Annotated in this window: 113 protein-coding genes and 3 pseudogenes; 54 read left to right on the top strand and 62 right to left on the bottom strand. The window is 38.8% G+C overall.

The genetic code is table 11. The features are described from left to right. Window positions 1-31 precede the first annotated feature (31 nt). Window positions 32-1,768, top strand: a complete 1,737-nt coding sequence (locus EJP82_RS06780; RefSeq protein WP_127191287.1) for an ABC transporter ATP-binding protein — start codon at window positions 32-34, stop codon at window positions 1,766-1,768. After that, window positions 1,761-3,629: an ABC transporter ATP-binding protein gene (locus EJP82_RS06775; RefSeq protein WP_127191286.1), complete on the top strand. Its 1,869-nt coding sequence runs from the start codon at window positions 1,761-1,763 to the stop codon at window positions 3,627-3,629. Before EJP82_RS06780 ends, EJP82_RS06775 begins: the two co-directional genes overlap by 8 nt. Before the next feature lie 71 nt (window positions 3,630-3,700). Here EJP82_RS06775 and EJP82_RS06770 read toward each other — a convergent pair whose 3' ends face one another. Beyond that, entirely contained in the window at window positions 3,701-4,846 is a 1,146-nt protein-coding gene (locus EJP82_RS06770) for a metallophosphoesterase (protein WP_211350052.1), read from the bottom strand. A gap of 138 nt (window positions 4,847-4,984) precedes the next feature. On the opposite strand from EJP82_RS06770, the gene EJP82_RS06765 reads away from it, so the two are divergent. The 5 genes from EJP82_RS06765 to EJP82_RS06745 all read left to right on the top strand — a co-directional run bounded on the left by EJP82_RS06765 (window position 4,985) and on the right by EJP82_RS06745 (window position 8,839). Then, window positions 4,985-5,845 (top strand): EamA family transporter, encoded by an 861-nt coding sequence (locus tag EJP82_RS06765; RefSeq protein ID WP_127191284.1) that lies wholly within the window; start codon window positions 4,985-4,987, stop codon window positions 5,843-5,845. Between the two features lie 124 nt (window positions 5,846-5,969). Then, a complete protein-coding gene (locus tag EJP82_RS06760) occupies window positions 5,970-6,296 on the top strand; it encodes an ArsR/SmtB family transcription factor (protein ID WP_127191283.1) in 327 nt (108 codons plus the stop codon). Between the two features lie 65 nt (window positions 6,297-6,361). Beyond that, window positions 6,362-6,868 (top strand): SRPBCC domain-containing protein, encoded by a 507-nt coding sequence (locus EJP82_RS06755; RefSeq protein ID WP_170220150.1) that lies wholly within the window; start codon window positions 6,362-6,364, stop codon window positions 6,866-6,868. Window positions 6,869-7,186: 318 nt separating this feature from the next. After that, complete coding sequence (locus EJP82_RS06750; RefSeq protein ID WP_127191281.1) at window positions 7,187-7,834, top strand: FusB/FusC family EF-G-binding protein; 648 nt, start codon at window positions 7,187-7,189, stop codon at window positions 7,832-7,834. A 177-nt stretch (window positions 7,835-8,011) separates the two neighbouring features. Next, on the top strand, window positions 8,012-8,839 hold the full coding sequence (locus EJP82_RS06745) for a sugar phosphate isomerase/epimerase family protein (protein ID WP_211350051.1): 828 nt from the start codon (window positions 8,012-8,014) through the stop codon (window positions 8,837-8,839). A gap of 158 nt (window positions 8,840-8,997) precedes the next feature. On the opposite strand, the gene EJP82_RS06740 is transcribed toward EJP82_RS06745, so the two are convergent. From EJP82_RS06740 to EJP82_RS06730, 3 genes are all read right to left on the bottom strand, one after another. Continuing rightward, window positions 8,998-10,059 carry a HAMP domain-containing sensor histidine kinase gene (locus tag EJP82_RS06740; RefSeq protein ID WP_127191280.1) on the bottom strand — a complete coding sequence of 354 codons (1,062 nt, stop codon included), beginning with the start codon at window positions 10,057-10,059 and terminating at the stop codon, window positions 8,998-9,000. After that, on the bottom strand, window positions 10,056-10,727 hold the full coding sequence (locus tag EJP82_RS06735; RefSeq protein WP_127191279.1) for a response regulator transcription factor: 672 nt from the start codon (window positions 10,725-10,727) through the stop codon (window positions 10,056-10,058). Before EJP82_RS06735 ends, EJP82_RS06740 begins: the two co-directional genes overlap by 4 nt. Window positions 10,728-10,921: 194 nt before the next feature. Continuing rightward, window positions 10,922-11,665, bottom strand: coding sequence for a glycoside hydrolase family 16 protein (locus EJP82_RS06730; RefSeq protein ID WP_127191278.1), 744 nt, complete (start codon window positions 11,663-11,665; stop codon window positions 10,922-10,924). A 147-nt stretch (window positions 11,666-11,812) separates the two neighbouring features. Between EJP82_RS06730 and EJP82_RS06725 the strand changes: the two genes are divergently transcribed. The 21 genes from EJP82_RS06725 to EJP82_RS06630 all read left to right on the top strand — a co-directional run bounded on the left by EJP82_RS06725 (window position 11,813) and on the right by EJP82_RS06630 (window position 32,310). Continuing rightward, window positions 11,813-12,733: an ABC transporter permease gene (locus tag EJP82_RS06725; RefSeq protein ID WP_127191277.1), complete on the top strand. Its 921-nt coding sequence runs from the start codon at window positions 11,813-11,815 to the stop codon at window positions 12,731-12,733. Between the two features lie 18 nt (window positions 12,734-12,751). Beyond that, window positions 12,752-13,636, top strand: coding sequence for a carbohydrate ABC transporter permease (locus tag EJP82_RS06720; protein WP_127191276.1), 885 nt, complete (start codon window positions 12,752-12,754; stop codon window positions 13,634-13,636). 93 nt (window positions 13,637-13,729) lie between these two features. Continuing rightward, window positions 13,730-15,391: an extracellular solute-binding protein gene (locus EJP82_RS06715; protein WP_127191275.1), complete on the top strand. Its 1,662-nt coding sequence runs from the start codon at window positions 13,730-13,732 to the stop codon at window positions 15,389-15,391. A 141-nt stretch (window positions 15,392-15,532) separates the two neighbouring features. After that, window positions 15,533-17,371, top strand: coding sequence for a sensor histidine kinase (locus tag EJP82_RS06710; RefSeq protein ID WP_127191274.1), 1,839 nt, complete (start codon window positions 15,533-15,535; stop codon window positions 17,369-17,371). Window positions 17,372-17,374: 3 nt separating this feature from the next. After that, window positions 17,375-18,946, top strand: coding sequence for a response regulator transcription factor (locus EJP82_RS06705; RefSeq protein ID WP_127191273.1), 1,572 nt, complete (start codon window positions 17,375-17,377; stop codon window positions 18,944-18,946). 292 nt (window positions 18,947-19,238) lie between these two features. Then, window positions 19,239-19,697 (top strand): RDD family protein, encoded by a 459-nt coding sequence (locus EJP82_RS06700; protein WP_127191272.1) that lies wholly within the window; start codon window positions 19,239-19,241, stop codon window positions 19,695-19,697. An 825-nt stretch (window positions 19,698-20,522) separates the two neighbouring features. After that, window positions 20,523-20,960 carry a hypothetical protein gene (locus EJP82_RS06695; protein ID WP_127191271.1) on the top strand — a complete coding sequence of 146 codons (438 nt, stop codon included), beginning with the start codon at window positions 20,523-20,525 and terminating at the stop codon, window positions 20,958-20,960. A gap of 324 nt (window positions 20,961-21,284) precedes the next feature. Further along, a complete protein-coding gene (locus EJP82_RS06690; protein WP_127191270.1) occupies window positions 21,285-22,223 on the top strand; it encodes a P-loop NTPase family protein in 939 nt (312 codons plus the stop codon). Between the two features lie 170 nt (window positions 22,224-22,393). Then, window positions 22,394-22,864, top strand: coding sequence for a GNAT family N-acetyltransferase (locus tag EJP82_RS06685; protein WP_127191269.1), 471 nt, complete (start codon window positions 22,394-22,396; stop codon window positions 22,862-22,864). Window positions 22,865-23,238: 374 nt separating this feature from the next. Then, on the top strand, window positions 23,239-24,108 hold the full coding sequence (locus EJP82_RS06680) for a hypothetical protein (RefSeq protein ID WP_127191268.1): 870 nt from the start codon (window positions 23,239-23,241) through the stop codon (window positions 24,106-24,108). A 250-nt stretch (window positions 24,109-24,358) separates the two neighbouring features. Next, entirely contained in the window at window positions 24,359-24,916 is a 558-nt protein-coding gene (locus EJP82_RS06675; RefSeq protein WP_127191267.1) for a GNAT family N-acetyltransferase, read from the top strand. A 250-nt stretch (window positions 24,917-25,166) separates the two neighbouring features. After that, complete coding sequence (locus tag EJP82_RS06670; RefSeq protein WP_127191266.1) at window positions 25,167-25,496, top strand: DUF1801 domain-containing protein; 330 nt, start codon at window positions 25,167-25,169, stop codon at window positions 25,494-25,496. 57 nt (window positions 25,497-25,553) lie between these two features. Continuing rightward, the gene (locus tag EJP82_RS06665) at window positions 25,554-26,039 is read left to right on the top strand and encodes a tetratricopeptide repeat protein (RefSeq protein ID WP_127191265.1); all 486 of its coding nucleotides are present in this window, start codon (window positions 25,554-25,556) and stop codon (window positions 26,037-26,039) included. A 175-nt stretch (window positions 26,040-26,214) separates the two neighbouring features. Continuing rightward, a complete protein-coding gene (locus EJP82_RS06660; RefSeq protein WP_127191264.1) occupies window positions 26,215-26,550 on the top strand; it encodes an HAD hydrolase-like protein in 336 nt (111 codons plus the stop codon). Between the two features lie 176 nt (window positions 26,551-26,726). Next, a complete protein-coding gene (locus EJP82_RS06655) occupies window positions 26,727-27,233 on the top strand; it encodes a hypothetical protein (protein ID WP_127191263.1) in 507 nt (168 codons plus the stop codon). Between the two features lie 18 nt (window positions 27,234-27,251). Next, window positions 27,252-27,818 (top strand): hypothetical protein, encoded by a 567-nt coding sequence (locus EJP82_RS06650; protein ID WP_127191262.1) that lies wholly within the window; start codon window positions 27,252-27,254, stop codon window positions 27,816-27,818. A gap of 366 nt (window positions 27,819-28,184) precedes the next feature. Next, on the top strand, window positions 28,185-29,480 hold the full coding sequence (locus EJP82_RS06645; RefSeq protein WP_246053999.1) for a hypothetical protein: 1,296 nt from the start codon (window positions 28,185-28,187) through the stop codon (window positions 29,478-29,480). Between the two features lie 69 nt (window positions 29,481-29,549). Then, window positions 29,550-29,726, top strand: coding sequence for a hypothetical protein (locus EJP82_RS28315; RefSeq protein ID WP_246053998.1), 177 nt, complete (start codon window positions 29,550-29,552; stop codon window positions 29,724-29,726). Between the two features lie 124 nt (window positions 29,727-29,850). Continuing rightward, on the top strand, window positions 29,851-30,096 hold the full coding sequence (locus EJP82_RS06640) for a TOMM precursor leader peptide-binding protein (RefSeq protein ID WP_246054006.1): 246 nt from the start codon (window positions 29,851-29,853) through the stop codon (window positions 30,094-30,096). A 666-nt stretch (window positions 30,097-30,762) separates the two neighbouring features. After that, window positions 30,763-31,782, top strand: a complete 1,020-nt coding sequence (locus EJP82_RS06635) for a 3-oxoacyl-[acyl-carrier-protein] synthase III C-terminal domain-containing protein (protein WP_127191261.1) — start codon at window positions 30,763-30,765, stop codon at window positions 31,780-31,782. A gap of 123 nt (window positions 31,783-31,905) precedes the next feature. After that, the gene (locus EJP82_RS06630) at window positions 31,906-32,310 is read left to right on the top strand and encodes a hypothetical protein (protein WP_127191260.1); all 405 of its coding nucleotides are present in this window, start codon (window positions 31,906-31,908) and stop codon (window positions 32,308-32,310) included. A 957-nt stretch (window positions 32,311-33,267) separates the two neighbouring features. Here the strand turns inward: EJP82_RS06630 and EJP82_RS06625 are convergent. The 5 genes from EJP82_RS06625 to EJP82_RS06605 are packed head-to-tail and all read right to left on the bottom strand — an operon-like array spanning window position 33,268 to window position 40,040. Further along, on the bottom strand, window positions 33,268-34,809 hold the full coding sequence (locus EJP82_RS06625; RefSeq protein ID WP_127191259.1) for a hypothetical protein: 1,542 nt from the start codon (window positions 34,807-34,809) through the stop codon (window positions 33,268-33,270). After that, window positions 34,806-36,374, bottom strand: coding sequence for a tyrosine-type recombinase/integrase (locus EJP82_RS06620; protein WP_127191258.1), 1,569 nt, complete (start codon window positions 36,372-36,374; stop codon window positions 34,806-34,808). The genes EJP82_RS06625 and EJP82_RS06620 overlap by 4 nt, the downstream gene beginning before the upstream one ends. 21 nt (window positions 36,375-36,395) lie before the next feature. Next, window positions 36,396-37,415, bottom strand: a complete 1,020-nt coding sequence (locus EJP82_RS06615; RefSeq protein ID WP_170220138.1) for an ATP-binding protein — start codon at window positions 37,413-37,415, stop codon at window positions 36,396-36,398. 14 nt (window positions 37,416-37,429) lie between these two features. Continuing rightward, the gene (locus EJP82_RS06610) at window positions 37,430-39,379 is read right to left on the bottom strand and encodes a hypothetical protein (protein ID WP_127191256.1); all 1,950 of its coding nucleotides are present in this window, start codon (window positions 39,377-39,379) and stop codon (window positions 37,430-37,432) included. Continuing rightward, window positions 39,369-40,040 (bottom strand): PDDEXK family nuclease, encoded by a 672-nt coding sequence (locus EJP82_RS06605; RefSeq protein ID WP_127191255.1) that lies wholly within the window; start codon window positions 40,038-40,040, stop codon window positions 39,369-39,371. The genes EJP82_RS06610 and EJP82_RS06605 overlap by 11 nt, the downstream gene beginning before the upstream one ends. 150 nt (window positions 40,041-40,190) lie before the next feature. Here EJP82_RS06605 and EJP82_RS06600 point away from each other — a divergent pair, with 150 nt between their 5' ends. Beyond that, on the top strand, window positions 40,191-40,409 hold the full coding sequence (locus EJP82_RS06600; protein ID WP_127191254.1) for a helix-turn-helix domain-containing protein: 219 nt from the start codon (window positions 40,191-40,193) through the stop codon (window positions 40,407-40,409). On the opposite strand, the gene EJP82_RS06595 is transcribed toward EJP82_RS06600, so the two are convergent. Further along, window positions 40,393-40,716 carry a hypothetical protein gene (locus EJP82_RS06595; protein WP_127191253.1) on the bottom strand — a complete coding sequence of 108 codons (324 nt, stop codon included), beginning with the start codon at window positions 40,714-40,716 and terminating at the stop codon, window positions 40,393-40,395. The two genes, EJP82_RS06600 and EJP82_RS06595, sit on opposite strands and share 17 nt — an antisense overlap. A 134-nt stretch (window positions 40,717-40,850) precedes the next feature. Between EJP82_RS06595 and EJP82_RS06590 the strand changes: the two genes are divergently transcribed. Beyond that, window positions 40,851-41,195, top strand: a complete 345-nt coding sequence (locus EJP82_RS06590) for a helix-turn-helix domain-containing protein (RefSeq protein WP_127191252.1) — start codon at window positions 40,851-40,853, stop codon at window positions 41,193-41,195. A 91-nt stretch (window positions 41,196-41,286) separates the two neighbouring features. Beyond that, window positions 41,287-41,418 (top strand): Ku protein, encoded by a 132-nt coding sequence (locus EJP82_RS28805; RefSeq protein WP_425464328.1) that lies wholly within the window; start codon window positions 41,287-41,289, stop codon window positions 41,416-41,418. Window positions 41,419-41,640: 222 nt separating this feature from the next. Here the strand turns inward: EJP82_RS28805 and EJP82_RS28310 are convergent, their stop codons facing one another. The 7 genes and pseudogenes from EJP82_RS28310 to EJP82_RS06555 form a co-directional block, all read right to left on the bottom strand. Continuing rightward, a complete protein-coding gene (locus tag EJP82_RS28310) occupies window positions 41,641-44,190 on the bottom strand; it encodes a Spaf_1101 family AAA-like ATPase (RefSeq protein ID WP_127191251.1) in 2,550 nt (849 codons plus the stop codon). A gap of 193 nt (window positions 44,191-44,383) precedes the next feature. Beyond that, window positions 44,384-44,590: pseudogene (locus EJP82_RS28800) on the bottom strand (IS3 family transposase); the annotation flags it as partial. 221 nt (window positions 44,591-44,811) lie between these two features. Next, window positions 44,812-47,151 (bottom strand): bifunctional glutamate--cysteine ligase GshA/glutathione synthetase GshB, encoded by a 2,340-nt coding sequence (gene gshAB, locus EJP82_RS06575; protein ID WP_127191249.1) that lies wholly within the window; start codon window positions 47,149-47,151, stop codon window positions 44,812-44,814. 23 nt (window positions 47,152-47,174) lie between these two features. Continuing rightward, window positions 47,175-48,518: an MATE family efflux transporter gene (locus EJP82_RS06570; protein ID WP_127191248.1), complete on the bottom strand. Its 1,344-nt coding sequence runs from the start codon at window positions 48,516-48,518 to the stop codon at window positions 47,175-47,177. 63 nt (window positions 48,519-48,581) lie between these two features. Further along, the gene (gene arsC, locus EJP82_RS06565) at window positions 48,582-49,004 is read right to left on the bottom strand and encodes an arsenate reductase (thioredoxin) (protein WP_127191247.1); all 423 of its coding nucleotides are present in this window, start codon (window positions 49,002-49,004) and stop codon (window positions 48,582-48,584) included. A 26-nt stretch (window positions 49,005-49,030) separates the two neighbouring features. Continuing rightward, entirely contained in the window at window positions 49,031-50,089 is a 1,059-nt protein-coding gene (arsB, locus tag EJP82_RS06560; protein WP_127191246.1) for an ACR3 family arsenite efflux transporter, read from the bottom strand. 16 nt (window positions 50,090-50,105) lie between these two features. Next, window positions 50,106-50,426 carry an ArsR/SmtB family transcription factor gene (locus EJP82_RS06555; RefSeq protein ID WP_127191245.1) on the bottom strand — a complete coding sequence of 107 codons (321 nt, stop codon included), beginning with the start codon at window positions 50,424-50,426 and terminating at the stop codon, window positions 50,106-50,108. A gap of 158 nt (window positions 50,427-50,584) precedes the next feature. Between EJP82_RS06555 and arsD the strand changes: the two genes are divergently transcribed. The 3 genes from arsD to EJP82_RS06540 are packed head-to-tail and all read left to right on the top strand — an operon-like array spanning window position 50,585 to window position 53,220. Continuing rightward, window positions 50,585-50,980 (top strand): arsenite efflux transporter metallochaperone ArsD, encoded by a 396-nt coding sequence (arsD, locus tag EJP82_RS06550; RefSeq protein ID WP_127191244.1) that lies wholly within the window; start codon window positions 50,585-50,587, stop codon window positions 50,978-50,980. A gap of 19 nt (window positions 50,981-50,999) precedes the next feature. Further along, window positions 51,000-52,769 carry an arsenical pump-driving ATPase gene (gene arsA, locus EJP82_RS06545; RefSeq protein WP_127191243.1) on the top strand — a complete coding sequence of 590 codons (1,770 nt, stop codon included), beginning with the start codon at window positions 51,000-51,002 and terminating at the stop codon, window positions 52,767-52,769. 13 nt (window positions 52,770-52,782) lie between these two features. Beyond that, window positions 52,783-53,220, top strand: coding sequence for a protein-tyrosine phosphatase family protein (locus EJP82_RS06540; RefSeq protein ID WP_127191242.1), 438 nt, complete (start codon window positions 52,783-52,785; stop codon window positions 53,218-53,220). A 68-nt stretch (window positions 53,221-53,288) separates the two neighbouring features. On the opposite strand, the gene ku is transcribed toward EJP82_RS06540, so the two are convergent. Further along, complete coding sequence (gene ku / locus EJP82_RS06535; protein WP_127191241.1) at window positions 53,289-54,116, bottom strand: non-homologous end joining protein Ku; 828 nt, start codon at window positions 54,114-54,116, stop codon at window positions 53,289-53,291. 186 nt (window positions 54,117-54,302) lie between these two features. On the opposite strand from ku, the gene EJP82_RS06530 reads away from it, so the two are divergent. The 3 genes from EJP82_RS06530 to EJP82_RS06520 all read left to right on the top strand — a co-directional run bounded on the left by EJP82_RS06530 (window position 54,303) and on the right by EJP82_RS06520 (window position 56,414). After that, window positions 54,303-54,752, top strand: a complete 450-nt coding sequence (locus tag EJP82_RS06530; protein ID WP_127191240.1) for a MarR family winged helix-turn-helix transcriptional regulator — start codon at window positions 54,303-54,305, stop codon at window positions 54,750-54,752. 318 nt (window positions 54,753-55,070) lie between these two features. Beyond that, a complete protein-coding gene (locus tag EJP82_RS06525; RefSeq protein ID WP_127191239.1) occupies window positions 55,071-55,874 on the top strand; it encodes an arsenite methyltransferase in 804 nt (267 codons plus the stop codon). A gap of 30 nt (window positions 55,875-55,904) precedes the next feature. After that, window positions 55,905-56,414 carry an arsinothricin resistance N-acetyltransferase ArsN1 family A gene (locus EJP82_RS06520; RefSeq protein WP_127191238.1) on the top strand — a complete coding sequence of 170 codons (510 nt, stop codon included), beginning with the start codon at window positions 55,905-55,907 and terminating at the stop codon, window positions 56,412-56,414. A 256-nt stretch (window positions 56,415-56,670) separates the two neighbouring features. Here EJP82_RS06520 and EJP82_RS06515 read toward each other — a convergent pair whose 3' ends face one another. Then, entirely contained in the window at window positions 56,671-57,090 is a 420-nt protein-coding gene (locus EJP82_RS06515) for a universal stress protein (protein ID WP_127191237.1), read from the bottom strand. Between the two features lie 25 nt (window positions 57,091-57,115). Beyond that, on the bottom strand, window positions 57,116-58,579 hold the full coding sequence (locus tag EJP82_RS06510) for a SulP family inorganic anion transporter (RefSeq protein WP_127191236.1): 1,464 nt from the start codon (window positions 58,577-58,579) through the stop codon (window positions 57,116-57,118). A gap of 161 nt (window positions 58,580-58,740) precedes the next feature. Here EJP82_RS06510 and EJP82_RS06505 point away from each other — a divergent pair, with 161 nt between their 5' ends. Then, window positions 58,741-59,283, top strand: coding sequence for a recombinase family protein (locus tag EJP82_RS06505; RefSeq protein ID WP_127191451.1), 543 nt, complete (start codon window positions 58,741-58,743; stop codon window positions 59,281-59,283). A 490-nt stretch (window positions 59,284-59,773) separates the two neighbouring features. On the opposite strand, the gene EJP82_RS06500 is transcribed toward EJP82_RS06505, so the two are convergent. The 6 genes from EJP82_RS06500 to EJP82_RS06485 form a co-directional block, all read right to left on the bottom strand. Beyond that, complete coding sequence (locus tag EJP82_RS06500; RefSeq protein WP_127191235.1) at window positions 59,774-60,319, bottom strand: cupin domain-containing protein; 546 nt, start codon at window positions 60,317-60,319, stop codon at window positions 59,774-59,776. 505 nt (window positions 60,320-60,824) lie between these two features. After that, window positions 60,825-61,118, bottom strand: a complete 294-nt coding sequence (locus EJP82_RS28715) for an NAD(P)/FAD-dependent oxidoreductase (protein WP_341189641.1) — start codon at window positions 61,116-61,118, stop codon at window positions 60,825-60,827. 34 nt (window positions 61,119-61,152) lie between these two features. After that, entirely contained in the window at window positions 61,153-61,638 is a 486-nt protein-coding gene (locus EJP82_RS28710) for an NAD(P)-binding domain-containing protein (RefSeq protein ID WP_342773677.1), read from the bottom strand. Further along, the gene (locus EJP82_RS28705) at window positions 61,596-61,883 is read right to left on the bottom strand and encodes an NAD(P)-binding domain-containing protein (protein ID WP_341189642.1); all 288 of its coding nucleotides are present in this window, start codon (window positions 61,881-61,883) and stop codon (window positions 61,596-61,598) included. Before EJP82_RS28705 ends, EJP82_RS28710 begins: the two co-directional genes overlap by 43 nt. Before the next feature lie 36 nt (window positions 61,884-61,919). Further along, window positions 61,920-62,354: a MarR family winged helix-turn-helix transcriptional regulator gene (locus EJP82_RS06490; protein WP_127191234.1), complete on the bottom strand. Its 435-nt coding sequence runs from the start codon at window positions 62,352-62,354 to the stop codon at window positions 61,920-61,922. A gap of 265 nt (window positions 62,355-62,619) precedes the next feature. Continuing rightward, a complete protein-coding gene (locus EJP82_RS06485; RefSeq protein WP_127191233.1) occupies window positions 62,620-63,192 on the bottom strand; it encodes a class I SAM-dependent methyltransferase in 573 nt (190 codons plus the stop codon). 533 nt (window positions 63,193-63,725) lie between these two features. On the opposite strand from EJP82_RS06485, the gene EJP82_RS06480 reads away from it, so the two are divergent. Beyond that, window positions 63,726-65,612, top strand: a complete 1,887-nt coding sequence (locus tag EJP82_RS06480) for an ATP-dependent nuclease (protein WP_127191232.1) — start codon at window positions 63,726-63,728, stop codon at window positions 65,610-65,612. After that, window positions 65,609-67,345 (top strand): ATP-dependent helicase, encoded by a 1,737-nt coding sequence (locus tag EJP82_RS06475; protein ID WP_127191231.1) that lies wholly within the window; start codon window positions 65,609-65,611, stop codon window positions 67,343-67,345. Before EJP82_RS06480 ends, EJP82_RS06475 begins: the two co-directional genes overlap by 4 nt. A gap of 304 nt (window positions 67,346-67,649) precedes the next feature. On the opposite strand, the gene EJP82_RS06470 is transcribed toward EJP82_RS06475, so the two are convergent. From EJP82_RS06470 to EJP82_RS06455, 4 genes are all read right to left on the bottom strand, one after another. Beyond that, window positions 67,650-68,042 (bottom strand): transposase, encoded by a 393-nt coding sequence (locus EJP82_RS06470; RefSeq protein ID WP_127191230.1) that lies wholly within the window; start codon window positions 68,040-68,042, stop codon window positions 67,650-67,652. 211 nt (window positions 68,043-68,253) lie between these two features. Beyond that, the gene (locus tag EJP82_RS06465; protein WP_127191229.1) at window positions 68,254-68,595 is read right to left on the bottom strand and encodes a hypothetical protein; all 342 of its coding nucleotides are present in this window, start codon (window positions 68,593-68,595) and stop codon (window positions 68,254-68,256) included. 266 nt (window positions 68,596-68,861) lie between these two features. Further along, window positions 68,862-69,200, bottom strand: a complete 339-nt coding sequence (locus EJP82_RS06460) for a hypothetical protein (RefSeq protein WP_127191228.1) — start codon at window positions 69,198-69,200, stop codon at window positions 68,862-68,864. Between the two features lie 241 nt (window positions 69,201-69,441). Beyond that, entirely contained in the window at window positions 69,442-70,272 is an 831-nt protein-coding gene (locus EJP82_RS06455; protein WP_127191227.1) for a hypothetical protein, read from the bottom strand. A 428-nt stretch (window positions 70,273-70,700) separates the two neighbouring features. On the opposite strand from EJP82_RS06455, the gene EJP82_RS06450 reads away from it, so the two are divergent. Next, window positions 70,701-71,204, top strand: coding sequence for a DUF5412 family protein (locus EJP82_RS06450; protein ID WP_127191226.1), 504 nt, complete (start codon window positions 70,701-70,703; stop codon window positions 71,202-71,204). 97 nt (window positions 71,205-71,301) lie between these two features. Next, entirely contained in the window at window positions 71,302-72,153 is an 852-nt protein-coding gene (locus EJP82_RS06445) for a polymorphic toxin type 44 domain-containing protein (RefSeq protein ID WP_127191225.1), read from the top strand. 277 nt (window positions 72,154-72,430) lie between these two features. Here EJP82_RS06445 and EJP82_RS28620 read toward each other — a convergent pair whose 3' ends face one another. From EJP82_RS28620 to EJP82_RS06435, 3 genes are all read right to left on the bottom strand, one after another. Then, window positions 72,431-72,556, bottom strand: a complete 126-nt coding sequence (locus EJP82_RS28620; RefSeq protein WP_281278185.1) for a hypothetical protein — start codon at window positions 72,554-72,556, stop codon at window positions 72,431-72,433. Between the two features lie 228 nt (window positions 72,557-72,784). Continuing rightward, window positions 72,785-73,108, bottom strand: a complete 324-nt coding sequence (locus EJP82_RS06440) for a hypothetical protein (RefSeq protein WP_127191224.1) — start codon at window positions 73,106-73,108, stop codon at window positions 72,785-72,787. A 71-nt stretch (window positions 73,109-73,179) separates the two neighbouring features. Beyond that, window positions 73,180-73,485: a hypothetical protein gene (locus EJP82_RS06435; protein ID WP_127191223.1), complete on the bottom strand. Its 306-nt coding sequence runs from the start codon at window positions 73,483-73,485 to the stop codon at window positions 73,180-73,182. A gap of 348 nt (window positions 73,486-73,833) precedes the next feature. Between EJP82_RS06435 and EJP82_RS06430 the strand changes: the two genes are divergently transcribed. Then, window positions 73,834-74,238 (top strand): lipoprotein, encoded by a 405-nt coding sequence (locus tag EJP82_RS06430; protein ID WP_127191222.1) that lies wholly within the window; start codon window positions 73,834-73,836, stop codon window positions 74,236-74,238. Between the two features lie 1,073 nt (window positions 74,239-75,311). Here the strand turns inward: EJP82_RS06430 and EJP82_RS06425 are convergent. Beyond that, window positions 75,312-75,863 (bottom strand): TetR/AcrR family transcriptional regulator, encoded by a 552-nt coding sequence (locus EJP82_RS06425; RefSeq protein WP_127191221.1) that lies wholly within the window; start codon window positions 75,861-75,863, stop codon window positions 75,312-75,314. 146 nt (window positions 75,864-76,009) lie between these two features. Here EJP82_RS06425 and EJP82_RS06420 point away from each other — a divergent pair, with 146 nt between their 5' ends. Continuing rightward, the gene (locus EJP82_RS06420) at window positions 76,010-76,927 is read left to right on the top strand and encodes a ketopantoate reductase family protein (protein ID WP_127191220.1); all 918 of its coding nucleotides are present in this window, start codon (window positions 76,010-76,012) and stop codon (window positions 76,925-76,927) included. Between the two features lie 392 nt (window positions 76,928-77,319). Here EJP82_RS06420 and EJP82_RS06415 read toward each other — a convergent pair whose 3' ends face one another. Further along, window positions 77,320-79,659 carry a glycoside hydrolase family 3 N-terminal domain-containing protein gene (locus EJP82_RS06415; RefSeq protein ID WP_127191219.1) on the bottom strand — a complete coding sequence of 780 codons (2,340 nt, stop codon included), beginning with the start codon at window positions 79,657-79,659 and terminating at the stop codon, window positions 77,320-77,322. 194 nt (window positions 79,660-79,853) lie between these two features. Between EJP82_RS06415 and EJP82_RS06410 the strand changes: the two genes are divergently transcribed. Beyond that, window positions 79,854-80,240 carry a cupin domain-containing protein gene (locus EJP82_RS06410; protein ID WP_170220136.1) on the top strand — a complete coding sequence of 129 codons (387 nt, stop codon included), beginning with the start codon at window positions 79,854-79,856 and terminating at the stop codon, window positions 80,238-80,240. A gap of 503 nt (window positions 80,241-80,743) precedes the next feature. Here the strand turns inward: EJP82_RS06410 and EJP82_RS06405 are convergent. From EJP82_RS06405 to EJP82_RS06390, 4 genes are all read right to left on the bottom strand, one after another. Further along, the gene (locus EJP82_RS06405; protein WP_127191217.1) at window positions 80,744-82,489 is read right to left on the bottom strand and encodes a DUF885 domain-containing protein; all 1,746 of its coding nucleotides are present in this window, start codon (window positions 82,487-82,489) and stop codon (window positions 80,744-80,746) included. A gap of 69 nt (window positions 82,490-82,558) precedes the next feature. Continuing rightward, the gene (locus tag EJP82_RS06400) at window positions 82,559-82,729 is read right to left on the bottom strand and encodes a winged helix-turn-helix domain-containing protein (protein ID WP_127191216.1); all 171 of its coding nucleotides are present in this window, start codon (window positions 82,727-82,729) and stop codon (window positions 82,559-82,561) included. A gap of 145 nt (window positions 82,730-82,874) precedes the next feature. Then, window positions 82,875-84,146 carry a sensor histidine kinase gene (locus EJP82_RS06395; RefSeq protein WP_127191215.1) on the bottom strand — a complete coding sequence of 424 codons (1,272 nt, stop codon included), beginning with the start codon at window positions 84,144-84,146 and terminating at the stop codon, window positions 82,875-82,877. A 128-nt stretch (window positions 84,147-84,274) separates the two neighbouring features. Next, window positions 84,275-84,952, bottom strand: coding sequence for a response regulator transcription factor (locus EJP82_RS06390; RefSeq protein ID WP_127191214.1), 678 nt, complete (start codon window positions 84,950-84,952; stop codon window positions 84,275-84,277). 189 nt (window positions 84,953-85,141) lie between these two features. Between EJP82_RS06390 and EJP82_RS28305 the strand changes: the two are divergent. From EJP82_RS28305 to EJP82_RS06375, 3 genes and pseudogenes are all read left to right on the top strand, one after another. Further along, window positions 85,142-85,387 (top strand): annotated as a pseudogene (locus EJP82_RS28305) (transposase); the annotation flags it as partial. Beyond that, window positions 85,380-85,760: a DUF6262 family protein gene (locus tag EJP82_RS06380; RefSeq protein ID WP_127191213.1), complete on the top strand. Its 381-nt coding sequence runs from the start codon at window positions 85,380-85,382 to the stop codon at window positions 85,758-85,760. The pseudogene EJP82_RS28305 and the gene EJP82_RS06380, both read left to right, overlap by 8 nt. A 142-nt stretch (window positions 85,761-85,902) precedes the next feature. Continuing rightward, a complete protein-coding gene (locus EJP82_RS06375) occupies window positions 85,903-86,973 on the top strand; it encodes a serine hydrolase domain-containing protein (RefSeq protein ID WP_127191212.1) in 1,071 nt (356 codons plus the stop codon). 281 nt (window positions 86,974-87,254) lie between these two features. On the opposite strand, the gene EJP82_RS06370 is transcribed toward EJP82_RS06375, so the two are convergent. The 9 genes from EJP82_RS06370 to EJP82_RS06330 all read right to left on the bottom strand — a co-directional run bounded on the left by EJP82_RS06370 (window position 87,255) and on the right by EJP82_RS06330 (window position 94,210). Beyond that, window positions 87,255-87,683: an SRPBCC family protein gene (locus EJP82_RS06370; protein ID WP_127191211.1), complete on the bottom strand. Its 429-nt coding sequence runs from the start codon at window positions 87,681-87,683 to the stop codon at window positions 87,255-87,257. Window positions 87,684-88,277: 594 nt separating this feature from the next. Then, window positions 88,278-89,153 carry an aldose 1-epimerase family protein gene (locus EJP82_RS06360; RefSeq protein WP_127191210.1) on the bottom strand — a complete coding sequence of 292 codons (876 nt, stop codon included), beginning with the start codon at window positions 89,151-89,153 and terminating at the stop codon, window positions 88,278-88,280. 214 nt (window positions 89,154-89,367) lie between these two features. Next, on the bottom strand, window positions 89,368-89,568 hold the full coding sequence (locus EJP82_RS28795; RefSeq protein WP_341189652.1) for a DUF6138 family protein: 201 nt from the start codon (window positions 89,566-89,568) through the stop codon (window positions 89,368-89,370). After that, on the bottom strand, window positions 89,504-90,175 hold the full coding sequence (locus EJP82_RS06355; RefSeq protein ID WP_127191209.1) for a DUF6138 family protein: 672 nt from the start codon (window positions 90,173-90,175) through the stop codon (window positions 89,504-89,506). The genes EJP82_RS28795 and EJP82_RS06355 overlap by 65 nt, the downstream gene beginning before the upstream one ends. 13 nt (window positions 90,176-90,188) lie before the next feature. Then, window positions 90,189-90,956: an ABC transporter permease gene (locus EJP82_RS06350; protein WP_127191208.1), complete on the bottom strand. Its 768-nt coding sequence runs from the start codon at window positions 90,954-90,956 to the stop codon at window positions 90,189-90,191. Beyond that, window positions 90,953-91,726 (bottom strand): ABC transporter permease, encoded by a 774-nt coding sequence (locus EJP82_RS06345; protein WP_127191207.1) that lies wholly within the window; start codon window positions 91,724-91,726, stop codon window positions 90,953-90,955. The genes EJP82_RS06350 and EJP82_RS06345 overlap by 4 nt, the downstream gene beginning before the upstream one ends. Continuing rightward, window positions 91,723-92,445 carry an ABC transporter ATP-binding protein gene (locus EJP82_RS06340; protein ID WP_425464325.1) on the bottom strand — a complete coding sequence of 241 codons (723 nt, stop codon included), beginning with the start codon at window positions 92,443-92,445 and terminating at the stop codon, window positions 91,723-91,725. The genes EJP82_RS06345 and EJP82_RS06340 overlap by 4 nt, the downstream gene beginning before the upstream one ends. Before the next feature lie 83 nt (window positions 92,446-92,528). After that, window positions 92,529-93,536 carry a sensor histidine kinase gene (locus tag EJP82_RS06335; RefSeq protein ID WP_127191205.1) on the bottom strand — a complete coding sequence of 336 codons (1,008 nt, stop codon included), beginning with the start codon at window positions 93,534-93,536 and terminating at the stop codon, window positions 92,529-92,531. Next, window positions 93,533-94,210, bottom strand: a complete 678-nt coding sequence (locus tag EJP82_RS06330) for a response regulator transcription factor (protein WP_127191204.1) — start codon at window positions 94,208-94,210, stop codon at window positions 93,533-93,535. The genes EJP82_RS06335 and EJP82_RS06330 overlap by 4 nt, the downstream gene beginning before the upstream one ends. A gap of 511 nt (window positions 94,211-94,721) precedes the next feature. Between EJP82_RS06330 and EJP82_RS06325 the strand changes: the two genes are divergently transcribed. After that, window positions 94,722-96,389, top strand: a complete 1,668-nt coding sequence (locus EJP82_RS06325; RefSeq protein WP_211350049.1) for a ribonuclease J — start codon at window positions 94,722-94,724, stop codon at window positions 96,387-96,389. 283 nt (window positions 96,390-96,672) lie between these two features. On the opposite strand, the gene EJP82_RS06320 is transcribed toward EJP82_RS06325, so the two are convergent. After that, window positions 96,673-96,981, bottom strand: a complete 309-nt coding sequence (locus tag EJP82_RS06320) for a hypothetical protein (protein ID WP_127191203.1) — start codon at window positions 96,979-96,981, stop codon at window positions 96,673-96,675. Window positions 96,982-97,163: 182 nt separating this feature from the next. On the opposite strand from EJP82_RS06320, the gene EJP82_RS06315 reads away from it, so the two are divergent. Continuing rightward, on the top strand, window positions 97,164-97,799 hold the full coding sequence (locus EJP82_RS06315) for a LysE family translocator (protein WP_127191202.1): 636 nt from the start codon (window positions 97,164-97,166) through the stop codon (window positions 97,797-97,799). A gap of 278 nt (window positions 97,800-98,077) precedes the next feature. On the opposite strand, the gene paiA is transcribed toward EJP82_RS06315, so the two are convergent. From paiA to EJP82_RS06290, 5 genes are all read right to left on the bottom strand, one after another. Further along, window positions 98,078-98,596, bottom strand: a complete 519-nt coding sequence (gene paiA, locus EJP82_RS06310; protein ID WP_127191201.1) for a spermidine/spermine N(1)-acetyltransferase — start codon at window positions 98,594-98,596, stop codon at window positions 98,078-98,080. Window positions 98,597-98,623: 27 nt separating this feature from the next. Then, a complete protein-coding gene (locus EJP82_RS06305; protein WP_127191200.1) occupies window positions 98,624-99,076 on the bottom strand; it encodes a MarR family winged helix-turn-helix transcriptional regulator in 453 nt (150 codons plus the stop codon). Between the two features lie 260 nt (window positions 99,077-99,336). After that, window positions 99,337-100,260, bottom strand: a complete 924-nt coding sequence (locus EJP82_RS06300; RefSeq protein WP_127191199.1) for an alpha/beta hydrolase fold domain-containing protein — start codon at window positions 100,258-100,260, stop codon at window positions 99,337-99,339. Window positions 100,261-100,755: 495 nt separating this feature from the next. Then, window positions 100,756-101,220: a phage tail protein gene (locus EJP82_RS06295; RefSeq protein WP_127191198.1), complete on the bottom strand. Its 465-nt coding sequence runs from the start codon at window positions 101,218-101,220 to the stop codon at window positions 100,756-100,758. Between the two features lie 79 nt (window positions 101,221-101,299). Further along, window positions 101,300-101,779, bottom strand: a complete 480-nt coding sequence (locus EJP82_RS06290) for a GyrI-like domain-containing protein (protein ID WP_127191197.1) — start codon at window positions 101,777-101,779, stop codon at window positions 101,300-101,302. Window positions 101,780-101,889: 110 nt separating this feature from the next. On the opposite strand from EJP82_RS06290, the gene EJP82_RS06285 reads away from it, so the two are divergent. After that, window positions 101,890-102,852, top strand: a complete 963-nt coding sequence (locus EJP82_RS06285) for a helix-turn-helix transcriptional regulator (protein WP_127191196.1) — start codon at window positions 101,890-101,892, stop codon at window positions 102,850-102,852. A 7-nt stretch (window positions 102,853-102,859) separates the two neighbouring features. Here the strand turns inward: EJP82_RS06285 and EJP82_RS06280 are convergent, their stop codons facing one another. Beyond that, window positions 102,860-103,222 (bottom strand): hypothetical protein, encoded by a 363-nt coding sequence (locus tag EJP82_RS06280; RefSeq protein WP_127191195.1) that lies wholly within the window; start codon window positions 103,220-103,222, stop codon window positions 102,860-102,862. A gap of 155 nt (window positions 103,223-103,377) precedes the next feature. Here EJP82_RS06280 and EJP82_RS06275 point away from each other — a divergent pair. Further along, window positions 103,378-104,124 (top strand): annotated as a pseudogene (locus EJP82_RS06275) (EcsC family protein). A 183-nt stretch (window positions 104,125-104,307) separates the two neighbouring features. Here EJP82_RS06275 and EJP82_RS06270 read toward each other — a convergent pair. Both EJP82_RS06270 and ppsA read right to left on the bottom strand, forming a co-directional pair. After that, window positions 104,308-104,826 carry a GrpB family protein gene (locus tag EJP82_RS06270; protein ID WP_127191194.1) on the bottom strand — a complete coding sequence of 173 codons (519 nt, stop codon included), beginning with the start codon at window positions 104,824-104,826 and terminating at the stop codon, window positions 104,308-104,310. Window positions 104,827-105,089: 263 nt separating this feature from the next. After that, window positions 105,090-107,705 carry a phosphoenolpyruvate synthase gene (gene ppsA, locus EJP82_RS06265; protein ID WP_127191193.1) on the bottom strand — a complete coding sequence of 872 codons (2,616 nt, stop codon included), beginning with the start codon at window positions 107,703-107,705 and terminating at the stop codon, window positions 105,090-105,092. Window positions 107,706-108,019: 314 nt separating this feature from the next. On the opposite strand from ppsA, the gene EJP82_RS06260 reads away from it, so the two are divergent. Next, on the top strand, window positions 108,020-108,415 hold the full coding sequence (locus tag EJP82_RS06260; RefSeq protein WP_127191192.1) for a YmaF family protein: 396 nt from the start codon (window positions 108,020-108,022) through the stop codon (window positions 108,413-108,415). 1,007 nt (window positions 108,416-109,422) lie between these two features. Here the strand turns inward: EJP82_RS06260 and EJP82_RS06255 are convergent. Both EJP82_RS06255 and EJP82_RS06250 read right to left on the bottom strand, forming a co-directional pair. Next, entirely contained in the window at window positions 109,423-110,661 is a 1,239-nt protein-coding gene (locus EJP82_RS06255; protein ID WP_246053996.1) for an MFS transporter, read from the bottom strand. Window positions 110,662-110,887: 226 nt separating this feature from the next. Beyond that, complete coding sequence (locus EJP82_RS06250) at window positions 110,888-111,760, bottom strand: YitT family protein (RefSeq protein ID WP_127191191.1); 873 nt, start codon at window positions 111,758-111,760, stop codon at window positions 110,888-110,890. A gap of 412 nt (window positions 111,761-112,172) precedes the next feature. Here EJP82_RS06250 and EJP82_RS06245 point away from each other — a divergent pair, with 412 nt between their 5' ends. Continuing rightward, entirely contained in the window at window positions 112,173-113,048 is an 876-nt protein-coding gene (locus EJP82_RS06245; RefSeq protein WP_127191190.1) for a cation diffusion facilitator family transporter, read from the top strand. Between the two features lie 175 nt (window positions 113,049-113,223). Here the strand turns inward: EJP82_RS06245 and EJP82_RS06240 are convergent, their stop codons facing one another. The 3 genes from EJP82_RS06240 to EJP82_RS06230 all read right to left on the bottom strand — a co-directional run bounded on the left by EJP82_RS06240 (window position 113,224) and on the right by EJP82_RS06230 (window position 114,961). Continuing rightward, on the bottom strand, window positions 113,224-113,721 hold the full coding sequence (locus EJP82_RS06240; protein ID WP_127191189.1) for a DinB family protein: 498 nt from the start codon (window positions 113,719-113,721) through the stop codon (window positions 113,224-113,226). Between the two features lie 113 nt (window positions 113,722-113,834). After that, a complete protein-coding gene (locus EJP82_RS06235; RefSeq protein ID WP_127191188.1) occupies window positions 113,835-114,506 on the bottom strand; it encodes a hypothetical protein in 672 nt (223 codons plus the stop codon). Next, entirely contained in the window at window positions 114,503-114,961 is a 459-nt protein-coding gene (locus EJP82_RS06230; protein WP_127191187.1) for a DUF5412 family protein, read from the bottom strand. Before EJP82_RS06230 ends, EJP82_RS06235 begins: the two co-directional genes overlap by 4 nt. Window positions 114,962-115,343 lie beyond the last annotated feature (382 nt).

The raw sequence follows: 115,343 nt of genomic DNA, 5'->3' as shown, positions 1-115,343 counted from the left end.
CAGTAAGCAATATAGAATCGAAGGTGAACGAATGTGGAAACTTAAGAGTTTTTTGAAGCCTTACTGGCTATGGTGCTTGCTAGCACCGTTGTTGATGGTGATAGAGGTGTTTATGGATTTAATGCAGCCTACACTAATGGCAAGCATTGTGAACAAGGGCATCATGACGAACGATTTGGCGCATATCGTTACGACTGGACTAACGATGTTGGGCGTGGCATTTATCGGTGTAATCGGAGGGGCAGGTTGCAGCATTTTTTCAAGTATTGCATCCCAGAATTTCGGTAACGATTTGCGGATTCGTCTCTTCGAACATACCCAGTCATTCTCTAATCAAAATTTAGACCGCTTAAAGACGGGATCATTGATTACTCGGCTAACGAATGACGTAGTGCAGCTACAGACATTTGTGCAGATGATTCTACGTATGTTTGTACGTTCACCACTGCTACTAATCGGCAGCCTGGTGATGGCCATCCGGATCAGCCCATCGTTGACCCTCATCCTGCTTATCTCCGTTCCTTTGCTATTTATAATTTTGTATGTACTAATCAAACTCTCATTTCCTTTGTTTGCGAAAATGCAAGTCAAACTGGACGGCGTCAATACAGTACTTCAGGAGAATATTTCTGGAATTCGTGTGATTAAGGCTTTTGTCCGAGCCAGACAAGAGAAGAAGCGGTTTGATGTCGCTAACACGGAATATACCCAAACAGCAATCAAGGCCGTGCGCCTTATGGCGCTAAATCTTCCGCTCATGATGCTGATCCTAAATGCAAGTATTGTTGCCGTGCTTTGGTTCGGAGGACTGCAAAGCTGGAACTACGGGCTTCCGGTTGGTGATTTGATCGCTTTTATCAATTATGTAACCCAACTATTGATGTCGATGTTGATGCTTAGCAATGCGCTTACTTTTGTCTCTCGGGCAAAGGTGTCAGCGGACCGGGTGAACGAAGTGCTTGCCACAACGAGCGAAATTATCGATGCTCCTTCAGCCAAGACCGACGTGATACATAACGGACGTATCAAATTCAATAATGTGTCGTTCTCTTATCACAAAGATGATCAGCACCTCGTTCTGAGAGAGATCAACTTTGTTGCAGAGCCGGGCGAAACGGTTGCGATTCTTGGTGCCACTGGCGCGGGGAAGTCGACGCTCGTCAGCCTTATTCCAAGGCTTTACGAAGTGATGTCTGGTTCGATTATGATCGATGGCACGGATGTTCGAGAAATGGGACTGGAACACTTACGAAGCCGAATAGGGCTTGTCATGCAGCAAACGATTCTGTTCAGTGGAACCATTCGTGACAATATCCGCTATGGACGCCCTGATGCTACCGCGGAGGAAGTTGAACAAGCTGCCATAACCGCTGAGGCTCACAATTTCATCATAGGTCTTCCACAGGGGTACGACACTATATTGGGTCAACGCGGCGTCAATCTGTCCGGTGGCCAGAAGCAGCGTTTATCGATTGCTCGAGCACTGCTGATCCGTCCGATGATCCTTATCATGGACGACAGTACTAGTGCACTGGACGCGGTGACTGAATCGCGGATCAAGCAAATGCTAAAAGTACAGATGCGGAATAGCACAAACATATTGATTACCCAGCGGGTCTCGTCTGTCATAGATGCCAATCGCATCCTCATTTTGGAGAATGGTAGGATCGTAGCCCAAGGTACTCATGAAGAGCTTCTTCTAAGCAGTGATGTCTACCGGGATATCCGGCAGTCTCAACTGAAGGGAGAGGAGGCACCTTATGTCTAGTTTCAATAATCACACGCCATTTTCGGTTCCTGGTCGGCCGGGAGGTTTCGGTGGAGGACCGCAAGGTCCGGGCCCTGGAGCAGGACGCGGCAACATACCGAAGGTACGAGCCAAAAACCGAGGAGCTACGATTAAACGTGTATGGGCATACTTAAACCGTCAGCGAGTAGGGATTATCCTAGTATACATATTTACCGTACTTAATGCGGTTATTTCGTTGATTGGGCCATACCTACTTGGAAAAGCGATCGATACTGCGGTCATTCCTGGGGACTATGCTAGGCTTGTCCAGTTTTGTTTACTCCTTCTCGGTATCTATTTGCTCGGTAGTGTTGTGGCTTGGGTTCAAGCTTATGTCATGACGGCAGTTTCGCAAAATACCGTGTTCGAGCTACGCCGCGACTTGTTCGCGAAGTATCAGCAACTACCCATACAATTCTTTGACACGCATGCCAACGGGGAACTGATGTCCCGAGCAACTAACGATATTGAAAATGTTTCGAACTCTCTGAATCAAAGTGTGACTCAGCTTCTGAACAGCTTGATTACACTCAGCGGTTCACTGGTTATCATGCTTATGCTGAACATACCACTCACTATTGTAGCTATGTTGACAATCCCACTCGTTTTGCTGTCTTCCCGTAAAATATCCGGCTTAAGCCGGGTTTATTTCAAGAAGCAGCAACAGAGTTTAGGCGAGCTTAACGGGTTTATCGAAGAGAAGGTTAGCGGATTAAAGGTAGTCAAGCAGTATCGAATGGAAGAAACAGAAGCTGGGCGGTTCAGCATGATCAGCGGGGAGCTGAACAAGGCTGGGATCAAGGCACAGATTGTTTCCGGAATTGTAGGGCCGGTCATGAACTTGATCAACAACCTTAACTTTGCGCTCATCGCGGGCGTGGGGGGCTTGATGGCCTATCATGATTTAGCTACGGTAGGAGTGATTGTCAGCTTACTCAACTATTCCAAGCAGTTTGGTCGCCCGATCTCTGAGCTTGCTAACCAGTATAATCTCATTCAGTCGGCCATTGCCGGGGCGGAACGGGTGTTTGAAATCATGGATATGCCGTCCGAGTACGGTGATGAAGATGATGGAGAACTGCCAAGGCTATCCGGGAAAGTCGTTTTTCAAAACGTCTCTTTCGGTTACGAGTCCGATTCACTGATCCTAAAGGACGTGACGTTTGAAGCGAAATCGGGTGAGAAGATCGCACTTGTTGGACCAACAGGAGCTGGAAAAACAACGATCATCAACCTTTTGACAAGGTTTTATGAAATCAGTGCAGGTGCCGTGTATATTGATGGTCGGGACATCCGGCAGTTAGACAAAAACGCTCTCCGCAGCCAGCTCGGGATGGTGCTTCAGGATGCGCATGTATTTGCGGGAACTATTCGGGAAAATATTCGCTTCGGACGCCTAGATGCAACCGATCAGGAGGTTGAGGAGGCCGCAAGACTTGCCAATGTCGATGGGTTTATTACGAGACTCCCGCAAGGTTACGAAACTATACTGGGTACAGAAGGTGGAAATCTGAGCCATGGACAGCGCCAGTTGTTAACGATTGCGCGCGCCATTCTAGCCGATCCGGCCATTCTGATTCTGGACGAAGCAACCAGCAGCGTGGATACACGGACGGAAATGCATATTCAGCAAGCTATGACAACCTTGATGAAGGGACGCACTAGCTTTGTGATAGCGCACAGGCTCAGTACGATTCAAGATGCTGATCGTATCCTCGTCATCCAGGACGGCCGAGTTGCGGAACAGGGTAGCCATGAACAACTCTTAGCGCTTCAGGGTGTCTATCACGAGCTTTATAACAGCCAGTTTAAGAGAGCTATCCAGTCAGACGATATATGAGTGAATAATAATAGAAATGACCGGAGTAGCGTTGGCTACATCCGGTCTTGTTTTTAATATAAACCATCTCATTATTCGATTGTAATTTGCACAATCTCGCTGTTCGTACCAATTCGTAACGGCGGACCCCAAGTACCCACACCTGATGTAACGATAACTTGCGGACTATCTTTATCCTTTTGGTAGTATCCATAATCTACAGTAAACATGGCATTTGTGATTAGGTTGGCCGGGAATATTTGACCTTGATGCGTGTGTCCACTCAGTATTAAATCGACTTCATTTCCGTATTCAATCATATTAGCTGGTTGATGATCCATTACGATAACGGGCATGTTTGCATCTATCTTATCAAAGATTTCTGTAATATCCCCCCGTGTTGTTCCTTGATCACCAATGGGGGATGAATCCTTCCTTCCAATTAAGACAAATCTATTATCAATAATTACATGCTCATCATTCAGAAGTTTAATATTACTTTTTTCAATAAAGCTTACTATCTCTTCATAGGAACGACCTGCATCATGATTACCTAAAGAAGCATAAACACCGTAGGTTGACTTCAGTTGATTTAACTCTTCAACTGCTTTAGAGGGGTTCGAGAGCGCATAGTAGTTGCCATTAAATATATCACCAGACATTAGTACGATATCAGGATGTAAACTATTAATGTGATTAACAACTTTTGAGATGAAATCAACATCATTTATGTATCCTAAATGTAAGTCACTTATCAGAACAATATTTAGATTATCTAATGATGTGCTGTTATCAAATTGGACTTTGTAAGATACTTCTTTTAGCTGGGTAGCATTATAACTTCCATATAATACTAACCCTATGACTGTGATAAAAACAAAGGACTTTGTATGGAATGCAATAGATTGTGGAACTGGTGTACGGATAAGCTTTATCTTTCTACCTATAAATAAGATCAAATCCATTATGATCAACAACAATAGCAAGTAGCAGTATAGTCCCATCCAATATTCGCCTAATTGAGCGATCAAACTAACGATACTTGAATTTAACAGAATAGTCGAAGAGGATAGCAATAAATTAAAGATGGTAGTTAAAGCAAAACAGCTATATATAATTCCAAATACGATCCAATTTATCATAGGAAAAATATGCTGTAGCCATTTAAAAACCTTCTTACCAATATAATAGTTAGTAGCTCCATAAATAGCGAACATACACAAAAACACCAAAATCACAGGATACACCGCCTTATAAATCTGCATAATGTGGAGAAAACTCGTTCTGTAGTTGTCCCTTCTAACCTCCCTCTGAACACATTATAGTATAATCATAAGGCAAACAAATAGAAAAAGGCAGAATAGGAGTTAAAGAATATGTGGTTATTATTCGCATTTGGTTCCGCACTCTTTGCAGGGATCACAGCCATTTTAGCGAAAATAGGGATAAAAAATACGGATTCAAATGTAGCAACGGCGATTCGGACCGTTATTATATTAATTTTTTCATGGTTAATGGTATTTGTGGTAGGTTCATTTGATACCATTACAGCAGTGAATACCAAGACACTTATTTTCCTGGTGCTATCGGGCATGGCAACAGGAGGTTCCTGGCTTTGCTACTTCAAAGCTCTTCAATTGGGAGATGTTAATAAGGTAACCCCAATTGATAAGTCTAGTACGGTGCTGACTATGATTTTGGCATTTATCATTCTTGGTGAAGCATTAACAGTGATCAAGGTTTTGGGTATGGTAGCTATCGGAGTTGGTACATATTTGATGATTACGAAGAAAGAAGTCGCGAAGAAGGAAGTAAAGGCAAAGGGATGGATGTTCTATGCAGTCCTATCAGCTGTATTTGCAAGTTTAACTTCTATACTTGGCAAGATTGGTATTGAAGGCGTTGAGTCCAATCTTGGAACAGCGATTCGAACGATAGTAGTCCTTCTTATGGCGTGGATTGTTGTATTTGCAACTAAGAAACAGGGCGAAGTCAAACATATAGATAAGAAGAGTTGGTTATTTATATGTCTTTCTGGAATTACGACAGGACTTTCATGGTTATGCTACTATAAAGCACTCCAAGATGGAGAGGCGAGTATAGTAGTACCGATTGATAAATTGAGTATTTTAGTGACGATTATTTTTTCATATTTGTTCTTACAAGAAAAATTAACAAAGAAATCTTTCATAGGTTTGATTGTAATTGTAGCAGGCACAATAACACTGTTGATTTAAAAATAGTTCTCTATATTCCTTTGCAGGAATATTCCTGTTGTGGTATATTGGTTTAATAAGATATCAACCTACAAACATAGAACGAAGCATGCGTATTATTTCAGCAAGAGAACGGATGATAACCATGAATATTAACGTCATGAGTGCATTGGCAGAGTCTAACCGTATGCAGATAGTTGAGCTTTTACGTGAATGTCCACTCACCGTTGGAGAAATCGCAGAACGTCTGCAACTGCGCCAGCCGCAAGTATCCAAGCATTTACGTGTACTAAGTGAGGCAGGGATCGTGGAGGCCGAAGTAGACGCGAATCGCCGGATCTATAGGCTGCGACCGGATCCTTTTCGAGAGTTGGACGATTGGCTTGAGCGCTATCGTGTTATCTGGGAGAAGCGGTTCGACCGTCTGGATGACTATTTGCAAAAGTTGCAGGACAAGGAAAAACGGAGCTGAACGCTGTATCAGGACTATTTGGACCAAGAAATGAAATCGAGGAGGAATTTAAAGTGACAAATCAAATGATATCCAAGATTGAGGGCAATGTGCTTATTCTAGAGCGTGAATTCAATGCCCCTCGTGAACTTGTTTTTCAAGCCTTCACGAAGGCGGAGCATTTGAAGCAATGGTGGGGGCCGAGAGGTTGGACGCTTCCGGTATGCCATGTTGATTTTCGCGAAGGCGGAGTTTGGCATTATTGCATGAAGTGCGAGGACAAGAACCAGGGTGATTTCTATGGTATGGAATCATGGGGCAAGGCAGCGTACCGTGAAATCGTCGTGCCGGAGAAGATTGTGTATGTGGATTATTTCTCCGATGCGGAGGGCAACGTGGCGGAAGATATGCCGCAAACGCTCGTGACGCTGACTTTCATCGAGACGGATAACGGAACAAGGGTAATTAACCGCGGTGAATATGCGACGGCTGAAGCACTGAAGCAGGTGATGGATATGGGCATGATGCAGGGCATAACAGATACCTGGAACAGATTGGTCGAGCATCTGAAGTCGATCCAAGAGAACAATTAAGGAAATAATTCGCAACCTAATGCTATATCAAAAGGCAGGCCCCGAGAGATCGGCGGCCTGCCTTTATTTATTATTTAGATAATTGCGGCTCAGGTTATTTTTTGCTATACTTTTCGAATTAAATCTAATTGGGGGTGATGTAGATGGCAATTCGGAATTGCACATTTGCTAGGGGGTCCTCATGCAAAGCCTAACCTAGGGCGATACTTTGCGTGAGGTGCGATAAGATGATTTGATCGCCCACACTTAACTTTATCGTTTCTAATAATGGGCTTTGCACCTTATGATCTTTCATAACATATAAGGGGCTGAAGAGCTATGAGTACACCATTTATTAGAAACCATCAATATAACGTTATTAAGAAACAATCGGAATTTCTTCTGAAAACACTAAGAACTGTCGCGGATCGAAGAGTCTTAGAGACCGTAAGATTTCGTGCTGCAACGATCATTACTGAAGCATTTCATTATCTTACAGAGGATCAACAGCAATTGTTGGAACAAATATCGACCTTCGAGACGGCATATGATTTCCAGAGATATCTAGACGCATTAGAACCTTATTTAGAATCATTTCCGCCGATTACGCCGAAACAGATTCAGAAGCTATTTCCTAAGAATAAGAAGTTGAAAGTACCTAATCTAGCATCCATCGACTTTCGATATGTTACGTATCTGAGCTGGGTAGATATTGCTACGAACAAATTATTCATTGTGTATCCGTTCGAAGGACAATTCATTGGCATCGAGGGAAGAATCACACCGACTAACAAGAAAGGGTATTGCCTGTTCTGTAATCGGCAACATGAACTTGCATTCTTCTCGGTTAAGACCAAGCCTGTGAACTCTTCACCGGATGATTATTATGCTGTGGGTCAATACATCTGCATGGAGAATCAAGGATGTAATCAGAGCATTACCGATACAGGATCACTGGAGAAATTCATTCTCTCAGTTCGTAAATAGAGCAATCATTAGGAAAAGGCTGCCATAAAGGTAGCCTTTTTTGGTGCGATATTATATGACAATTGAATTATCATTCTAATCATGAATGGTAGGCCTGATTGCTTAAGATATCTAATTGATATTATCCGCAATATAAGTATAAAATGTTATATATAGTATTTTGTTAGGGTGAAGTCTATGAAATATATAAAAGCTGTACTGAAAAATCCTGAAAGGAAGAGGCTTATGATAACTATTTATGATTGGTTTGGCTATGAATTGCCGATTAAGGAACGTTATCAGTTAATAAAAGAAGCCGGATTTGATGGTGTTTTATTATGGTGGAGTGAAGGCTTTAATCGGAACGATTACCGCAACGGGCCACAAATTGCGCGAGAAAGAGGTCTTTTTATAGAAAATATCCACACGCCAATCCAAAACCAAAACAACCTCTGGCTTGATAATCTGGACGGTGAAGCCTTAACCGACTGCTATTTGCAATGTGTTGCCGATTGCGCCGAATTTGAGATTCCAACAATGGTGGTACACCTACCGGGCGAAGACAATCCATATAACGCATTGGGACTGGATAGGATCAAGAGAATCACTGAAAAAGCTGAACAACTTGGTGTCAATGTTGCGCTGGAGAATTTGCATAATCTCACCAATTTGGCGTATGTGCTGGAGCAAGTGGATTCCCTGCGTGTCGGATTTTGTTATGACTGTGGGCATCACTACCGCTACTATCCAGGCAATGATTTATTATCCATATACGGTTCCCGGTTGATGGCAGTACATTTACATGATAATAACGGAAGTTATGCCCAACACGGGTTACCTTTTGACGGTACGATTGATTGGTCTACAACCATGAAAAAAATTGTGGAAACGGATTATTCAGGCGCGATTGCAATAGAGGCCATGAATTGGGATTATGAGAATTTATCGGCTAAAGAGTTTTTACATAAAGCATTTGAGCGAGCAAAAAGGTTGGAAGCATTAAAGTTCAATATTCCATCTAAGTGACCTAGGCTCAAGACTCTGATTAGAAGAATCGTGATGAACAACTGGATTTATTAGATTAAGACAGAAATGACCCGTAAGAGGGTACTTTTTTCAAAGTTTCCATCTTACGGGTCATAGTTAATATGATCGAATTCGGGCTGTTTATTTGATTGCTACTATTATTCCACTTTTAATTTGACAGTGAATGTCGTACCTTTGTTCGGCTCACTGTTAACCGATATGGCACCACCCACCAGTTCAATGACCCGCAGTGAAAGAGCAAGACCTAGGCCGTTACCGTCCCCGGAGTGGGAAGTATCTCCTTGATAGAATTTATCGAAAATATGCTTCATCGTTTCCTCGTTCATGCCGCAACCAGTATCTGATATCATGACGGTAATCGTATCTTCATCCGAAGTCTGCATTAAGGTGATGGTCCCGCCGGGGGCAGTGAATTTCAGAGCATTGGAGAGGAGATTAAGCCATAAGATCTCCAGCATACTTTCGTCAGCATAAATGATGGCACGATCTTCTAAATCCACCACAAATTCGATATTCTTTTCTTCCCAGGAATTTTCAAAAGTAAGGGCGCAATCGCATAACTGTCTACAAATATCATAGGGCTCTGCAACGTGATTAATCTCCTGATTGTCCAATTTATTAAGTTTAAGGATGTTAATTACTAATGTCGTTAACTTTTGAGAAGCTAATATGATTGTTGTATATTCCTGCTGAAGTTTCGGCGATAACTCCATCTTTTGTAACGCCATTGCGTAGCTATGAATGACGGACAGAGGGGTTTTGATTTCATGGGACACACTGGATATGAAATCATTTTTGAGCGTTTCAATGCTACCCAGTTCCTGAACCATCTTGTTGAAATCCTCGAACATTACGTCCACATAATCCTTCTTGTCAGCCCTATGAATGGGTTCTAAATAGACGGAAAAATCACCTTCTGCTACCTGTTTTGCCGCTTCGCTGAGTTTGCGCATTGGCTTATCAAAGGTTTTGTACTTCTGCCGTGCGGTGACAAGGCAGAAAATGAAGGCAACGATGATCCAATATCCCGCGATCCCGAAGATGTATTGCGACGGAACGTTTTCGATCGGAATATAGGCATCGTAGATCATCGCTTGCCCTGCGGTCAATATCGACAGAATAATAAAGGTCCACAAAAACTCTTTCCATGAAAAATTCTGTGATTTGAGTCGGACTTTCTTATCTTGCTTCTTCCTCATTGCGGCACTGCCTTGTAGCCAAGTCCATGCACCGTCATGATCTTGAAATCCTCACAGCAGGAGAACTTATCTCGAAGTTTGACAATATATACATCTACAGCGCGCAGGCTAGTTTCACTGGCAATGCCCCAAAACTCATCCATAAGCTGGGCACGAGAAAAGGTATGTTTTGGATAGGAAAGCATCTTGTAGAGTATGTTGAATTCTCGTAACGTCACAGGAATTTCCGTACCGTTTACCGTTGCGGTTATATCATCTGCGTTCATCATAAGATTTCCTACCACTAGTTTTTTGTCGTGGGCAATATTTGCTCGCCTGAGCAGGGCACCGACACGCATTACTAACTGGTCCATATGGATAGGTTTAACCATATAGTCGTCAATCCCTGCACGAAATCCTCTTTGTTTCGATGAAATGTCGTCACGGGAGGTAACAAAAAGAATGGGGATAGTCTTGTTAATAGCCCTCACCGTTTCCGCAAATTCAAAGCCGTCAATCTCCGGCATCATGACGTCTGAAATGATAAGGTCATATAGATTGTTATACATCAAATCGTATGCTTCTCGTGGGTTCAAACACCCTTTGGCGTCATATCCGTTATTGCTTAGATAGGTGCACATAATTTGATTGAGCTTTATATCATCCTCCACAACAAGTATATTAACCATAAAAGCGGTAGTGGTGGTTCATGGCTACATGGCTAATGGGCAAAATCAAGTGAATATAACCCGATCATATAGAACGTAAAAGTAGCCGATCATATGACCGGCTACTTTTGTACGAATAACAATCCCTATAATGAAGAATATCAATCTATGTTTGATCTGTTCGCGCTAGTAGTCTAGTAAAAGGGAATCGTTTACTATTGATACAGCCATATACCTGAAACCGTCATTATCGCCGGCAACGCAGCTTCATCCACTGCCACATTGTCATACCAGCCGCCTACGGCAAGGTTGAGCACCAGATAAAAGGGCACGTCAAAGGGCATTATGCCCGGCTGCAGATGACGCTCGGCGAAGCAATGACCATCTACCAGCCACCTTATGGAGTTGGCATCCCATTCCAATGCATAATCATGAAATTCGTTTATTGTTCCGTTTTCAAGTTGGTAGGAGAACTCATCGGTGACTTTATGGTCCCAATCCTTCCCGTAGTGCAGCGTTCCGGATATATGCTGAGGCAGACGCCCTTTAGCTTCCATGATATCGATCTCGCCGGAAGCGGGCCAAGGACCGTATGCCTGTTCCTGAGGGAGTAGCCAGATGGCAGGCCATACGCCGTGTCCTATCGGACACTTTGCACGTACGATTAGCTTACCGTAACAAAAGGAAAGATGGTCCTTAGTGTCCAAACGAGCCGAGGTATAGGCAAAAACCCGCCCGTCCTGTTCGATAGTTTCTCGGCGCGCGCATAGGTTTAAACCAAATTCATCGATATACAGGTTATTAGAATGATCCGTATAAAACTGCTGTTCTCCGTTGCCCCAACCTGGGCATATAGGCTTGCCATTGTTATCAAGTAAGTCATTGCCAAGGCGAATGTTCCATGCGCTCAAATCGGTTTGGCTATTTAAAAAATCCTGCTCCCATAAAAGCTTGTTCATTCTTTGCACACTCCTTTCATTTAATCACAGCATACTTAATTATAGCCCTCGGTCAACCAAATCTAAAAAATTGGGATAAGGTCAAAAATCATGGCCTTTTTTTTATGTGTCCGTTTTCATACGATGAAATGGAAGGGGGCACAGAATATGTTTCAAGACAGAAAAGGAAAAATGAAGACCTTTTTTAATCAATGGCAATTGCAAAGCATGGTCATCCCAGGCATTATCTGGATGCTTATCTTTTGTTATATCCCCATGTTTTGGTTGATCATTGCGTTTATGGACTTCAGCATTGCGAGGCCCATGCTGGAATCACCCTTTGTAGGGCTGAAACACTTTCAGGAATTTTTGGCGGATGACCGTTTTTGGCGTTCAATCCGTAATACCTTGGGGATGAGCAGCATCAAGCTAGTGTTGGGCTTTCCAATTCCAATTTTATTTGCCTTGTTGCTAAATGAAATACGAGGTATTCGATTTAAGCGTACGGTACAAACCATTTCGTACCTACCGCACTTTATTGCCTGGACGATATTTGGCGGCATCATGCTCAACTGGCTGGGTGAGGGCGGTATGATCAACCAACTGTTGATTGCACTTGGACTCCAGGAGCGCCAAATCTTGTTTAATAGCGAACCTAAATACTTTTGGTGGATCACCTATTTCTCCGATACACTGAAAGAAACCGGATGGAGTGCCATCATATACATAGCCGCACTAGCTGGCATTGATCCGGGACTATACGAAGCGGCGGAGCTAGATGGTGCAAACCGCTGGAAGCGTATGTGGCATATCTCGATTCAGAGCATACGCCCTACCATTTCCATTTTGCTTATCCTCGCTGTCAGCGGGATACTCGGCAGTAATTTTGAGCAAATCTTTATGTTGAAGAACAACATGAACCTAAAGATGGCAGAAAGCCTGGATTTGTATATCTATAACATGGGCTTGGTATCTGGGCGTTATTCTTTCTCAACGGCCGTACTGTTTGCCCGCTCAATTGTAGCACTAGCGCTGTTGTTTTTGGCCAATTACACATCCAAAAAACTTACGGACGAGAGTATCTTTTAATAGGGGGAGGGCAGATACATGGAAAGACGCAGAAGGTTTCAACGAATCGGAGTATTTGAGGTCTGCAATACCCTACTGATGCTGGCGGTTTGCTTTGTAACTCTGTACCCGATGTGGTTTGTGTTCATAAACTCGATCAATTCGCCAGCGCAGGCCATGCTGGGTACGGTCAATTGGTTTCCAAAGGAACTATCGCTGGATAGTTATAGTGTTGTGTTTAATGACAAGGCGCTGATGAACGGATTTTACATCACCACGCTACGCACGGTGTTAGGGACAGTGGTGCATGTGTTGTTTACCGCCATTGTGGCTTACGGAATGAGCAAGTCTAATCTGATTGGCCGCAAGCTGTATCTCAAAATTTCCCTGATTACTATGCTGTTCTCAGGCGGGCTGATTCCCTCGTTTATTCTGATGACGAAGCTGGGCCTATACGATAATTTTTGGGTATTCGTCATTCCTGCCATGTATACTTTTTTCAATATGGTTATTTTCATGAGCTTCTTTCGTACCATCCCCGACGGCTTGGAGGAATCTGCGAAAGTAGACGGCGCTTCTGATTATGGCGTCCTGTTCAGAATCGTATTGCCCAACAGCATGGCCGTGATTGCCACCATAGCGCTTTTCTCAGCTGTCTATCATTGGAATGATTATTATCAGGGCGTGATTTACATCCGCTCGCAGGACCTGATACCGATGCAAACGATGCTGTTCAAAATCGTTGCGGAGAACTCCATGTCTTTCATGCAGCAGCAAGCCATGGCACAATTCGGCGCAAAGTTACCCGGTAACTCCATCAAGTTTGCATCCATGATGGTGGCCACACTTCCTATTCTGGTGTTCTATCCCTTTATTCAGCGTTATCTGGTCAAAGGCGTGATGATCGGCGCTATTAAAGGGTAAGTCTACATTTGCTTCTCTAAGCCATCATTATTGAGAACGAATGAGACCTATATACAAAAAATACAGTAATAGCAATGAAAGGATGATTATCTAATGAAGGTCACCCGTAACAAGCAATACATGGCCATAGTTTTGGCAGTAATCCTAACGCTAAGTATGACAGCGTGTAGCAATTCTGGAAAAAATGAAGCGAAGCCGACTTCACAGACTACGAATAGTACAACGCCGCAGGCTGAAGTAACGCTGAGCCCCGATGAACCTGCATGGAAGCAAGATACCAGTCCTGTGGACCTCACTTGGTTTGTTGGTGCAAACTGGTATGGTCAAACTTGGGGGGACAGCGTGAACTCCAAGTATATAACTGAAAAAACAGGCGTCAACATCAAACTTGAAGTACCCTCCGGCGAAGCGAACGAGCAGATTACCCTGATGATGACCTCCGGTAAATTACCGGATTTAATTTCGATGGGATCGTGGGAAACCGCTATCAAAAAGCTATGGGAAGGCGACCATGTGTATGCCTTAAATGAATTAGCAGAACAATATGATCCCTACTTCTTCAAGGTGGCGGGTGACGGTACACTGAAATGGTATCGTCAAGAAAATGGTAATACTTATGGAGTGCCGAATGATTCATTCAGCCCCAATCTGATGCATGAAACTGGCATGACGGCAGCCAACCAAACCTTTTTAGTACGAAAAGATCTATATGAGGATATGGGCAAACCGGACTTAAGCACCCCAGATGGTTTTCTGGGTGCACTGCAATTGCTAAAGGATCAGTATTCTGAATATAAAGGCCAGCCCATCAGCCCCTTCTTTTCAATGGGGAATGTTCCTTACGGGATGACCGAGTACCTGCAAAACCTGCTGGCTGTTCCGTATGAGAAGGATGGCAAGGTATACGACCGCATGACTGATCCTGATTATATCACCTGGCTGAAAACCTTCCGCACTGCTTACGAGCGTGGACTGATCAATGTGGATTTTCTAGTAGATTCTGATACTCAGGTAGAGGAAAAAACGAACAACGCCCGTTATTTTATGCAGATTCGCGAGTGGACGGGCATGACTGCTGTCAATCCTCTGCTGGCTGCAAGTGCAAACCCTGAGTCTTACTATATTGCAGTGGATGGTCCGCAGAACAGCAAGGGTGATACCGCCAAACTGTTCCCCGGTAACATGGACGGCTGGATGGTTACTATGATTAGCAAATCTACCGAAAACCCTGAACGAGCAATCCGCTTCTTGAGCTATCTAGCCAGTGAGGAAGGCCAAAGGGATGTATTCCTTGGCAAGGAAGGCGAAACGTGGGAAATGGTGGATGGTAAGCCGAAGTTGACGGCTGAAGTTAAAGAATTGCTCGATACCGATTTAGCGAAGTTAGAAAAGGACTACGGTATCATGGATACCTACTGGATGATGCGTAATCCTGTAATCGTCAACCAGTGGAGACCGGAGAAAACTCCTGTTATTAAGCAAATGGAGGACTTTGCCAATGCACAGGCCGATATTGACAGCGGCATCTACAAGGGCTTAGATCCACAAGGCGATTCTGAAGTAGCGGTAGCTTGGACGCGTATTTCCCAAAATTGGGAGGAAGTGATGCCTGAACTGATTACCGCCAAGGATGAAGCCGCCTTTGATAAAATCTTTGAGAGTTTTCTTGACCGTCGCTTGGGTTACGGCTTTGACAAGGTGATGGAATACCGCCAGGCCGAGCTGGATGTTCGAAAAGCCAAAATGGCGGAGTAACAATACCCATATTATGATTAATACCGGCCACCAACTTGGTGGCCGGTATTATCAACTTTTCTTACTATCTTGTAACAACGCTATTTACCTACCAGCCGATTTACTATATATGATATATTACAAAGGTAGGGAGGCATTTGAATGAAGTATCTGCTGGCTAAATTAAGGAAGCTTTACCGCAATGCCCGTATATCGCAAAAATTGTTTCTGGCCTTTAGCATAATGATTGTTATCCCAGGTATTTTGGTATCCCTTTTATTTATCCGCATGCAGGAAACCCAGCTATACAAGGACGCTATGGCTACTGGCAGCAGCCATGTCTCACGTCTCAACGAACAGATACGAAGTAGAATGGATATACTTGAAAACGCTTCCTCAACCGCACTGACTCAAAAGGCATTTGTGGATTTTATTCACTCCAACATGCGAGGGGACGGCCTGCGTCTTGTGAAATTTAGGCAAAATCAGTTTGAGCAGATGCACAATATCATCCAAAGTCACGAGATGATAAGTGAGCTCAGCTTTTATGTCGATAACCCGAACCTTTATGAAATCTGGCCCGAGATCTACCATTATGACAAGTTTTGGCCTCAGGAATATTGGGTAACCCTTCGGGATGAAGGCGGTGCAGCATTCCGCTTATTTGCTTTTAAAGATGGTCAACATACGTTATCCTACTACCGTCTGGTACGTCTTCCTGGTCAGCAGCAAAAACTCCCTACCATTATGGAAGTTCGATCACAGCACAGCGTTTTTTTCAGTGAAATGCTCCAGGAGGATAGTGGAGATTTCTTTTCTGTTGTGATGGACGGAACAGATCCTTCCCGATCTGTATACAATCCTCAGCATGTGTTTTCTCAAAATGCGGGGGAAGGGCTAGACGAAATCCTTGGCAATATACATAGACAGCTGGATGTGCTGCACCAGAATAAACCTATTAAGGTCCATGTAGGAGATCAAACCTACTACGCGCTATACCGTTATATCGTCCCGCTGAATGCTTATGTGGTGGATATTGCCTCTCATCAGGCGTTGATGAAGGGCCCGCGAAGCTGGTATGTACTTGTGGTAGCAATTACATTATTCGTGCTGCTGCTGATCATGCTGCTCGTATCACACACCACTCAGCGCATTTTCCGCCGGTTAGATAGTGTGTTATCTTCTATGCGCCAGGTACGGAAAGGCCAACTGGATGCGAAGATTGTTACCGACTTAGATGACAACGAAACCGGAGATGAAATCGACGAGGTGGCCGTCAACTACAACAAAATGCTGGACGAAATCAAACGACTGATGACGCAGGTGGTGGATAAGCAGTTGATTGCCAAAAACGCACAGCTGCACTCACTACATTCGCAGATCAATTCACACTTTTTGTATAATGCACTGGAATCCATTCGTATGCAAGCGGAGGTTCAGCATCAGCCCGCTATTGCCGGTGCGTTGGTGTCGTTAGGCTCGCAGCTTCGCTATAGCATGCAGTGGCGTAGCGATACCGTTGCCCTCAGTGAGGAGCTTGCCAATATACAAAGCTATATTCAATTCATCAACTTTATGGAAAGCGGCAGCATTGTATTGAAGGCGGATCTTCCCCCGGAGGTGCTTAGCTATACCATTCCTAAAATGTGCTTGCAGCCCATCGTTGAAAATTCCGTTCATCACGCGTCGCCTTCAGGTGGCAGTGTACGTATCCAAATTACCGTAAGGGTGGAGGATGACAGCTTGCTACTGATCGAGATATTTGATGACGGCGCGGGTGTCGACCCGGAATTGCTGGCCAGTTTGCAGGCTGTACTGCGAGGCGAATCAGATACACCGATCGTAGCTAGCAAGAACGGACTAGGCTTGGAAAACGTACATAAACGCCTGCAACTTCATTATGGTAAAGGCTGCGGTCTTTGGATTGACAGTGTGCAGGGATCCTATACCTGTGTAACCTTACGGTTGCCTTGGGAAAATGTGAATCTTGGAGGATGGTAGGACATGATTAATATTCTGGTTGTTGACGATCAAAAGCACATACGCGATGGCCTTCAGGCCATGCTGCGCCAATTTCCTCTGCAGCTTGACAACATTTACTGTGCTTCCGGCGGGATCGAGGCGTTACAAATATTGCGTCAGCACAGCATTCAGCTGGTGATTACCGATATCATGATGCCGGATATGGATGGACTTACGCTAATGGCACAAACCAAAGAAGAACGCATCAAGGTGGATTACCTGATTATCAGCGGCTATAGCGATTTCTCCTATGCCCAAAAAGCCATTGGGCTTGGAGCAAAGGGCTACCTGCTCAAGCCTGTGAAGCGGGAGGATCTGCAATCCGCGGTAGAGCATGTATGGCAGGAGATAAGGACAAGGCAGGCACTCTCGCTTAATATGGAGCATATATCCCGTCGCGCCCAGGAGACGGACCGCAAAGAACTGTGCATGTTTATGCAGGGCGCGGTGAACGATGAGGCGTGGATCCGCCAAACCCAGCAGCAAAATCCAGAGCTATGGCAAGGCTACCGCCTATGCCTGCTGCGCGAGGAACTAAGGATTAACCAAGCGGGAGCCAGTAGTACTCATAGTATGGAATCCATTGCTTACCTCGTATATGGCAGGCAGGGATGTATTTGCCTACAACACCGCCCGCACTTGATCCTCGCAGTTGATGCGGCCGTAGATCCAGGTGCTTTACCCGCCGCACTCAAGGCAGGACAGATAGATGCCATCACTGCCATGACCGACCCACAGCAAGGATTAATAGGGCTGCCCGGCAGCTATACACAAGTGCTGGACCTATACCGCCACAGTTACTTGTTTCCAGAAAAGCGCTGTGTGCTGCGGGAGCATACCCAACGGCTGGAGCGGCAGTGGGAACTTCCCCATGAGAAGCTATATGCTCTATTCCAGTTAATTGGCACCAAAAATAGCGGACAACTCACCCAAGAAATTTCTATGCTATTCCACAAAAATGTGCTGCAGCGCTATCATATCCAATACACAGAACAGCTGTGCCGCGCCATGGTGCAGATGCTAGAGGAATATGAGCGTGTGATCCGCCCCTACATGGGGGAAGAGGCGCTGGATATAGAATGTTTGCGAAATCTTTTCGATTATCCGGGCATTCGCGAATATATTCAGGCGCTGCAACAACAGCTGCTTCGGCTGAATCAATTTTATTATGAATATAAGTGCAGCTATCGCAACTCGCAGGACTTGAATGAAGCCATCCGCTTTATACACGAAAGTTATCATAAACCGCTGGACCTCGCGATGGTATCCAACCATGTGTCGCTTAATTATGCCTATTTTTCAAACCTGTTCAAGAAGAATATCGGTAAAGGATTTACAGAATACTTACGCGATGTGCGCCTAGATAAAGCCCGGCGGCTGCTGGCCGAAACCGATCATAAAATCGTTGAAGTGGCCACCATGGTTGGGTATGAAAGCTACAAAAGTTTTACACGGGCATTTCGGGATGTAATGGACATGCAACCCACAGAGTATCGGCAGATGATGCGGCGAAAGTTTGAAAGAGAGGGTAAATACCATGAGACAGCGTTATGAATTGGGCGATACTGCATTTATCCAGCGTGATTATGGCACGCTTGCAGCAGTTAACATCTATTAGAATATTCTTTCATTCCTTAGAATCAAAATTGTTAGGTTTGAACTATTAAATTTCCAAAAAATAGGGTAAAGTGATTTAAATGAAAGATCCCAGGCGAATAGCTTCGTCTATCACTCTATTGAAGAGATCTAATCGTATTCGTCTAACTAACTGTATGAGGTATAGTTCTCCATATTTATGAAATAATTAAGTGCATTAACTCTTGTTTAGAAGATGGGGGAACATCAAATGTATGCTGGCTTTTGGAAACGTTTTGGAGCTTATTTTCTTGATTTAATAATTATATATTTATCTGTGGTATGCTTTATATCTATATGGGCTGTATTTGAATTATTTCTTAATTCAATAGGAATTGAACAAGATCAAAAGGGAAGTATTCTTGGAACATTAGGCGTTCCAATTTATCTAATGATTCCATGGGTTTATTATGCTTTCTTTGAATCATCGAAAATGAAAGCAACGATAGGAAAACAGGCGTTTAAAATAGAAGTTTGCGATTTGAACTTTCATAAACTCTCCTTTTGGCGTGCAAGTATTAGATATTGGAGTAAATTACTATCAGCGATTATTTTTCTATTCGGTTTTATAATGGCTGGTTTTACAAATAAAAAGCAAGCATTACATGACTTGATCTCCTCAACACTAGTTATAAACAAAGATCATAGCCAACTAAATAAAATTCAATAAAACTAAAAGATGAAGATAAACCTATAGACTCTCTTGGGATGAACCAAAGTTGGCTAATAACATCAGATAACATCGCATTCGACGCTGCGGGTCGAGACAAGCTCGATCCTTTGTCCGGAAGAGGCATTTCGAGGGAGCGGAATCACCGGACACATTCAACCGACTAAGTTAGATGAACCATGCATTTACTCTAGATGATATTAGGAGAACAACAAGCGAATACGACGAGCCTATAAAAGCAATCGGGATATTACTTGCAAGACCAAATATTGAAATCGTAAAGTAGGAAGTTCTTTCGGATATTAATTATTTTTATCATCGGTCAGGCAAATTCATGGACTTTTGTCTTCCAGGGTATGGTGCATATTGGTACGGTCATTATCCCGACGCAGTAGATATTTGTAAAGTTGATGGAACAGATTGGTCATATAGTGACTTGATGTTTTGTAAGTTTATAGAAGAATTGGAGTCCATATCTAAGTGGAGATATAATGGAGAGACGGAGTTAATAATTATTAATTCTCGCATTTGAATCCTAGATTTAACAAGTACACTTTCAATTTGGATTGAGGCTGCCATTAGTGATGGAGCGATTAAATCTTCTAGAAGCAAAGTAGAAATTTCAGAAACTATTAATAGAAATATCGCATAACACCGTATTCACGCATCGTGCTATTCGGCTCTTGGTTGACAGATTTATACAAATGGAAGAAGCTCAGACAACAAACGCCCCAGCCTAAGATAAGAGCTATCTAAGGCTGGGGCGTTTCGTGAATACATATAACGTTATGTGAAACCTGTGCAAAATTTTGAAAGGAATAATTTATGATTAAATATAATCAGGATGAATATTTAGAAAGACAATTCAAAAAAAGTATATTAACTTTAGCCGCTGATCCTTTAGAGCAAGTGATTTCAGAAATACCTGGTTGTATTACATGTGATATGGCGGAAGAGTTTGATTCTTACAGGACACTTTATTTTGTTGAACAATGGAGTCGGTTTACTACAGAACAGGTAGATATTATAAATCAAATTGACCATATATTAAGTGAGCATAGCGGGGAAGCTTTTAAGTGTCTTTTTTTACGGTCTGTTGATGAAATAGATATGTCCGTGATTAGTGAAGTTCTCGAGTCTGAAGAGTGGGTTACGATAAGAGAATTGGCAAGAAGATTTATTAGATCAATGAAATGGGAATGGGAGAATTTAGGGGGATATGTACATCAGGGAAATAACATTTGGAAGAAAATTGACAACTAGTATATTCAAAGAAGGTACAGGCATCACGACGGAGTTTAATCATACTTTTGATCTTAGTTCCTGGTTAAACTCAATGATATATAAACCAATTGATTATGAAGAACCTATTAAAGTATTTAATAAAAGCTTGGAAGGGAAATATTAACAAACATTATTGTATGTAGTTCAGGATGACACTGGCATCACATAACAGCGTATCTAAGCTGCTCATTCAACCAGCTAAGTCTGACGACCCGTTCCCTACGGTCACTTAAGCTGCTTGAACGTTAGAAATGCTCAACGTTAGCTGAAATTGGGTTAAACCGTAAATAGAGGGAGGATTCAATGAAAAAATTGCTATTCGTCGAAGGAATTCCTGGCTCAGGTAAATCCACATTTGCTAGATTTTTAGCCAATCAATTTGAAAGGAATGGTTACACCTGCAACTTATTCTTTGAGACCACATATAACCATCCAATTATTTTTTCTGAATCATTTGATAATTACAACATGTTTATAGAATCATATATAGGACACTGGAAGGCGTTCCTCTTAAATCAATGCGAGAGTGATGTTGTAGTGATGGAATCAGCTTTATTCCAAAGCCCTATTGTTCATTTGTTACATAAAGATGTAGATAGAAACATAATTAAATCTTTGATTGTAAATGTAAGCAAGCTTTTTAAAGAAGTAGAAGAATGTAAGTTGGTATATTTTTATCAAGATGATGCTCCAACCGAAATTCAAAAAATGATTGAAATTAGAGGCAAAGAAGAATTTTTATTGCGAAAGCATAATGAATATAAACATGAAAAGTATTATATAAATCGTATAGAGCAGGGAGCTGAATCACATATAACGTTCTTTCTTGACTATGCTGCACTTGCTAATAAAATTGTCAATGAAGTGTCGATCGAAACAATAACCATTGAAAACTCTACACGGAATTATACGTTATACGAGCAACAACTGATGAATGAATTCGATTTAAGATATATTCCTGATCCTGATGTGGAGGTATCAGTACTGAAGGAATATGCAGGTATATACCATAATCAGGACTTGAACTTTAGTCTAAATGTTGAGTTAAAAGATAACTGCTTATTTATTTTTGGGGATAAGAAGCTTAAACCTAAAAGTAGTAGTCAATTCTATCTTGATGACATGAGTGTGATGGCCAATTTTGTTAATGAAGATAATAAAGTTGATCAAGTAGTTATCACGGAGAAGGATTTATTTGCAAACAAGAGTGATAACGGAACTGCATTTGTAAGAGTCTCATAGAAGAACCGAACATCAGCTAACATCGTATTCACGCTGCGGGCCAAAGAATACAGTAGAAGTACGAGATCAATTGTTGATTGATATAGTAACGAAGGATTCTTGGATTATTGAAGGAATTCATAATAAATGGGGAGTCATCAGTTTCCAAGAGGCGGGGGGATTGCTAGTAAATGAGTATTGAATATATAAAAGTGAGCGACTTTTATCGAGGAATATTTTTTGAATTATTAAAAGATGCGTATTCATTTGACTGTAAATATGAACAAGCATACAAATCTAAATGGCAGGAAAATGACGATTTCTTCTTCAACAATTTACAAATTGCAGATAAATACTGCTTTATAACAACACTAAATGGTGAAGCCATTGGATTTGTTGCATGGGATCCAAGAAATATGCCTGAGTATGCGGAAATTGGTGATAATTGCATTGTTTCGAAATACAAAGGTAATGGATATGGTAAATTACAGCTTCAAGAAGCAATTAATAGAATCACCCAAAATGATGTAAAAAAAATAATAGTAACCACAAATGATGACCTAATCCCTGCTCAGCGGATGTATCAAAGTGTTGGATTCACAATATGTCAGAGAAGGAAGAAACAAAATGTTGAACATATAGATTATGTATATTTCCTATAGTCAATTAAAGAACTTTATTTATCGTCACGACACGATGAAATATTGTATTTTTATATCATAAAAAGAAACACAAACACTATATCTGCTTTCTATTAGAAATAGACAGTCAAGATATAAGTTGTTAATCCCCAACCTCCGCTAACACCACTATATAAACATCTTAATCTAACTAGTAATTTTAGCGAATTTGAGGAAGGCAATGAATTCACATAACAATGTGTTCACTCATCGGCCGGCTACGCCGTCCCTCGGTCGCCAGGAGATAAGTCAATGTAGCGGATTCAGGCGACACTTCCATTCACCCAACCGCGGTCGCGGCCGGGCCGAGATCGTGCTAGTCGTACGACTCGTGCAGCTTAGGGTGAATGGACGTCGTGAACACGGAAACGTTATCTGGAACATCCGCAATACATAAGAAAATCAAAAATCAATTAATCATAGTTAGAAGGTGGAATGAAATGCTTCATAAGAGGATTTCATTATTCAATCACAAAATAATAATGAATGAACTGATTACTGAAACGGAAAAAGAACGATTAATTGAATCAATTTTATGTAGGTGCAAATACCAGAACAATAAAATAATCTACTGGAGAGAGAAGGATAAATATTTATATCCCCATTTTTTACTACCAACATATGAGGAATCTCGTGTAGAGCGGAGTAAAAAGATAAGACTAATTACAGGGGAGTTACCAAGGACATTTTTACTGTCACATAATGCATATGAACTTGAGACACTAAGATTTTTAGCGATGTGGAAACTTGATGATTCTGATATTCTTAAATTCTTAAGATGTACTGAAGAGAGATTAGTTCATTCATGTTTTGATAGTTTTTGTGTTGATGGTGAATGTGTAGGCTTATCTCTAGTGTTATTACGATTTTGGAATACATATAAACCACAAGATATCGAAACAATTAATAGTATGCTTATGAAATTAATTGATCATACTCTCAATAATACGAGTAAAATACCTTCATTTTACTTATGGCTTACATTATCAGAATTAGCTGATAAGAGTGAGTTAGCAAATGAAATCATATTAAAATTTAGTCAGGATTTATATAAACTTTTTCAAAAGGGTTGGATAGTAAACCCTAATAATGCTGATAGATATAATCCTATAAGAAAATATATTATTAAAAACGCTTTGTCAAAGTTGCCAAAATTCAATTATTTGAAAGATGCGGAAGTGATTATAAGCAATGACGGAAGATGCTACGGTAGATTCAATACATAGGAAACGAAACGAAATATTTATAAGCATTATCGAAGATGGCGGATGCATCAGATAACATCGCATTCAACGCTGCAAGCCGAGACAAGCTCGACCCTTGGTCCGGAAGAGGCATTTCGGTGGAGCGGATTCACTGGACACATTCAACCGTCTAAGTGTCGGAGCCATCCGGACCTACGGTCCTTAAGCCACTTGAACGTCTTGAATGCGGAAACGTTATCTGAAAGAACTCTAATAAAAAGGTTGAGATTACTTGAACACAACATCACTATTTGAAAATATCCCAAATCTTGAAACCAACAGATTAGTCTTGCGCAAACTAGAAGTTTCAGATGCCGAAGACTATTTTAATGTTTTATCAGACCCAGAAACGATTAAACATACAAGATGGGATTTATTCAATACTGTAGAAGATTCGATTGCGTACTTAATATATCTTGAACAGAAATATCAAAGTAGGCAAGCTTTTCACTGGGGAATAATAGAAAAGGATTCACAGAAATTAATAGGTAGAGTAGCATTCATTAGCTTTGATGAAGAAAATGATAGGACGGAAATTGGCTACGTTATATCAAAACACTATTGGAATAAAGGATTTATATCTGAAGCAATCCAGGAACTAATAAAATATGGCTTCAATGAACTAGGAGTGAACCGAATTGAGGCTAGATGTAATGAAGATAATATTGGATCCGAAAGAGTAATGCAAAAAGTCGGCATGAAATTTGAAGGAATATTAAGAGAACAACTCAAAATGAAAGGGAATTACAAAAATCAGAAACATTATTCATTATTCAGAAGCGATTTGTAAGTATATCAAGGAATATGATGACATCACATAACACCATATCACGCTACAGGGCTACCGCCCTTTGGTAGTCAAATATATAATCATAGAATATGCTCAGTCAACAAACGCCCAGCCTAAGATAAGAGCTATCTAAGGATGGGGCGTTTCGTGAATACTTAAACGTTAGATGAAACATATGCAAATTAAGAGAAGAGAGATATTATCTTTTTGCTCTGTTAAATAAAAATTTTGATATAAAGGAGAATTATTATTGAAAGAGGATATACGTAATTACCTGGAGAAATTTGATGAACAAACAAAACAGAGATTTTGTGTTCTATATGGACTTATTTATGAAAGTAGTTCTCAAATAATTCATGAAAAACTATGGGCAAAAATTCCATCATTTTATGTTAATAATAATTTTGTTCGAATTATTCCTTTTAAAGAACATATAAACGTTGAAGCTAAATCAGTTCTTTCTCATAAGGATGAAATACAGGAATATAAAATAACACCCAAGGGTATGTTGCAAATTTTTCATAATCAGCAAATTCCAAATGAATTACTGAAAGTAATTTTTAAAGAGAGCCTTGAATAATCAATTTATTACAGAACATTAGATGAAACAAATGTAAAACTAAAAGGGGTAAACACATTGAATGAATTAGAAATGGCCATTCAGTATAGAAAATCGGGACAACTTGAAGAGGCGAGATCATTATTATTAGATTTAATAACAGAAGGGGAAAGTCAAAATCCATCCATATGGTATCAGTGTGCCTGGGTTCACGATAACTTGGGGAAAGAAAGGGAGGCCATTCCTTTTTATAAACAAGCATTGGAATTTGGTTTGTCAGGAGAAGATAGACAAGGTGCACTTTTGGGATTGGGGAGCACATATAGAACATTAGGAATGTATGAAAACTCTAAGGAAGTATATGAGATGGCAGTAAAGGAATATCCGGAACGTAGAGAGTTTCAAGTATTCTATGCAATGGTAAAGTTCAATCTTAAAGAATACAATGATGCAATGGAAATCTTATTAAAGCAATTGATAGAAACAAGTAATGACGAGGGGATACAGTCATATCATAAAGCTATTCATTTTTATTCAGATAAATTAGATCAAATATGGGAGTAATGATTTCGCTTATTAGGAGTTCTGTTTGAAACAATGAAAGACGCCATAGTCGAATCTGAAAAACCTACCTTCATCGGTAAAATATGAATATATGAAATTGATGTTGATTGGAAGGATGAGACGTGCACCATATTCCTGTCTTTGAAGACCAACAGACCGAGATCGACGCTATCGAATGGCTGATCAAGAAGCATTCTCTCCCGATTTAGCGCATTATTTTGATACTCTTACTCATTCGTTTCAAACAGAAGTAATGAAACCTGATACCAAAATTTTCGAGATTGCCTGTAAATCACTAAATATTTTACCCGAGGAATGTATCTATCTAGGTGATGGTGGAAGCAATGAGTTATCATCAGCCAGAGCCTTTGGTATGGAGTCGTATTATGCAAGTTGGTATATAGAGAAGTGGCCAAGTTGGAAGAAGCATGAAAGTGGAAGAGATAACGTAAATGAATTCCGACGGTCGAGTGATATTAAAGAACTTGTAAATATAGCGAAAATGGCTTGATGATAGCGTAAACACTACACTCACGTTCGGGAGCTGAAGTTCCCTTGGTTGTTTATATGTAAAAATGGAAGCAGCTTAGATAACAAATGACCCATCCTAAGATATGAGCTATCTAAGCCGGCGAGGGTTTGTGAATGCAAAAATGTTAAGTGAAATTCAAAAGAGAAAGGAAAATTATGAAGAAAATTTCATTTGTTATTTTAGTGTTTATCTTATTAATTATATTAAGTTCATGTTCAAGGGAAAAAGACTTTAGAAATATAATTTGGGGTATGACAATATCAGAAGTTAAGAATGCAGAAACCTTAAAACTCGAACCTCCTAAAGAAGGCGGTAAATTAAAGGTACTAGAATATAAATATACGTCAACTTTTTCAGAAGATTCTTATGTGATGTACATGTTCCTAGAAGAAAGTAATTACACTCTAAGTTCTGGTGGGTATTGGTATTATATTGATCAAGCTGAAAAAAGGAAATCACTTATTGAAACAATTAAAAGTGAAAAGAGTGAAATATATGGAAATGGAAAAAAATTCGAGAATAGTAACTTTAGCGGATATATATGGGAATTCGATGGTACAGTTTTAAGTGTTTTTGATGACATAGGGGCAGAAGCTGTAGTTGAAATCTATTTGGATAAAGAATATATTAATACGTTAGCTGAAATAACCGGTAGAAAATAAATAGAGGTGAGTAATACAATGAAGTTTACATATAAACTTAATAATATGGGCTGGGTTGATGTTTATCTCCAGATTGGGAATACAGAAATGTATTTTTATCCAAGTTATTTGTCAGAGCCACTGGTTGATTTAGTAAGATCAATTGAATTGTTACTTCCTGAATGTAGCTCTGAAGATGAAGTTCGGAATGTGGTTCAGTTTGATTGGGATTCAGAGCCAGCAATTCATAACTGGGTTATCGAAAGGATATCAGAAGAAAAAGTTCGTATTAAAATAGTTCTATACAAGGATGGTATAAAGACAATCCCTGGAGAATTAGTATTGTTAGAAGAATGTGAATTGAAGCAAATGATTTATGAAGTGGTTAACTCAATGGAGGTATTATTAAAGAATCATGGAATTATCGGATATAGGAAACAATGGTGTGCTCAGGATTTTCCGATTAGTAGTTATCTTCAACTTAAATATTATCTTTTGAATAATTGCGGCTTTCCAATAAAAATAAATAATCCAAATGAGTGGATAGAAAGAATAGAAACAAGTATTAATAAAGAATTAGAATTAATGAAGAAAAGTCTTGTGTAGGTATATCAAGAGGTCGGTTACATCAGCTAACACCGTATCTATGCTGCGGGCTTCGCCCTTGATTCGTAAGATGAGGTAAGGAAGAAGAATAATTATGGAATAAGTTTTGACCACAAACGCCTCAACCTAAGATAGGAGCTATCTAAGGTTGGGGCGTTTTGTGAATACCAAAACGTCAGTCGAAATTTTCTGCATAGAAAAGATTATTGAAACTAGGCATGCCATTCTCCGACGAGGTAAATAGTCATAGATAAACAGTCGACTACATATCTTTAAAATGAATTTTATCGTTCGTGAGAGGCAGGGTTTTGACCAGCTTGAATAGTTCATTTATGCTTCACAAAGTTGGGGAAGGAGTTGTGCAGGATGTCTCTTCAGGAGGAAGGTGCGCTTGCGGTCGGTTCCAGCCGAATCTTGCTCTCACTTGCTGAATCATGGTATGAATCCGGGTTGTCCAATCTCACGATTTACGTAACAAACAAGGAACCAACAGACACGGGAAAACTCACAGAGCTTTGCGAACAAACTCTAGGCAGTGAGACCGAGATCACAATAAAAATTATTGCTACAACAGGAGATGAGGAGCCGAATTGGAAGGCGATCGTTCGGCCTTTTCAATTTATTTTGTATGTTGCGGAGCATGGTGAATTAGAGGAGCTTCGGATTATTCAGCAAGCTTGTATAGCAGAAAAGAACCAAATGCTCCCTGGCATCGCGATAAGAGGAATGGGAATGGTAGGACCGCTGCTGGGTCCTGATGGGGACGGACTCTGGGAGTCAGCATATCTGAGAATTCATTCAACCGTCTTTTACGAGAGACAAACGCCAGAGATATTCTCTACTTCGGCTGTAGGTATCTTATCCAATCTTATTGTTCATGAATGGCATAAAGCAATTACGGGTGAGCATGAATTAGACAATAGAAATCAATGCTTTTTACTTGACCCTGTCACGTTAACTGGATGCTGGCATCCTTTTCTATCTCATCCTTTAGTATCCGGATATGACGTTGCCCGTCCGTTGAAAAATATAGAGCTTAGTCTAAGAACAAATCATGAGCAGATAAGCTCGGATGTATGGTTTACTGCATTCAACCAACTGACTTCGGGGGTAACAGGTATTTTTCATGTATGGGAAGAGTCGGACTTAATCCAGTTTCCTCTGGCACAGTGTCTTGTTCAGCCAGCAAACCTTTTGTCAAAAGAACCTGCACATCTTTTACCGACCATTGTCCGAAGTGGACTAACGCATGTAGAGGCTCGGTTAGATTCGGGATTGGCAGGGCTAGAAGCCCATGTGACCCGCATAATCCCTTTGCTGTTTGCTAGCTTACCTCCACATCAGCAAGAAGGAATCAGCATCGGAGTAGGGTGTGATATAGCTGAAGCCGTTGGACGAGGGGTTCGGGCTGGTTTAACTAAAGAGTTAGGAAAACAGATTATGTCTGATGATCCAATTGTTGTTCAGCGTATAGTATGCCAGCAAATCGAAGACGTCCGTTGTCATTATTATTTGCAAGCGTTAACCATTCTAGAGGGGGAATCCCTTATTACAGTAGGTGAGCCGTTGTTCGGTTTGCCAACAGTGTGGGTCTATTCAGATTCCTCATGGTATGGCAGCGCAGATCTTAGTTTCACGCTTGCCCTTCGCCATTCTCTGTAGAAGGCACTCCGTAAATCCGAGCCTACTTCGGTTTCTCCTGTTCTTAGTGATGATCATGAAGTTCAAGAAATGACAATTTCAAATGGCGAACATGTTAGCAATGGCTCTTTGCTATTATCAGCCATTGAAACTCTGAAGCTGTGCCATAAGCGTCTTGAGGTGTTCGAACTGCGCAGCGAATCTTTGTGGGGCAAAGGGCCGTTTGTAGCATATGGAGTAGTTCTCGTAGAGGAGGAGTCCGCTTGAATACTGTCGCTATTATTGGGGAGGGTATGCTTGCCGATACCGTGTGTAAGCGTATGTCTGGGCTATTGCTTGTTCGAAGAAAGGACTTCAGTGAAAATATATACCCGCTGTAGACTTAGTCTTGGTGCTGCAGGAAGAGGAGAACACCTCCTATCATGTTGAAGCTGAACAGATGCTAGGGTCGCGTGGTATTCCATGGTTGTGTGCCTATGTATCCTTGGGAGAAGGAATTATAGGGCCGCTGATTGTTCCGGGAACGACTGGATGCTTCCAATGTGCAGAAACACGGTTATCTTTGGCTGGGAGCAATCGCAAAGAAGTCGAGGATATGCTTATGAAGCTCGTGTCTTATAATAATTATCTTTCGTAAAAGAGAAACAATGATTCGAAGGGAGACTCAGTCTATTAAAAAATCAATTAGTTGGAGCGCTTGGAAAAAATTCTTGATAAATTTTGTTGGGACTTTCGTTCTCTGTAGTTTAGTAGCATTTGCATACGATTTAATAGTACAGCGCAAATCTTTTGATGAAATTGATTATGTGCATATTATTGCTTTCTGCTCTACTTAGTACAATAAGCGGTATAGCTAATGCTAGAAAGTAAAGTATGCAACTAACAATTAAACTGGATGGAAAGGGAATATGCCTATAGATAATTTAATTCTATCATTAACCCTATTAAATATAGTCCTATATAAATCTCGCCAAGCTACCATGATAAAATGGCGGCTTTTTGTTTGCTCTAAAAGGCCAGACTTCACTCCCACGACTTTCTTTAATCATGTGAAATAGTAATTTGACGAATATTGACGAATAATTACAAAAAAGATATTCTTGTATTAAGGAGGTAGATTCCAGATGATGGATAAACAGATGGGAATACATTACATGAACCCTATTGATGGAAAACTATCTGAATACACAATTTATCTATAGCCGAAAGCGTAAACTTGCTCCCACAAAGCTTCTTAATTAATGTCATGATTACATAATATTAGGAAAATAGAGATGCTATAACATCAGGAGGAAATTTGAAAATGACAGAAGCTCACGATAACAACAAAGACATTCAATGTATTGCTAAAGGGGTCAAAATTAACACTGTTGCTTTCTATCAGCCAGATCATAAGGTTGATAATCAGTACTATATCGACCGTTACGATGGTTTAGGTGTCGATGTTCGAGGGCTAATAGATTCTCTCGGTAAAGACATTCGATATATTATTGATAACGAAGATGAGAATGCTGTAACTATGGCAATTATTGCTGCTAAATCTGCTCTGGATAAAGCAGGGCTCCTTGCTGAAGATATTGATATGATTCTTTTCGTATCTCAAACTCCTGAGTATCTTATTCCTACAAACGCTCTTAAGATTCATGCAGCTATCGGTGGTAAGCTTACAACATCTTGCTTCGACTTGAACGGGAACTGCGCTGGCATTCTTGTTGCCGTCGAACAAGCAAGTAGAAATATCATCGCTAACAACTATGTTAATCGTGTACTGGTTGTAGGAGCCGACTACATCTCAAATCATAGTTTAGGAGAACCTATCTTCGATTGTAACTTTGCTGATTCCGCTCTTGCTGTTATTGTTGAGCGAGCAGAAGGAACTGGGTTCATCGATTCTGAGTATCAAACAGATACATCTGTAATTGATAATGCACTATTCCCTGCAAATGGGCTTTCTAGCTGGGGTAAACCCGAGGATGGACCTCGGATGAAGTTTGAACCGTTCGATACCAGCGCTCCTGTAAAAATTGCTGTAGCTTCAATCGAAAGATTGCTCGAGCGTAACGGACTGACAAATGATGATGTAGGCAGTTACTATCTATCTCAATTCGCACCTGGTAACATCGAAGGTGTTATCGAAGGTCTGGGGGTCAATAAGGATAAAGCTCTATATATTGGCGACAAATACGGGTATACTTCGACTAACAGTCCATTCACTGCTCTGTACGAGGCTATTGAAACCGGTAAAGTTTCCCGTGGTGACTATATTGTCCTTTGGACAGTCGGTGCAGGTTGGCAGAACGTGAGCCTTCTGTTCCAGTACTAATAGAATTATTTACGTCAGTTGACTTTATGTTTTAGTCTTCCACACATTTTGTACAACATGTGAAGGGGATTTTTATATTGCAATTTATTTATCATACACAAAAAACTTCGGAGGTAATTAATCATGATGACAACATTTTTCACAACAGACAGTGCTACGGTATCATGGAATGAGAAAGCTAAGGCGGTTCACGTTGAATTCAACACTTTCGTGCATAGTAACGAACTACGTGAGATCTGTGATAAAGCTATGGAGCTTCAGCAACAAAAGGGAGCACAGCGTATGATTTCTGACAATCGCAAACTTACCGTTATCAGTCAAGAAGATCAAGAATGGATCAGTACCGTACATAATCAACGTATTCAGGATTCCGGTATCAAATTTGTAGCTATCGTTCTGCCAGAGAAGACCATCGGAAAAATCAGCATGAAGCGCGTTGTTGCTTCCTCAGTAGCATTTGACGATATCAAAACTGCCTTTGAATCCTTCGATACAGTTGAAGGTGCTGAAGAGTGGTTGAATTCCTAAAGTAATCTAAAAAGTAAGGGACCGTTTCTCGTCTAACGGCCCCTACTTTCTCAAGTATACAACTAAGCACCATATACGTATGGTGTCCGTTGAAATAAAAGCGGTTGCATTAAATCCCTTATTCAATAAGGGATTTTTTTATATTTACATCCAGTTTCAGTTTAAAAAATGTTAAAAAATGGACGTGCAATGGGGTTGGGTAAAAAATTAAATTTGGAAGTATTTTATTTGTATCATCACCAATTGGCCGACAAGGCAATAGCCGGAGCTTAACATAAAGATTTATTGAGAAACTGATTGGAAAATATTCTACATCATATGCAACACGAGATATCACCTGGAGAATAATGATGTACCCAAACTAAATAGAGCACTCATTAATTCTAATAACTATGACAGATGAAGAGATGACGAAATGCTGCTGTAAATAATATGTAAGACAATTGAAACCGGGATCCAATACAATTTCTTTAAATTCATTCTGACATCTTCACAAAACTCGTATTTTGTACATATGTACAGAGGTTAAATTAACCCCTATATATTAAGGCCCATGCGTGTCCAGTGACAAAGATTTGCCTACATTAATGACATAAATCCCCCTACATTATCTTCACTAACGATCGATCATTTAACGGTATTTTACCATGCTAATAAATTTATAACAAAAAACAGCACGCAAATTGCGTGCTGTTTTTATTTACCGAATTGTAGATAATACCCGTAAGTTTCGAAGATATTTTTCGGCTGTTTTTTTTATTTTCTTCATTACTATCCGTAATAACTAACCTCATTGGCAAATGTGACATTTCTAGGATTGTCTTTTTGGTAACCTCCTCCTTAATCCCTTATCGTTTATGGTTACTGTAATCACCTTGAAATCATCATCACGTATGTAAACGCTCCTACTGATCGCTTGAATCTCATTTCCATAACAAAATGTGGTTGTTGAATTTCTTACACGACTCCGTTTGCTTGCACAGAGATCGCCGTCGAATCTTCCCCTCTTGTTTTTGTAAAACACGGATTCCCTGTAAGGTTATCCCTTCGGCTTGTATTGATTATCGCTGGTGCGCTACGCAATCTTTTTAAATATCTCTCAGCAGCCTTCTTTTCCTCATTATTACCATCGTTGATTGCTAATCTCATAGGAAGAAATGAGATCTCACCATCGTTTATTTTGCTCTCATTTTCATAGGGGCAATGTAGACTGTTAGGAATTATTTTGTTAAAAATGAACTTTTCTATTCTGTTTTCATTTAAAGGGAAGAGAATAATTGATTGGGAGGTTCGTGGAGTTAACTTTTCCAGACTTGGCCTTATCTTTCTTTTTGCGTACTCCTCAGCAACTCCTAACCATTCTTTAAAATGGTGATCAGCCACCTCCCATAAAAGATGGTTAATAATCCAGGTAAGGGTCCTAGCATTGTATGAACTATAGAACATAAGCAGCTTACGGAAGTCATCGTTCATATAATGAAAGGGCAACTCAAACTGAGATACATGATTAGTTTGAGTTTTCTTATATTGATCGATGAAAGGATTTATATTAAAAAAACTTTCTTTCCAAAAGACATAAGCATATGCATACGGACAAATGGTTGGGAACTCTTCACCCGGTTTCTTGTACATACCTAGTAATCTCTTCAAACAATGTCTATGATTTTTCATAACTGTCTTCATCAAATACTCCTCATATCCATGCAAAGTACTTACTAGTGAATAATAGAAATTATTATATTGGTTTATTAAAGAATTTTTTGGTGAGGAAGTTTGGCAAACAGGGATATAAAATGCAGTATTCATGACTGCGATACTTTGTAGAATCTTTAATATACTTTGCATTAGCTTATCGCCTTGGTCTAAAAAAGGACCGAAAATGATTGTATTCTGTAAAATTTCTATATGTTCTCTTGACAATATTAACCAATTAGCAATAGAAGCTTCCTTAATTGTAAGCTCCACTGATGAAGAGTGATAATTTTGTGAAGCTCTAAGGGGCTCGCCGCAGTTACAAACAAAACCAGTTTCTAAATGATGTCCTGGCATCAAATATTGAATGGATTGTTTGCAGTTTGGACAAAGATCTTCTAATTTGGACAGATGGTACGGGCATATCTCAGTCATTTTGAACTGATGGAGCATGCTGTGATACCCTTCTTTTATACACTCTTTGCAAAAAAAGAGTTTTTCTCTGAATAATGATTCGGGTCTTATATATGATGGAAACATGTGAGTGAGTTTATTTTTAATACTTTCGGTATGATCAGACAAGGATTCTCCAAAAGTCTGCTTAAATTTCAGATCATCTATTCCCTCGAAGGTCCATAAATTCAAATATCTCTTACTTATTAAGTTGCCAGTATTTACAGCGGGCTCTGATCCAAATGTATTTAAAAACTGTCGTGTATTAACAAAATTGTTCATTTTTATATTCTCGATGATCGACCATGGGGACTCATATTCATCTTGAACAATCCGCAATTTATTCATTCTCAACCAATGTGCTCCTCCCTTAGTTTAGGTATTTTAATAAAGGCCTCTCTAATCTCAATATACTTATCAAGCTTACCTTGTAATATTTCTACATAACGACTTCTCCCTTGTTGCTTGCCTTCCTCGATTTGCTTTTGGAGAGTTTGAATTTGCTCGATATAATATGGGAGGAATGTACTATCAATATAAAAACTTGAGCATTTAAAAACCATACAAGGCTGCTCCAGGGTTTGACTCAAATATTGACAGTGGGTCCTTGGCGACTTAATACAATATCCTTGCTCTAGCTTGGTTTCACCTAAATTTCGTTTAAGCCAATCTATATCAACATTATTTTCATAAGCCTGATCATAAATTTGTGTTTGAATGACTTCACCGGTTAGTGGGTCAAGACGTACTGCTCCCAATTCGTTGGAATAATCCCATTGAACTTGAAGATTATGGTCATGAATTTTCGCATAGATGACTGCCATTTCTGGGGTTACGTTTGACAATAACTTTTGTACATCCAATATAGTTGCCCCATCATTTATTTTCTTGACTCCATATCGGTGTCTGAATGTTAATGAACCAAAACGAAAGACTTTGCCTTTCTGGTCAGTAATTCTATGCTTCTCTGCAAAAAAATTCAGTTGACGAAGTATTGAAGGCTGTAAATAGGGCTTTCCTCTGTCTTTAAACTTTCCTTTGTATTTTAAAAAAAGATATTGTTCACTATTTTGCTCATAAGGAAATCTGTCTCTTATAAATATTTGTTGAGCTTTAACCATATTGTATATTTCTTCGCTTATCGGAATGTACTTGATTTTGTTTCTCTCTGAGACAATCCAGTAGCCATCTTCTCTTATTTGAAGGCAGTTTAACCTTAAATTTAAAATATCAATAAGATGGAAACCTGTGGCCTCCATTAGAATGACTATGGGTAAATATTGAGAATCTAAATCCGGCAGCTTATCAGTAATTTGTTCCCATATATGATCATCAACATATTCATATTCAGTGATCTTTTTCTTTTCTAACTTTGGACGGTCTTCCTGAAAAATTAACGATCTTGAAGGTTTTAAAGGTGCCTCATCCCAATCAAAACGCTGCATGTAAGTAATGTAGTTTTCAACATTAGCTACCATAGACCATATATAATAATTAGTTGGAGGTTGATTGCGATACTGTGAGGGGCTACTACCACCCATTGGATTGTTTCTTAAATAATCTACATAGCTGATAAAATCAGAACGTGTCATATTTCGAAGGTCATTCTGATCCGGATGTAATTTTGCATAAAAACCTAAAAATACATTAAGGCGGTGAACGTCTTGTCTTGCCGTGTTCCACTGTATGCTATCCATTTCAATCAGTCTCGTCGTAACGTATTTTTTTACTGAATCTCTGAATGAGAATGGGATTTTTTCGAAAGATAAGAAGTGATCTCCTCGGGTTTTGTTATACGGGATCCCCAATTTTCGTACGTCCCATTTATCTTTCACTAATTCATCTCGATAATTTGGCAGAAGGACTTCTTTATTCTTACCATACTGATTATCTCTGGCTAATATTTTATTCCGTTTCATCTCCTTTCTTCGCTCTCCTTTCTATTTTTGAAATTGTTTGCGCTGTTCAGAAGCGATGTAATTTGTTTTCAATATCGCTTCTTTCCAATGCTTCGTAGTAACCCAATGTAAAGGTTTATCACTATTCATTCCATGGTCAACAAAAATGATTTTTATAGCAATAATCATATGCTTCATGGGGATTTCAAAAGGTCCCTTGATGTTATACTTCGTTCGCAGTTCTACATAAAGATCGTGGATGTCTTTCGAAAAGTTTTGAAGTCGTTCTCCAACTGTGAATGCTTCCGGAAAATAGTACCTCGTAAAGGACCATCCGCTATCTTTTGGATACTCGCTCCTTTCGTCAAAACTTATTAGACACGATTTAATATCCATTTCATTTTTTAACCCATTGAATTTATGTTCTTCTATCATGAAACGTTGAATGATCTGATCTTCATGTCCTCGACTGTATATTGTTTTTTGAGTATACAACTGTGGTTGTCCTACTAAGAAAACAACAAGAGTTACCCTCAATAGATCTAATTTGTTATAGTAATCCATCAGCCATTCAAAATGCAGAGAGTCCAAACACTGCGCCTCATCTATAAACAAAACGACCATTCGTAGAGAATTTGTACATCCTTGCTGCTCCAAAAACTTTAGCAAGCGTTGCCTTTTTGCCCCCACTTTGCCTGCTAGTGCAAATGCGTGATCCATATCACTGAGCAAGGATTCAATAAACTCTTCTTCCTTAGCGATTTTGGCATGCAGACTAACGATATGGTGTATAGGCAGATCTACACCTAAGTGAGTGGGAATTTTATTTTTCAAATACTTGATCATCCAAGTCTTTCCCAAACGAGGTCTACCATAGATAACAGCACCTGTTATTCTCAACTGAATCCACCGGGAGACACTTTTAAAGATTTTCATGATTTCATTGGTTGGTATCTGGTAATCATCTATCTCTACGGGGTGGCTTCCCGGTGGAATATTTGGCCGCTCGGTTAATTGGAGTTCTGGTTCTATTGAGTTCGACTTCTTCATTGCTCTACCCATTATTCTAGCCCTCACTAACATATAGTTTTAAAGTTATCTAAAAACGTTTCAGGATCCAAATTAATTGATGTCTCAGTCCATTCGTCTTCAGGTAAAATGCTGACTGGATCGTCACCTATCTCAGTGTTTAAATTAACGGGTTCTTCTTTACTCTTTCGTTTTTGATAACGACGTTGAGTTGCAAGTTCATTCCTGTATTTCTTTTGTTTTTCTGCTTTTTCTTCAAGATATTTACCGAAAGCTTCGATCGGATCCACATCATCATCAAATCTCAATTGATTTCCCCTAACTAAACGATTAACAACTTTTCGGGTTTTAAGTGAATGCGGCTTTTTTCCCCATGGGCCTTTAACTTTAAGGAAGTCAAGTTCCTGACCGTCTTGTAAAAAAGCTTTTACGACACATATATCATCGATATTGACTTCAAGAATTAGTTTTTCACCAATTAAGCTGTAGTTCTTCGCTAATAAGGAACTTGTATATCTCTCTCCTTCAAAATTAATATAGGGTCGTGTTCCTCTTGTTCGAGAACCTTTTACAGTTCGATGCACTTGATAGGTGAAGAAATTCACATCAGATCTTTCGTGTTCATTCAGTTGACGAGGAACCATACCTCGATACACGATTCGTTGTTCCATTGCCATGAGTGGACTTATTCCAAACTTAGAGTGAGGGTCTGTATTATAACGAGCTACTGCTACTTCCATTAACTGCTCGATCTCCTCGACATTAACTTCGTATTTTTTAGCATGTTTCTCTCCTTCATGGTTTCGAATGTCTTTTGGATTACTACCTGTCGTCATACTTAGTCGATGTAGATAATTCTCTTCAAGGAGACCAAAAAATCTTTCAATTATCCCTCGTCCCTCCGGGTATTGTGCTTGCCCTGGATTTATGGAGCAATTCACTATTTTCGTGAGCCGATCCTCAACAATATTTGAAATGTTAGCGAGTGCATTATCACATTTTAATTCATTCCATAATGCCCACTGCGCCTCCTCAATGGCCATGGAAGGCATATAGGGTTTCTCTGGGTATACAAGCCCAGGAATCGTTAAAGTCAAAGGAATCCAAGGGTGGATAGCCTTTTTGAACAAATGCAACAAATCGACAGAAGAAAGCTCCGCACTTAAACATAGAATATAAGAAATAACATTTCGCGTACCTTCGTCTATTAGACATAGAAACCATATGCGTTTTAGAACTTCAACAATTTCATCACCATATGCATTAGTAAATTTAATTGTCAAATGAATATCCATTTTATGGCCGTCAACCTGGAGAGTTTCAAATGGAGCGATAATAAGGTCTTTATCTGATTCAATTCCATTTAGACGATTAACAATGCGTTGCACCTCCTGACCAAATCTGCCACTCGCCTGTTCCATGTTTTTGTTAATCAATTTATCTACATATCTGTACAATGAACGAAGACACATATCTTTAGTATTAAATGGATACTGATTAAGTTTAATATCTAAGGATTTGCATAAAATCAGAAACTTCTTCCTTAGATCCTTTATTCTTATGTAATTATCTGCTGCCCTTCTCTGTTTGCGACGGAGTATATAATCTTTTATCAATTCATCCAGTTGAGGATATTTCTCTAATAACTGCTCAAAAGCACCTGTTAGGGATGAATAGTTAAATCCATCTGTTGCGGCATAACGTTTAAATTTGTACCCGATCCTTTTGAATGGTATTAACGCTGGAAATCCAATTAGACGATTATTGTAATCTCTTTTCAAACACTTCTTTACAAATTCATTAAGTTCTTGCCGCTTGATTCCAGTTTGATCTTCTATCTCTTTGAGGGAATATTTTTGATCTATATACAGCTGCACGGCTTTTTTACGATTTTCAAAGATCTCATTCCGAGGATCAATGTGAACATCGGGCCACTTCGAATAATCCAGGTCTTCAGGATCTACATTTGAGTTTTCAATATAACGGTTACGGCTCATTCATCCAGACCTCCAAATTCTTACCGAATTCACACGTATCTGTATTAGCAATTACGATACCGTCGTAAATTAGATTACATACGCACTCTCTAACTTGATGTTTGCTTAGCTCATGTAGCCTAGCTTCGATCATTTCAACGGAGCACTTGTTTTGGTTGGTTATTACATTCAAAACCTTCCGAAGAGCAACTTCATTATTCGGCTTTCGCTTATCGATGTATGGGATTATCTTTCTTAAATTATTTACATAAAGACGATTTTTGTATATCCATTCATCCGTATGAACTTCGTGATCATATCCCATTTCCTGACACCATAATTTTTGAGACTGAACCTGACGAAATGATCGAGGAGAAAATTTTAAACTCTTGAGATCAAGCTCATTTGAATATTTGACTTCAATAAACATTTCTTTACGATCTACATCAATAGTCCACATATCGAATATTGTGTTTATGTATTCTCCATTCACATAATCATTAACATGAAGCGGTTGTTCACAAAATTCTTTTATACTTCGATCAAATTCAATAAGCAACCAATGATCAAATTCTAAGTCACTGTAAAAATAAACGTTACGATTAATTTTTGAGCTATATCTGAACCAGTTATTATTTCCGTATTTCGTATTTCTTTTTCTTTTAGTTACTGGTTTGTACACGTTTTTGCTCCTTTATTAGTATTACTAATATCTGAATTCACAATTATTTGATAAAATATACATATTTTTAAAAAGCTACTTCTAAGTCTATGAATCTATCTTTATGGGAATAGTAGTGATAGGTTTATATATTTAGAGGAGGTATTTGATATGCAGAACGATGTTTATGTAATTATTGGAACACGTATTCGTTACTTTCGTAATATTAATCAACTTACTCAGATTGAAATGGCTAACCTAATGGATGTATCCCAGTCAACAATTTGTAATATCGAAAATGGCATCTATCCAGTTCCGTTACATGTGCTTATACAAGTGTCTGCCCTGCTTCAAATCCCATTGAAAGATCTTCTTAGTGAGGTAATCTAATACTATTGAATTGATTCTTTAAGTTATTGAACACTAAATGATATGCTAAAACTAGCTCTTCATCTAATTCTTTCCTTGGATCAATTTGGAATGCATAATCAATTTGCGTAAAATCAAACAATATTAAGACAGATGGATCTTTAATATTAAAGAATACAGGAATCTTCCATTCACCGTATTTTTCTGATTCAGCAAACCATTGGGATTTGATCATTTTTTGACTACTGTAATAATGATTTGCAAAATATAGCCCTTTTGAAGTTACTGTTGCAATCCCAACTTCTAATAATGAGTTCTTTTTACTCATAGATTTCACCTCAATAGCAAGTATAACCCTATCTGTTATAATTGATACTTATAAGTATCAATTAATGATTTTGATATTTATATATGAATGTATTCGTATCCCTCCTTTGTATACACTTAATTTGAGGTGTGGGTATGAGTGAATATATATTGCGTATGATCGGACTACGAGTAAGGGATTTGCGAAAGAAAAAAGGACTTTCTCAAGAGGAACTGGGAGAACGCGCTGGTGTCCATTTTTCGTACATTGGTGGAGTCGAAAGAGCTGAGAAGAATATTAGCCTTTTGAGCTTACAGAAAATAGCGAGTGCGTTAGAAGCGGATATTGTGGAACTTTTCCAATATGAAAAGCTTATCGGCCAAGGATTGATGGAAAAAGATAAAAATCTTAACGATCTTGTCGAGTACCTTGTTACTTTGGATGGAAATGATATTAAAAAACTTCATATCCTTGCACTACAACTGTTTGAAGATAAATAAACCGCTACTCAATATCATTGAGTTAGCGGTTTATTTAAATAATCATAATTTTGAGAGGTGCAAATAGACGCATATAGTATGAAAGGGTGCTATTGGTTTCGGATTAGTTCATATACCGGTAAAACTCTATGCTGCTACAAAAGAAAAAGAACTGGCACTACACATGCTATATAGAGATTGCCCGAACTCAGAGAATATGTTCAAGCTGCAATTCAATCATTGATTCAGAAGATATAGTAAAAGGCTATTCCTTAGAAGCAAACAATACGTAACGTTTGAAAAAGATGAGCTCGACGACCTGAGATCTGATTCAACTATTTGTAAGTCCTAAACTTACAAATAAACTGATTAAAATACATATTTAGACCAATGATACACACTCGAGGGATTCTGCCTTCCAACGACTGTATTTCTCTCTCAGTTTAGCGAGCAGAAGCAGAATACTCTATATGGTTAAAACTTTTTGATACATTCCTATTTTGTGTCTAAATGAATCTGCTCCTCCTTCCAAGTAATTAATTATATGACGAGTTATAATATCATCATCTGGGTATCCTTTTTTTACAACCCATCCATTTTTGTTGTCCGACTCAAGAACGATTACTTGCTCAGCATCTGCATTGGTAACTATAGTGGAGCTATGAGTTACTATAATTATTTGTCTTGAATTTTTAATTTGCTTTAAACTGCTCACTAAGTTTTTGTAGATATATTGATTATCAAGATTATCTTCCGGTTGATCTATGATTAGAGGCGTATTATCATCAGAAAATTTTCCGTACTCAAAGATAAATGTTAATATACTAACTACTTTCTGGCCTAAGGATAATTCACTGATATCTTTCATAAAAGGGGCTATTGTTTTAACATTTTCTTTCGAATTTATATTAAATAGTAATGAAAAATCATCCACTGCTTCAAAATAATTTTCTAGACAATATATTATGCTTTTCTTATTTGCTAATATATTATCTCTGATTCCTCTATATACTTCTAACAAACTATCTTTATTTACATTTTTCCTTCCTCTGTTCACACTGGCAATACTCCCAATATCTTGGTTAACATATTTAATAATTGAATTATATGATTCTATGGTTGTGAATTTATTATTTACTAGGAGAATCAAAAAGTTCAAAAAGCCAATCTTTTCGCAGACATCAAGTATGAAACTCTCGATATTCTCCCAAGTAATATTATAGTCAAGCAAATAAATTTCCTTTCTTCTTAACGAAAAAAGTAAAATTTCAAGATAAAATTTATTAGATTTTGCCTTTGGTGAATAAACAACTTGAAATTGCTTATTATAACTATTATTAAATGCACTTAATTTGCTATCAATTTCCTTTTTTCTTTTTTCAAGTGCAACGTTTATTAGAGAGAGTTCTTTAGATAGAAAAGTTCTTGTTCTCGTTGAAGGTAAATTCCGCAAGTTCCGAAGAAATTGATCTTTTATTAAGAAAGGAAGTCCATTAAATACAACTTCTTTTATGAAATCACCTGTCATATGATTATTGATTTGATTTATAATGTTATTTATTGAATAACTTTTACGGTACACGTTTTCTAAAATTGAAGAAACTTCAGTCGGATTATCAATTATGAGAAATTTAAACCCAGCTCTAGTGTGTTCTACTTTATACAGCTCTACCCAATGATTTTGTAATACATAATTCCCTGATTTTTTACCGTCTTTTATAAATGCTTTTTCTTCAAAGATGTCTTCTGACGTATGGTATGTATCCTTTTTTATCTGAGGTATAAATCTGAGTATAAATTCCGAATTATTATAAACAAAATTCACTAAAATGTATTCGTTCTCACTAATAAACTTCAGAGTATCATATGAATTACATTCCAGAGTGAAAATAACTTCCAAGATATTTATAACTGTACTCTTCCCGGTTCCCCTTCCGCCTATTATACAGTTTAGATCATTAGAAAAATCGACGATAAATGAATTCTCACCATTCTTCCCTTTTAAATATCCTCTTTTTCCGGGTTCTACGAGCATCCCTTTTATATATTTATCAGTTATATTAGGTTTTTCAATAAACACACACAGTTTGTGATTATAAATTGCTTTTTTCAAAGAATTAAACCCAACTTGGCTCATCTTTATCCAAGTACTTTTTTTGCCGATTTCATCGATTTGATGAGAATCACCTTCATACAAAAAACAGAATTTTTCTTGAGGGTTAACAGCTCCATGAGATTTGAGGATTGCCAAATGCCGCTCCACTTCTAAAGAAGTTAAACCAATAACATTAAGATTTTTGTTGTTAAATAATGTTTGTTTATAGAGCCCAGTAGTATTTTTTAAATCAGTTGTATTTATATGAGCTATATATGCAATGCCTCCTAAATTACTAATCTTTTCAATCATTGATAGACTTGTTTCATATGTACCCATTTCCTGAGAAGGGATATGGTTTTTAATTAGATCATTTACAATGTCAAATAAATCATCATCAAATATACCTACCAAATGTATTTTTTCTGAACAAGTGATTTCAATTCCAAGCAACAGTTTAATCATGTCCTTTTTTTGTTCAGTACCTTTTAATCTTTCTAGATAATAGTCGTTTATAGCTCTCTCCAATTTCTTATAACCTGATATGGTATTGTGATCAGATATAACAGCAATTTCCACTTCATTTTCATACAATTTATGCGCAATTAATTGGTATGTCAAAAATTCTTTAAATGAATCGAAGCCCTTTTCCACAAAATAATGAAGTGAATCAATGTCACTTAATTCTCCATTCATGTGTTTTTGTAGAAAATAATCTTTTTGTTCTTCATTATAGTAATTTACTTCATAAGCTAGCTGGATTATTTCTTCAACATTCATGCTATGATAAATTCTTTTATTCATGACTCTATAGTCATGGGAGGCTGGAGTATGTATGTGGAATTCGAATTTCCTTAGTTCCCCGTATTTTCTTCGTACATTAATAAGGTTTTTGTAGTTTTGATTTAATGAAGTACCCATTTAAACACCTCTTTTAAATTGACTAAGAAAGATATGCTGAATTATTATATTGTATCATCATTAAGTAGGAATATTTGTGTCAATTCACCTTAATATAGCTAAATATTTGCATTAATTGTATGATAAAAAAAGCAAACAAAAATAAAAAGGCTTGTAAATGGTCATACCCTTGTCAGTAAACAGATGAAAAAAGCTAGGTAAACAACGCGTGCCGATACTCAATAGACGCATGTTGTTTAAGTTTCTTTTGAAATCGTTGGTAGTTATAAAAGTAGATATAATCCTCGAACTCTTGATGTATCTCACCTTCTGAATTACCCTTGTAAAGGTACAACTTCTCTGTCTTGAGATGCGAAAAGAAGGATTCGATGCATGCGTTATCGAGGCAGGCAGCTTTGCGTTTTGAGTGTCTACTTAAAGGGGATAATACCATTAAGAAAGTTTTTTAGCGTAAAGTTATGTTGGTACTTTTGTATCATTTAACAATTGTCGCGGATGACTAGAATATGTTCCGATAAATGACATAATCCATCAAAACTCCTCTTCTTTATCAGAGTACAATAAAGGCTAATCATCAGAGCCCAAAGTCAATTACTTTGGGCTCTTCTTATTTACTATGAATTAATTGTTTGTTTTACCAAATAATAAATCGAGAATCTTCTCATCTGCTTTTCGATTTATCCCTTTATAGGGATAACAATGAATATGGATTGCTGGATTAAAGTTGATTTCAATAATGCTGTAATTGTCATCCGTTGCATCTTCTCTTATATCATCAATCATCATATCAACACCACAAAAGGTTGCGCCCGCAGCCTTAGCAGATTGAATAGCAAGGTTTTTATAGCTATCTGGAATTTCATCCGTGAAATCAATACTGTCTCCACCTGTACTAATATTGGAGTTTTCTCGTAGATAGATGACTTTACCTAGCTGTGGTATATCGCTCCAGTTATAGGAATGGTTTTTCAAAAACATCTCTTCTGCTTCACCTAACTGAATCTTTTCAAGAGGAGTCTTATATCCACGACCTCTGAGAGGATCTTTATTTTTTTCATGAACTAGTTGCTCAATCGTGCGGACCCCATCTCCTACTACATTGGCGGGAACTCGATGCAGTATCCCAACGACCTCATCTCCCATGATCAGGAAACGATATTCTTTCCCAGTTATGAATTCCTCTAGAAGAACAGTCTGATCATGTACGAATGCCATTTCGAATGCTTTTTGATAATCCTCTTTTGAAAATTCACGATTAAAGATGGTGATACCCAAGCCGAAATTTGTTGATTTTGGCTTTATTACAATAGGTTTGTCATAATAAGTTTCATATTCTAACATCGCTTCTTCAAGACTTCGAAAGGCTTCACCGGTTGGAACTCGGATTCCTTGTTGTTTGAGGACTTCTTTAGTAACGATTTTGTTTTCCATAATTAACACGGTGCTGTAGGAATCCAATGAAGTTTTCGTGGCTTGCTTAACATATTCTTTGTGATCACCTAGAGAAAGTAATACGAAATTTTCATCTCGATCGATCAATTTGAATGTAATGCCTCGTTTCACCGCTGCCTTCAATAGCAACTGGGTTGATAATTCTAGATCCTCATATCCAACGAATCGGTAGCCATCTTGAAGACTTTCCTGGGCATATTGTTTTGCTTTATCCAAATGGTAAGTCAAATAGGATGATTTTTGTATGTCAGACTTTACTACAGAGGCAAAGCTCAAATCAGAATGAAGAATTTTTTGCTTTTCCCCGCCCAGAATGTGTAAGTACTTCTCATCATTAGGAAACAAGAACTGTACCATTTCTTGCATCTCATGGATAAAAGTTAGTGCCATCTCCTTCATCGTCATATTACCATCACCATGATCGTGTAAGCATCCGTTTATACCTTCCATGATCAGTTGATCATGATTCAAGTCTGCCATCTTTTGATCTTCTTCATCGAAGGCTTCATCCTTCTTCAGCAACATAAAGATGATAAACAAGTGAACGAATTGCATCGTTTCTTTGCTGATTCCAATTTTATATAGTGGATTCAAATCAATAAAACGCAGCTCTAAATAGGCTATACCATTCTGTATTAGTTCCTGTATTGGGTTATTACTTCTAACTGTTTTTACTCTAACAGGACTGTAAAACTCCTTTACACTTAGTAATTGCTCGGAGCGAATCAACTCATTCAAATCATGAACATAGTCATCCATCGAATTAAAGGATACATATAGAGGTTTTTCATTTCGATAACCGCATTCACTATTTCGAAGTGAATTCATGTTCGGGAAATAAATGCTTTTCTCATCATCTGAAATCCCACGAGCGACGCATCTTTCTATATATGTCTTATCAAAGACAGGACTTGCTCCTGTTAAATAGATGAGGAACCATCGATACTTCAATAGGTTGCGAGTTATTTTAAAATACGTAGCATTTTTGAATTCTTTATACTCTTCATGACGATCTTCACTTTCATAAAGCTTTCTCAGAAACCCTTCATCAAAAGAGAAATTGTAATGAATTCCACTTAGTAATTGTCTTTTGCGTCCATACTTTTCTGCTAATTGATTTCTATATTTGTCCTCTATGGGATCGTTCATTTTGGCAATCGGAATATCTTGGTCATCGGGCAACATTGGAGGATTGCTGCTCGGCCACAAATATTCCCCATTCAATTCAAGAGAAACAATATCTTGCAATGCTTCCATGAAACGATACGTCTCTTCTATAGAGTCAAAGGTTGGAGTTATCATTTCAATTTGGCTCTCAGAGAAGTCAGTTTGAATATACGGGTTATCCATTTTATTTCCAAAGGCTTTAGGATGCGGTGTCAACGCAAGTTTTCCATCTTGATCGACTCTAACATTTTCTTTTTCTAAACCAAATTGACCTCGCAAAACATCTTCATTTAACTTTTTATCTATCAGAAGCTGTATGAGTTTTCGATTCAACAATGTCATGTTTACTACCATCCTTCATTAATTTAAATGTTAACTTGTGGTTCATTCATTCTGCGCAAAGATCTTCTAAACCAGATGACCAGAATAACCCCTTTGAAAACACTAGTCAGTGCAATCGACATCCATACACCGTTTAAACCAAAAGGTTCAGATAATACCAATGCCAACGGTATCCTTAGCGCGGTAAAGATAATGCTGAATATCGGTGGGATATGTGTCTTACCAATTCCATTAAAAGCACCAACAGTCATCAGTTCCATACACATGAACAATTGTGAATATCCGATGATACGCATATAACTTGTACCTAGCTCTAAACTTTCCTTATCGGATAAGAACAGTGAAAAGAGTTGCTGTGGGAATATGATGAATACAATGGATATGATGATGCCAAAGATTGATGTTAATAACAGAGCATGATGATAGCCCTGTTTAATTCGATCTATCCGACGTGCTCCATAATTTTGACCAAAGAAAGCAGCAATGGCCCCTTGGAGTCCTCCGATTGTCATATAAGAAATGGATTCAATTTGTATCCCCACTTTTTGAACTGCAATTGCATCAGCTCCAAAGCGTACGATGATCTTGGCGATTATGATCGATATGATCGTAAATGTGACCCGTTGGATTGTAATCGGAATTCCCATTCGGATAACTTCTTTCATTTGAAGAGTGTTGCTTGAGGTAGATTTCGAAATCAATTCTGAATTTCTTGTTTTAATGATAAATAAACTTGTCACTAATATATTTGCAGCTAATGTAGCAATTGCTGCCCCTGCAACTCCCCAACCCTTAAAGTTACCTACACCAAAGATCAAGAATGGATCGAGGACGATATTAAAAATAAGTCCGATCGAGAATATGTGAAAAGGCAACTTACTATTTCCCATCGAGTTTATGATAGTGGCGAATAAGATATTAATGATTGAAAATATAATCCCGATAATCGAAATCAACAAGAATTGTTTTGCCATCAGCTCAACTTCATCATTTCCTAGATCAAAGAAACCAATGAGCTGATTCTTGGTCACAAAGATAAAAAGCATGTAGAGAATTCCCAATAGGATAGACATCGTAAATCCGTTCTTGATATACGATTGAGCCTTATCTTTCTGGCCGGCTCCCATACAATGTGAAACCTTGATCCCTGTACCGATCGTTATCATTGTTGATAAAGCAATAGCTAAATTGATGAAAAAACTTGCCGTGCCAATCGCTGCAACAGGACCACTTCCTAATCTTCCAACCCAAATCATATCGACAAGACCATATGTTGTTGATATAAAATTGGTTGCAATAATGGGAAGCGTTAATTTCATTAAGGTAGGCATAATAGGACCTTGGGTCAAATCATTTGTGCCTTTCATGTCTAGTAGCTCCTTTTTGACCTAATTAGAAAACCGACCACTAGGGTCGGTTCAAAATTCTTTTTATTTCCCTTCACTTAAAAATTCTTCAATTCTTGATTTAATGGCATCACGTACATTTCGGAATTGATCCATAATTTCTCCTTCTGTTCCCGTTGCTTTTGCTGGATCATCAAATCCCCAATGCCATTTGACTACATTCTTGTTCGATATAATCGGGCAATGTTCGTCCGCATGACCACAAAGTGTAATAACATAATCTGCTCTATTTAGGATCTCTGGATCAATAACATCGGATGTATGGTTGGTAATGTCTATACCTGCCTCTTGCATGACTTGAACGGCACGAGGGTTTAACCCATGAGCTTCTAGACCAGCACTCTTCACTTCATAGCTTTCTCCACCAAGTGTTCGCAGAAATCCATCGGCAATCTGACTTCGACAAGAGTTTCCTGTGCAAAGAAAATAAATTAATGGTTTGTTCATCTGATATCTCTCCCTATTATTTACTATTATTTACTTAATGATGGTTCAAAATACTTTCGTTTGATCCAAAGCGATACTTTAACAAGACCGATTAATACAGGTACTTCTACTAATGGCCCAATAACTGCTACAAATGCAACTCCTGAATCCAACCCAAAGACCCCAATGGCTACCGCAATGGCTAATTCAAAGTTGTTGCTGGCAGCTGTAAATGATAACGAGGCTGCTACAGGATAGGATGTTCCAGACTTCTTGGACATGAAAAAGGATACTAAGAACATCACTACAAAGTAGATCACCATCGGAATGGCAATTCGCACGACATCTAATGGCAGTTGAACGATCATTTCTGCTTTTAACGTAAACATCAACACAATCGTGAATAGTAAGGCTATTAAAGCAAGTGGGCTTATTTTGGGAATGAATACTTGTTGGTACCAAGCTTCCCCTTTAAGTTTGATCCCAATTACGCGTGTTAATAGGCCAGCAGCAAATGGTATTCCTAGATAAATGAGAACACTCTCCGCAATTTGACCCATGGAGATGTCCACTATTGCTCCGCTGACACCGAACCACCCAGGTAATACGGTTATGAACACATACGTAAATACAGAGTAGAACAAAATCTGAAATATGGAATTAAAGGCGACTAAACCTGCAGTGTATTCAGGATCTCCCTTAGCCAAATCACTCCAAACTAACACCATAGCAATACATCTAGCGAGTCCAATCATGATCAATCCGATCATATATTCTGGCATATCACTTAGAAAAAGTATGGCTAATAAGAACATAAGTATCGGACCGATAACCCAGTTCTGCACTAAGGATAACAATAAAACTTTCCAATCCTTAAATACCTGTCCAAGATTCTCATATTTCACTTTCGCAAGCGGTGGATACATCATGACAATTAGTCCTATGGCAATGGGTATCGAGGTTGTTCCGACTTGCATACTGGATAACACATCAGAGAAATTTGGAACTAAGTATCCTAAACCAATACCGATTGCCATTGCCCCAAAAATCCAAAACGTTAGATAACGGTCCAAAAAGGATAATTTCTTGGGTTTCCCTTGATTCATGATAGGTTCACACTCCTTATTCACACACCATTGTGTTTATCTTTTCTTGTACTTCTTCAGCGAGATGCGGTAAATATTGAAGCGCATCATTTAAGTGTGGTTTATCGTCAATATGGAGAGAATAATAAATCCATTGTCCTCTTCGTTCTTCTTGAACTAAACCTGCATCCTTCAATTTACGGAGATGTTGGCTAATATTTGGTTGCGTTGTTTCAAGTAACTCCACCAAGTGACATACACACATTTCTTTCTGATATAAAATGGAAACAATTTTTAAACGAGTTTTATCTCCCAACAACTTAAATTGTTCCGCCATTTCTTCGATTGTTATCCTCATGTGTCTTCACACTCCCCTCTATTTCAAAATTATTATATAAGCGAATGATTATATAAGCAAGTAATTATTTTTTATCATATAAGTTATTGATTATATAAGTGATTGATTATATAATTACACACGTATTAGAGAATATCACAAATAAGGAGATGTCTCAATTGAAAATTGAAATTTATGATCCTGCATTATGCTGTTCTACAGGTGTCTGTGGACCGAGTGTTGATCCTGAATTAATTCGGATCGCTGCTGATGTGGATGCATTACACAAACAAGGTGTTTCGATACAACGCTTCAATCTGTCTCAAGACGTACAAGCATTTACCATAAATAACGTTGTTCTTACTTATCTACAGCAAAACGGTCCTGATGCTTTCCCTATCGTCCTCATTGATGATGAACTCAAGGCGGAAAAACGCTATCCAACAAGGGAAGAATTGTCTGCCTGGACCGGTATTACACTTAGTCAACCTTCCGTTGGGATGAAAGCGGTAAAAATAATTAAGGTTAACTCTGTAGATCAAGATTGCTGCGAACCAGGAAGCGGCTGCTGTTAAAGCTAAGGAGGAGAATATCATGGATTTTTCACCTATTGAGCTTAACAACCAATATATCTTTTTCACAGGTAAAGGTGGCGTTGGTAAAACGTCCGTTGCCTGTTCCACTGCAATAGCTTTAGCAGGTCAAGGAAAAAAAGTGCTTTTAATTAGTACTGACCCAGCCTCAAATTTAGATGATTTGTTCGAAACCACAATAGGTACTGAACCGACAACTATAAATGGTGTTCCTGGGCTTTATGCTTCAAATTTGGACCCTGAACAAGCAGCTCGTGAATATCGCGATCAAGTTGTTGGACCTTATCGTGATATATTGCCCCAAGAAGCTATTCAACAAATTGAGGAACAATTATCAGGAGCATGTACCGTTGAAATCGCAGCCTTTGACGAGTTCACCAGATTATTATCTGCAAATGAGAGCGAATTTGATCATATTGTTTTTGATACGGCACCTACTGGTCATACTTTGCGCTTGCTGCAGCTACCAAAAGCTTGGTCAGGCTTTATGGATACGAATATCAGTGGTGCCTCTTGTTTAGGTCCTCTTTCAGGTTTAGGTGATAAGCAAGAGATGTATGCGAAAACGGTTGAAGCTTTATCCGATGCAAAGCAAACTATTCTGATTTTAGTCTCTCGACCAGAGCGTACTGCGTTGCAAGAAGCTGCTCGGGCGTCTAGTGAGCTTCTAGAATTGGATATAACTAATCAACACCTCATTATTAATGGCGTTTTGCATACTCAAACAGATGATCCGATTGCGCAGATTTTTCATAGTAGACAAGTAACAACTCTTTTAAATATCCCAGTGGAATTGAAATCATTCCCAAAATACGAAATACCGCTAAAGCCGTATAGTCTTACGGGGATCAAAAGTCTTCGTGGTTTTTTTAATACTGAGAATGAGGAAGATCTTGTGTCTGAAATGGATATGTCATCGTTAGATGATGATACTAATTTACAACGTTTAGCTCAGTTACTGGATGCGCTTAAGACGAAACAAAATGGTGTGATCATGACTATGGGTAAAGGAGGCGTGGGTAAAACGACGGTAGCTACGGCTATAGCAATCGGTTTAGCAAGCCATGGCCATCGTGTTCATCTGACGACAACAGACCCTGCAGCACATCTAAATCTTGCACTTGGTGACGATACAGAACAGAAATTCCCACTCCTACATGTCAGTCGTATTGATCCTAAACTGGAAACAGAACGCTATTCTAACGAAATCATGGAGCAGAACGAGAAGAACTTGGATGAAGAAGGTCGTGCGCTTCTGAAAGAAGATCTTGCCTCCCCTTGTACCGAAGAAATTGCTGTATTTCGAGCATTTGCACGAATCGTAGAGGAAGCAGACCATGGTTTTGTTGTCATTGATACAGCACCAACTGGTCACACCCTTCTCTTGTTAGACGCAGCAGAGGCTTATCACCGTGAGGTTCAACGTTCAACAGGCAACATCCCTGATTCAGTTCGCAACCTGCTACCTCGGTTACGTAATCCAGAGGAAACCCACGTGGTAATTGTCACATTGCCTGAAGCCACACCGGTTATGGAAGCTGAGCGCCTTCAAATCGATTTGAATCGAGCAGGCATTCAACCTGAATGGTGGGTTGTGAACCAAAGTTGGCAAGACATTCAAACATCTGAACCAGTCCTACAAAGCCGGGCAATCTCCGAAAAACAATGGATACAGAGAGTGACTGAACATTCGAAGTACACAGTACTTGTTCCCTGGAGAGCAACAGAGCCTACCGGTTGGAGACAATTAGAACACCTTATCCAAGATTAAAGGAGAAATCACAATGACAATTAATGAAAAGCCATACAATGAACTAGTTACGAATATTTATATGTGTGGAGCCCTAGATGTGAATCGACTCATTGAAGACGAAGGTGTCGAGGTCGTGGTTGATTTACGTGCTGAGTTAGATCCCAATACCACAATATTTCCAAACGTCACTAGGATTCATGTACCTTTAAAAGATGATTCACAAGATGTGGAAGAAGTTCAAATGAATAGAGCGATTCAAGAAGTTATTTCTTCTTACAACGAAGGAAAAAAAGTTGCATTTCATTGTGGCGCTGGCCGTGGACGTACGGGGGCTGTTGCGATCGGTGTTTTAATGGAGTTGAACTTGGTATCAAGTATTGAAGAAGCTGAGGAGAAATCCAAAAAGGCGCGTTCCATCCTATCCATTAATGACGCTCAACGAGCAACTCTTGAACGTCTATATAAATAGTTTAAATTAATTAGAGGGACAGGAATTATTTCCTGTCCCTCCTCTTATTTGGATGATCTTATGTAATATCAAGCTGTTTGTTCTTTTTTTCGCTTTCCCTTTGACTTTATAGTTTTTTTACTCTTACTTTGATTTAAAGCGTCAAGACTTGCCTGAAGAGCAGACATAAGATCTAATACATTATTCTTCTGCTGAATAACCGAATATTGAATTTGATCACCTTGAATTTTTTTGTTGATTACATCGTTTAGTTGGTTTCTATAATCATCCTGATATTTCGTAGGCTCAAATGCAACTGAGAGATGTTGCACTATGGATTGCGCCATAGATAACTCCTTAGGATCAACAACAGGATCTGTCTGAATATTAGGAACATCTTGAATTGGTCTGATTTCATCGGAGTAATAAAGAGTCTCTAATACAAGACAGTTGTTAATGACCCTAATAGCCCCTAGACTGCTTTTAGCACGAATTGACACCTTACATATACCTATCTTGCTAGTCGTCTTTAAAGCTTCCATTAAGAGAGTGTAACCTTTATCAGCTCTGCTATCAGGGGATAGATAATATGTTTTCTGAAAATAAATCGGATCAATTTCATCAATACTCACAAAGTCCATAATTTTTATTTCTTTATTTGAATCTGGGAGCAGCTGGTCTAACTCTTCTTTTTCAAAAAGGATATATTGGTTCTTCTGAAATTCATAGCCCTTAACAAGATCTTCAGATGCGACATCCTTATTACACTGATTACACGTTTTGTGTAAAGATATTGGTGAACTACATATTCGGTGAATTTGTTTCATAGTGATATCTTTATCCTCAGTTGCAGAATGCAGCTTTACTGGGAGATATACTAGCCCAAAACTTAATGCACCTTTCCACAATGTATGCATAATGGATCTACCTTTCCAGTTTTAGAATCATCCTTTCCTTTTTTGATATGAATTAATCAACATTAGCAATCACAAGTAATGAATGCTTCGTTTGGTCCGAAAAACACATTAAAAGAAAAATTAGAATTTTATTATACTTGCATTTTACAACAATTAGAGTTATAAATGAATTATGAGGTGATATCAATGGATAATGCTCGCGAGTTATTTCAAATTATGACCCGTCGTTTTGGTCTACTTAACAAAAATTGTTGTAGTGTTGGTGGTTGTGATATTACATTGGTCCAAAGTCACATCCTTTATGAAATTGATCGTCAGCACAAACCTTCTATGCAACAGATTTCAGATACGCTTGGGACGGACATAACAACATTTAGCCGCCAAGTTCAATCTTTAATCAAATTAAAATTAGTTAAGAAAACAGCTGATCCTACTGATCGAAGAGTTCATACCCTTTCACTAACTGCAGAAGGAAAGTATGTCGCTACTACTATAGACACGCAAATGAACGAGTATCTGAATGATGCTTTTTCTAAAATGACCGAATTTGAAAAAGAAACACTGCTGCGTTCTGTAATGCTATTTAATGAGGCTATGGGTAAATCAAGTAAGTGTTGTTCTCCAGTAACGGGGTAGTCTCTCCCCTTACTATACTATAGTTGTAAATTGCAACATTATTAACATGTAAAATAATCAATTTAGGGGGCATTTAGATGTATGAAAATTTTTACGTTGCTGAATATTTAATGAATTATCGGGAGATGGAAATTCAAAAAATGGATCAAAAATCATGGAGATCTCCTAAAGGTAGAATTAAATCAGCAATATTCAATTTCCCTACCAAGTTCTCACGTAAGCAACCTATTCTGTCGAGCGTTCCTTGCTGCTTAACAATTTAATTCACTAAAGTCAGTAATATTAATTATTTAAATAATTCAACGAGGAGTGCTTATCTTGAAAAAACTTACGAATGATGAGATCCGCCAAAATGTTCGACTTCGGTACAAACAAGTTGCAGTTCAAATAACGGAAACCAATAATTCTTGTTGTTCCACTGATAGCTGCTGTGATACACCTACAGATTTCAATGCTATTTCTAACAAGTTAGGTTATTCAAGCGAAGAGTTATCTGCCGTTCCTGAGGGGGCAAACCTAGGGCTAGGCTGCGGCAATCCCCAAGCTATCGCTGAATTAAAATCAGGTGAAGTTGTATTAGATCTTGGGAGTGGTGGCGGATTCGATTGTTTCTTAGCCGCACGTCAAGTTAGTGAAACGGGTCATGTTATAGGAGTGGATATGACTCCGGAGATGGTCAGTCGTGCCCGAAGCAATGCCGGCAAATCCGGAGTTGTAAACACGGAATTCCGTTTGGGAGAAATCGAGTACCTTCCTATTGCGGATCAAATTGTAAACGTCATTATCTCCAACTGTGTTATTAACTTATCACCAGATAAGCAACAAGTATTTAATGAAGCATTTCGCGTACTTCAACCTGGTGGTCGCCTAGCTATTTCAGATATTGTTACAACAGCTGAACTTCCACCTGAGATTAAAAATGATTTGAATGAATTATATTCCGGATGTATTTCTGGTGCATCCTCCATTGAGGAACTCAAAGCTATGCTACAATGCAGTGGTTTTAATAACATCTCGATTGAGCCTAAAGATGAATCTAAATCATTTATTAAAGATTGGGTTCCAGGCGCGAACGTAGATAACTATATCGTTTCTGCAGTAATCAAAGCGAATAAACCTTAATAACAAGCTTTTCTATGGAGGATGGTCACTATGAATAATACTATAGTACGTGTAGCCACCGAGGATGACATCGAAGACATTCTTCGCATATACAATCAGGGTATCGAGGATCGAGAAGCTACTCTTGAAACGGATACAAAAGATATACCCTATATGAAAAAATGGTTTCAAGATCATCAAGGAAGGTTTAGTGTTTTGGTAGCAATGCTGAATCATCAGATCATTGGTTGGTCGTCATTAAATCCTTATTCACACCGCTGTGCTTACGATGGTGTTGCTGATCTTTCCATATATATTGACCGTGATTATCGTGGGAAGGGCATGGGTAGCTCCCTCCTACGTGCTTTGGAAATCAAAGCACAAGAGAATGGATTTCGGAAGATTGTGTTATTTACATTTTCGTTTAATCAATTAGGCCAAGGATTGTATAAGAAGATGGGCTACCGCGAAGTAGGTGTCTTTGAGAAACAGGGAATTATGGATGACCAATATATTGATGTGATGATTATGGAGAAGCTGTTGTTGGATGTTCAAAGATAATAAAGTCTTAAAATAGGGTTGTTGGTCTTGTGCGGCTTATGGATTATAAACACGGTAGATTTGATTTAAGAAAATTAGTCGATTATTTCAGTGTCTTTTTCCCTGATACTCCATTCGACAACTACTTTTTTATCAATTAGTGAACGTTCTTATTTAGGCATCAGAGATGAATTATCGGTTTGATTTCAATTATTAAAAAATCCAACCCCCATTATTGTGGGATTGGATTTTTATAATAAATTATGGTGTCTTCCCGCTATTTTACGATCAGTACAGGGCAGTTAACACGTTTCACAACCTTATGGCTGACGCTTCCAAGAACCATCTCTTGCAGCGTATTTAACCCCCGGCAGCCGATAATGACCATTTCAACCTTTTTCTTGTTGGCATAATCAATGATTGTCGGACCCGGCTCTCCATGAAGGAATTTTAACGTATACTCCACCATTCCCTGCTTCAGTATTTCTTCGACGGTCGCCAGTTTTTTCCGTCTTTTCAGCTCGAGTTCTTCTTTTCCTTGTGTATGCAAAATTTCGCTCTTTGATTTAGAGAAGTCCACCACTGTAATTACTTCAATATGACATCCGGGAGTTAAAGACACCAGTTTCACCGCTTCTTTTGTAGCTCTTAGCGAATTCTCCGACCCATCTACAGCCAAAACTATTCGGTTATACATATCATCATTCACTCCTGAAAACAGATTAGTGTGCACTTAACTTTGCATTAGCATCATTATAGATCGCCAGTTTATCCACCATTTTTTTACTGGAGGCATTTAAGCCTCTGACTGTGACCTTATTATGGTTTTCCCGGTATTTGATGACTACCTTGTCAATAGCACCAACAGCAGAATCATCCCAAATATGAGCATTTGAGAAGTCGATGATAATATGGGAATCTGTGGCCGTGAAATCAAAGGCATCAACGAATCCATCCACAGAGGCAAAGAACAGTTGTCCTTCCAATTCAAATACAATAGTATCGTTGTCTTGCCGCTTTAAAACTTTGATGTTGGATATCTTTGAGACAAAGAAGATTGCGCTTAAAATAACCCCGGCGATGACTCCTTTGGATAAGTCATGTGTGGCTACAACAATGATGACAGTGACCAGCATGACAGCCGCATCTGTTCTTGGTGCTTTTCTTAAATAGGCAAAGGAAGACCAGTCAAAGGTTCCGATCGATACCATGATCATGATACCTACCAAAACCGGCATCGGGATTTGTACCACCCAATCCCCTAGGACAAGAATAAGAAACATCAGGAACCCACCGGCAACCAATGTTGACAATCTGCTTCTTCCACCCGATTTTACGTTGATAACCGATTGTCCGATCATAGCGCATCCTGCCATACCACCGAAGAAGCCAGTTATCATATTGGCGACCCCCTGTCCTCTAGCTTCCCGATTCTTATCGCTCTCCGTACCGGTCATATCGTCGACAATAGAGGCGGTCAACAAAGATTCCAGTAGCCCTACAATCGCAAGTGCTATGGAATATGGAAATATGATCTGGAGGGTTTCAAAATTTAAGGGTACATCCGGAATAAAAAATGATGGCAACTCTTGTTTGATAATCCCCAAATCTCCAACTGTTCTTAGATCAATACCTGAGAGGATAGCCACCGCGGTTAATACAAGTATAGCAATGAGAGGCGCGGGGATCGCTCTGAAGATCAATGGAACAAGATACACAATTGCCAACGTGACCGCAACGAAAACGTATGTCATTACGGAAATCCCCCAAATGTGAGGAACTTGGGCCAAAAAAATCAGGATGGCCAAAGAATTCACAAAGCCAATCATGACGGGTCTCGGAATAAATTTCATCAGTTTGGCAATCTTGAAAACACCGAACAATAATTGAATAATTCCAGTTAATATGGTAGCCGCAAGCAAGTATTGAAGTCCATGTTCTTTGACCAACGGAACCATAAGTAGAGCCATAGCCCCGGTAGCTGCTGAAATCATTCCTGGACGTCCGCCGACAAAAGCAATGATGACTGCAATACAAAAAGAGGCATAAAGGCCAACCATAGGGTCTACCCCGGCAATAATCGAGAATGCGATAGCCTCAGGAATCAGTGCCAAAGCAACAACTATACCTGCCAGAACATCCCCCTTCACGTTAAAAAACCAGTTTCCTTTTAGTTTCTCAATCACTCTGTTCTCCACCTTTTAATTCTCGGTAATGCCAACCCAGGCATCAGGCCGATTTTTTCTACAAACAGTGTACCATCAACATTCCCTAAATGGAACCTTTTTGACACAAATAATTATGGTATGATAATTTTAGGTTTAGAAAGTAAAAAGGAGAGTACTTGATGCGTATAGGATACATGAGACCTTATCAGGATGATCTGAATTTAGAAAATCAAACTCAAATGCTGACCTCTTTCCCCTGCGATATTATTGTTGTAGAGGAACATGCATCGGCAAAGCGTAGAACCAACCTAGATCATATGATGAGCACTTTAAAACCTAACGATACCATTGTCGTTTCTAAGCTATTTGCTTTTGCTGATTCCACTCGACATCTCGTGGAGCTTCTTGAAGTTCTCGATATGAAGCAGGCTTTTATTTATTCTCTAAAGGAGAATATCGATACGAACAAGATGAGGGGAGATTCTTTTAGTGATATCGTGAAACATTTGGTAGATTTCCAAAGTGATGTTATAAGCGAGAAAACTAAAAGAGGACTTTTTGAAGCAAAACAAAAGGGGAATGTTCCCGGTCGGCCAAGAAAAGCTGACGAAAACGTTGAAAAGGCCATACTTATGTATCAGTCTAAAAAATATACTCTTGCCGAAATAAAAGAAGAAACAGGAATCAGTAAATCCACCTTATATCGATATTTAGAGAACTAAAGTTAAAGGATGCATACCAATCGTGTTATGTATTAAGTGGTGTCGAGTTAATGTTTTTCGCTTTCCTTTCTTGTTATCAATTTACGCCTTAGTTTGGATGTGAGTCGCCAACCACAAGAGTTTTCTCGATTAAAGGACAGCTCATATGCAACTAGGATTCTTGCTAGTGTAGATGGATTCTGTTCCGTTCATTCAAATAAAATCTCATGACTTAAAATTACTGAGCCGGTGATGTGTATCGCAATTGTTATCTTCTCTTCTTTGCACACATATACCTTAGAACTTGGGTATTGAGGGTATCATCTATGCATTTGCAACAAGGTTAGCTATTTCTCGGTATCCCCAACGGTTATATTAGCAATCAGACAACATCTTGCCTTCTAACGGCAATTGGAACAATTAGCTTTAATTATTTAGAGGGACAGGAATTCACCTGTCCCTCCTCTTATTTGGATGATCTTATGAAATGTCATGCTGATGCACTTCAATTTCACTTCAGTTGATGGTTTCCTTCAGCAGACATGGCTACTGCTTTTGTTGCATGTACAGTACCATACGGATGCTCTGGTGGAGCATAGATAACATATACTTTGAGTGGTGTATTACCCATATTGGTTACATTGTGCCATTTTCCAGCAGGAATTATAATTGCAAAATCTTTATAGGCCATTTCTTGACAATCTAATTTATCTTTACTATCACCCATTTGAACGAGTCCCTGGCCCTCTTCAATACGTATGAATTGATCAGTTGTAGGATGAACTTCCAAACCAATATCATCTCCAACATTTATACTCATTAGGGTCACTTGAAAGTGTTTTCCTGTCCATAAAGCGGTCCGGTAAGTATTGTTTTGCTTAGTAGCTTGGTCAATATTCACCACAAATGGTTTTGGTCCATAATCAGTTAACTTAATATTTCCAAAATAAGTATTGCAGTTGTTACTGTTCCAATTGTAATAATAAGGATTCCAATTGATGTTATTGCTGTTGTTGTGCATAGGATGATGCCATTGATTGTATGAATTACGGTACATATTCATTTTCCTCCCAAGATTTCACCTTTTCCTTATATCCTATGCAGTTGCCTATCTAAAGGATTGAAAAATGGGCTTGGGCTGAGCATAGCTCATTCAAGTACAATTTTAATATAATTAGAATTAGTTCAGAAAACCACTATAGTTCAGCAAATAAAGAAATACCAAGATGATACTTTTTCAAAAACGACCTATTTCTAAAATGAAACATTGCTGAAGAAACTCAAATCAATGATACTTACATATCAATTAGCTCTAATGATGAGTCCAAATGTTATATTTAAGATTGGGTTCTAGGTGCGAACGTAGATAACTATATCGTTTCTGCAATAAATCAAGGCGATTAAACCTTAATATCAATCTTTTCATTGGAGGATAGGAATCTCTCGATATATATTCACCGTGATTATTGTGACAGAGGCATTGGTAGCTCCCTCCTACGCACTTTAGAAATCAAAGATAAATAACCGTAGGCTTAGAATCTTACACTCTCCACGTTTCAACTTCATTTACGTAGGAACCTATTAATACTTTGTACGACATATCTAGCATCAGCACCTACACCACGAATGGTGGCTGACGCAAATGAACGTTGGTTAGATAGGCCGACATAATATAACCCTGGAATTGTTCTACTCACTCCGGCAATATGGAGCGGTCTGCCATTAGAATCAAGTCCGTCTGTATGGTTAAGAAACAGCATATTTGGGCGAAACCCCGTTGCGAATATCACACTGTTTACGGGCTCCCTTTGCCCATTTGTCCAAACGACACCCTCTGGATAAAAACCCGTAAACATTTGTCTTTGATCCGGATTGCCTTTTCTAATTTTCTTACGATATCCACCAAGGTCTAAGACTGAAATGGGGTTTGGGGGCTCTTTGCCGATTCGATAAAAAAGGAAACGCGTCAATCCCTGTTATTTTCAACCAAAAGTGAAGATCAAGTCCTAAAAATCGCTGCTGAGTAAATTGAACTGGATTTTGAACAGCTAATGAGACTTTGGCATGATCAGCTAGTTCTACTGCAATTTGTACAGCCGAATTTCCTCGTCCGACAACAATAACCCGCTGTTGTAGGAATGGTTCCGGGTTCTTGAACTCGGATGAGTGAAGAATTTTCCCTTGAAAAAGTTCTGATCCTGGAATGTAGGGAATATATGGGCGATTAAAGGAACCAGATGCGCAAATAATCGTTCTTGCTAGAAATCTACTCCCCGATCCTGTAATTACATCAAAACCGCCGTTCACGATTTCGATACGTTCCACCCTGCTATTCAAGTTGAGTGGAAGTTCGAATTTCTCTGCATATTGCAGCAGATAGGATATAACCTCATCTCGTACCGGGTACTGGTTTGGATCTTTCGGGAAAGGGACCCCGGCAATGAAGAATATCTGGCAGGTGAAAACAACTTTAAGCTGTCATAATATTGCGGCCATGATCCCGTCGGTTGGTCACTGGCTTCCAAAATAGCAAATTCTAGTCTAGCTTTTTGCAAATGGTACCCAGAGGCGAGTCCTGCCTGGCCACCCCCGATGACTACTGTATCCAAGAACTTCGTCATGATATATCTCGCCTTTCTCTTTATATGAAAATGCGGTTAGCAGCAGTTATTTTTATTTAATGCATTGATTAATAGTACCAAGCTCTCAGCAACCTGTTCCCTCTTGTCCTCCGGGATATCATTCATAACATTCTCGAAGTATAAATCAAGAACAGAATTAATTCTCTCATTAAGCATCTGACCATTTTTTGAAAGCATTAGCTTCACATAACGTCTATTTTCCGGATCTGTGACTCTCTCTACCAATTCATCCGTTACAAGATTGTTTACCGTCCTACTCATTGTGCTTTTATCAAGATTGAGTAAATTTGCAAGATCAATAAGTGAAATTTCACCAGCAAACCCAATTTCCAAAACGGCATGACATTGTCCGATGGTCGCACCACAGCAAATGAGTTTAGTTTTTTCCAAAGCGCCAATATTTTTATCTAAAACTCTGATTAAATTTCTTAGTAAATCAATGTTTTTCATTTGAATCACCTCAGTAATTAGTAGGTTAATATTATATATCCTTAACGCCTTTATACAGACAATACCCTACCTTACCATCTAAGATGGCTTTAAAGAAAATCTTTTCGTTTTCCATGGTCTTGAGCACACCTTTGATCCCTTGCTTTTGCAAAATGCGCTTCAATGTTACAAGCCTTTCTGGAAAAGTGAGAATTTTTGAATAATGAGAAACATCACGGTCTTTTCTGACTTTCCAGAATTTTTCTGGTTTTGACCACTCCTCATGCTACGCTATAATGTTAGCTACTCCTGCTTTTTGTAGCATTTTATTCCATTCATCAAGCTCTAATGGAGTGGTTCCATATCTTTCGGATAATTCATCCCTCTCAAATTCTGATATCTTCTTCATCCAGATTGATTCGTGGATAACTAAGGCACCTCCGGGTTTTACTACCCGCACCATTTCATTAAGAACCTTTTGTGAGTCATCCGGGATTCCGACCGCACATTCATTAATTACGACATCAAAGGTGTTATCATCAAAAGGTAACGCCTGAGAATCTCCTTGCCTAAAGGAAACGCTGTTTTCCATACCGGCTAATTTAGCTTTGTTACTCGCTGATTTGATCATTTTTTCAGATATGTCTATTCCCGTCACCAGAACACCATATTTTTCTGCATAGAATATTGCTTGAGTCCCTCTCCCGCTGGATACATCTAAAACCTGCATACCCTGCCTAAGACCTGCAATTTCTGCAGTTCGTTTGGTTAAATCAAATCCCCCGGGATGTAGGGTTTCAATTCCACTAATTTCAACTGCGTCCTCAATTGTTGGTTTATGAATTCCTTTTCTTTTCATCGTTTTATCTCCGCCTTCAGTACGCAAAAAATATTATTATTATTCAAAGTCCTAAAACGATAATGATCAGTTGTAGACACTCTTACCATTCCGGAAATTTTGTTATCTGTAGTGGAATTTTTATCTAGCAAACACAATGTAACATACAACTGTTGTTATTTGCAACATATATATATTTCTTTACCTACCTATACAAACTCATTAAGTCATGATCAGCAAAATACTTTTATTAAATGGATTTGAAAACAAAAAAGTCCGCCTTTTCGAAAGGAAGAACTTTTGTTGTAATTAGCTATTTAATTCTTCTTCGTATCCCTTATTTCGTTATAACCATTAAGGTTCTGAGTAGAAAACCCCACATAGCACACATAGCTTTGGTCAATGGATAACCAAATTTAAATATAATTTCAGTCAACAATTTTCATTCCTTTTCAATTCCAGTAACAATGAAAGGGTTTCACTGTATCTATGTCGAAATATTAGCTTAAATGTCTTATTTTTTGAAATAAAAATATGAATTTACAGGTGATAGTATGTTCTTATCAAAAATGACTATTGAAAATTTTAGAGGCATATCCTTAATGTCCCTCTCGTTCAACAAAGATATTAATATTTTGATTGGTGAGAACGGTTCATACAAATCAACAATTATTGATGCTATTCGATTATTGTATAACTTAGGAGAACCATTAAAAGAAATTATTATTAGAAACGAAGACTTTAATACGGATCTTGCCACAGGAGAGTCAAAAAATACAATCGCGATATCCTATGAGTTTAGAGGTCTGACTGAAGAGCAGAAAGGAGCTTTATACGAGTATCTAGTTATTGATCCACATGAAGATTATGCTCACATTAAAATTTCTTTTGATAAAAGAAAAGATAAACATCCAAAATTTGATTATTATACAGGTGCTTATCCGGGTCAAAAAGCCAGTGTAAATACTTTTGAGATATTCCAGCATTATTATTTAGGCGCCCTTAGAGATAGTACAAGCGACCTCCTCTCAGTAAAAAGAAATATGCTAGGACGTGTAATTAAAAGAAATATTGAGACAAATAACTCCGAACAAGAGTTTAAAGGAATTATAAGCCGAGCTAACAGTGAACTACTCCAACGAACTGAGGTAAGCACAACTAAAAGCAACATCAATACTAATCTCACAAAAATATATTCAACCTTATCACCAATCGGACTACATATTGAACAATCAAGACTAGATTTTATCGTAAATGTAATCAAACCTTATCTTCCGTTCAAAGCATCCCTTGAGGCGGATTCGGGATTGAATTTATTTCAAAATAGCTTGGGATATAACAACATAATTTACATCGCTACTGTACTTAGTGATATGAATGATCGAGTTGAAAAGGACTCCACAATTCACCATGCTTTATTAATTGAAGAGCCCGAGGCTCACCTACATCCTCAGTTACAGCTAAATCTATATAACTTTTTGAAAGAACAGATATGTAATGATAATTGTCAATTGTTTATAACAACGCACTCCCCTACCTTAACTTCAAAATCTGAGCTAGAAAAGCTATTTATTACTGAGTCAAATTCGTTTAAATGTGTTGGCGATTGTTTTGTAGATAGAGAGAATGAAAAGTTAGTCCAAAATAAAAAGACCTTAAATAATGATGATATCAAAAGCAAACGAAAAATGTTGGAAAGATACATTGATGTAACAAAGTCCCAGATGTTTTATGCTAAATCATTATTTTTAGTAGAGGGTATATCAGAAGAGTTATTACTATTTGCCTTCTCAAAATTAGAAAATTTCCGTTTTGAAGAATTGGATATTGAAGTGATTCAAACAGGAACATCATTTTATCCATTTCTCCTTCTATTTAATTCGACTAACCCTGCCAAAAAAATTAATAAAAGAGTTTCTGTCATAACAGATGATGATCGATTTACTGCTTCGAAAAATAGTGAATATTCATTCTACAAACTGATTGAAAACAATTACTCCAAACTTAATGAATTATATGACAATATTAAAGAAGGCGAAATTTCGACCAGAATTGGTAATTTAAATAATTACAAAAATAAACAAGAAAACATACAAATTTTTGTGGGATTTAAAACCTTTGAATTCGAGTTAACTATTTCTAATGTCGGTAGATTAAAAAATGATCTTCAAAACAATTGCCTATTTCAATTTATTAAGGAGCTCGATAATGAAAAATTTGAATTTATACAAGCGTATATTGATTTGTGTGATGACGTTTTAACTGAGGAACAGCAAAAGAAAATTGCTTTATTAGTTTGGAAGTCACTACCTGGAAAGTCAGAATTTTCACAGGATTTTTCGGAGTATTTATTAAATAATATTGCTTACGCAAGACTTAATTTTCAAGTTCCTTCATATATCAAAATGGGCTTTGAACATTTAAAGAAGGAAACATTATGATGGATTTCGTTATAACTGACCAACGTCAACGATACTTAGATAGTAGAGGTAAAGTCATTGTCAATGCCTGTCCCGGTAGTGGGAAAACTACTTCTGTCGCTTATAAACTCAAAAATTTACTTGAGTATTGGGATTTTAAGTATTCTGGAGTTGCTTGTATTTCATTTACGAATGTTGCTAAAGATGAAATAAATGAAAAATTCTATGATTTCACTGGGAAATCAATTAGCTATCCTCATTTAGTGAGCACAATTGATAGCTTTATTAATCAATATATCACTCTACCTCATTTTCATTTACTTGGTTATAAAACAAGACCAACTATCTTGGAGGATTATTCCTTGCTCGATTCTTTCTCACCATATGCTCTAAATAAATATAAAATTAATAATAGGCCTATTCTTTACATGTACAAACCTTCAAAAATTGATGTGGCAGCTGATGGAAGCTACTTATTTGATGGGAATAAGCCTAAGTTAATTGAAGAAAACCTAATAACTTTCAAAAATTATTGTGTTGCATTAAAGAGAATGCAATTTCAAAAAGGAATACTAAAAAATTCTGACTCACTCTATTTGGCACTAAAAATATTAAGAGAGAATCCTGGTGTAGCGAAACAACTAAGCTCAAGATTTCGGTATCTCATTATAGATGAAGCCCAAGATACTTCGGAAATCCAACATTTAATTATTAATGAATTGATAAATAATGGACTTGAACATGTTGAACTTATTGGAGATCCCTATCAATCCCTATACGAGTGGAGAGAAGCAAGGCCTGATTTATTTACCGATAAAACCAAGTCACCTGACTGGAACTTCTTAACGATGTCAGAATGCCGGCGCTCGGTTCTCCCGATTGTAAAAGCATATAGTATTTTCCGATTGAAAGAACATGACGATTTATATTCAAGCCAGTCAGATGTTGAACAAAGTCCGATACATCTTATTTACTATAATAAACTTAATGATCTTGTTTCAAAATACGAAGAGTTATCATCAAGGTTTAACAACAATATTGTTTTGGTTCGGGGGAAGACACTATTACAAGAACTAAAAGCAATGCCGAATGATAAGAACCATTGGAGTGAATCACCGTTTTCACCAATTCACTTTATACACGCTAAGTCTGATATGGAACATGGACAAACCAAGGAAGCGATTAAACGAATCTACAAACTTATTCCCGTGCTTTTCGACCCCTCATTAAAAGAGAATCCGAGTAAAAAAAGAGAGTTTCTGGAGGCGAATAATGACAATTATGAACTTAAATCAAAGATAATATTGCTCATAAAAAATTTGCCAGTATTTGATCTTACATTGACAGAATGGACGCGTGATTTAAATGAGCTTTGCAAAAATATATTCGACCTTGCACAGTCACCTACTTTTATTTTAAAACAGGGAAAGTACAGACCTGATCATAACAAGAAAATTGAAGAAATGTATCAACAACCAGAAAATTTCTCAAAGGTAACTACAATCCATAAAGTGAAAGGAAAAACATTCGACTCAATAATGCTTGTTCTAAGTCCAAATAGTTCAGGTCAAAATATATCGCTAAATGATTTTAAAAAGCCCCTTCAAATGCCAGATGAAAAAAAACGCATGCTCTATGTTGCAATGTCACGTCCTAAATGGCAACTTGTTCTTGCTGTACCGAGTCAAAATAGGTTAACTGATGAACAAGAGATAAGAATGTTTGGAAGCAAACCTATTGTACATGTAATCTAATTAACACTCAATTGGCTATTCAACATTCTGAATTTCCTGAATTTTACAACACCCGTTCCGGATACAAATCCGGTTAGTTCGCTTAATTGGTAAGGTGTGATTAAATTCTCCCTCTGTTGTGAAAATTCTGAGGTACTATTTAAGAATCACCACATAATTCGTTTTTTTAGATTTCCCAACATAAAATCAAACGGCAATCGGACTATATTCTTGGCCTCTAACGGCAATAGGAACAGATTCTTGACAAAGCGTAATGACAAGAATCTGTTCCGATAAAATAAAAAAACCGCGATCTACGCGGATATTAATCGGAATATATTCTTGTCATCTTACAATTCCGAGTATATAACTCTCTTGTGAAGTTATTGGAATAATTAAATTCATTTAAAGTGACTAACTCCCCCTGATTCAAGATGTGTAACCACTTTTTTAGAACATCTACCTCTAATTGCAACCGACGCAGTTCTCGTTCTTGTTCGGTCTCAGTCCTGTGTGGATCTCCACGTCTATCCTTAAAGGCAGCTTGCCCTTTGACCTGATACTTCTTCACCCAAACTCTAACCCTATTCTTATCATGTATCTCTAAGTGTTCCGTAATCTTACGATAGCACCAGCCTTCCTCTACAAACAGTCGAACAGCTTCTACTTTCAGAGACTCCGGATAATGCTTAAACTTCTGACCTTTCTGTGCTGACATAAAAAATGCACCCCCTAGAATAGACATCGGATTTACCCAGGGGTTTTTCCGATGTCTATTCTAGGGGGTGCACTTCAAAATTCTCAAAAGTCTTTTTTCTCAATAAAAATGTTTCAGTACTCCATAGGCAGTTTGCCCTACGCCCCACTTTCCAAACCAATCTTGTAATTTCCGCTTACTGTAGCCGTATAGGCTGACTTTCGTATTAAGCTTACTCTTTTACAAAGATACGAGTTCCTTCAAGAATAATCTGATTTGTGTTCTCGTTAATCTCTGACATGCTATAGGCTATCTCAGAAGTGGGAAAAGGTTGTTCCTCATTTACACGAATAAAATCTCCATAAGATGTAAGTATATGTTTCACCTTATTTTTAATTTCTTGGTATTCCTCATCGGTTACATGAAAAGGATGTAAATTTTCGTATTGTGGCTGTGGCTCACCTTCTGTATCATGTTGCTCTACAGCAAAGCTTTTTGATATTGCGAAAGGAATTAATACTAAACATATGATGACAGAGCTCAGGAGAAGAATTCTTAATTTGTATTTATTCATGTTATTGAAAAATCACCCCCTACGTTATTATATTAATTATACAGGTTAATGTTAATTAATATACCCATTTCCTGTAATTGTAAAACTGTTCTCGTTGATGATAACTATAGCATAAGATTGATTTGAATCTAGTCCTTTAAATTTTATAGAAGTATTAGTACTTTTATACTCCCCGTTCAGATAATAATAATCCGTTTCTTGTTTATCACTCTTCAAGACATATGCAACATAGGGGGTTTTTCCATCTGGGTTCCATTGAGTTAACGTTACCGTGGCTGTCCCATTTGAATCTGGAATCTTGTATCAGACACCAAAAAGTTTTTGTTTGTTCCTTGCTTGGGCATATCTTTAAAAGAATAGACAAGTTTAGATGCAAATAGCTGAATGAAATCTATTTTATTTACATCTACTATTTCAGCTGGTTTTGCATTCTCGAGATTTTGGATTAATTCTTCTTCTGATACTCCAAGGAAATCAAGTAATTCTTGTGAGTAATGATGAGTTCCCTCGGGATCAATAGAAGGTTCCGCTGAAACGCTGATTGAAAAAGAACATACCATTACTACTAGCAATACTAATACAAGTGAAGATTTGAAAAATTTCATAATAACATCCTCCTATTTTTTGCATATATTTACTTCAGAGCCAACACAACCCTACTTTCCATAAAAATCTTATATATTCCATAATATAACATCGTAATATATATATATCAATCTAGTTATGTAGATAATTGTTACATTTAAGTGTATTCTCTATTACTATTACAAAATATAAATTTTTTTACTCATCCATCCTTTTCGGTCGTCTGCCATTTGACTTCATCCTCAATTTCAACCTTTTTTTTCAACGGGAGAGTTTGTATTCTCTTTTCAACTTTGGGTGTTTTTCAAGGATAGCCATCTGATTTCTTATCTCGTAATTTTCCCGTCCTGATACATTTGTCATCTCCGAATAAGGGACTGTCATCATGCTGGGATTACGCCTTAATGGATCAGCCAATTTTATAATTGTTGAAAAAAACTGCCTTGAAGGTTCATTTAGATTCTTTAAACGATTGTAAAACTCCACAATGCTTTCCAGGGTGCCCGTAAGTTCATCTGGACTCAGATTCCAATTTACAACGTTATTCATCTTGGTCGCTGTTTTGGGTTCGGAGCCGGTAGAAGCGGTAAGTACAAAATTGTTATCAGATCGATATTTCCCTTTAACAGGAGCAGGTATCTTTAAATACTTATACCGAAGATCGTGATGATTACTATCTAGTAAGTCGGATATTATAGAGTTACTGTAGAATTTAAATTCACATTGATGTGTCCTACAGAGTTTTTTGCACGCAGTGACTTCATCAGCTTGCGGATCGTAACTTAGAAATGAAATACATAACGCGCCTTCATTTAAATCAAGTTCTATTAGCTGCTTAACACTTTTCTTAAGATCCTCATACATTTTTCCTTTAGCCGTATCACCGGTAGATTGGATATAGACCATTGATTCATCGCTTCTTTCGCAGAATGCGTCAGGTGTCCCTTTTCGCGTTTTAAGCGTCTCCACAGTACCGCTTTGCGTAACATGACCCCAGTCACTATATAACCGTGGTAATAATTCTACTGAAAACTGTTGTAATTCTCCTGCGCTTAAACTACGCAGCATAACTTTTGTGTGATTCGCAGTCACGAATGATTGCTTCTTCCTCATAGTCATATTGTCGGAACAAAAGTCCTGTTAACACTTCAAGAAAGCAGTATCGATGATTATCACTAATCTCAGTGTATTGGAGCGCTCCTCGAGGTAATATCGGCGTTTTCCCTTGAAAAAGTTCTGATCCTGGAATGTAGGGAATATACGGACGATTAAAGGAACCAGATGCGCAAATAATCGTTCTTGCTAAAAATCTATTCCCTGATCCTGTTATTACATCAAAACCGCCGTTCACGACATCGATACGCATATATTCCTATACGGATTAGTGAAAACAAACCTCTTTTACTATACTTATATTTACTTATTTATTAATTAGTGATATAAATCAAAGTAAAAAGTATATACATGTTAGTAAATCTTTGTTAATTAATTAATAATACCTTATTGAAGGAGGAGAACAATTGAGTGAACAAGTACATATCTATCTACTGTTATCTATCGTCGGTGTATTGATGATTTCTGTTGTAGCTATCGTTGTCTTTCTTTTCTTCTTAGTAATCAAATTTAGAAGTAAAAAAAAGAAGTTTCCGAAAAAAAGTTTTTCTATCGCCTTTTTTGGTTTTATTTGTGTTATTTTATTTTATTATTTCCACTTCTACACTTTTATTTTATTACCAACTGGATATTTAAACCAGGTAGTCCTCTCTCCAGATAAGCAGCATGAGATACGAACTTACCACTACAAATCTCTATATAACAGAACTTCAAGAGCTGAATTAATAGAGATTCCAAGTGGGAAAAAACAAACTATTTACTTTAATGATTACGATTATAGCCCGTTTGTAGAATGGATTGATAACAATTCAGTTAAGATAGGTCGAGAAACATTAGATATCTCTAAAAAGGAAGTATATAATTTCCGCCTCAAAAAGAATATTATCAACTCTCTCCCTCCTCAAGCTTAGGACTTTTCTACCATCTTCATAACATCTACAATTTTCGACATTATTTTCCTATAAAGTGTATTAAAGTATTAATTGACAATAAACTAGGAGGGATTGAATGTTTCAATTAAAAAAGATCGTGCCCATGTTCTTAACAATTTTCTTGATTTTTACGAGTGTTGTGTCAGCCACAGAGAGTTCTATTACTTATAGTAAGGAATATAATGATTTTCATCGAATTCACTCCGTCATTGTTGAAAATGGTTGGGGTTACTTAAATGAAAAAAATCTACTACAAATTACTGCTACTGCAGACGATCTTACTATTACTAAGGAGGAATATTCAAAGTACTTAGCTGATATACAAAGTATTAATAATGTGGTTGAAGAGGGTGGAGCAATATTTGATCAAAACTTCAATTTTTATGTGCGTTCGCTTGAAGAATATAAGGAATTTAAGGATAATACCACTAGTGATAATCTAGATAACTTATTAATTCTTCGAAGTGATAATACTATTGTTCCTTTTAGTGATCCAGGCGCTCCACCTTTTAAAAATATGTATTCAATAGCAGGTATAAATAAAACAACGGTTCATAATTACTTTGCTGATATGTTAAATACGCTAATCTTATCCGGAATGCCTAACGCTGGTGCTATAGCTTATAGTAACACCGTCGGCTTTTTTGTTGATAAAGTTAAACCAGGAGGGGCATGGGATTATAAGATTGTCTCTGGTTGGGGTCCTTGGTATAACCAATTGGATTTGAACTTTCATTCAAGTCGTGAAATTCAAATCGCTGCTTATGCCGGAAACTATAATTATGGATTTGTAGGTCGAGAACTCTTTACCTTATCAGAATTGTTAGCTGCTGGGGATGGAATATCACTCATTACTCAACAAAAACTTGACGGTGAAGATGATAAAATTCCTATTAGACGGGGCTATAGCGAAAGTGCATACTATTAAATAACTAAAGTAATGACTGTCATATTAAAAATTGATGACAGTTATTACCTTTCTGCAGTAACACAAAATATGCGTATAAAGGATTCAGAATTAAACGTTGCAGCAAGAAAGTGAACCGATGTTATTTCAATTTTCACAAAAAATAATGGGCGTACGGGCCGCACCTCCGATCTTACGAATGGGAAGCCGCACCATGCAAGAAGGCAAAGACTTCATCAATAGCTATTAAAAAGACATGCAAGGGACTCCTTAATAATTGGAGTCCTTTCGCGTTCTGCTAGAATTCCTTTCCTAAACCAAAAAAGTTATTCATTGGTGGGCGACTCATACCGCCTTCATTGTAATCTTTGATATCCATTTCTTCTTGAAGCTTCGCTACATCTGAGTGCTTCATCACTGTCATTATAGTTCACTCCTATTCATTCCACCACTTGATGAAAGCAAAAAGTGCAAACAAAGAGATGAGTAAAATAACAGTTGTTCCTATAAAACCGGGTCCAAGAGTATTGGGATTAGTAAATTCGTCCCTTGGTCCTTTGAACTTCTTTATAATGTCCACGCTTTTCATTGCTCCTTTCCTTCACAACCAGGTATTCATTGTGATACGTCTGATTTAACGCTCCTATTCAAGCTAAATAACGAGAAATTTTCGCCTCATATCCTCTTTTAAGCTTTTATAAAACTCTTCTCTACTCAGACACTTTTGTAAAGATTTTCTTTCTTTATCATTAAGGACATAAACCATATATGCTACTTTTTCATCTGCTGAGCAAAGTGAATCTAATTCGCGTTTAAATATAGAAACCGATGCATTATCAGATTCCTTTATTTTAAGTTCAACAACAGACGCTACGTGTTCAATACTACTAAACAAACTGGTTCTTATAGTTAGCAATTCACTTTCTGTTAATTCAGATTCTAATAATTTAGGATTTAAATCTTTCTGAATGTTCATATTTTTAATCTCCTTTAGAACCGATTTGTTCTGTTAAAGATGTGTCTAATGCTCAATTTGAAAATTATTATTCATTCTGTAGTATTAGTAGAGTCATATATTTCTTTCATACGATCATATGTTACAATACGAACCTTATCCTTAAACCGAACCATAATTGCAATGATCAAAACCACTGTGATTATCAGTGAAAGCCAAGGAATTATTGAAAAAACAAACGTTAGCGCCAAGAAAAAAAGAATCGAAAGGCCAAATAGGAGGGACATTCCTTTTGACCAAAAATGATAAAAAAATGAGGTGCAGATAGGAAATAACCCATGTTCACGAGCAAAATCTTCAATGTGTTTTCCCCTTTGCCAGCGTTCATTAATGCTCATTTTGCACCTACCTTCTGTATGAACGGATATATTCACTAAGTATCATGGCCAATCTTCTTTAAATCATTTTTATAAGCTCACTGTGCTTGCTGTATTCTACCTTATCCCCCGCTACTCGAGCGGTAGATAAAACTGGCCCACACCGCGTCCATCGAGGATTCCAATGGTCTATGTTCTTGTCCACTTTTAAGTCGGTATATTTATTTAACTGATTCCTTTATAACACTCTAGTTCTCTTTAATAGTTCAATCCTACCGATGTTTTCATATTGTTCCTAACATATGGACTATTTCTGGTGTAAAATGGAATAGTCCATTAATAGCTTGAAAAAGAGGAGGGGTATAATACGTGAAAAGAATTCTTCTTCTCCTTACCTTTGTTGTACTTTTAAGCAGTTGCTCGAATATGTTTTATGATTACAGGGATGCCCAAAGTAACGATATAATCAAACTTCCACATGACTATCGCCTTTTTAGCAGCGATAGGGAAATGAATTATGTATCCAAGAAACAAGATAACTCTCCTACCGTCATTGAGCCTGATATCACTCAGATTGGCTGGAATAAGGGCTATATCGTGTATAAACGTTTTGAGGATGAGGATAAAAGTCAATGGGGTATTTTTAATATGGAGGATGGTACTAACCTAACGTACCCTTCTGAGACAGACTTGAATTATCGGTTAGAGGAACTGAAATTGGATTCTATTAAACTAAGTGATGTAAAAGATATTCTTCTCGAACAGGAAAAATAGTGATCGAGTTAACTGCATCCTTCCTTAAGACGATTCCCTTCTGCCGAAATGGCGGAAGGGACTTTTACTGTGAATTGGCAGTATTTCACTCCAGGTACAACAAATAAAATCCAGGAACCCTTATATAGGCTACCCTATGAAGGGCCACCCTCTCGAAGACAGGGTCGGTTGGTGTAAACACTACCTTCTTCGAGCCATTACGCAAAATTGAAAGCATTACCTTTTGATAATATGTTTCTTCTACCGATGAGTCTGGATGAGATAGTTCACAATATAGGAACGGATTTTCTTAAAGGAGCCTAATCTTCTTCGCCTTCGAGCTGATTGAAATTGCGCTAAGTAAAAGCACCGCTACAATGTAGGTAACTTTATGTCAAAATACCATAATGTAGGCAGATTAGTGCATTTTTTCGTGACATCAATTTGCCTACATAAAAATAAAAAGCCTGATTTTTCAGGCTTTAAAGATACTGCTTATGTAGGCACTTTTATGTCATTGGACAAGGGACAAGAACATAGTCCCTTCTAGGACAAGAACTTGATCCCTTAGCTGATTCTCCCTAAATCTAATATTTGCATATTTGCACGTTTTTTATTATCCATTATCATTTTTAATCTTAACATGTTCTTTATGCGATTATCCTGTATTTCAGAATATTTAAAAACAACCTTAAACTCCTCTTTTGTTTTTTGAGTAATCTCTATCCCAATATAATACTTTATTATTATCTTGCTGCAGTATCAGACTAGAAGATGATAAACAGTTATAAAAAAAGTTTAAGCTAAATTGATATGTCCATTGTTCTTGTATCCATTCTAGAATTTTTCTATTGACTCCCCCCTCTTTCATCATTAAAAATCCATCTAATATACTTCTTATCTCTAAGGACCTTTCTCCAGTTCATATAAGCATACGCAACAGGGCAAATCTCAGGAAACTCTTCATCTGTATTTACAGAATGCGGACCCTTAAGAGTAGGTTAGGTCAGTCTTTATGGAGTATATTGTGTAAACAAGCTTATGCGCGCTTTTTTATTGTTATACAACATATGGATTTGGTTTGAATGACAGACTCATTCTTTAAAATAGGGCGTAATCCCTCTTGAATATAGGTTCTCCACTAACTTGAAAAATTCTTCTGACGATAAATCCTTTTGACGCTGGAGCCAAAGATGAAATAAGGAAAGGGAAGTTGTCAGGTAGAACTCAATAAAGTATGGCGTTAAGGAATGGTTTTGCGGAACGTTTAATTCTAATTGATCCAAAGTGATTTCTTTTTTTAAGCGTTTTATAAAACGGGCACTTCCATAATCACCCAAAAGGGCATTAAGAACCAGGAGATGTTCTCTTTTGTCCAGACAATAGAGCGAATCTTGAACCGTATGCATCGATAGCTCTTTATTCGCCAATTCTTTTTTCATGTCATTCAATAAGTCATTTTCAACAGAGTCTAACAATTCGTAGATGTCAGTAAAGTATTGATAAAAGGTGCTGCGGTTATATCCTGACTTATTCGCAATTTCCTGAACCGAAATTTTCTCAATCGGCTTTTGGCTATATAACTCACAAAAAACCTCTACAAACTTTTGTCTTGTTTGCTCCGTTATTTGGGGTTGCTTTTTCATGTTTCCCTCCTACTCGAATAAGAATATCATCCGACAAATAATAAAAAAGTGATGGTTGATCAAGGAATAATAAAGATTTACAATCACATCATACAACATGTTGTTTGATAATAAAAAGGAAATGTTAATAAGTAGGGGTGGTTTCAATGTCAGCAAATAGAATTTTAATTTTTGGTGCAGGTGTCATCGGGAGCATGTACGCAATTAAGCTTATTGAAGCAGGGTTTGACGTTAGCCTGTTTGCACATTCAAATAGATTTAAATCATTAAGAGAAAATGGCCTGCAATATATGGAAAAAGGTACAGTTAGATCGATACAAGTGAATGTCATTGATACGCTCGAAAATGACGATGTATACGATTTTATTTTCGTTACCGTTCGTTATGATCGGTCCGAATCAGCGTTGTTAGCGCTAAAAGATAATCAAAGCAAAAATATAGTTACGATGACTAGTAATTCAATTGGATTTTCTTCGTGGCTGGATATCGTAGGGGATAGACTTTTACCAGCCTTTCCCGGCTTCGGCGGACAGATTAAAGATGGAGTATTGCATCCTCGATTTCTACCAAAGATTATAGCGGCAACTGCATTTGGAGAAATTAATGGTGTAGTGACAGAACGCATAGAAAAACTCGCAAACTTATTTAAAACAGCAAAGCTTCCCTACGTTATTAAAAAGGATATGCAAGCGTATCTAATCACACATTCCGTATCAGACATTGCCATGTTGAGCTTTTTGCATTCTGAGAATAAGATAATTGACAAAAAAACAGCCAGAACCAGAAAGACGGCACGTAAAATAACAGTCACTTTAAAAACGTATCTAAGGGCAATACAAAAAGCTGGCGTTTCAATTGATCCACCAATGCTTAAAATGGTGCTTAAATTTCCAAACTTATTATTGGATCTATTCTTTATGACATGGCTACGAACTAAAATGGTTAAGGATATGATGTTGCCGGATTATGCGAATAATGCTAACAATGAGATTATGCAGCTGAGTAATGATTTAATGAAATTGTTAAGTCAAAATGATATCAAATCGGAAATACATGTTCAGTAATTTTTTTGTTAAAATATTATAGTAATTTTTAATTTATTTTCATTAAATCAAAAAAGTTTAAGCTAAATTGGTATGTGTTGCTTAGTTTCGATAAGATAATACTCCATCTGTACCCGTTATTTATGTCGCATCCGGTCTCAGCGGCGCAGTCGTTGGACTTTTGATCTGCCAGGTATCCGACGCTTTTGGCATACAAACGGGTTTAATATGCTCTTTATCACGATTTTGTCGTACCCGGTGCTCCATCCTGTCCGATTCGCTGAAAAGCTAAAAACAGCATGTCTCTCTCATCAAGAGATATGCTGTTTCTATTTCCCATTATTTCCGATTCATCATTGACTCTGCTTTCGTCATCATACTAATCCTGTTTCTTATCTCCCACCTGAGAAAAATTAATTATCACTTACCCTACTTTGATCGATTGACACTGGCAGTACGCCCCCGGCTTCCAATTGGCCGAGAAGTACTTTGATCCCGGCGGTTGTATTGGGCTCCTGCTTTCCATAAACCGCAAGTCCTGAGCGCACGTTCTGCAAAAAGATCGTCTCATACGGGTTACCAAGCGATAAAAGCGCGTATCGCTTATTACGCTCGTTCATCTCTTGGATCAACGTTTGAACATCGGTCCATCCGAACTGACTGGCCACGTTACGGAACTGGTAAGTGGCCAGGATGACGTAATCCGCCTTATCAATAGCTTTAAGCGCCTCCGTCGTTTTTCCTTGACCGATAACAGAAAACTCCGTCTTAAGCGATAGATTGCTGGCGGCTTGCATCAGCTGTCTCTCAAGCTGCTTGGCCTGCTCCTGCTCAGCTGCGACAATAACAATCCGGTCACCTTGATGGATTTGATCCGGAAGGGCACCGTCGCGGCTGGCCAATAATGTGACCGCTCGTTCTGCAATTTTCCGTTCCACCGTGCGATGCGCCTCGGATCCGATGATATCGTTAAGTGCGCTCAACTTATGCGTAAGGCTTTCGCTGCGGTCAAACAAACCATATTTTGATTTAAGCTCTAATATTCGTTTCACCGAATTATGGATGGTTTCTTTCGGGATCGTCCCGCTCTTCACCGCGTTAACCAGCGTTTGATGAGCAGCTGCTGGATCTTGCGGCATAAGGATGATATCGACACCTGCGGAGACCGCACGTTCCACTGCTTTATTCTCCCCAAAATGCTCCGCTATCGCATTCATGGTGAAGGCATCAGAAATGATAACGCCTTTATAACCAAGCTCCCCCCGAAGCAGTCCGGTCAACACCTTTTTAGATAACGTGGCAGGGATCGGCACACTGCTTCCGTCCTTAAGCGACATAATGTGCTCGTTATCTACTGCGGTTAAAGCAATATGCGCGGTCATGATCATCTCCACCCCGTTCTCGATCGAGTCGCGAAACGGTTTCAGTTCGACCGCATCGAGTCGTTCGCGGTTATGTGTCAACACCGGCATTCCCAGATGGGAGTCTACAGTCGTGTCACCATGCCCTGGAAAATGTTTAACTGCCGCGATGACTCCAGATTGATGCAGCCCTTTTATTGTTGCGATCCCAAGCCGTGATACCAAGTCCGCATCTGAGCTAAACGAACGCATCCCGATGATCGGGTTGTCTGGATTGCTGTTAATGTCGAGCACCGGGGCAAAATTGACCTGCAGCCCGAGCGCCTTCAGCTCTTCCCCTGTCAGCCTTCCTGCCGCTTCGGCCAGCGCTGCGTCACCAGTTGCGCCAAGCGCCATTTGACCTGGCAGATTCGTCCCGCCGGGGATTCGCTTAACAACGCCTCCTTCTTGGTCGATGCCGAGAAACAGGGGAATGTCACCTGCTTCCATTTGCAGATTATGTGTGAGTGTTGTAACCTGCCGTACGTCTACAATATTTTTGTCAAACAGAATTAGTCCGCCCAAGTCCTGATCGTGGATGCTGCGTTTAATTCCTTCATTGACGGTCGTTGTCACTTGACCATTCCATTGCCTAATATCAGGCATGAGCATTTGGCCGATTTGCTCACTGACGGTCATATATGATATCAGCTTATCCCAATCGTGATCCTGAATAGCTGCTTCACGTTCAAATCGAATCACCCGGGTCATAAACACGGCAAACTCCGCTCGAGTGACAGGTCGATTCGGCCGATAGGTGCCATCCGTATATCCACCGATCAATCCGTTAGAGCTCATAATGAGAATTGGTGCTGCTGCCCAATGATTCTCCGTATCTTTCAAACTTGCTGGTTGCTTCCCTGTTACAAGTGAATATGCGCGTGTAAGGAAGGCAGCCGTCTCTGCTCGGCTCATCGCTGTATCCGGATGAAAGGTGCCGTCAGGAAATCCGCTGGCCAGCCCATTTTTTTCCGCAATGGCGATTTCACGATAAAAAGGATGTGTTGTTGGAACATCTGAAAAATTTGTTCCTTCCGTTGCAACTTGCAACTGTTGAGGATAAAGCTCTCGCACCATGAAAGTTACGGCTTGCGCTCTTGTTACATGCCTCTCGGGCATAAACTTCCCATTGCCATATCCGGCAACTGTTCCCCTTTTAGCCATATAGTTAATGCTGTCTTTTGCCCACTTCGCATGCTGCAGATCGGTAAACCGTTCTTCCGCAGCCGCACTTCCTGCCCAAACGAGCATTGAACCGATAACGGCACCGAATATCGTCATCATTTTTAAATTCATCTGTTCCACCTCTCTAGCTGTTATATGCATGATGAATAGACGCTTCCGATGTCCCATTTGTTGCTTAATCCTAATTTAGCCATCAGCACCATCCCCTTCGGGTTCCCCATATAATAAATCTAACTTATAGAGAGGACATGTAATTGTGAAGTGTCCTTCTTTCGTTTAAATAAATTATAAAAGAACTTTAAGCGAGAGTACTATTGTATTAACAAAGTTAGATTTACCCAAATCAAAGGAGAGGGTTTGTGGTGGAGATTAAATCCAGTTATGCAGGTATAGGAGATAACGCTGTGTTCTTTCCATATATTGATTGGAATATACGTTTTTTTGGTGCACACATTCAAACGGTTGCGCCTGATTTGTGTATACCTAGGGAATCTCACCATGGATTTGAGATCCTAGTTATATTAGATGGTGAACAAGAAACAACAATTCAAAATAACCGATATATAGTAAGGAAGGACGATATTCTGCTCATTCCTCCTGGATTTGAACATGCAAGCAGATGTATTTCTCCAGATTCTATGACTTATTTTTGTGCTCATTTTGATATAGATGAACCTTCGTTACGAATGAAAATAATGAAAATTGCAACTGGATTTACCAACCTTCCAGTCTTTTTCACAACAGAATAAGAAGTTGATGCGCCAAATCATAATTCTGAGGATAAAACAAATCAGTCCATCAAGAACCTTGCTCATTTCAGTAGGCAATTTAAAAGGTGGACAGGGTTAAATCCATCAGAATATCGAGAAAACGAGAACAGAAAATGACGTGTTATTGGATAGGGAAAGGCCCTTGCTACTTCCTATAGAACAACCATCTGTTCCGTTAAATGGATTACCGCACAGGTACAATTGATTCCCATATACTTAGAATCCAGCACTTATTAGTGCAGACGAAAACAGGCTATCACTTAAAGGCAGCAGCCTTTTCAGTGATAACCTGTTTTTTAAAAAACTAATCTCACATATTTCGGTTGTCTTCATATCTATAAAATCAGTTCTTACATTCGGTTCAAACTCAATTTGACCATAATTTTAATATAAATATACTAGCAAATTTATCACATGAAATGCTGTTCCATATCGTCATTCGTACTAGCGTGCGTTTAATCATACCGGGGACTGCTCTCTTTTTATTTGACGGATTTGATGTATTGATTCACTTGCTGCTCCAATATCGGAAATGGCATATTACCGTTTCGAAGAAGAACGGAATGAAATGCCTTGATATCGAAGCGATCCCCGAGTTCGCTTCCCGCCTTCTCTCGAAGGGATTGGAATTGCTCCGATCCGATCGCATAGTTTTCGTTTAGTCCTGGATAGGCAATGACACTGTCGATCAAAGCATCGTTCCCCGTTCCAATGGCACTCACCAGATACTCATTAGCTTGTTCTCTTGTCCACTTCAGCCCATGGATACCCGTATCTATCACGGTACCTAAGGAATTGCCCAGCAAACGGATTAGTACCGTGTTCCGATCAAGCAAGCCCTTCTCCGCACATAAGCTTTCCATATAGACCGCCCATCCCTCTACGTATCCAGACGTCATCATTATTTTGCGGATTAATGGAATGGTTGGTTGATCATATTGAATCGAAAATTGAAAGTGATGCCCTGGAATACCCTCATGCAACGCAAGCATTTTAACCATTTCTTCGGAGGTCGGGATTTCGAGCGGAATGACAAATCTCCCGCTCCTATCACCATCTATTGATAAGGGGATATACATTCCACCTGCCGATGCGAAAAGAGCCGAATACGCTCGCACGTCTACTGGATGGTCCGGGATAAGTTCCTCTTCAAACCAATCGGACAAATAGGGCGTGGCATCCGACAGACTGCTATTTAACGCTTGCAGCAATTCATCTCCGGTTAGGAATCTGGCTGCAGATGTAGTCTGTGCTTGACCCGAAGCCCCGCTTCTTAGCTCCTTCACGATCTCTTCTACCTTGCGTTTAGCGATCTCGTGCATTTCCTGAGGACTGAGGTCCGTACCCGTAGTAAGTTTGAGGCTTGCAGAATAATACTCGCTGCCGCCCGGCTGACTCCAGATTCCTTGGCTCACGGATGCTTGCTTCATAAGATCGTTCTTGATCACATCGGAAAGTTTGCCGTAAGAAGCCAGTACATGATCGGTTAGGGTTTGCACTAACGCTTTTTTTAGCTTCTCCTCTTCGGAGGGATCGAGTTTTAACTCGGTTAATTTCTCTGCATATAAACTGTACAGAATCGTTTCTTCCGGTTTCGTATTTCGCAAATTGCTGTAACTCGTAAGCATTTCCTTCAGAAATTCAGAAGCAGGGACAATACCTTTCTCCCGTCTGTCTTGAATTCTATCTATGACATGCGCGACTTTATCCGAAAACCCGTTCAGCGCAACGATATAATTCTTTGCATCTGCTTGGTTGCGAATCGGATAGTTGTTCGCGAAATACGGCGGAAAAATGGATAGGGAAAGGTAGTCATTCGTGTTCAGATCCCAATATTTATATACTTGCTGCGCCGCGCTTAGGTTCCATTTGAGAATATCGTAGGTGAGTTTGTCTTCCGGGGAAAGCTTGGCAGCATCATAGTCATTCAATTTTTTAAGAAAACCATTTCTCTCTTCGTTTAATTGTTCGTAATCGGTATCCGACAGGTCCGTGAGCTTAGTGGGATCCCACCCTAGACCATTCACTTCTTCCACACCATATTTAAGCTGCAACTCGGGGTCCTCATTCAGGGTGGTAACCGCCATCTTCTGAATCAATGCGTCGAAACTCTCTGACTGATGTTGGGTCTGCCATAACAAACCGCCTGCAATCAGCAATACGAGAAGTCCCACTGCCAATAAAATAGTCAATCTGGTGTTCTTAAACATCTGTCTTACAAGGTTCATGCATTAATCTCCCCTTTATAGAGTATAAGAAGAATATATAAGATGAACCTTTGATTTCCCTTTGAAAAACTACTCATTTATTCTGAGTATGTAACCCAAACCTCTTACGGTTTGGATATATTGATCGGCATGCCATGAAGACAGCTTCGTCTGAAGATAATGGACATAGAGCTCCACGATGTCAATTCCCGCTTCCGAATCGAGTCCCCAAATTCGGTTATAGATTTGCTCCTTCGTCAACCTTCAATACTATTTACCGCTTTACACCCACTGACCCGAGGTAAGGTTCACCGCAATTGATCGTCAACTTGTTTGCCCTTTAGCTTAATGAAAACGGCAGCCGATTGTCTGGTCGGCTGCCGCGGTATCCTATGAACTCTATTATTTAACTAATCACGGGAAAACGAATCATAACAGTCGTACCACACCCTACCCCGCTGCTAATGTGTACAGAACCTTGATGTTGATCGACGATCCAACGCGCGATCGATAGCCCTAGCCCCGCTCCATGATCCCCTCTATTTCTAGAGGAATCTCCCTTGTAAAAGCGATTAAATACGAGTGGCAATTCGTGTTCCGAAATACCCACTCCGTTATCCTTGACGGTTACGAGAACTGATTTCCCTTGCCTAAGACACTCAAGATCGATTTGCCCATCTGCCTGCGTAAATTTAATAGCATTGTCCAACAAAATCATGAACAACTGTATGAGACGATCCTCATCTCCATTCATGAGAAATTCCGAGCCTTCGACATGAAGCTGTAACCGCAACTGCTTGTAATCCATTATCGGCTCTATATTTTTTGCAATCTCTTTAATGATCCCGTCAACTCGCACAGGTTTGCATGAGATGACTTCCTCATGAGAATCGCCTCTTGCCAAAAGAAGCATCCCGTCTACCATGTTGCTCATTCTTTTGGTTTCTTTTAGAATGGCTGATATTGGAGCGCTTTCTTCCTCGATCGTATGATCGGGATGGCGTAACAATATTTGCGTTTGCCCTCGGACGACCGAAAGCGGACTCCTCAACTCGTGAGAGGCATCTGCAACGAATTGCTGCTGCTTGTCCCAAGCCTTCTGAATCGGAATGAGTGCCCTTCTAGCCAATGCGTAACCTGCGATGATAGATAATAACGCGCCGATACCAATTCCGATACTAATACTCCATAATAACCGATTCAAATAATACGCCTCGGCAGAAATTTCCGTAAATATCTGAACTGTTTTCAACGGCTTGTTAGACAGCTCCTCGACTACTGGCAAATTGCCCTGATAGGGTCTGCTCACGAATCGATAGGTTTTCTTATCCACGCGTATTGACTCGGGTCCCATGTGGTTTTGTTTTTCCCGAAGCATCGAACTCAAATCGATAAATTGCCATTTATATATAAAGCTTTGAAGTAAGGTATCGTTGGAATCCCAATAAAATATCATCATGAAACGTTCCGGTTCCTTCGAATCAATGTATATGACTTGCTCCCCGTTACTTAGAGAAAATTGTTGCATGTGGTCAATATTAAACACCAGCTGACGGTCAATGTCGGAATAGATCCGATAACGCGCCATCCCGTATAACGCTCCCCCCAGTATGATAAACAAGCAAAATACGACCGTACTGTTCCATATCGTCATTCGTACTAGCGTGCGTTTAATCATATCGGGATCTGCTCTCCTTTTATTTGACGGACTTGATATATTGATTCACTTTTCGGGGTCCTCATTCAGGCTGGCAACCGCCATCTTTTGAATCATGGTGCCGAAATCCTTTGATTTCCCTTTGAAAACTACTCGTTTATTCTGAGTATGTAGCCCAAACCTCTTACGGTTTGGATATATTGATCGGCATGACATGAAGACAGCTTCTTCCGAAGATAATGGACATAGAGCTCAACGATGCCAATTCCAGCTTCCGAATCGAGTCCCCAAATTCGGTTATAGATTTGCTCCTTCGTCACGATCTGCTCTTTATTCATGAGCAGGTACTCAAGCAGCTCATATTCCTTTTCTGTTAAAGTCAGCTCTTCTCCTGTGACCGTTATTGTTCGATTTCTAACTTGAATAGCAATCGGGCCGTAGCTAATCTGCTCTTCTTGATTAACATTGCCATAACGGCGCAGCAGTACTTTAACTCTGACGATCAGCTCTGGAATCTCAAATGGCTTCACCACATAATCGTCCGCTCCGATCGTTAACCCCTTTACCCTGTCGTTTAATCCGTCTTTTGCCGTAAGACAAAGAATCGGGGTATCAACTCTTTGCTTCCTCATCTCTTGGATGAACGTAAATCCATCAACCTTAGGCAGCATAATATCCAAAATAATTAAATCGAACTCGCCGTACAATGCGTGATGCAAGCCCTCTTCTCCGTTATGACACTCCGTAACCTTATGCCCTTCATCCTGCATAACTCTTGCAATTGTATACGATATCCCAATATCGTCCTCTACGATCAACAGATTCATAAGCTCCTCCATGGATGAACAAATATGGCATAGTGTAACATATTTTAATAGGTTTGTGAGTCCGCCGGGGTAATATCTCCATTTATCCTTACCGGTCTAGCAATTCTTTCATTGCTCGCTTGTTGACTCTCTGTTGAATTCAACGCATAAAAAATAACAGAGCAACGGCATCCCTTTCGCCGTGCTGGAGGAAGCCCATGTAAAGATTTAGCCATAGGCTTCTCTGAATTGGATGTACAGAAATATGAACTGCATATTAAAACCACATCAAAGGCTATTGAGGAAGCAAAACAACATGGTCGTTAAGGTATGGCTGAGAAGAATGAGAAAAATCTACTGCGTTATCAGTGGATTCTAACTAACCTTCAAGAAGGCAATATCATTTTCGGTAGACAAGACCGTATAAAAAGAAAGGTGAGTGCTGGAAATGGCTAATTACGACCGTACAGCTCATCTGAAGAGAATCCATGCCCAACGGAAGGCGAATACCCTAGAGAAGGTAGATCAGGCGATTAAACGCCTCTTACGAGCCAACAAGAGCATCAATTTCAATAGCGTATCAGAAGAATCGGGTGTATCGAAAGCGAGTTTATATAACCATTCAGATATCCGCGAGAGGATCGAATCCTTACGCCGTCAACAATCACAAGCACCTACTCCAAAGCAAATAAAGCGTGAGATGAATGATGCGAATAAGGATATACTCATCGAAACGTTAAAACGCAAAATCAAAGCACTGGAGAACGAGAACAAAGAAATACGAGAAAAAATGAAAAAGGCTTATGCTCAGATTTACGAAAAATTTTAGTTGCACTTCATTGAGCTAACGGGCAGGAATGTTGGAGAATGGAAACGAATACATAATTCAGCTTCCCGAAATAGGTTGATTAACGTGATTTCAACATTCGAGTAATGGAAGCATCATTAAACTAAAAGGAGTAACTTTTACTATGAAGGATTTACAAAGTTTTGTTTCAGATTATACGACAGATAAGAAACATTTACATCTTGTTATCGGGATTATTAGGGAGGGAGATATTGAATACTTTTCGTTTTGTAATAATAAAAAGAAAAGTATGATCCCTCCTGAAAATATGTTGTTTGAAATCGGCTCCATAACCAAAGTATTTACATCAATACTTTTATTAGAAATGGAACGGGAAAAACTGGTTTCCTCGGATGACATTGTCGGTAAGTACGTGCAAAACGTTGAAAACGAATATTTGAATAAGATTACCTTGAAAAGTCTTGCTACTCATACCTCAGGATTACCTATATTGGCAACAAATCACGTTTTGTCTAAAAATAGATCGAATCCTTATTCAACTTATACCGAGGAAGATTTAACTGCTTTTTTAGCTAATGCTGATTACACTGATAGCATTGGTTCGTTTGAATATTCCAATATCGGTGTGGGCTTACTGGGAAATATTCTATATAAGGTGTCAGGAAGTAAGTATGACGAACTGTTAAAAAAATATATAACGAGTCCATTAAAGATGAATGAGACAGCCGTTATGCTTGATTCAGAACAAAATGACAGGTTTTTGAATGGACATGCTTCAACTGGGAAAAGAGTCCCTCATTGGGATCTTTCTATACTTGAAGGAGCTGGGGGGATTAAGTCATCTGTTAGCGATTTGAGTCTATTTGTCCAAGCCAATCTAAATGATGATAATCCGATAGCCTCTACACTACAAAAAAGTCATCTCCCTATATGGATCGGAAATTCAAACCGTTATTTTGGCTGGGGTGAGGATAAACTTCTAGATAAATGTATCCTCTGGCATAACGGGGGCACTTCTGGCTTTAATAGTTATCTAGCTTTGAATAAGGAACTTAGTGTAGGAATTGTATTACTATCAAATTATTCTTTTTTCTCAAATTCTCTTATGGATTATTATTTTGCTCAATTAATAAAATTGATTACTAAAAAAGAACCTTCTCAAGGAACTATGATAGACTCTATAGGTAAAAAAATATTTGAAGCAATTTTATGTAGAGAAAAGTCATTAAGCTAACGGGACACGATAGTTAAACATAAAGGGTTCCACATATTAGTCATGCATAATATGTAGAACCCTTTATTTTATTTGATTTCCTTAAGTTTAGGTCTTGATATTTTTCAGTCTAGTACTTTATTTTCTTCTAACACCCGCAACTCACCTGTGTTAACATGTATACTTTTATACCAGGCAAATACAATACCAGCTAGAAGTGAGTGCCCGAGCACTCCCAATACTTCCGAAATCAGTTCTCTGGATCATGTACTTTAGTCCACCCATCTGTGTTTTAAATCGATCTAAAATTTCCGTTTATGATACGGAAGCCCCTCGCCTTCTTCGCAATACTGTTTAAGACTGTACAAAAAAATAGCCCAGTTATAATTACATAAGCGATAAAATGCAGTTACTTCCTCCCAATTCATCTGACGAAAAATGATTGAAGTCTTCCCTCCTTTTTCCTCCATATCAAAAGAAATTGTCGTACCGATCCATTCTGGATCTGAATCAACACACTGCCACAAAATCTTTTTGTCGGTAACAAGCTCATCAATTCGCATCTTTGTTAAGCCTTTGCCGCCGAATCGGAACTCATTTATACAACCGATCTGATCATTGACTACTAGTTCATTTGTCCATATTTCCGAAAGTCCTTTTGCAGTGGATAATGCTTCATATACACTTGAAGCTGGAACATTCACGGTCTGTAAGTGCTCGATATTTGCCATATTGCTCAATCCCCTTTCGTTATAAAAATTTAATTTATGTAAATATTTGTATGCGAATAGTATACCATGGTTCGGCTTATGTGATTTCTTTTCAATTGCTCATTTTTGAAATAAGCGCAATAGGTCTGTTTCTCGAACTGAAAGATTCAACTCTGCTAGTCCGTATTATGGCGTAATAATTTGTCTGCCCACATTCACATCATCCACTTTCCATTGGTTATCTACATATTTATGGAATACATAACGATCAACGAGCTCGAGATTGATAGTGCCACTATCAAAGTAAGCAGATTGGTGCATTCTCGCCAATGTGGTGCTGCTGTAGATAATATCGGCTATATTTGTTAATACACCGTTATTTTTTATGCCGTTGCTGTGAATAATCTTGGTTCATACTAAAATGCAAAAGCCGTTCCGGGTCATGCCCGAAGCGGCTTTTGCAGTGTTTTTCATTTCATTAGTAATTATCACTCTATTGAATAATTAATCTAGTTAATCGATCTTAGATAACACCGTACCTATAGATTGATGCTATTTGCAATGGTATAGAGTCGAGCTTAATCTGTTAAGAACCTTGCAGATCCATTCGAATCGTCAGTTGATTTCTATGGTCAGGGAGCTTGTGAAATGTTCCCCCGGCTCCAAGGTAATAATTCCCTCTTTAGCTTGAAGCTCACCTTCGAAGACGTCTGTATCCGCCACTCCTTGCCAAGGCTCGATACAAATGAAGGGAGCGTTCAAAGGCTGCCAGATGCCGAGGTCTGGAAAACCCTTATAGGAGACAACTACGCTTTTGGCGGAGTGCTTGCTTCTAAGTGAAATCTGACGAGAGCTCACATTTCGGAAAATCAATGCGCCTTCGGAGAACATTTCATGAGATAACGGCAGGATTCTCTCTTGTTTCAGAACGGGCTCCGATTTCCCGCTGATCAGCAGGTTTTCCGAATTCAGGAACAACCTTTCAAGGTTTTCAGATTCAGCAAACTCTAGATAGTAATCGCTCAGGCTACCGTTGTCATCAAGTGGACAATTGAACGCCGGGTGGGTTCCGAGTTGGAAGAAGATATCCTGTTCATCGATATTTTCTACCCTGTAACTAAGTTCCAGTGTGCTTGCGTTCAGTTTATATGTAATATATAGGTTAAATTTGAAAGGATAGCTGGCCAGAGTTTTCTCATCATAAGAGAGGCGGTAAACCAACTGGGTGTCGCTTTCTTGGACCAGCGTAAATTCGCTGCGTCTGGCGAAGCCGTGATTGGCAATCTTATAGGCTTTGCCCTCCACCTTAATCTCTCCGTTCCGAGCCGCACCAATAATGGGAAACAGCACCGGAGAATGGCCTGTCCAATACATGGCGTCACCACTCCAAATGTACTCAGCTTCCGAATCCAACTTTCTAAAGCTGACCAGTTCCGCCCCTAGGGTATTAATCTCAGCTTCCGCCGAGCTGCTGCGCAAAATCTTATTCATTGTTGTATGCTCCTTTTGTACAATATAAGTTCAGTTTACTTTTGCATCCAGTATGGCTCGATTTCCTGTCAGTTTCCTGACAAACCGCTTTCCATCCTGTATACCATTCTTGACAACATTATAGCATACTCGTATTTCGTCATAATAAATCCCCTCCAAGTAGACTTTAATGTTCAATTCCCGTATGGAAAATTACAAACAAACACCTATACAATCAACTTACAAGAGCCAGCAGCTCCGCAAGAATATGTCTAAGTTTATACTCCGTTTGATCTGACTTAACGGTTTTTTCCAGCTTTGCACGGCTTCCGAAAATTCGATTTATAACCTGCTCCTGTTCATATGATTCTTTAGACAACAGCTCTTGAAGCAGTACATCTGCTAGCTCTACCCGATCGATTACGAAGTTTTTCACAGGTCTTCCATTCGTTCAAGCGTACCCTGTTACTATTAAGCTTGTCCGATAAACGCTGGATCAAAGGGTCAACGACTTCTTCTTCCTGTTTCATAAGATCAGGATGCATCAAGTGCCGAGAAAAGGAAAACTGTTCATCCTCACTCGGCAATACCGGAAGTTCGGGCATGATTTTGAATTTTATGAAATTGTGTAATGATTGCCGGAGTTGGTTCAGCTTCTCTTCGTTTACAAGCTGCTCGCAAATCGTTAAGTCTTCGTCCTCCATTTCAAAGGAAAGTACGATCTGGAACCGGTAATCAAAAAAACGAGGACCTAGTTTCTCTGATAAAAAGAGCTCCTCCACTCGCTTGCGTAATGCCGGATAAAGCTCAGTTCTAATTCGTTCATCCGTGAGCTCGGTAATATAAGGACCTGCTTCGATTGTATAAGAGCTGTCAATCCAATCAAGCGGTTCTTCAACATCTATATGTATTTCCCCCTCACGCCAAGCTACTTGGAGATAATTCTTTACTCCTGCTTGAAGCGAACGATGGCCTATGAACTCATTTCTATCATCATGACCACAAAAGTTATGACCTCCCTTTCCAACTTCGTGTATAAGCAAAATGAAACAGAACTTAGGCATCTCGTTTACGGTAAAATACAATAGCTACTGTAATAAAGATGATTGTCCATAACATTGAAATACCTGTCCCTTGCATGGGTGAAAGGACATTTATTTCATCAGAGGAAGGTGGCGTATACATATAATATCCTGCCGTATCCGGAAAATAATTTAAATAATTTTTAATACTAGGTAGATAAACTCTCGCCAATGGACTGACAATGAAATAATATCCAAGTAATACTACTAAAGCAGGAGTGGTTCGTCTTAATAAAGCTCCTATAGCTGCACTGAGAAGTGTGGTTAATGTTAGATAGCCTGTTGCACCTACTAATGTTTCTATCATTGTGTCTATTTCAATCACTACTGCTGTGTCTCTCATCATAATAAAAGTATATAGTACACCTGATGCAGTAATAATAAACGCCACAGGAATAGTTATAATTGCCAAGGCCAAATGCTTCGCAGATAATTGAAACCCACGCCAAGGTATCGTAGTTAAAGTAGTTCGAATCTGTCCACCCGTATACTCCGAACAAGTAGCTAAGATACCAAGAATAATGAACCCTGCTTGAGTATATCCCATAGATGCAAGTCCTATATTCAGAATACTTTGTGTTCCTGCTGCCCCTTGTAGACCAACAGAAGTAAAAGCTGCGGCTAAAGCTAAATTAAGAATGAATGTACCAATAAGAGTGAGCCATATCAATGGTAATGTAACTAATTTGTCCAGTTCAGCACCAAGGATTTGTGATATCTTTCTACTAGATGAGACACTCATGATGCAACGTCTCTCCTATGGAATACAATAGCTGCAACAATGAAAATAACGACTACCCAGGCAAACATGACTAAACCGCCTGTGAACGGGGTGTGATATCTGTCGAATAAACTGCCTGTGAACGTGCCGCTCGTAAACATAAACATTTCAGCGCCAGCCCTATCTGGTAAGTAAAACGCCAACTTTGTAACCCTATAAAGCAGGACACTAAATGATACAACGGATGAATTTATTATGAGCACAGCAAGCGGGATAATGCCATTCTTAGTTAACAAAGTAATCCCAAGTGCTAAAAGAGCAGTGAATGTCCAGTAACAAACTGCACCGATAAGTCTAGACCATTCAAATGCAGGGGCATATTCACCAAGAATAAGATGCGTTGCTAACACAGTTGTCATAATAGCAACAATACACAGCAGTATGCTGATCACAGTCACAGCGCCTACTTTTGCCAGCAAAAAATGAAGCCTTGATGAAACAACAGTTAAACTTGTTGTAATCTGTTGTCCTCCACCAGATTCACTGCTCTCTGTCAAATACTCACTGCTAACAGCAAGCACACCAAGAATAATGACACCTTGCACACCAAGACCGAGTCCAATATAGCCAACTTCCGATAGCCGTGTGCTAACTCCAGCTATAATCTCCTCTTTTTGTGCTATACTGTCCAAGGCAGTAATGACCGCTGGGGCAAATGCCCCAATAAGAAAGGCAAGCCAAATGCCCGGCAGGGAGAACAATTTAGATAGTTCCGCGTTGAATGCTCTCATACAGCATCACCTGCATATTCAGATGTCAGGGCAAAATAGGCTTCCTCCAGCGTGGAATGGTTACCTATTACTTCTTCCAATGTTCCATCTGCAACGATTTTTCCTTGCTTAATTATCACCACATCATCAACAGTCTCTGCAAGCTCTCCCATTAGATGACTGGATAGTAACACCGTGTTTCCAGACTCAGCACGTTCACGTAAAAAAGTCCGAATGAAGCGAATTCCTTCTGGGTCGAGCCCGTTTACGGGTTCATCTAAAATCAATATTTTGGGATCACCAAGTAGCGCAGCTGCCATTCCAAGTCTTCTCCCCATACCAAGGGAATAACTCCCAACTCTTTTACCAGCTGCATTAGTAAGACCTACTATTTCCAGAACTTCCTCGACACGTGAGCGAGACAATCCTGCAGCACGAGCAATCCAACGCAAATGGGCCCGTCCTGTTCGCATACGATGAGCTCCAAATCCATCAAGTGCAGCACCTACTGTTGCTAGAGGATTATGTAATTCTGCGAATGGCTTTCCATTAATTAGTGCACTTCCTGAGGTGGCACGATCTAATCCAAGCAGGATACGAAGTGTAGAACTTTTACCTGCCCCATTTGGACCTAAAAAACCAGTTACTCTACCTGGTCTAGCTTTAAAACTGATACCTGATAAGATTTCCCCCGTTCCGCGATGTTTGACTAAGTTATTAATTGTAAGCAACCATAACACTTCCTTTCTGTTATGGCTCTAATTATAAAGTAGCAAAGTTACATCTCGGTTATCATGTTGTTTACTTCTGGGTTACCTTTAGGTTAAGCTCTACCAATAGCTACTCTTGTGCCATCTTCATTTGATGTAAAGTCAGCTTTCAGCTTCATTTTTTTCAACATATAATTTGAAGTCGATAAACCAATCCCCGCCCCACGCTCATAGGAAGAGTTATCCATACCTGGACCTCTGTCTGCAACAATGATCTGTTCTTTTTCTACATCAACCACAATGTTTGCATATTTTCCCTCTGCTGCGTGGCGAAGAATATTCTGAAATAAATTATCCAGAACCCGTGTCATCCATTTAGGATCTGCTTCCCAATAAAAAGTCTCCTCTGTCGGTAAATCAACATCGATCTGAATTTCTTTTTCTTCAAATACAGGATACCACGCAGCAACAGATGCTCTTACTAAACGTCCAATATCTGTTGAAGTGGGCACAAAAGGATGTTTCCCTGATGTAAGCAATGTATAGGAAAGTAAATCATCCATTAGATCTCCGACTCTAGTAATCGTATGGTTTATCTCTGTTAATGAGTTCTGTCCTTCTAAACTTATTGATTCTTTATTTAATCTGGTGACATGTCCTCTCAAAATGGTAAGTGGCGTCCGTAAATCGTGAGATAAATTCGCAATGAGTCGATGTCGTAATAATTCTTCTTCATATTCTCGCTTGCGACTGTCTTCAAGCTGCTGAATCATCCAATTAAAAGAACTTCCTAACTGGTCAATTTCATCCATTCGATCACTTTGAACAGATATTGGTTTAGGAAATGAATTATTATTAGCTGAAAATGACATAACTTCTTGTAAGCGGGTGAGACGTTTACGAAGTCTCAGGAAGAAAATCCAAGATGTTATAACAAATGCGACAATAATAAAACCAAACAAAAGTAGTACAATGTAAAATAGATTTAACGTATTCAGCTCTTCTCCATTGGTAGAAGACCCAATGAACGCAGAGAAGAAAATAAGCACAATTAGAGGAAAAAAGATAAATAGAAAATGTCCTTTTAGAAAACGACGAAATAATGATTTAGTCTGTTTCATAGTTTCACCCGATAGCCTATTCCCTTCAAAGTTTCAATAATCTCTGGGGAATCTGGATAACGTTCCAACTTTTGACGCAATCGATGGATATGCACCATTAATGTTTTATCGCCAGTGATATACGCTTCTTCCCAAATTGCTTCATATATTTGTTCTTTTGGTAAAACTTGATTAGGATGGCGTAAGAAGTACATTAAAATGTGATGTTGTTTCCCTGTCAATATAATTTCTTCTCCTGTGCGCTTGTCAAATACAATTTGGACTTCTGGATCTACTTCAATATGATTTCCTAATGAAATGCGTTCGGTATGTATTCCACCATTTCGACGAATTAATACTTCTAATCTTGCAACTAATTCATCCGTATGGAATGGTTTCGTTAAGTAGTCATCAGCAAATTGTAAACCATCTACTTTATCATCTATCGATGTCCGAGCAGATAACAGCAAAATAGGAACAGTAGGAGCTACCTTTTTTAATCGTTTTCCCACAGTAAATCCGTCTAAACCGGGTAACATGATATCCAAAATAACGATTTCATGACGATTTACTTCTTTTTCGGCTCCTTCACCAGAAAGCAGCCACTGAACAGAAAATCCTCGCTGTTCCAATTCTTCTTTTAGAAGGCTGCCTATTTTTTCATTATCTTCAATATATAATACGTTTCTTTTCAAGTAACATCCTTCTCTCTAAATTGAGTTCACTATTAGACAGATTAACACAATCTAAAAAATGATTTCCAGTTAAGATAATTTTATCGATCGTTAATAGAGTTTCATAAAAAAGAGGCCCGTCTAACTGATTGGCTCTTTCTTTCAAAATTCGGGGGGGATATTTAAACTAAGTCCTCATTATATTTACGGGAAGTATGTTATACGGGTTCATACGTTAATAAGTACTATTTCTAAACTTTGAGTAGAATGACCGTCGTGAACTCAAAGGTAATGACTAATCTCACCGTATCGGTGTATTGCTAAAACTTTTAGTTAGTTGAACAAAGAACTCCCGCTCGGCAGCCCTTTCATTAATGAGCTATAGTGCCCAGTTAGTTTAGGTACAATCTGGCGGGCTACAAATAAACAGCAACAATTGTCGAGAAAGATGAATGATCGAGGTATACTCATACATGGATAGTTCATTGGGATTTACACATAATATAGGGGAACTCAATAAGGAGGAACTTCTATGAAGATGTCAGGAGAGCGGCTATGGATTACCGCATTAGGCGGTGTTAATGAAATTGGTAAGAACATGTACCTCTTGCAATACGCTGATGATATTATTGTCATTGATTGCGGCTCTAAATTTCCCGACGAGAGCTTGCTGGGAATTGATTTAATTATTCCCGATGTTACTTATTTATTGAACAATATAGATAAAGTACGAGCATTAGTGGTCACTCATGGACACGAAGACCACATAGGAGGAATTCCTTACCTTCTTAAACAGTTAAATATTCCAATCTATGCGTCCCGTTTGACGCTAGGTTTAATCGAAAATAAACTGAAGGAGCACGGAATTTTACGGCAGACCAGCCTTCATTGCATTAATGCAGAATCCACACTTAAATTTGGTTCCATTACCACTACCTTCTTCAATACAAATCATAGCATCCCGGATTGCCTAGGAATCGCATTCGATACGCCTGAAGGAACCGTTGTGCATACAGGAGATTTCAAGTTTGATATGACACCGGTCAACAGGCAATATCCTGATATACATAAAATGGCCGACCTTGGTAAGAACGGTGTAAAGTTTCTTCTCTCAGAGAGTACGAATGCCGAACGCCCAGGCTTTACCCCTTCCGAAAGGCTTGTAGGAGCCCATATTGAAGAAGCTTTCCATAAAGCCGAACAAAGAATATTTGTCTCAACCTTTGCCTCAAACGTACATCGCTTACAACAAATTGTTGATGCTGCCAGTCTTACCGACCGTAAACTTACCCTGCTTGGCAGAAGTATGGTTAACGTTGTAAGAATAGCTGAAGAATTAGGTTATTTAAACATTCCCGAAGGAATGTTGATTGAGCCGGCAGATGCTGCCAAACTAGCTCCGGAAAAGCTGGCTGTGCTATGCACAGGAAGTCAAGGCGAGCCGATGGCTGCATTATCCCGCTTAGCAAACTCAAGTCATAGATTAATGGAAATACAAGCCGGGGACACGGTCCTTCTCGCAGCTAATCCGATTCCGGGGAATGAACGTAACGTCGCCCGGATCATAGACAATCTCTACATCCTAGGTGTACGAGTTATCTATGGTTCCCGCAGCGAACTGCATGTCTCTGGACATGGTAGCCAAGAGGAATTAAAGCTAATGCTGACCTTAATGAAACCCGAATATTTCATTCCAATTCATGGAGAATACCGAATGCTCCATCACCACAGTTTGTTGGCCGAAGACGTAGGGGTTAAAAGCGATAACATATTCATTTTAAAAAATGGGGACATTGTCGAATCGAGTTCAGGCGTTGTTCGCCAATCGGGGCGAATAGCGGCGGGACAGATTTTGGTTGATGGTCTAGGCATTGGCGATATTGGCAATGTTGTGTTACGTGATCGGCGCCAGCTGTCAGCAGACGGTATTCTCATCACAGTTATTTCACTAAGCCAAGCGGATGGTCGAATTCTGAACGAGCCAGACACGATTTCTAGGGGCTTCGTTTATGTCCGGAATTCAGATACGCTGATGGTAGAGATTAATCAGCTTGTAGCAACGACCCTTCAAGGGATGAGCAAGGCTGATCTGGGCCAATGGAATATTATCAAGCAAATCATCAAGGACACCCTAGGAAAGTTCCTGTACGATAGAACAAAGCGTCGGCCGATGATTCTTCCAATCATCATTGAAGTTTAAGTGACCGTTACCGTTGATCACACACTAACGAAGATACTGGATTCGCTTATTGATTAATCCAAATGAATATGTCCTGAATAGTCTGTCAGAATACTGAAAAAGGTCCTCGAGGAATCACCTCATGGACCTTTTTTTGTCTAGCGGTAAGTCAAGGATGTATTGAAATGATATCATCTACGGTATTGAAAATTGCCTAACACTCACGGTTGCGATACAAGGAAAAGAGGGAGCGTTTTGGAATAACAATCTGAAGCTCCGCACGATCTGCTCTTAAATATGAAGATCAGTTCTTGTCTTTTGATTTGGACAAGAACATGTATTGGATATTCTTGGCCTCAAACAGCATAAAGTTTATTGGGCTAGATTGATTAAAAAATCGACTTAATATCGTAGTAAAATCGTTGAAGAATTGATCAGGTAGCTTGTACCAATCGTCACTACGCGTTAGCAATTTTGATCTTAATTGATAGAACGGCTCTAAATTGGTTCCTTCATAGTCAGTCATATATCCTGATCGACTTAATAACAGTTGCTGACCTAACAACAATTCATTAGATTCGGAGCTAGCACGAGCATAGTCTTCACCGCACACATACTTAATAAATTCCCATGCTGCATCTTGATTGACTGATGCTACATTAATGGCGAATATCTTACAGATGACAAGATTGACTCAGCAGCTTGACAAGAATAGCAAGGGTTGCCTTCGTTTAGGTAATATATTAGAATTATTTTTACGTGTCTTAAAAAAACATAGAATGGAATGAAAATAGCATGGAGATTTATCTGAAATTCTTACTGATCGGTCTTGCCATTGCCCTGCCGGTCGGAGCAATAACGGTCGAAATGACCAAACAAGGCCTGAAAAACGGCTTCCTTCACGGATGGGCTGTTGGGTTAGGCGGAATGACGATCGACTTTGCGTTAATTATCTTTATGGTTTTAGGGTTTGCTTCCATCCTCTCTCTTCCTTTGATTCAGATTCCACTTTGGATCATAGGCGCAGGGTTTCTTGCTTATCTGGGTTACGATTCTATTAAAAACGCGGACAAGGACATTACACCGGCAGACGAAAAAACAAAGAAATCGTTCTGGAGCACATATCGGAATGGCTTGCTAGTGGCCGTATCGCCCGGTAACCTAGTCTTCTGGGTATCTGTTTTTGGCGCGGTTCTTTCCGAGTCGTATACCTCTTCCAACAAAGGGAGTTTCGCTATTGCAGCGATTGGCGTTTTAAGCGGCATTCTTATCCATGATGTTGGCTTGTTATCCATCGTTTCCGTCACACGAAAGGTCATGAGTCGTAAAATGATTCGGGGCGTCTCCGTCTTTGCTGGTATTCTGCTTATCGGATTTTCGATTTATTTCGTCTATGAGTTCATTTTGGCGTTGTGGCAGTATATTTCATGATTGTGGGCCATAATGGCCACAGCAAATAAATTGGAAATATGAAGACGATTCCACTCCATAGGACAGTCAACAAAATGGAAATCTTCTTAAATATAAAAAAGGATTTGTAGCTTGAATAGCCTACGAATCCTTTTCTTGTTTGTTATCGTTCATCATTTTCTTATCATTAGTGTCATTGCTACCAGAACTGATGGATTCATTGGATTTTGGATCATTAGTACAACCAACAACAATAAATAAATTCCCGAATACAATCTGAATATCATTTCAGAGAAACGTTATATCAGTGATTTAGTCATTATATAATCGAATTGTTCCTCATCACCCATATAAAACGAGTGAACTCCAGTTTGGACAAACCCCATTTTTTTATAAAAGTCAATTGCGCTCGCGTTTTTTTCCCATACTCCTAGCCAGATCATCTGTTTGCCTTGTCTTAAAGTTATTTCCATCGCTTTGTTAAACAGATATTTTCCAAGCCCTTTTCTTTTGAATTTATATCGTATATAAATTCTCTCAATTTCCAGTGACTCATTACCCACTTTTTCGGATTGAGCATCATTCATATTTACCTTCAAATATCCAGCAATTTCTTCATTTAAAAAGATGAAAAAGAACTCCGAAGAGATATTGGACATTTCCTCTTCCAATTGTTTGGAATTAAATGCTATTTCCAAATAGGCTTTCATATTTTCTGGTGAGTTCTGATCTTTAAACGTATCGTTGAATGTTTCAATACTTATCTCTTGGAGTATTTGTAGATCTTCACGTCTACACTTTTTTATTATTATAGTCATTTATAAATATGTCTCCTTAACTTGACATTAATAGTTTCTTTTGTTCCCCTTTTTTACAATTTCCCAGTCGAACTCTATATTTTTTCTAACTCTTTGAAGAAGGTGAAACAAAGAATCTGCTTCGCTTTCGGTAAATCCTGCTAGAGCGACATTATTCGAATGATCATTTTCTTTTTTTATAAAAGGAAAGACGCTTCTCCCTTTTTCTGTTGGAAAAAGCTTATTTATTTTTTTGTTATGCTCATCATCTTTCTTTTCAATAAAGCCATTCATTTCGAGCTTTTGTATTGCACGAGCTGCGGTTGTTCGGTCTACTTTAATCATTTCAGCTAACTTTTCTTGAATAATTCCTGGGTTTTCACAAATTCTGACAAGGTACAAGTACTGCCCTTTTGTAAGTTTATAATTTTTAAATTCTATATTGCTTATAGAATCTAATGCCCTCGCTATCATTCCGATTTCACGTAGAATTTCCTTCATATGTTTCAACTCCATCAAGTCCTTTTTACTACACAATACTCATAATAAATATTATAATAACTTTTGTTGCATTTGCAACAAAAAAATATGTAGGGGAATTTTTTAATCCATTAATTCCAAACTTCCCGTTAGTTTAATGGCTGTCGAGGTCGGTTAACATTAGACTATCCTCTAATCGGTTATGAAAAAAAAGTTATTGTCCATTTTGTCAATGAATACATGTTCTTGTCGCCTGATCTGTAGAAGTATTAGTGCCTTGCTTAGTTATTAATGATGTTAATAATTTTTTGTTGAGCATCTTTGGCTTCTGGGATTGGCAAAATAACAAACACATGATTCATTTTGGGATAAACAAATGTATTTATTTCAATTCCTTGTTTTGTTAGTTTTTCATCAAGTTTCATAGCATCTGGATATAAACCTTCGTGTGTTCCAATAAAGTGAGTGATGTTCCCAAGTCCTTCAAAGTCCCCGTATATAGGGCTGATTATTGGGTCATCTAAGTTTTTATCATTCGCCCACATTCTTGTGATTACTTCCATTCCCCCCACAGACAACATTGGGTCGTTTTTTTCATATTCAGGAATAAGAGGATTATCAAGCACCATATCAACACAAGCAGATAATAAAATGATGTCCTTGGGTTGAGGTATATCATTCATCTTTAAAAGATGTGCCAGACCAAGTGATATATTTCCACCTGCTGAATCTCCCATGATGGTCAATTGTTTGGGACTTTTAACAGTTCCAAGGATATCTTTATATAAGTTTAAGAGTTTTGGGTAGGAATGCTTATAATTAAAATGAGGTACTTTAGGATAAATAGGGGCAATAATTTTTGCATTAAGAGATTGAGCCATTATATCCATGAACTTCCAGTGAAAAATTAAAGGTTGGTTAACCCAAGCACCTCCATGTATATAAAGAATTACTTTTTGTGTCAAAGATTTTTGGTCATTTAATGTAAATACCTTTATGTCCTCAATCACTTCCTCCTTAATATCGCTGGAAAAATTAACATCTCCTAAAATATATGGCTTATAATTCTCAATTCCTACTTGTTTTACAAACTGTGTAGTGTTTTCAATACTGGAAAAACCCTTTTTTGTATTTCGCAAACCTAAATATTTTTCAAAAAGATAACTTTTAATTGAACGTCTTTTTTTATAAATTTGTACACTCATCTTTTATATCTCCTTTCATGATGCACATTTTTTTAATTTATACTGCACGAAATGAATTTATATATTCATTTATTACTTCATCAATAGTTTGTGCCTAATGCATACGTTACTATATTTACAGTATAAGGGTTGAAGTATACTTCAAAGTCAAGGTATATCTTCAACGCCTCCACTACGTAATATAGTAGTAAATTCGGCACATAACACAAAGCTCTTAAATATTACTTCGATCCCGAGGTCATTTATCTATGTAAAATTAAGAAATACCTTTACAAGATAACTTGCAACCATCGGCTTAGAGTAGTAGTCACTTTGGTATCAATCCTCATTCGGTAAGGTTCTGGATTGGAACTATCCGCGTTCATGGTTTGAATGTACAAAAGAGCTGCGAAATTCCGCAGCTCTGAAGAAGTTGTTAAAATCAAATTGTCAGTTGATAATCAATAAGATTACCACCTATTTACACTCTAGTTAGCAAGTTAAAATCGTAATACTTTAATATTCTCCTTTAATTACAAAAAACGTGCCCCGAATTGTTCCAGCTAATTTAGACTTTTGCCTTGCAAACTTAAACTTCCCTTCTAACTCTTTAGGTACCTCCATCCCCTCAGAAAGCTTAAAACCAACGGCCCGCTTCTTAGGGTCATCAACCGTATACATGACATTGAGTCCAAGACCATCTTCATAAAAGACGTAAGAAAATTGAATATTTTCCACTTGAAAACGCGATGTTTCTAAAGGTTTGGCCACAAACTCAATATCACGTTCTTCTTTCAAAATTCGGTTCACATAATCAAGGGTCTCCTGGCTTTCGTTAGCTGGTACAACCGTAAATTCATGCTTATATTTGTTCATAAAGTAACGGGCTTCATTAGCTCGTAAACCAGCAAGCGCTTCTACTACTGGTGAAGACTCTAAACCAACCGTAGACACATTTTTAAAATCAACGATATAGGACATATTCATCCCTCCTTAAAGTTTTGTGAGCGTTACTTCCTAGTGCGTGCTTCGAGCAAAACTTACATCGGAAGCATTTACATTATTTCCTAACAACAGGAATCCACATTTCTCCAAATACTAAGTCGTTTCGCTGCCCCATCAGGGCTGTTGTATTCGGCCCGCCAACATAGGCAAAATTCGTTGCTTCTGGTAAGACTTGTCCAAAGGCAATGCCGGCAAGCTGATTACCGAGCTCATCAGCTGTCTTCGCTTCTCCTTTAACAACGAGGTATTCCCCCTTAGGGAATTGAATAATTCTCGATGCTTCTGGTAAGGATGCCTCTGTCATGACGCCAGCATAATACATCATCTTGTTATTCACCGCTTCGTTCACGGCAAAAATGTAATCATTTGTGGCGATTGCTTTTAAAGTGTCAAGCCTTCCATCTTGTTCGACAGCCGACCAAAATTCTGCCTTTTCCTTGTTGAGGCCGGCAAAGTCTGAGTAATGGCTCTTAAGCTCAGTTCCAATACCTAAAACGATAAAGCTGTCTTTTTCCTCGAGTGTATAATCTGCCATATTCAAAACCTACCTTTTTTTAAAATTAATCAAATGATTTGTCTTTTCACTTGATAGGCTTATAATAGCCTTAAATCATGTCAAATAATGATACTGTTTAGGGGGCTTCTATGAAAAAAGTTGAACGGATTAATATCATCATGCGGTATATCAACAATCGTGCCCACTTTACAATTACTGAAATCATGCAAGAATTTAATATCTCTCGTTCGACAGCTATAAGAGATATCAGAGAAATTGAAGCTATGGGGATGCCACTTGTCGCTGAAGTTGGAAGGGATGGGGGTTATTTTGTCATGAACAACTCTGTCCTGCCCACTGTTCGTTTTACTGATAATGAGATTAAGGCTCTGTTTATTGCCTTTATGGCCACAAGAAATCTACAACTCCCTTATCTAAAGAGCCGTCAGTCTTTAGCTGAAAAATTACTAGGCCTCATCTCAGAAAACCAGCAAGATGACCTTGTTCTTTTAAATCAAATTTTGCTTTTTGAAGGGACCAACCCCCATAATCCCGATCTGCTTGACCTGTCAGACCTCCCCCATCCTATGTTAGAAAAACTCATCCAATTCCTTCTTTTGGATAGCTATTTATCGGTTTCCATCAAAGAAGAGAGGGAATTAAAGTCTTATCCCATTTATCTCTTGCACCTTTATCGCGAAAAAAGTCTATGGCTAATTGAAGGCTTTGACTTAAAGGAAGAAAAGAGACGGATTTTTCCTGTCGATGATCTCACCGATGTGGAACCATACCCTACGAAAAAAAGAGTAAGTAAGAAAAAGATTTTAGAACAACTAAGCAAACAGGAAGAAGCAATCAACCTTGTCCTTGAACTTGGTTCAATGGCGATTGCCCAGTTCAAAAAATACCATCCTATAAATATTTCGATTTCCTATACGAATCCTTACCAAACCACAGCCATTCTAAAGACTTTTATCAATGTTAATAATTCAGAAGAATTAATCGAAATAACGAATTGGCTTCTTTTCTTAGGTGCAGATATCAAAGTCAGAGAAGTACCAGAAGAAATCTTAGAAGGGTTACAAGGAAGATTAAGCTTCTTCTACCCATAAGCGTGCTTCAGGTGGAAATATCTTCAATCGCTTGGACAGCTAGTTTCAACGATTTAATTCTTCTTTCTAAAAGCGTTCTTTGGGGACTACCAGCCTTTGACTTAGCATAACTGTTTTCAATTGATGGAAGTAAACCAGTAATAACATTACGAGCTTCTGCTATATCTTCAGGGGTGTATTGATGGGGTCTTTGATTCCAAGCGCTTTCTAACATGGCTAAGCCGATGTATGCAGCTTTGAGCCGTTTCTTTACTAGAGTAGTATTTGCACCTTTTTGAGTCATCTGGGACAAGGCATTCTCGAGTTTATTAATTGTCGACTGTAAAGATTTTATTGCTTCCAATTTATCTTCATTTGATACGTTTTCCATGTTAATAATGTCCTTTCTTCGTTCTTTTATTCACTGATAACGTTCCTTATTCGATACTGGACTTCAGTCGAGGGCCGCTCCCCCCCGTGGTCTGTTCCGAATCAAGGAAATATTCGTTATAATATAGCCAATGTCTTTTGGAGGAGCGATTCATTTTGAATTATGAACATTAAGTACAGAGGGAAGTTTCCAACTGGGAACAACAAATGTTCAAAACGCCGGGATGGCTGGAAAAAACATCGAAAACCATTAGCAATCGAATAAATCATTTGATTCCGCCGAAGGTGCTCAGCATCATTACGACCACCATACGATCGATCGTGCGCACGGCACTGTTCGGTGCAGAATATACGCCTAGCCGTAAGGTGCAGCGTACTCTGGAACTGGAATCTGCCGACCAAGAAGCGAAAGAGTTGTTTGCCTTGTATCAAAAAATCGCGGTTGCCGAAGGCGCTGGAACGGGAGCTGGAGGAATTATATTTAGTATGGTAGACTTTCCAGCTTTAATTGCCATCAAAATGAAATTTTTGTTCGAGCTGGCGCATGTTTACGGTTATGACACCAAACACTTCTCCGAGCGGGTATTTATTCTCAAGGTGTTTCAAATGACGTTTTCGGGGCCGGAAAGCCGTGCCAAATTGCTCTATTCCATCAAGCATTGGCATATTGAAAAGGAACAGTGGAACTCCGATGCTGAGTACTCTCGGAATATGGACTGGGAGACATTTCAAATCGAGTATCGTGATTCTATGGACTTCCGGAAAATGCTGCAGATGGTACCTGGAATCGGCGCTATCGCCGGCGCATGGGCGAATTATTCCATTCTTGAGGAGCTGCGCGAATTCGCTATGAATGCTTACCGCCTTCGCAGATTGCACGATGACTTTGAGGTTCTGGTTTAATCCTCTCTCTGCCGCTATATACATCTTTTGAATTCCTTCACACCAATGATGAAAAATTCATCTCATCAGCAAAACATACATGGTCTTGTTAATTTCGGTAAAGTATATAAGTTCCTGTCATTGAGCTATGACAAGAGCTTATATACTTCAAAAAAGCCGCATAGAAAATGCGACTTTCAAAGTCTACTTGTCAATTTTGCACCAATATAGCGCTTTTCTTTCTAGCTCTTTAACAAACGAATCTTTACCGTCCATATAAGCTTCAACATCCCTTGGGAACTGTTTAGCGAGGCTTTCCTTTAAATCTCCATAACGATGTGCTTCATCGGCATATGTTCGGAGGTAATCTCTTACCGCCAAATGGCGAGTAATATCTTCCTTGTTATCCCCTTGAAACACATGCACTTGATTAGTGCGATTATCCCCGCCCTTCCGGAAATATCTTCTTCCTTTCATGCCGAGCTCGCCCATACATTCGTAACCAAGTTGTTCCATTCGTTCGTTAAACGAATCTATTTTTTCAATATCTTTTACTACTGGCATGATATCAATGATTGGTTTGGATTTTAACCCTGGAACTGAAGTGCTACCTATATGATGAATGTCGATTAACTCATCCCCAAAAATATCCTTTATTTTTTGAGATTCCTCGCTAAACTTCTGTTTCCAATCATCGTTGTATTCTGTAACCACAACATTCATCTAATTAACCTCCTTAGGGAAATATTAAAAACCGGTGAACATTTGTTTTTGATCCGGATTGCTTTTGCAAATGATACCCCATGGCGAGCCCAGCCTGACCAGCCCGATGACTACTGTATCCAATAACTTCAGTTCGAATCCCTACATCGTTTGTTTTTCAATAATACTTGATTCCTTGATTCCCTGATTTCCGTCATATTTCTATCTCGTTAATGTATTAATGCCGTCCATTATGATAAAGGCTCTTTTGTCGTATTCAGCCATTACAATATTTCGATATACCCTTCTGTTCCATGCACGCGAATTCGTTGCCCATCTTTTATCAGTTTGGTAGCATTCTCCACCCCAACAACTGCTGGCAAGCCATATTCGCGTGCGATAACTGCCCCATGTGTCATCAGCCCACCAACTTCGGTAACTAGGCCTTTTATAGAAACAAACAATGTTGTCCAGCTAGGGTCAGTAAATGGGGTAACTAATATATCTCCATCTTCTAGATCAGCATCTTCCATGTTTAAGATGACACGTGCTCGCCCCTCTATAACGCCAGAAGAAACAGGTAAGCCTACAATAGCATCGGATGGGAGATTTTCTCGTTTGTACTCACCTGCAATGATTTCACCATCAGATGTGATAACACGTGGAGGAGTTAGTCTTTCATATAATTTGTACTCGGCTTTTCGTTTGCTAATGATCTGATATTCCAGTTTGTTTGTGCACACGACTTCGCGAAGTTCTTCAAAAGTGAGAAAATAGATATCTTCTTTTTTATGAATAACACCTGCTTGTATGAGTTGTTCGGCTTCTTTTAGTAAAGCTTGTTTATAAACGAAGTAGCGATTAATCATGCCGTACTTGGGATATTCACGATACCCGATGAAATTCCGAATTAGGTCGATCTTTTGTTTTGTTTCTGTGGCTTTTTGCTCACCATCTGGTAATTGCTTCAATCGATCTAATAACTCTTGTTCTTTATTCAAAGCTTCTTGTCGCCCTTGCTCAAATTTCCGGTGGCTAGCATTAGGCTCAAAGTTTTTGATGTTACTGAGAATCATGGGGATAAGTGTAGTTGGTTGTTCACTCCAACGAGTTCTGGTAATATCGATTTCTCCGCTACATCGCATTCCGTATTTGACCAGATAAGCATAGATAGCGTCCCCAGTTTCCTGCCCACCATTGAGCTTAACCAGTTCATCCAAAAAGTTATCATCTTGTGCATGTTGTAAATAATCAATGACTTCAGGATAAGGACGAATCACATCTGCGACATCCATTAGCGCCAGACCCATTTCCGAAGTAATGTTGTTTAGTACAGATTGAGAAAGCTTATCTGCTACGTTTTTTTCACCTAACCACTTGTTCATATTTTCATTGATCCATGATGAAGCATCCATAGCAGCCATAATCACACCGAGACTTTGTGGGTCAAATAGAATTTTCTTTAATTGCTGGAGATCTTCTAGTATAAAATCAAATAAATCTGATCCTGATTTCGTTTGGATGTTTTGTTTCAACTCTTCTATCGATGTTTGACTACGCTCAATCAAATCATGAACGATTGTAGGGTCGTATTTAATTTGTGCTTGAGATCCCGCAGGAGATACGCCTTCATTGCTTTTACTAGGACTCGGCGCATTTGTAACATCTGGTGATGATTTTATAAAATTTTCCCGCCGTACGATCGTCATAAGTGCGTCTTTTATGAGTGGATCGGATTTCCCCAAGGCATCTATAATCATTTCTCTGCTGCTAGGTGAAGCCAGATGTGGTGTGACATCAACAAACAACCTTCCACCAGCTTTACGCATGGGTGCAGGAGTTGTTAACAGGTAAAAAGACAATCCCTGTGGTTTCATGGGATCCGTCATCATTTGTTGGTGACCGACAGACACATAGACATGATTTTCTTGATCATTCGCTTCAGGGATCGGGAATAAAGTAGTGATTGGCCGACTCTGAACAATATAAAATGTATTATGGGCTAAGCACCATTCGATATCCTGCGGGCAACCAAAGTAAGCTTCGATCTGTCTTCCGATGCGTTCTAGTTGTATAATTTGTTGTTCAGTAAGTGTTTGAGTCTTTTGCTGATCAGGATCGATCTGCTGTGTCTCTGTCCCGCCCTCTTTCCGTCCAAAGATAGCCAACTTTTTGGTTGCAATCATCTTATCGACGATTTTCTCTTCCTGTACTTTATAACAATCGGCAGATACCAAGCCAGAGACGAGTGCTTCTCCAAGTCCAAAGCTGGCATTGATGGATAGCAACTTTCGGTTAGAAGTGATCGGATCAGCGGTAAATAGAATCCCTGATGCCTGTGGGAAAACCATCCTCTGAACGATAACGGATAAGAGTACCTGACTGTGGTCAAATCCATTTTGAATTCGGTAGATTACCGCGCGATCCGTAAATAAGGAAGCCCAACATTTGCTGATATGCTGCAAGATGGCACCTGTGCCGATGATATTTAAATAGGTCTCTTGTTGACCAGCAAAAGAGGCATGTGGTAAATCTTCAGCAGTCGCACTAGAGCGTACTGCATAAGCATGTTCATCACCAAACTGGGAGAGATAGTGAGTAATTGCCGTCACAACATCGGTAGGAATTTCTACATCCATAATGATTTGCCTGATCTTCCTGCTGATTTCACTAATTTGATCTCTATCTTCAACTTTTAACATGGTTAGTTGATCCAGCAAAGCATAATACGTTTCGTTGTGTTCGATGGCTTTTTGATATCCCACTGTTGTAACACAAAATCCTTCGGGTACTTTTATTCCTTCAATTTTTGATAATTTCCCTAAATTTAACCCTTTTCCACCTACGAGCAATTGCTGCGTATCTTCCATTTCCTGAAAACCGAGAATCAAAGAATTCATTCAATCTCTCCTAAACATTAAATTGAGAATGGTGATGCAGAATAACATTAGACAATCATCTAATCGGCAAAGTATATATGTTCTTGTCCTTTTCAACTGTGTGTTTAAGAATATATTCTGATTACCATTCAGACTCCTCTTCTCTTAATCAGAGTACAATAAAGGCTAATCATTAACAAATAAAGATCAGCCTTTATCAATGGGACCAAGGTAACGATTAGTGGTTATAATTTGGCAATCGCCGTTCCCCCCCATATGCCATCTTCATAAATTATGATGATTAAAATTACTGGATATTGGGAGGAGATGTGAAGATGAAAAAAGGAAAGCACCCCCGCAAGGACGTACACTATTCACAAACAACCGATCGTTTTCAGCATCGGATGTCTGGCAACACTTCCATTAATGATGGACATAGACATCGCTTTCGCAACTTAACCGATCGCTTTATTCCTGGTATTGGTACACATCGCCATACGTTTAATGGGATTACTCAAGTAGCTGACGGACATCGACATCGCTATTCAGGTACAACTGGACCAGCAATCAATGGTCAAGGACCTCGTCACTTTCATCGTTTCCGTCAATTGACTCGATTCGTGGAAGGTCATAGACATCTTATTTCTGGCAGAACGAGTGTGCCGATTCGAGTAAGCGGTTCTACACATCATCGTCATGATATTATTATTGAAAGCATTACACGCCTGTAATACAGATAAAGGTTCTACCTATGGACTATTGCCACGGGTAGAACCTTTATCCTCCCTAACTAACTTGTTACGGTTCTACTAGCCTGGTGCCTCAGTTCTTATTCCCAATACATATCTACTTTTGGGTGCGTGAGCAAAGGACAAAAACTTAAGTGTGGTTGTCATTATCCAAAAGTCTCATGAATTGTTCGAGCCCCCCGTTCTATTGCTGCAGCGGTTCTGCAGATGACCGATATACCCTTCTCCACCCGCTTCATATTGCTATATCAAAGAGACTCTTTTGAACTGGATCGAAGCTAAAAGATTAATAATGGAATGGTATTGGATAGATTTCTGCGGAAATATCACATATATCTATGCGATATGGCTGAAAAAGCGAATGCTCAATCCGAATATAGTCACATGTATCCATATTTTTAGTGTCACTGCTTTTTTTGTCCAGTCCGGGGTTGTATCAAATTAAATATTAATTTTTTTTCTCACAGGTGATCAGTATTCCTTGATACCATGCATCGTGAACACTCTGCTCGACTCAACGGCTCCGCCTCTATGCTGTTCACACTCCTCGTTCAAGTGAAAAGTTATCCTTTATATAGATGGCTGGCTTATGCCGAATGAGCGAGCGGCACTTCTTTCTCCTCTTCAAGCATCGAACGGGACAGGCGTTTTTCGATTATGTTCAGCATGCACGCATAACAGGCCAGTTGCCATCTCTTCCTGGAATCAAGCGACAAAATCACAACGATAAATACATTGCAGCCGCTAGCGACACATCCCCCTTCGTTAATGACTTTGTAGAATGCATCGTTTATCACATTCAACATTTAACGGTATTTTAACATGCCAACAAGTTTATAGAATAATTGATAGCTGGTATCCATGATATAAGGGTGTCAGTATACTTAAAACAGAATTTAGAAATTATTAAAAGGCAGTCAAACATAATTAGTTTGACTGCCTTTTGGGAAACCCTTTGCTTTTTGAATTACTTCATTTTACAACTAATCCTAGATAACTTCTTTGCGTCTGTGTAGATGAATAAATAGTATAATTCCCGTAATTGAACTCAAAGCTGCGCATAAACCTATAACTCCATACCCAACCTGTAGCCCACGAAGTAGTCCTAGCTGAGAATTATCTCCGAATATACCCTTCGTGATTTCGATAACTCCCCCGATCAGATAGTTACCAATTACACTGCCAATCCCCATCAGAGTTACTGTAATAGTTATTGCAGTATCACTCCCTTTGGGGTATCTTCTAGCAATAAAAGCCATGACGGTTGGATAAATCATGGCTATACCTACACCGGCTGCAGCGAATAAGAAGGCTAGGTCTTCTCCCCCCAGAATTGCTGCAAAAGTACAAACTGCTGATATCCCTGAGAAAACAACCAATGAAAGGGTAAAACCAAATTTGTCTGTTAACGGTCCAAGTAATATCCGCGCTAGCGCAAAACATAAGAAAAAAGCTGATAACATGCCTGAGGCAGAAACTGTATCCCACCCATATGCTTTTTCTAGAAAGTTAACAAGCCAACCACCTACAGCTAACTCCGAAACAACGCCAAATGATAGCACTAGTACCATTAGCCACAAAACTGGATCTCTAAGCAATGTTTTAATAGGCAAGCGATCTTCATGTTTAATATCATCCCCTGGAAAAGTACTGAATAGGACTAATATAATTGGGATTAATGATAATAAAAGCACGATGAGATACATTCCTCGCCAGTCAAGGGTATATCCATTGATCGTCAGCTTCATCAAACCTGTTGCAATAAGTGGTGCTGCCGTCGAACTGAGGCCATAAAATCCATGGGATAGGTTCATCATTGTCCCCGTGTTCTTAACGAAGATACGGGCACCTAAAATGGCTAACCCAATTTCCAGCATTCCGTTTCCAATATACATTAAGAAATAAGATGCAGAAAACATAGCATAATATTGGGAGAAGAAAATTAATATTCCCGAAAGCGCCATCGATGCAAAAGCTATAATGGTTACTCGCTTAATCCCCCATATTTTTGCTAAGTATGCGGTAAAGGAACACGCAATTAGATATCCTAGCGCATTTAAGGACAATAAAGTACCTAATTGTGATTCATTGAGCATAAACTCGAACTGAATACGTGGAATTGCAGGTCCTTTAATATTTTCAGATAAACCGAATATGACAAAACCAAGAAATACGGTAGCCAGTTGCATGGCATATACTTTATTGAATTTCCCTGAACGTTTCTCCACTCTGCTTGTCTCCTTAACTGTTATTTCTCTATAAGTAGCAAATATAACTTCACATAAGTTAAGCGTCAATTAAAACATATGAAAATAAATATAAATATTTGAAAATATGTAACTAGGAACTGTTCCCTTGTTTGCGCAAGTTATGAAGCCTTCCCACCATAAAGGCATACAAATAACGCGCTGGCGAGAGAATGGATGTTTTCTCGACCAACGCGTTATTTAGTAATTAATGAATATTATGCTTTCTGAAATTACCGCCCTTAACTTCTGCTACATCGTATACAACAACAAAGGCATTCGGGTCAATTTCATTAATAATATCTTTTATTTTGCTTTCTTCGAGACGGTTAATTACACAAGTGATTTCTTTGAATTGTTCATTTGAGTAGCCGCCGTAAGCATCTGTGTAGGTTGCTCCACGACCTAATCGGTCACGAATGGTTTCTACCATGATTTCGGGTTGATTTGTGATGATTTTAAAAGTTTTAGATCCGCTCAAACCTTCTTCAACAATATGAATTACTTTAGAAGCAATAAAATAAGCAAGTGCTGATAGAATAGCTCCTTGTAGACCAAATACTGTTGAAACAACAATAAAGACAAACATGTTAAGGAATAAGATTAAATCACTTGTGCCAAAAGGTAATTTACGTGAAAGTAGTACAGCTAACATATCGATCCCATCTATTGCTCCACCATTACGCAACGCTAACCCCATACCAAAACCGATGATAATCCCGCCAACAACGGTAACTAACAATGTATCACCTTGAATAATCGTGGGTACATGGTGCATTAGACTAGTGCCAATGGCTAATGAGGCAATACCGATAACTGAATACACAGCAAAGCTTTTACCAATTTGCTTATATCCTAACCAAACAAAAGGGATGTTTATTATGGCAATTAGCATCCCTAATGGTAATCCAAACAGTTTCGAGCTAACGATACTTAGTCCAGTCACACCACCGTCTGAAACGTTGTTGGGTATTAATACTGCTTCTAGACCATATGCAGCTATAAGAGCCCCAATAATAATAAAAGATACTTTTGATAAAATCTTCAGTTTATTAGATTTTTGATGTCTCTTGTGATTCATTAAATTTCCCCGTTTCAAATAATTTTTTCTTATCACTAAGTGAAAAACCTCAGGATTTTTAATTAGAATGATTGAATTTACACTAATATCCGACAAGAAGTGATAGAAAATAGTGTATAACAATTATTACTGTAATGGCAAATGGAATCAGTTCATCCAATTGAATTATCGTAATCAAAAAAGACCCTTCCAATTATTTGAAAGGGCAATCTGTAAGGTTGAGCACCTAATAGACAGAATTCTGCGAAGGATATCCACATAGACTTTCCTCATATTTTAACTAAGGGCAACTTTTTTTATCCCTCCTCACTTTATTAGTACAAGGGAAAAACGTTTCTCTAGACACACTCGATTACCACTTGATATACTGTTCAAATCGAAAAATGAAAAGTGGTTGTGGAGGATTGCAGGGATGGAACAACAAAGATACGATAATTTAAAATTAGGGGAACGCGGAGCTATTATTAGCATACTGGCATATATCTGTTTATCCGCCATCAAGCTATTTATTGGATTCACTGCTAATTCTGAAGCTCTAAAAGCTGACGGATTGAATAATACAACGGATATTATTGCATCCATCGCTGTCTTGATTGGGTTGAGAATGTCTCAGAAATCAGCGGATCATGATCATCCTTATGGGCATTGGAGAGCTGAAACAATAGCTTCCTTAATAGCATCCTTTATTATGATAGCAGTAGGGATACAGGTGCTTATTGGAGCTATTTCTTCAGTGTTTGAAGGTAGACAAGATTCACCTGATTTAATCTCAGCGTGGATAGGAGTTTTTTGCGCGATTATCATGTTCTTCGTATATCGGTACAACAAAAACCTAGCAAATAAAATTAAGAGTCAGGCTGTCATGGCTGCAGCAAAAGATAACCTCTCTGATGCTATAGTAAGTATTGGTACAGTCGTTGGGATAGTCGGAGCCCAATTTAATCTACCTTGGCTTGATCCCCTTACAGCGATAGCTGTAGGTTTAATAATTTGTAAGACGGCTTGGGATATCTTCCGTGATGCTACACATAATTTATCCGATGGATTTGATGTAGAGACATTAGCTGCATACGAGAAAACCGTTCTTTCCATTAGTGATGTGGAAGGAGTTAAGGATGTTAAAGCTAGAAATTATGGTAGTAATCCAGTTGTAGATATTGTCATCTTGGTTAAATCTGATCTTGATATTCAGGAAGCTCATGATATTTCAACCAGAGTTGAGGATGAACTTAAGCGAGTGTATGATGTGTATGATGTCCAAGTGCATATCGAGCCTCACGCTATTTAGTAGTTTGAAGAGGAAACTCCCAATTTAAAATAATATTAACCGAAATAAAAAGTGCCTGTTCTTCAATGACAGGCACTTATTTTGTATTATTCGTTTCCTCTTCTGGATCACTCTATATCTATTCAACCTTCGGGAGCTCCCCTCCCGATCTTAATCCGGAGTTTCCCGTCTTAGTTCATTTGCCTTCATCGTCGGCTGAGGTACCGTAGAAGCCCGGAACAGGAATATCAAGTAGCCGCAGATAAACCCCGAGTTGCGCTCGGTGGTGGATCATGTGGCTTATTCCGAAGGTGCGAAGCGCGTTCGCCCGCGGTTGGCGCAGAATAATATGTTCACCGTTCCGCAAGGTCCATTCCTCGTCAAGTGTTTTCTCGTCACATTCGGCCACCAGCTTTTCAAGCTTGACGACGTTCGCGTCGAATTCTTCCAGCACCTCTTCCCGACTTTCCAAAGCTTCACGCCGAAGCGGTACGGTCGAAGTATCGAATTCCGTGTAAAGTAAGATCGCTACTTGCCAGTTCAGCAGGTTGATCAGGTGCGTGGCCAATCCTCCCAAAGTCATCGATTTCACATGCGGCCTCCACGTCATATGCTCATCGGGCAAGCACATCAGGATGCGGCGCGTAGTGGCCAACTCATGTATAGCGTCTCCGATGATCAGTTGTTTCACCATATATTCCCTCTCCTCCCTTTTATGGCTAGCATACTATAAACCCTGTTGAGTGAAAAGGCTTGTCTAGGTCGGTCGCCATCGAATGATGGATCACTTAAACAACTGTAACGCTTTCAGATCACGCCTTGCAAAACACTGTTCATTCCAGGAAATAGACGGCCAAAAGCATTAAAATAGATCAGGATTAAAGATAAGATAATAGCTATGGGTAGAATGACCAATAGTTTCTTTTTATTTCTCGTAATTGTAAGTAACAAAACAACTATCATGATCAGATATACTCCCATAAGCCATGGTATTAAATAGTAATGAGTGTGAACGGGTAAGTAAGCGTTCCGTAATTCAAACCCTTCTGACAGCAATACTGTGATTGGAAGAGCCAAAACAATATTAGTAAACAATCCGCTTCCACGCGCGTACCACATAATATAAGCACAAAGAGGAGATACCGCCCCGCATATGCCCCAAAAAATAATTTCTCTTTGCGGGAAAAAATGTAGCACAAGCGTTGTGTACACATAATAAACGGTAAGCATCGACCCAAAAAAGGCAAATATTTTTACAGCCGCTAATTTGGGCGAATAACTAAAAACCGATAAAAGTGTAGCAACAAATACCCATATACCAAGACGATCACCTATTCCAGTGAATATTGGGTTGAAATAAGAAGGATTATCCACAATCTTTGCTGCTAATCCCAAAATAACTCCGATAATAATTGCATTTACGATTGAAAAGACTTTTTGTTTTGTAGTTGATTTGATCGCAATTCTAGTCTGAATCAACTTATGTCATCCCCCTCCTTATAACAATTTGTATACTTTCCTTTTAACAATAAACTTCGACAAGCCGCTCCGGATTCTTCATAAATATCTGAATTCACATTCAACTCTATGTTTCTATATTCATTATAATTTGGACTTTCATTCTTAATCTTAAGGACTTCTGGGGATCTCCATTCTAAAGAAAAATCGTTTTTATGATTGCTTGAATAAACCGTTTTTTTCATACCGGACTGGGTTTCTTCAACCTCGATAATATACATAACGCCACCTGCTGCGCCGCCATATGGGATGTAATATGCACTTGCTTTATACTCACCATCTGGTGATTCTAAGGGACCACTAAATAATGTTGCATTATTATTAAGGTTTTGAAAACTATAAAAGAATCTATTATATCCAATTAACAATAAAATACTGAATGCTAAGAGTACCAAAAAAATATATCTTTTTTTCATGAGTCCTCCCGTCGATAAATCTTAGATTTCATTACGTGAACTAAATTTGAATCTATGTATTTACAGCAATATTAAACTCAACTACTAAATTATAACGATTAAAACAGTCCTTAAGTTACTGTGGGAAGTAGCACTTGGATAGCAATTTTGGGGTGTATTTGAATTTTAGTTGTTTTCTCAATCGCTGCAATGCGGGTTTAACGGCGTAGGATGAAACGAGGTTTCGGGTGTCCGTGAAAATCAAACGTATCCGCAGCATAATATTTAGGCTAAACAAAAGGGCTACCATTCGGTCAATGTCATTAAGATAAGCTCAAAACGAAACCGAGAATAAAAATGAAATCCGAAACGGCATGGGTAAAAGAACTGTGCCGTTTTTTTT

Origin of the sequence: Paenibacillus anaericanus (assembly GCF_003994475.1) — a bacterium.
Lineage (GTDB): Bacteria > Bacillota > Bacilli > Paenibacillales > Paenibacillaceae > Fontibacillus > Fontibacillus anaericanus.
The sequence above is the reverse complement of the archived record's forward strand: the minus strand, read 5'-3'. Positions and strand labels throughout refer to the sequence as shown.

Coding starts and splice junctions, on each gene's coding strand:
- EJP82_RS06230 (WP_127191187.1), bottom strand. CDS start 114,961: ATGAAAAAAAGATATATTTTTTTGGTACTCTTAGCATTCAGTATTTTA.
- EJP82_RS06695 (WP_127191271.1), top strand. CDS start 20,523: ATGATTAAATATAATCAGGATGAATATTTAGAAAGACAATTCAAAAAA.
- EJP82_RS06610 (WP_127191256.1), bottom strand. CDS start 39,379: ATGAGCCGTAACCGTTATATTGAAAACTCAAATGTAGATCCTGAAGAC.
- EJP82_RS06395 (WP_127191215.1), bottom strand. CDS start 84,146: ATGATTAAACGCACGCTAGTACGAATGACGATATGGAACAGTACGGTC.
- EJP82_RS06415 (WP_127191219.1), bottom strand. CDS start 79,659: ATGGGACATCGGAAGCGTCTATTCATCATGCATATAACAGCTAGAGAG.
- EJP82_RS06530 (WP_127191240.1), top strand. CDS start 54,303: ATGGATAATGCTCGCGAGTTATTTCAAATTATGACCCGTCGTTTTGGT.
- EJP82_RS06370 (WP_127191211.1), bottom strand. CDS start 87,683: ATGGCAAATATCGAGCACTTACAGACCGTGAATGTTCCAGCTTCAAGT.
- EJP82_RS06660 (WP_127191264.1), top strand. CDS start 26,215: ATGGCTGATCAAGAAGCATTCTCTCCCGATTTAGCGCATTATTTTGAT.
- EJP82_RS06725 (WP_127191277.1), top strand. CDS start 11,813: ATGTTTCAAGACAGAAAAGGAAAAATGAAGACCTTTTTTAATCAATGG.
- EJP82_RS06315 (WP_127191202.1), top strand. CDS start 97,164: ATGGAGATTTATCTGAAATTCTTACTGATCGGTCTTGCCATTGCCCTG.
- EJP82_RS28705 (WP_341189642.1), bottom strand. CDS start 61,883: ATGACGAAGTTCTTGGATACAGTAGTCATCGGGGGTGGCCAGGCAGGA.
- EJP82_RS06500 (WP_127191235.1), bottom strand. CDS start 60,319: ATGTACCGTAATTCATACAATCAATGGCATCATCCTATGCACAACAAC.
- EJP82_RS06475 (WP_127191231.1), top strand. CDS start 65,609: ATGATGGATTTCGTTATAACTGACCAACGTCAACGATACTTAGATAGT.
- EJP82_RS28315 (WP_246053998.1), top strand. CDS start 29,550: ATGACAATTTCAAATGGCGAACATGTTAGCAATGGCTCTTTGCTATTA.
- EJP82_RS06350 (WP_127191208.1), bottom strand. CDS start 90,956: ATGAGTGTCTCATCTAGTAGAAAGATATCACAAATCCTTGGTGCTGAA.
- EJP82_RS06345 (WP_127191207.1), bottom strand. CDS start 91,726: ATGAGAGCATTCAACGCGGAACTATCTAAATTGTTCTCCCTGCCGGGC.
- EJP82_RS06650 (WP_127191262.1), top strand. CDS start 27,252: ATGAAGTTTACATATAAACTTAATAATATGGGCTGGGTTGATGTTTAT.
- EJP82_RS06750 (WP_127191281.1), top strand. CDS start 7,187: ATGAGTACACCATTTATTAGAAACCATCAATATAACGTTATTAAGAAA.
- EJP82_RS06595 (WP_127191253.1), bottom strand. CDS start 40,716: ATGAGTAAAAAGAACTCATTATTAGAAGTTGGGATTGCAACAGTAACT.
- EJP82_RS06755 (WP_170220150.1), top strand. CDS start 6,362: ATGATATCCAAGATTGAGGGCAATGTGCTTATTCTAGAGCGTGAATTC.
- EJP82_RS06420 (WP_127191220.1), top strand. CDS start 76,010: ATGTCAGCAAATAGAATTTTAATTTTTGGTGCAGGTGTCATCGGGAGC.
- EJP82_RS06615 (WP_170220138.1), bottom strand. CDS start 37,415: ATGGGTAGAGCAATGAAGAAGTCGAACTCAATAGAACCAGAACTCCAA.
- EJP82_RS06775 (WP_127191286.1), top strand. CDS start 1,761: ATGTCTAGTTTCAATAATCACACGCCATTTTCGGTTCCTGGTCGGCCG.
- EJP82_RS06290 (WP_127191197.1), bottom strand. CDS start 101,779: ATGGCAGATTATACACTCGAGGAAAAAGACAGCTTTATCGTTTTAGGT.
- EJP82_RS06745 (WP_211350051.1), top strand. CDS start 8,012: ATGAAATATATAAAAGCTGTACTGAAAAATCCTGAAAGGAAGAGGCTT.
- EJP82_RS06540 (WP_127191242.1), top strand. CDS start 52,783: ATGACAATTAATGAAAAGCCATACAATGAACTAGTTACGAATATTTAT.
- EJP82_RS06300 (WP_127191199.1), bottom strand. CDS start 100,260: ATGAGTGTACAAATTTATAAAAAAAGACGTTCAATTAAAAGTTATCTT.
- EJP82_RS06470 (WP_127191230.1), bottom strand. CDS start 68,042: ATGTCAGCACAGAAAGGTCAGAAGTTTAAGCATTATCCGGAGTCTCTG.
- EJP82_RS06645 (WP_246053999.1), top strand. CDS start 28,185: ATGTCTCTTCAGGAGGAAGGTGCGCTTGCGGTCGGTTCCAGCCGAATC.
- EJP82_RS06250 (WP_127191191.1), bottom strand. CDS start 111,760: ATGAATCACAAGAGACATCAAAAATCTAATAAACTGAAGATTTTATCA.
- EJP82_RS06715 (WP_127191275.1), top strand. CDS start 13,730: ATGAAGGTCACCCGTAACAAGCAATACATGGCCATAGTTTTGGCAGTA.
- paiA (WP_127191201.1), bottom strand. CDS start 98,596: ATGACTATAATAATAAAAAAGTGTAGACGTGAAGATCTACAAATACTC.
- EJP82_RS06405 (WP_127191217.1), bottom strand. CDS start 82,489: ATGAACCTTGTAAGACAGATGTTTAAGAACACCAGATTGACTATTTTA.
- EJP82_RS06705 (WP_127191273.1), top strand. CDS start 17,375: ATGATTAATATTCTGGTTGTTGACGATCAAAAGCACATACGCGATGGC.
- EJP82_RS06425 (WP_127191221.1), bottom strand. CDS start 75,863: ATGAAAAAGCAACCCCAAATAACGGAGCAAACAAGACAAAAGTTTGTA.
- EJP82_RS06780 (WP_127191287.1), top strand. CDS start 32: ATGTGGAAACTTAAGAGTTTTTTGAAGCCTTACTGGCTATGGTGCTTG.
- EJP82_RS06515 (WP_127191237.1), bottom strand. CDS start 57,090: ATGTATAACCGAATAGTTTTGGCTGTAGATGGGTCGGAGAATTCGCTA.
- ku (WP_127191241.1), bottom strand. CDS start 54,116: ATGCATACATTGTGGAAAGGTGCATTAAGTTTTGGGCTAGTATATCTC.
- EJP82_RS06655 (WP_127191263.1), top strand. CDS start 26,727: ATGAAGAAAATTTCATTTGTTATTTTAGTGTTTATCTTATTAATTATA.
- EJP82_RS06460 (WP_127191228.1), bottom strand. CDS start 69,200: ATGAAATTTTTCAAATCTTCACTTGTATTAGTATTGCTAGTAGTAATG.
- EJP82_RS06445 (WP_127191225.1), top strand. CDS start 71,302: ATGTTTCAATTAAAAAAGATCGTGCCCATGTTCTTAACAATTTTCTTG.
- EJP82_RS06465 (WP_127191229.1), bottom strand. CDS start 68,595: ATGAATAAATACAAATTAAGAATTCTTCTCCTGAGCTCTGTCATCATA.
- EJP82_RS06520 (WP_127191238.1), top strand. CDS start 55,905: ATGAATAATACTATAGTACGTGTAGCCACCGAGGATGACATCGAAGAC.
- EJP82_RS06440 (WP_127191224.1), bottom strand. CDS start 73,108: ATGAACATTCAGAAAGATTTAAATCCTAAATTATTAGAATCTGAATTA.
- EJP82_RS06280 (WP_127191195.1), bottom strand. CDS start 103,222: ATGGAAAACGTATCAAATGAAGATAAATTGGAAGCAATAAAATCTTTA.
- EJP82_RS28715 (WP_341189641.1), bottom strand. CDS start 61,118: ATGTTTACGGGTTTTTATCCAGAGGGTGTCGTTTGGACAAATGGGCAA.
- EJP82_RS28310 (WP_127191251.1), bottom strand. CDS start 44,190: ATGGGTACTTCATTAAATCAAAACTACAAAAACCTTATTAATGTACGA.
- EJP82_RS06505 (WP_127191451.1), top strand. CDS start 58,741: ATGCGTATAGGATACATGAGACCTTATCAGGATGATCTGAATTTAGAA.
- arsA (WP_127191243.1), top strand. CDS start 51,000: ATGGATTTTTCACCTATTGAGCTTAACAACCAATATATCTTTTTCACA.
- EJP82_RS06690 (WP_127191270.1), top strand. CDS start 21,285: ATGAAAAAATTGCTATTCGTCGAAGGAATTCCTGGCTCAGGTAAATCC.
- EJP82_RS06240 (WP_127191189.1), bottom strand. CDS start 113,721: ATGGTGAAACAACTGATCATCGGAGACGCTATACATGAGTTGGCCACT.
- EJP82_RS06245 (WP_127191190.1), top strand. CDS start 112,173: ATGGAACAACAAAGATACGATAATTTAAAATTAGGGGAACGCGGAGCT.
- EJP82_RS06720 (WP_127191276.1), top strand. CDS start 12,752: ATGGAAAGACGCAGAAGGTTTCAACGAATCGGAGTATTTGAGGTCTGC.
- ppsA (WP_127191193.1), bottom strand. CDS start 107,705: ATGAATTCTTTGATTCTCGGTTTTCAGGAAATGGAAGATACGCAGCAA.
- EJP82_RS06590 (WP_127191252.1), top strand. CDS start 40,851: ATGAGTGAATATATATTGCGTATGATCGGACTACGAGTAAGGGATTTG.
- EJP82_RS06555 (WP_127191245.1), bottom strand. CDS start 50,426: ATGAGGATAACAATCGAAGAAATGGCGGAACAATTTAAGTTGTTGGGA.
- EJP82_RS06380 (WP_127191213.1), top strand. CDS start 85,380: ATGGCTAATTACGACCGTACAGCTCATCTGAAGAGAATCCATGCCCAA.
- arsB (WP_127191246.1), bottom strand. CDS start 50,089: ATGAATCAAGGGAAACCCAAGAAATTATCCTTTTTGGACCGTTATCTA.
- EJP82_RS06600 (WP_127191254.1), top strand. CDS start 40,191: ATGCAGAACGATGTTTATGTAATTATTGGAACACGTATTCGTTACTTT.
- EJP82_RS06260 (WP_127191192.1), top strand. CDS start 108,020: ATGAAAAAAGGAAAGCACCCCCGCAAGGACGTACACTATTCACAAACA.
- EJP82_RS06730 (WP_127191278.1), bottom strand. CDS start 11,665: ATGAACAAGCTTTTATGGGAGCAGGATTTTTTAAATAGCCAAACCGAT.
- EJP82_RS06760 (WP_127191283.1), top strand. CDS start 5,970: ATGAATATTAACGTCATGAGTGCATTGGCAGAGTCTAACCGTATGCAG.
- EJP82_RS06295 (WP_127191198.1), bottom strand. CDS start 101,220: ATGTCCTATATCGTTGATTTTAAAAATGTGTCTACGGTTGGTTTAGAG.
- EJP82_RS06490 (WP_127191234.1), bottom strand. CDS start 62,354: ATGAAAAACATTGATTTACTAAGAAATTTAATCAGAGTTTTAGATAAA.
- EJP82_RS06375 (WP_127191212.1), top strand. CDS start 85,903: ATGAAGGATTTACAAAGTTTTGTTTCAGATTATACGACAGATAAGAAA.
- EJP82_RS06335 (WP_127191205.1), bottom strand. CDS start 93,536: ATGAAACAGACTAAATCATTATTTCGTCGTTTTCTAAAAGGACATTTT.
- EJP82_RS06570 (WP_127191248.1), bottom strand. CDS start 48,518: ATGAAAGGCACAAATGATTTGACCCAAGGTCCTATTATGCCTACCTTA.
- EJP82_RS06740 (WP_127191280.1), bottom strand. CDS start 10,059: ATGAGGAAGAAGCAAGATAAGAAAGTCCGACTCAAATCACAGAATTTT.
- EJP82_RS06305 (WP_127191200.1), bottom strand. CDS start 99,076: ATGAAGGAAATTCTACGTGAAATCGGAATGATAGCGAGGGCATTAGAT.
- EJP82_RS06710 (WP_127191274.1), top strand. CDS start 15,533: ATGAAGTATCTGCTGGCTAAATTAAGGAAGCTTTACCGCAATGCCCGT.
- EJP82_RS06685 (WP_127191269.1), top strand. CDS start 22,394: ATGAGTATTGAATATATAAAAGTGAGCGACTTTTATCGAGGAATATTT.
- EJP82_RS06325 (WP_211350049.1), top strand. CDS start 94,722: ATGAAGATGTCAGGAGAGCGGCTATGGATTACCGCATTAGGCGGTGTT.
- EJP82_RS06435 (WP_127191223.1), bottom strand. CDS start 73,485: ATGAGCATTAATGAACGCTGGCAAAGGGGAAAACACATTGAAGATTTT.
- EJP82_RS06620 (WP_127191258.1), bottom strand. CDS start 36,374: ATGAAACGGAATAAAATATTAGCCAGAGATAATCAGTATGGTAAGAAT.
- gshAB (WP_127191249.1), bottom strand. CDS start 47,151: ATGACATTGTTGAATCGAAAACTCATACAGCTTCTGATAGATAAAAAG.
- EJP82_RS06480 (WP_127191232.1), top strand. CDS start 63,726: ATGTTCTTATCAAAAATGACTATTGAAAATTTTAGAGGCATATCCTTA.
- EJP82_RS06765 (WP_127191284.1), top strand. CDS start 4,985: ATGTGGTTATTATTCGCATTTGGTTCCGCACTCTTTGCAGGGATCACA.
- EJP82_RS28620 (WP_281278185.1), bottom strand. CDS start 72,556: ATGACAGTGATGAAGCACTCAGATGTAGCGAAGCTTCAAGAAGAAATG.
- EJP82_RS06700 (WP_127191272.1), top strand. CDS start 19,239: ATGTATGCTGGCTTTTGGAAACGTTTTGGAGCTTATTTTCTTGATTTA.
- arsC (WP_127191247.1), bottom strand. CDS start 49,004: ATGAACAAACCATTAATTTATTTTCTTTGCACAGGAAACTCTTGTCGA.
- EJP82_RS06735 (WP_127191279.1), bottom strand. CDS start 10,727: ATGGTTAATATACTTGTTGTGGAGGATGATATAAAGCTCAATCAAATT.
- EJP82_RS06285 (WP_127191196.1), top strand. CDS start 101,890: ATGAAAAAAGTTGAACGGATTAATATCATCATGCGGTATATCAACAAT.
- EJP82_RS06635 (WP_127191261.1), top strand. CDS start 30,763: ATGACAGAAGCTCACGATAACAACAAAGACATTCAATGTATTGCTAAA.
- EJP82_RS06630 (WP_127191260.1), top strand. CDS start 31,906: ATGATGACAACATTTTTCACAACAGACAGTGCTACGGTATCATGGAAT.
- EJP82_RS06390 (WP_127191214.1), bottom strand. CDS start 84,952: ATGAATCTGTTGATCGTAGAGGACGATATTGGGATATCGTATACAATT.
- EJP82_RS06360 (WP_127191210.1), bottom strand. CDS start 89,153: ATGAATAAGATTTTGCGCAGCAGCTCGGCGGAAGCTGAGATTAATACC.
- EJP82_RS06270 (WP_127191194.1), bottom strand. CDS start 104,826: ATGAATGTTGTGGTTACAGAATACAACGATGATTGGAAACAGAAGTTT.
- EJP82_RS06485 (WP_127191233.1), bottom strand. CDS start 63,192: ATGAAAAGAAAAGGAATTCATAAACCAACAATTGAGGACGCAGTTGAA.